Source organism: Lysobacter luteus (assembly GCF_907164845.1).
In the GTDB taxonomy this organism is placed as follows: domain Bacteria; phylum Pseudomonadota; class Gammaproteobacteria; order Xanthomonadales; family Xanthomonadaceae; genus Novilysobacter; species Novilysobacter luteus.
Genome location: NZ_OU015430.1, coordinates 838738 through 950393, shown reverse-complemented (window position 1 = coordinate 950393; position 111656 = coordinate 838738). Strand labels below are relative to the sequence as shown.

Here is a 111656-nt window from a genome sequence, read left to right as displayed (position 1 = left end):
AGTTCGGCGACTTCGGCGCGGGAAAGGATGTCCAGCCCGCCGCGCGGGTGGATGCGCGCGTCGACGGTGGGCAGGGTGGCGTTGGCGGGTTCAGTCATTCGGCGCTCGTTCTTCTCGTTGTTATCCGGACGACTCTAGAGCGGCGGCCGGCAAAAGAAAACGGCCGGGTTGCCCCGGCCGTCTTCGGTGTTGCACAGGTGCGATGGATCAGAACTCGTAACGCAGGGTCAGCATCGCCGCCCAGCGCGACACCGGGCGCGACGGATTGCGCGAGTCGGCGTCGTACACGTTCAGCTCATCCCACGACGGGTTGCTGTCGCTGCCCAGGTCGTACACGTAGCTGCCGTCCGGGTTGATGCCATCGAGTGCCGCCAGGTAACGGGTGTCGAACCCGTCGATCTGCATGGTGTGGCCCCAGTCGTCGTTGAGCAGGTTGAGGAAGTTGTAGATGTCCAGGCGGACGATCGACTTGTGGCCATCCATCAGGCCCGGCAGCTCCTGCTGGAAGCCCAGGTCAAGCTGGTTGATCCACGGCATGTTGTCGGCATTGCGACCGGCGATCTGGCCACGCTGCGACTGCAGGTACGGGTTGTTGGAGATGAACTCGTGGAACGCCGCGATCTGCTCCGGGGAGGCCGAGCCATAGCTCACGTTCGGATCGTTGAGCAGCGGCACGTAGGCCGGATCCTGCCAGATGCCGTCGCCGTTCATGTCGCCGTCGACCAGCCAGGTGTACGGCAGGCCGTCACGACCGTTGTAGTACGCGGTGATGCTGGTCTTGTAGTCGCCGAAGAACGCGTACTCCCAGCCCAGCGAAGCCTTGATCGAGTTCTCGATCGCACGGCTCGCGGGGGTGGCGATCTCCTGGTTCGGGTTCACCCGCGAGACGTACTGATAGCTGGACCAGGCCTGCGAGCTCGCATCCGAACCCACTTCCTCGGCGTCGGTGTAGGTGTAGCTCAGGCTGCCGTACCAGTTGTTGGCCAGCGGCTTGTTCAACGACAGGGTCAGCGAGTTGGAGTAGCCCTCGTCGGTATTGCCCAAGACGGTCGACTGGTTGCTGAAGCCGGGGTTGCGGCCGCAGTTCTTGTTCGAGCTCGACATCGAGCCGAACGAGCACCAGTAGCTGCCACGGCCGTCGGCCATCTGGCTGGTCGGCGCGTCGTACAGGCCGGTCTCCGGGTTGTAGGCACCGATATTGATCGCCTGGTAGAACGCGGCGTCACGGGCGCGGATCGACTGCAGTTCGACCGAACCGATCACGCCGTACCACGGAAGTTCGTGGTCGTAGCCCAGGCTGATCTTCCACACCGTCGGCAGCTTGAAGTCGGGATCGATGGTGTCGATCGCGAAGCCACGGCCGCCGGCGGGCACATTCTGGTTGTACGGATCCGGGCTGAACGGCGCGGCCGTCGGGTCATCCTCGCGGTACGACAGCAGGGTGACACCGTTGTTCTGGTACGGGTTGGCCAGCCACACGAACGGCGGGACGCTCTGGAATGCACCGATGCCACCGCGCAGCTGCGAGTAGCGCTCGGTATCGAAGCTGTAGTTGAACGACACGCGCGGCAGGATGACGCGGTTGTCGGAGCCCAGCTGGTAGGCGTTGGAGTAGCCGAACGCTTCCTCGAAGCCCGCGGCCTCTTCCGGCGCCTTGTCGGCCTTCGGGATGTTGACGCGCACGCCGTAGGTCAGCGACAGCTGGTCGTTGACCTGCCAGGTGTCCTGCAGGAAGGGGCTGATCTGGGTGTACACCAGCGCGGCGGCGATGTCGTCGATCTCGTAGCCCGGGGCCGGGGTGCGCAGGTCGTACTGGTAGTAGTTGCCGGCAGCGAAATCCTCGAGGCTGGCAAACCGGTACGAGCCATGCAGGTCGCGGCCATACAGGTTGTAGACGTCGTGGCGCAGGTAGTCGACGCCACCCTTGATGACATGGTCGCCGGCGTAATAAGTACCGGAGATCGTGGCGGCCAGGCGCTCGGTGTTGATCTGGTTCTCGTGGCGGTTGTTGTCCTCGCCGATGAAGATCGAGCCACCGTTGGCAGTCTCGACCTCGACCTCGGGCTGGTTGACCGCGTTGCCGTTGACCTGGTCGAACGTCTGGTGGCTCAGCTTCACCTCGGTGGAGAAGTCCATCGTCCAGTCGCTGAACAACTGCAGCGAGGTGTTCTTGGTGACGTTGTCGATGTCGTACCAGTGGCTGGTCAGGACCACCGAGTCGGCGCGGTCGTCATACGGCGACGGGCGGAATTCCTCGGTCTGCTGGTAGGTCAGGCTGGCGCGGTGGTTGTCGCTGATGTTCCAGTCGATCTTGCCCAGGTAGCGCTTGTTGTCCAGGTTGACGCCGGTCGAGCCGTAGGTGCCCGGCTGCAGGCCCAGGTCGTTGGCGATGGCGATCGCCTGCTCGACGTCGGCCGTGGTGACGTCGCCGTTGGCCACGCCGTCGGAACTGGCCGAGCCACCGAAGTTCTTGATGGTCTGCTCTTCATACGAACCGAAGAAGAACAGCTTGTCCTTGATGATCGGGCCACCGAGGGTCACGCCGGCGGTGGTGTCGGTGTCGAACAGCGCGTACTCCTCGCCGTCGCGCTCGCCGACCATGCTGCCGGCGTCCTTGTAGACGTAGTACGCCGAGCCATGGAACTCGTTGGTGCCGGACTTGGTGACGGCGTTGACGGTCGCGCCAACGGTGTCGGAGGCGACGTCGAAGTCCGAGACCTTGAGGTCGTACGCAGCGATGGTGTCGACCGAGATCGGCGAACCGGTGTACGGCATGCCGTTGGAGTTGAGGCCGAACGGATCGCCCTGCGACAGGCCGTCGACGGAGATGGTGTTGAAGCGGTTGTTGATGCCGGCCACGGAGATCGAGCCCGACGCCTGGTCGGTCACCTGGATGCGCGGGTCGAGGCGGGCGATGTCGTCCACCGAGCGGCTGCTCTGCGGCGCCAGCTCGAGTTGGCGGCCAGCGACGGAGGTGCCCATGCCCTTGTTGTCGGCATTGAAGGTGGCCAGCAGGCGGCTGCCGGTGACGGCGACCGTGCCCAGCGTGGTGGCATCACCGGACGCGAGCTGCGCGTCGATGTTGCTGATCTGGTTGAGCGAGAGGAACACCCCGTCCTCGGTGTCCGTGCCGACGCCTTCCTTGGTGACCGTGATGGAGTACGGGCCACCGACGCGCAGGCCGCGCGCGTTGTAGCGACCCTCGGCGTCCGTGACCGCGCGGCTGACCGTGCCCGACTCGGTGTGGACGATGGTCACCTCGGCGCCCACGACGGGCTGACCGTCGCTACCGACGACCTGGCCGCCAACACCGGCAGAGGTGCTCTGGGCGAATGCGGGAGCGGTGGCAAGGGCGACAAGCAGGCCGAGCGTGAGCCTGGACATGCGGGCGGGGTGGTTCATGGCGGGTGGGCCTCGGGATGGGAAGTGGTACTTGGCCCCGGGGTCTTCGGACGACCGCCGGGCACGTCAGACACGACAAACCGGCGTCAGCGCCGGTTAACGTGAGTTTAACACGGCGGGATACTAGTGCGAATGGTTGACGGTTTCATGACAGTCGCCTTCCAGCTGTCATACGCCGGGAGTGATCTGCAGGTAGGCACCGAGCCCGTCCAGGAACATCTGGACCGATATCGCCACCAGCAGCATGCCCATCAGGCGCTCCACCGCGGTCAGCGCGCGTCGGCCCAGCCATTTGTAAAGCACCGTCGCCGAGAACAGGATCGCCGCGGTGGCGCCCCAGGCGATCAGCAGTGCCAGGCTCCATTCGCCCAGCCGGTGGGGCTCGTTGCTGCCCATCAGCATCACCGCCGCCATGCCGGACGGCCCGGCCACCAGCGGGATGGCCATCGGCACGATGAAGGGCTCGCCGTCGGGCAACTCGCCCATCAGCCCCTCCGGCGGCGGGAAGATCATCCGGATGCCGATCAGGAACAGGACGATGCCGCCGGCGATCGATACCGACTCCTGCCGCAGGTGCATCACCTCGAGGAAGTACTTGCCACCCCACAGGAACGCCATCAGCACACCGAGCGCGATCAGCAGCTCGCGCGCCAGCACGATCCGCTGGCGCTTTGGCGGCAGCGTCCGCAAGAGGCTCAGGAACACCGGGATGTTGCCCAGCGGATCAAGGATCAGGAACAGCAGCAGGGCGGCCGAGGCGATCGTCATTCCAGTGCCTTCCATTCAGTCCGCCGACCCGGCGGGTGACCACACCTGGCCACGATGCCCGGCCCCGGCGGCCGACAGCAGGGTCACGCAGGCCTGCGCGGCCGCGGCCGGATCGCGGGCAACGCGGTCGTTCTGCTCCACGTAGGCACGGGCGCGCAGGCCGGTCCGCATCGGACCCGGTCGCAGCCCCGACACCCGCACCGTCGAGTTGGCCAACTCGGCATGGAGCATCCCCACCAGTCCGGCGAGCCCGTGGTGGGCAACGCCATAGCCGCCCCAGTTGGCCTTGCCTACCCGTGCCGTGTCGTCCAGCACGAACACCAGCGCGGCGTCGGAACTGCGCGACAGCAGCGGCAGGCAGGCCTGGCTCAGCCACCACGGCGCCGTCAGGTTGACGTGGATCGCGCGCGCGAACGCGGCCGGGTCGGTCTGCAACAGCGGGGTCAGGCCGCGGAACTCGGCCGCGCAGTGGAGCATGCCATCGAGGCGGCCCAGCTCGGCCTCCAGGCGCGTGGCCAGTTCGGCGTAGTCGTCGGGGCCGGCGCCCTCCAGGTCCAGCGGGTACAGCATCGGCTCCGGCCCGTCAGCCGCCACCGCGTCGTACACGCGGTTGAGCCGCGGCACCTTGCGCCCGAGCAGCACCACCGTCGCTCCGGCCCGCGCGCAGGCCCGTGCAGCGGCCGAGCCGAGCCCACCGGCGGCGCCGCTGACCAGCACGACGCGCCCCTCCAGGGCTGCACCGGCGCCGTTGGATCCGGGCGTCACTGGCTCTGGGTTTCGCTGATCATGCGGGCAAGTTCGCCCGACTCGAACAGCTCCATGGTGATGTCGCAGCCCCCGATCAGCTCGCCGTGGATAAACAATTGCGGAAACGTCGGCCAGTTGGAAAAACGCGGCAGGTTGGCGCGGATCTCCGGGTCTTCCAGCACGTTGACGGTGTGCAGGGACGTGGCACCGGCGGTCTGCAGCGCCTGCACTGCGCGGCTGGAGAAGCCGCACATCGGAAACTGGGCGTTCCCCTTCATGAACAACACGATCGGGTGGCCTTCGACCTCGGCCTGGATCCGCTCAATCACGGACATTGGAGTAGCTCCTGGGATGCGCTGTACCAGCCGTTCGCGGCCAGCCAACAAGGCGTGGGGATAGAATGGGGATTGTAAGCCGCCGGACCGGCCCACGCGATCGCCAGACGCTTGCGCGGGTCCGGCCGGCACCGCCAGCCTCAACAAGGAGTCCGCCCATGGCCATTGAACTGCCTCCCCTGCCCTACGACCGCGCCGCGCTCGAGCCGCACATCTCCGCCGAGACGCTCGACTACCACCACGGCAAGCACCACAAGGCCTACGTCGACAACCTCAACAAGATGATCGAGGGCACCGAGTTCGCCGACATGGACCTGGTGGAGATCATCCGCAAGTCGCAGGGCGGGATGTTCAACAACGCTGCGCAGGTCTGGAACCACACCTTCTTCTGGAACTGCATGTCGCCCAATGGCGGCGGCGAGCCGACCGGTAAGGTCGCCGGCGCCATCACCAAGGCGTTCGGGGATTTCGCGAAGTTCAAGGAGCAGTTCAGCGAAACCGCGATCAAGACCTTCGGCTCGGGCTGGGCGTGGCTGGTTCAGCGTCCCGACGGCACCGTGGCCCTGGTCAGCACCTCCAACGCCAACACCCCGCTGACCGGCGAGGACACCCCGCTGCTGACCTGCGACGTCTGGGAGCACGCGTACTACATCGACTACCGCAACGCGCGTCCGAAGTACGTCGAGTCGTTCTGGAACCTGGTCAACTGGGAGTTCGTCGCTTCGAACATGAAGTGATCGCAGCCGCGTTGACTGATACGAAACGGCCGGGGCGACCCGGCCGTTTTCCGTTGTGCAGGTCCCGTCTAGGCGGGTATCGCGTCCTGCAGGCGCGTGATGACCGGCGCGACCTGCGCTTCGCGGCCGAGCGCACTTCCGACCCGCTCCAAGGCGATGGACAAGGCGTCAACCGACTCGGCACGCAGCGTCGCGTGGCCAACCTTGCGGCCTTCGCGGGGTTCCTTGCCGTAGTCGTGCCAGTGGCCACCCGGTTCGGCCAGCACCGGCGCGGCATCGGGCATCGCTCCGATCCAGTTCAACATGCAGGCGTGGCCCACCATCCGGGTGGAGCCCAGGGGCAGGCCGAGCACGGCGCGCAGATGGTTCTGGAACTGACTGGTCTCGGCGCCCTCGATCGTCCAGTGCCCGGAGTTGTGCACGCGTGGCGCCAGCTCGTTGGCGAGCAACTCGCCGTCCCGGCAGAACAGCTCCAGCGCGAACACACCCACGTAATCGAGTGCCTCCGCCAGTTGCCGGGCGTAGGCGCATGCCGTGTCCGCCAGTGCCTGCGGAACGACCGCCGGCGCGATGCTCGCCGAAAGCACGCCGTCGACGTGCCAGTTCTCGGTCAACGGCCAGGTACGGAACTCGCCGTCGCGTCCGCGCACGGCCACGACGGACAGTTCGCGCTGGAACGCGACGAAACCTTCGAGGATCAACCCGACCTTGTCGGCCTGCACACCCAGTGCGTCCCACGCGGCGTCGGCGTCGGCCGACGAACGGATCCGGAACTGGCCCTTGCCGTCATAGCCGAGCCGACGGGTCTTGAGGATGCACGGCGTGCCCACGTCGGCGATCGCGGCATCAAGTTGCGCACGGGTGTCGATCGTGGCGAACGGCGGCACCGGAATACCGAGTTCCCGGAACAGGGTCTTTTCGGCCAAACGGTCCTGGGCGGTGCCCAGCGCGCGCGGATTGGGGTAGACCGCGACCCGCTCGGTCAGCCAGCGGGCGGACTCGGCGGGCACGTTCTCGAAGTCGAAAGTGGCCACGTCGATACGCGAAGCGAACTCGGCAAGCGCGGCCTGGTCGGTGTAGTCGCCCACCACCATTGGGGCGAATTGCCCCGCGCAGGCGTCCGCAACCGCGTCCATCACCAGGAAGCGCACGCCCAGCGGCGCACCTTCCAGCGCGAGCATGCGGGCCAACTGGCCGCCGCCGAGGATGCCTACGGTGCTCATCGTGCGCGCGTCACTTGCGGGGATCATCGTTGTCGGCCACGTCTTCGGTTTGCCGGATGCGGAAGGCGTCGAGCGCGTCACGAACCGCGGGGTATTCGGGGGCGAGCATCGCGGCCGCGAACAGCGCTGCGTTCGCCGCACCCGCCTGTCCGATGGCGAACGTCGCCACCGGCACGCCGGCCGGCATCTGCACGATCGACAGCAGCGAATCCATCCCGTTGAGCGCCTTGGACTGCACTGGCACGCCCAGCACCGGCACCGCGGTCTTGGCTGCCAGCATCCCCGGAAGGTGGGCGGCGCCGCCGGCCCCGGCGATGATCGCGCGCAAGCCCCGCCCGGCCGCGCTGGCGGCGTAGTCGAAAAGCACGTCGGGCGTGCGGTGGGCCGAAACCACGCGGACCTCGTGCGGCACCCCCATCGCCTCCAGCCTCGCGGCCGCGTGCTGCATCGTCTCCCAGTCCGAGCGGGAGCCCATCACGAGGCCGACGAGCGGCGCGTGCGCGGTGTCTGTCATGGTCCAGGCCTGCGGCAAAACGGTATTCTACCGACCTTCCGCCGGTGCTTCACCGCCACGCAAGGAGCCACCCACGTGGACCGCAAATTGCTCGACCTGCTCGTCTGCCCCGCCACCCGCCAGCCCGTGGCGCTGCTCGACAGCCGGGGGCTGGAGGCGCTCAACCAGGCCATTGCCGGCGGCAGCGTCGTCCGCGGGGACGGCAGCCCCCAGGCGACCGCGGTGCGCGAGGCGCTGGTCACCCGGGACCGCAAGCGCGTCTACCGGGTCGACGACGGTATCCCGGTGCTGCTCGCCGAGGAGGCCATCGTGACCACCGGGGTCGACGGGTTCCCCGCCGCATGACGGCCGCTTTCGCGATCCCCGGGGAGGCGGTTGCCGCCGACGTGGCCGCCGCGCTGGCCGAGGACATTGGCACCGGCGACGTCACCGCCGCCCTGCTGGCCGACGGGCCGGACTGCGCCTACCTGCTTTGCAAGGAGGACGCCGTGGTCTGTGGCCGGCCGTGGTTCGACGCCTGCCACCGTGCACTCGACCCAGACGTGCGCATCGATTGGCGCGTCGAAGAGGGCACGCAAGTCGCCGCCGGCACCGTGCTCGCCACCCTCGAGGGACGGACCCGCGCCTTGGTCAGCGCTGAGCGCGCGTCGCTGAACTTCATGCAGACCCTGTCCGCCACCGCCACCACCACGGCCGAACACGTCGCCGCCGTGGACGGCACCGGCGCGCGGATCCTCGATACCCGCAAGACCATCCCCGGCCTGCGCCAGGCCCAGAAGTACGCGGTCCGCGTCGGTGGCGGCTGCAACCACCGCATGGGCCTCTACGACGCGGTGATGCTGAAGGAAAACCACGTCCGCGCAGCGGGGTCGCTCACCGCGGCGATCCGAGCGGCGCGCGCCGCCCAGCCCGGCCTGCCGCTGATCGTCGAGGTCGAGACGCTCGACCAGCTGCGCGAAGCGCTGGCCGTCGGTTGCGACCGCATCCTGATTGATGATTTCGATGCGGCGACGCGACGCGAGGCCGTGGCGGTAGTGGCTGCCCATCCGCGCCCGGTCCCGCTCGAGGTGTCCGGCGGTGTCGACCTGCCCGGCCTGCGCGCGATTGCTGCCGACGGGGTCGACTTCATCTCGATCGGCGGCCTGACCAAGCACATCCGCGCGATCGACCTGTCCCTCAAGCTCGGCCCGCCGCCGACCGGACCCTGAGCCGATGCCGACGCTCCTGCTGTTGATGATTGCCGGTGCCGCCGCGTTCGGGTTCTGGAGTGCCGGCCGGGCCGCGGCCGAGCGGGCCGAAGCAGTCGGCCGCGACGCATGCCGTGCCGCCGGCGTTCAGTGGCTCGACGAGAGCGTGCATGCGATCGGGCTGAAACTGTGCCGGCTGGACAGCGGCTGGCTCGGCTGGGAGCGCACGTTCCGCTTCGACTATTCCCGCAACGGTGAAGACCGCCATGCCGGCCGGCTGGTGCTGCGCGGGGACCGTCTCGTGTCCTTCACCGGGCCGCTGGCGCCGCAACCGGCGCGCCTGCAGTAGGGTCGCGCTGGCGCGCGGGCTACTTCACCACGCGCAGGTGCGAGCCGCGGCGCGGGCCGGGGCCTCCGCTGTCCGGATCGTCCGGGCCATCAACGTCAGGATCCTGCGCTGGGGACTGCGGGTCGCCTGGCTCGCTTGGGACCGCGCTCAGGATCGGCCGGGCACCCTCGTCCTGGACGGAATGGCGACCGTCACCGTCCTCGGCCTCTTCAGGCAACGCCATGCCCTGCCCGGTTTCGCGTGCATAGATCGCCAGCACTGCACCCACCGGCACCGAGATCGACTGGCTGACGCCGCCGAACCGGGCGCTGAAGCGGATCAGCTCGTTGTCCATCTGCAGGCCGGACACGGCGCGCTCGGCGATGTTCAACACGATCCGGCCGTCATTCACCGCGTGCGCCGGCACCTGCACGCTCGGCCGGGTCGCATCGACCAGCAGGTGCGGGGTCATGTCGTTGTCGGCGATCCATTCGTACAGCGCCCGCAGCAGGTACGGGCGATGGCTGGTCATCGGGGTGGCGCTGTCATTCATGCGTGCAGTCTAGTGCAGTCGCGCGCGTGCGCGACGGCTTCCGAGCCGGGACCGCGGCCCACCCCGAGGCCCTACGCGGGCAGCTCGCGGAGGCGGCGCTCCTGCTCGGTCAGGCTGCGGGTAAAGCCGGGGTTCCGGAAGATCCGGTTGCCGTAATCCTCGATCGCCTTGCCGTCCTTGGGCAGCGGTACGCCCAGTGCCGGCAGGCGCCACACGATGGGCGCCATGGCGCAGTCGGCCAGGCTCATTTCGGTGTTGAGGAAGAACTTGAACGCCTTGAACAGCGGCACCGAGGCGGTGAGCAGTTCCTTCAGGCGCTTGCGACCGGCATCGGCCTGGGCCTTGTTGCCCAGCTGGATCGCCTGCACCTGCGGCACCCAGTCGTGCTCGAGCCGCAGCATCGCCAGCCGCAGTCGGGCACGCGACAGCGGGTCGACCGGCATCAGCGGCGGGTGCGGATAGCGCTCGTCGAGGTATTCGCTGACCACGCTGGCGGCGTACAGCACCAGGTCGCGCTCGACCAAAGTCGGCACCGAGTGGTACGGATTGAGGTCGACCAGGTCTTCCGGCGGATTCTGCGGGTCGACCGGGATCAGGTCGTAGGTGACGCCCTTGGCGGCCAGCACCAGCCGCACGCGGTGGCAAAGGACGCAATCGTTCGAGGAGAACAGGGTAAGGGCATTACGCATGCGTGGACTCGCCGCCATCATCGACCTCTCCAGCAACCGGAATCCGCCGGTCGCAAGACGCCGCCCACCCAGCGCGGGCGGTCGTCACGGCCTCGAGTTGGTCGCCCCGACGGCACCGGGACAACCGGGTCCGCATGGCAAAGCCCGCACATGCGTGCGGGCCGTTGCACCGGGATCGCCTAGTGCACGTCTCGCCAGTATTCCTTCTTCAACAGCCAGGCGAGGAACGTGAACGCGGCGAGGAACAGGATCACCCAGACGCCCATGCTCTGGCGCTTGAGGGCGGCCGGTTCGCCGGCGTACTCGAGGAATGCGGTGATGTCCCGGACGGACTGGTCGAACGCCTGCGGGTCAAGCGAGCCGGGCTGGGTGACCTTGAGGCCGGTCACCGGGCGCTCGCCGGTTGCGTCAGGCTCGCCGAACTCCGCGTGCTGCAGGCCCTGGAGCTCCCACAGCGGGTTCGGCATCGACACCGCCGGGAACAGCTTGTTGTTCCAGCCCAGCGTGCTCGACTCGTCCAGGTAGAACGACTTGAGGTAGGTGTAGATCCAGTCGCTGCCGCGCACGCGCGAGATCAGGCTCAGGTCCGGCGGCATCTTGCCGAACCATTCGGTGGCGTTGGCCTCCGGCATCGAGACCATCACCTGCTCGCCAAACTTGGCGCCGGTGAAGTTCAGGTTGTCCATGACCTGCTCTTCGGTCAGGCCCAGGTCCTCGGCAATGCGCGAGTAACGCAGGTACTTGAGCGAGTGGCAGCCCGAGCAGTAGTTCATGTACAGCTGGGCGCCGCGCTGCAGGGACGCCTGGTCGCCCAGGTCAACGCCGGACTGCTGCAGGTCGCCGCCGGTGGCGGCCATCGCCGAGGCCGACACCAGCACGCCGGCGACGACGGTGGTGAAACGGGCAAACAGGCGGTTGCGGAAGCGCTTGGACTTAGTCATGCGTCGTCACCCGTTCCGGCACCGGCTTGGTCTTGTCGATCTTGGTCCACAGCGGCATCGTGATGAAGAAGGCGAAGTAAAGGAAGGTCAGGACACGGCCGATCTGCGTCTCCACCGGGTCGGTACCCGGGCCGGCGCCGATCTTGCCCAGCCACACGAAGCAGACCGCGAGCAGCGCCAGCATGGCCTTGGAGATCCAGCCGCGGTAGCGCACCGAATGCACCTTGCTGCGGTCGAGCCACGGCACCGCGAACAGGATGGCGATCGCGCCGAACATCACCATCACGCCGCCGAGCTTGTCGGGGATGACGCGCAACATGGCGTAGTAAGGCGTGTAGTACCAGACCGGCTTGATGTGCGCGGGCGTCACCAGGCGGTTGGCCTCGGTGAAGTTGTCGTGCTCGAGGAACCAGCCCCCGAATGCCGGCGCGAAGAAGATGATGAACGCCGCGAGCATCAGGAAGAAGCCGACGAACACCGTGTCCTTGACCGTGTAGTACGGGTGGAACGGGATGCCGTCGGTCGGCGCGGTCGGCGACCAGCGGTTGCCCTTCGGGCCCTTCTTGATCTCGACGCCATCGGGGTTGTTGGAACCGACCTCGTGCAGCGCGCCCAGGTGCAGGACCACCAGCAGCAGCAGCACCAGCGGCACGGCGATGACGTGCAGGGCGAAGAACCGGTTGAGGGTCGCGTCGCCGGGCAGGTAGTCGCCCATGATCCACTCGGTCAGCCCGTTACCGATGACCGGGATGGCACCGAACAGCGAGATGATGACCTTGGCGCCCCAGAAGGACATCTGGCCCCACGGCAGCACGTAGCCCATGAATGCCTCGGCCATCAGGACGAGGTAGATGAGCATGCCGAGCACCCACACCAGCTCGCGCGGCTTGCGGTACGAGCCGTACATCAGCCCGCGGAACATGTGGATATAGACAACAACGAAGAACAGCGACGCACCGGTGGAGTGCATGTAGCGGATCAGCCAGCCCCACTCCACGTCGCGCATGATGTATTCGACCGAGGCGAAGGCTTCCGCCGCGCTCGGCTTGAAATGCATCGTCAGGAAGATACCGGTGAGGATCTGGTTGACCAGAGCCACCAGCGACAGCACGCCGAAGATGTACCAGATGTTGAAGTTCTTGGGCGCGTAGTACTCGCTCATGTGCTTGCGGTACATCGGCGCAAGCGCGGGCGCGCGTTCGTTGACCCAGTCCATCACGCCATTGGCGCTGCGGGTGAAGATGTTGGCCATGGTTTATGCGGCTCCCTGCGGGTCGACACCGATGACGAGGGTGGTGTCGTTTTCGTAGTGGTGCGGCGGGACCACCAGGTTGGTCGGCGCGGGCACACCCGCATAGACGCGGCCGGCCATGTCGAACTTGGACTTGTGGCACGGGCAGAAGTAGCCGCCCTTCCAGTTCGTATCGAACGGCTCGGGCCGGATCTCGGCCTTCATTTCCGGCGAGCAGCCCAGGTGGGTGCACAGGCCGACCAGCACGGAGACTTCCGGCTTGATCGAGCGCAGGTGCGCGTCGCCTTCCAGCACGTACTCGGGCTGCTGCTCGGGGTTCTCCGACATCGGGTCGCGCAGTTGGTCGTCGAGGGTCGGCAGTGCCTGCAGGATCTCCGGCGAGCGACGCACGATCCAGATCGGCTGGCCGCGCCATTCCAGGACCAGCCGCTGGCCGACCTCGAGCGTGCTGATGTCGGCACTGACCGGCGCACCGGCGAGCTTGGCGCGCTCGCTGGGGTTCCACGACTTGATGAAGGGCACCGCGACGAAGCCCGCGCCTACGGCGCCGACCACGGCGGTGGTCGCAGTCAGGAACCTGCGGCGACCGTGGTTGACGGGCTCGCCCGCGTGCTCGCTGCGAGGATCATGGATCCCTTGGTTGGCCATCCGGCACTCCGCAAATCTTGAATTCGACGTTCACCGCACGGCCTGCACCACTGGCGACGGCTGGCGGCTCAAAAGACGGGGAAGTGTAACGGAACGGTTAACGAACCGACAATCCGGTTGCACGCCATCGCGCCGCGACCGGCGCCACGACGCCCCCACCATCCTACTGGGCGGCGCGGTACCGCTCGGCCAGCACCCCGACGCGCTGCACGTAGCGCTGCGTCTCGCTGAAGGGCGGCACTCCCTTGTATTTGTCGACGTTGCCCTCGCCCGCGTTGTAGCCGGCGGCGGCCAGGGTCAGGTTGCCGTCAAAGCGCTTGAGCAGCCAGGCCAGGTACTCGACCCCGCCGTGGATGTTCTGTGCGGCGTCGAACGCATTGCCCACGCCGAACCGCCTCGCGGTGGCGGGCATCAGCTGCATCAGGCCCTGCGCGCCGACCCGGGACAGGGCATTGGGATTGAACGCGGACTCGGCATGGATGATCGCGCGCACGATCGCTTCATCGACGCCGTGCTTCTTCGCAGCCGCGGCGATCTCGTCGCGGTAGGCCGCGGTGTTGAGCCGCACGTTGCCGAAGTTGACCCCCGGCTTGGCGGCGCAGGCATAGCAGGTCTCGAGGAAGCTGTAGCTGATCGTCCGTACCGAACTCGCCCGGGCGACGGCGCCCTTGGGACGGCTGCTGGTGTAGTGGCGGACGCCGTCCTTGATATAGGAGTACACCTGCCCCTGGACCAGCCGTGAGCCGCTCGCACCCGGCTGGACGGACTTCACCGGCGCGGCATTGGTCATGGACGTGCCGGCGGCCGTGCCCACCGAAACCGGCGAACCGGCGGTGGTGCTGGCCGGCGAAGCGCTGCCCACGGCCGCGGAGGGCGCAGGACGGGACGGGGGCGGAGGCGACTTGCTGGCGGTGTAGCTGCTGATCGCACTGCAACTGGCGCCGGGGATGCGCTTGCTGACATAGCTGCGACCCCCGTCGGCGCTGTCGCACCGGTACACGGTGCCGGCGGCCACGGGCGTGGCGACCAGCAGGCATGCGAGCCCCAGAAACACAATGCTCCCCCTCATGGCCGCGAGTCTCCCCCTTCGCCCGGGCGTTGCCAACCCCCTCATTCCGCAAAACGCGACGGACTGCGCGGGATGGCCGCCGTCGCGCGCTAGACTGTTGGGTTCCCAGTCAGCCACCTCCGGCGCGGAATAACCACCGCCCCTCCCGGACCGCCCCATGACCGAATCCACCGCCCCGCTCTTCCCGGCCGCCGAAGCCGTGGCCCGTCCCACCGGCAAGCTCTTCATCCAGACCCACGGGTGTCAGATGAACGAGTACGACTCGGCCAAGATGGCCGACGTGCTGGCCGCCGCAGAAGGCCTCGAACTGACCACGAACGTCGAAGAAGCCGACGTGATCCTGGTGAATACCTGCTCGATCCGCGAAAAAGCCCAGGAGAAGGTCTTCAGCCAGCTTGGCCGCTGGAAGTCCCTCAAGGCGGGTGACAAGCCGGTGCTGATCGGCGTGGGCGGCTGCGTGGCGAGCCAGGAGGGCGAGGCGATCGTCAAGCGCGCCCCGTACGTGGACCTCGTGTTCGGACCCCAGACGCTGCACCGCCTGCCGGAGCTGATCCGCGACCGCCGCGCCTCCGGGCAGCCGCAGGTGGACATCAGCTTTCCCGAGATCGAGAAGTTCGACCGCCTGCCCGAGCCCCGTGCCGACGGCCCCAGCGCCTTCGTGTCGATCATGGAGGGCTGCTCGAAGTACTGCTCCTTCTGTGTGGTGCCCTACACCCGCGGCGAGGAAGTGAGCCGGCCTTTCGAGGACGTACTCGTGGAGGTCGCGCAACTGGCGGCCCAGGGCGTGCGCGAGATCAACCTGCTGGGCCAGAACGTCAACGCCTACCGCGGCCCGCTCGGCGACGGCGACACCGCCGACCTGGGCCTGCTGATCCGGACCATCGCGGAGATCGACGGGGTCGACCGCATCCGCTTCACCACCTCGCACCCGCTGGAGTTCTCCGACTCGCTGGTGGAGGCCTACCGCGATGTCCCGGAGCTGGCCAACTACCTGCACCTGCCGGTTCAGTCCGGCTCGGACCGCGTGCTCAGCGCGATGAAGCGCGGCTACACCGCGCTGGAGTTCAAGCAGAAGGTCCGCAAGCTGCGCGAGGTGCGGCCGGATATCTCGATCAGCTCGGACTTCATCGTCGGCTTCCCGGGCGAGACCGACGCCGATTTCGAGAAGACCATGAAGCTGATCGCCGACGTGGGCTTCGACCAGAGCTTCTCGTTCATCTACTCCCGTCGCCCCGGCACGCCGGCGGCAGACCTGGAAGACACGACCGGCAGCGGGGAAAAGCATGCACGGCTGTCGCGGTTGCAGGCGGCGATCAACGACAACGCCCACCGGATTTCCGGGGCGATGGTCGGCAGCGTGCAGAAGGTGCTGGTCGAGGGCCCATCGCGCAAGGACCCGAACGAGCTCACCGGCAAGACCGAGAACATGCGGTCGGTGAACTTCGCGGGACACCCCCGGCTGGTCGGCCGGTTCGTCGACGTGGTGATCACCGAGGCGCTCAGCAACTCGCTGCGTGGTCGGGTCGCGGGCGTCGAATCCTGAGCCGCCCGCTCCTCCGACGCTACGCCCTCGGGCTCTGGTTTTGCGCGATTGCCGCGCTTGGACTGCTGCAGTTCCGGCTGCGCGCGCTCGAGGGCGACGTCTTCGACCCCACGCCGGTGGCATGGATCTGGCTCGCCGGGAGCTGCGTGCTGGCATGCGTGGGCGTGGCCCTGATCGTCCGCGCCCGGCGCCGTTGACGCCGGGCGGATCGGACGGTTACGGGCGGCGGTACACCGCCTCGCCATCGACGTAGGTTGCCAGCACCTCGAGCTCGTCCAGTTGGTGCGGTTCGACCGCCAGCGGGTCCTGCGCAAGCAGGACGAAGTCGGCACGCTGCCCGACCGCGAGGCTGCCGACGTGGTCCTCGGCAAACCCGGCGTGCGCCGCATCACGGGTGAAGCCGCGCATGGCTTCCCAGGCGGTCAGTTTTTCCTGCGGCATCCAGCCGCCCGCCGGTGCCTCCTGCGCATTCCTGCGGGTGACCGCGGCATGCAGGCCCAGGCGCGGATCGACCGACTCCACCGGGAAGTCGGAGCCCAGCGCCAGCCGCGCGCCGGCATCACGCAGCTTGCGCCAGGCGTAGGCCCACTGGATGCGATCCGGGCCGACGCGGTCGGCCGCCCACGGCATGTCCGAGGTGGCATGGGTCGGCTGCATGGAGGCGACCACGCCCAGCGCGGCGAAACGCGGGATGTCGGCAGCAGTCAGGATCTGTGCGTGCTCGACCCGCCAGCGGTGATCGGTGCCGGCGTCGCGGCCAAGCACCTGCTCGAACGCATCGAGCACCACGCGGTTGCCGCGGTCGCCGATCGCGTGGGTTGCGACCTGCACACCACACCCCTTGGCGCGCGCGGCGGTATCGACCAGCTGGTCGGGGGTCATCAGCAGCAGGCCGTCATTGCCGGCGTCGTCGCTGTAGTCCTCGATCAGCGCCGCGCCGCGGCTGCCGAGCGCTCCATCCACGTAAAGTTTGACCGCGCGCATCTGCAGGCGGCCATCCGGGTGCTCATACGGGCCGTTGCTGCACAGCCATGCCAGCGCCTCCCCATCGCCGTCGGCCATCGCATACACCCGCAGCGGCATCTCGCCGCGATCGGCCAACGCCTGGTAGGCGCGCAACTGCTGCAATGACACCCCTGCGTCGTGGACGCCGGTCAGGCCGTGTTCGACCGCCAGCTGCATGCCCACGGCAAGCGCACGTTCGGCTGCCTCCGCATCAGTGCCCGGCATGGCCGAATCGACCTGCGCCATGGCGGCGTCGACGAAGATCCCGCTGGGCTGGCCGTTGGCGCCGCGGACGATGCGACCACCGTCGGGCTGCCAGTCACCGGACAGGTCGCGCCCACCGGCGGCTTCGGCGGCGGCGATCGCGGCGCTGTTGGCCCATCCGGCATGGCCGTCGATACGGGTCAGCCAGACCGGGCGTCGGGGGAAGGCGGCATCGAGATCGGCGGCGGTAGGGAACGTACGTTCCGGCCAGTCGTTCTGGTCCCAGCCACGGCCCAGCAGCCACGCGCCGTCCGGCAGATCCGCGGCAAACGCGCGCAGCCGGCGGAGCACCTCTTCCTTGCTGCCGGCACCCACCAGGTCCGCCTGCATCTGCGATTGGCCGAGGCCGGCGACATGCCCGTGAGCGTCGATCAGGCCGGGTATCACGGTCGCGTTGCCCGCGTCGATCTGCGTCGCCGCCGGGTAGCGCGCCAGCAGGTCTTCACGCGTGCCGACCGCGACGATCGTGCCGTCGCGGTCATAGGCCATCGCCCCGGCCTGCGGCCGGGCGGGGTCCATCGTGTGGATGCGCGCGGCGCTGAGCAACGTCACGCCGTCGTTAGCCAACGCCGGCGCGGCAAGCGCCACCGACATCAAGGCGGCCAGCAGCACCGCTGGCGCCTGTCCCCGTGTATTGCGCATGCCCGTTCCCCGCGTCGAAGTCCCTCGCACTTTGCGAAATACCCCGTGCGGGCGCAAGCTGGAATGCCCATTGAAGACCCCCACTGCGATGGCTGCACGCACGACTGCCGAATTCACCCTCGACCCGCCCGACGCCGAGCGCCTGGCCAACCTCAACGGACCGTTCGACGGCCATCTGCGCATGATCGAGCTGCGCACCGGGGTGGAGGTCGCCAGCCGCGGCAACGTCTACCGGTTGACCGGCCCCAAGGCGATGGTCCGCAAGACCGAGGCCCTGCTGCGCGGCTTGTGGGACGACGCGGCCGGGGACGCGCTGGACGAGCCGGCGGTGCACCTTGCACTGGCGGCGATCGATGCCGATGCCCTGGTCAACGACGATATCGAGCCGCAGGAAGTCACCATACGGGTCAAGCGCGGCACGATCCGCGGTCGCGGCGCCAACCAGGCCAAGTACCTGCACGCGATCGCCACCCACGACATCAACTTCGGCATCGGTCCGGCGGGCACCGGCAAGACATTCCTCGCGGTCGCCAGTGCGGTCGAGGCCCTCAACGAATCGCGGGTCCAGCGACTGGTGCTGGTACGCCCGGCCGTCGAGGCGGGCGAGAAGCTCGGGTTCCTGCCCGGCGACCTCACCCAGAAGGTCGACCCTTACCTGCGGCCGCTGTACGACGCGCTGTACGAGATGCTCGGCGTTGAGAAGGTGGTCAAGCTGCTGGAGAAGAACGTCATCGAGATCGCGCCGCTGGCCTACATGCGCGGACGCACGCTTAACGACGCGTATGTGATCCTCGACGAGGCGCAGAACACCACGATCGAGCAGATGAAGATGTTCCTTACCCGTATCGGATACGGAAGCACGGCGGTGGTGACCGGCGACCTCACCCAGATCGACCTGCCCAAGCACCAGAAGTCAGGCCTGCGCGACGCCCTGGACGTGCTGCGCGAGGTCGACGGGGTCAGCTTCACCTTCTTCGAATCGCGCGACGTGGTGCGCCATCCGCTGGTGGCACGCATCGTCAACGCCTATGACGCCCGCGATGCGCAGGACGCGCAGTCCGGCCCCGGCTGACCGGTTCGCAGGACGCCCCATGAGCCAGCCCGCTACCCTCCTGGACGTATCCATCAGCTACGGCGTGCCGCGGGCCGGCATCCCGTCGGCGGTCAGCTTCCGTCGCTGGGTGGCCGCAGCGCTGGACGGACGGATCCGGCGCGCCGACCTGGCCATCCGATTGGTCGACGCCAAGGAAGGCCGCGCCTTCAACCGCCACTACCGCGGCAAGGACTACGCCACCAACGTGTTGAGCTTCCCTGCAGAGTTGCCCGAAGGCGTCGAACTGCCGGTGCTGGGCGACCTGGTCATCTGCGCCCCGGTAGTCGCCCGCGAAGCGCGTGAACAGGGCAAGCGCCTGGCCGACCACTACGCCCACCTGACCGTCCACGGCGCCCTGCACCTGCTGGGCTGGGACCACGAGGACGAGCGCGAGGCCGAATGCATGGAGCAGCTTGAGCGCGAGATCCTCGCCACGCTCGGCATCGACGACCCCTACCTCGTCGCCGAGTGAGCTGCGCGGCCTCGGCGGCCAAGCCGATGCGATAGACTCGCCCAGACGCCCATCCCCCGGGCGTATTCATGAACACATTCAATGTCCGAGGACGACAGTAGTACCCACGCCCATCCCCAAGCGACCGATGCGCCCGACCACCGGGGCGGTGACAAGCGTCGCTCATGGCTGGACCGGATCAGCTCCGCGCTGTCCGGCGAGCCCACCACCCGTGAGGACCTGGTCGAGCTGCTGCGCGATGCGCAGGCCGATGGGCTGATCGAGGCCGACACCCTGACGATGATGGAGGGCGCGATTGCCGTGTCCGACCTCACCGTGGGCGACGTGATGATCCCGCGCTCGCAGATGGTCGCCTTGCCGGCCGAGGCGCCGTTCCTGGAACTGATGAAGCTGGTGGTCGAGTCCGGCCACTCGCGCTTCCCGGTCCATGGCGACGACAAGGACGAAATCCTCGGCATCCTGCTGGCCAAGGACCTGTTGCGCGGCGTCGTTGCCGACGACGGCCCGGCGAGCATCCACGCGCTGTTGCGCCCGGCGGTGCTGATCCCCGAATCCAAGCGGCTGGACATCCTGCTGCGCGAATTCCGCCAGTCGCGCAACCACATGGCGATCGTGATCGACGAGCACGGCGGCGTCGCCGGCCTGCTCACGATCGAGGACGTCCTGGAGCAGATCGTCGGCGAGATCGACGACGAGCACGACGACGCCGAGGACCCGAACGCGCTGATCGCCGCACAGGCCGACGGCCAGTTCGTGGTCGACGCCCTGACCCCGATCGAGGACTTCAACGAGCGCTTCCGGGCCGACTTCGACGACGACGAATACGACACCATCGGCGGCCTGGTCATCGCCGCCATCGGCCACCTGCCCGAGGCGGGCGAGGAGTTGACGCTTGATCGCTTCGTGTTCCGGGTCGCCAGCGCGGATGCGCGGCGGGTGCACGCCTTCCACGTGAGCGTGCTCGGCGATGCCTGACGGCATGGCGGGCGCGGGTGCGCACCTTCGGCGAGCAGCGCGCATCCGGCGATGGATGCAGGCAGGCCTACTGGTGGTCTTGGCGTTGCTGGTCGGCACCACGATGGCTGCGCCCCGCATCGGCGTCGCCACGATGCAACCCGGCGAGATCTTCTGGGAACGGTTCGGCCACAACGCGCTGGTGGTGGTCGATCCCGCCAGTGGCGAGGCGACCTCGTACAACTACGGATTCTTTGACCCGACCGAACCCGATTTCGTCAGCCGGTTCATCCGTGGCGAACCACGCTACCGGTTGGCCGCCCTGCCCTTCGAGCAGGACATGGCGATCTACCGCGACGAAGGGCGCGGGGTCGACATCCAGTGGCTCGACCTGAACCCGGACGTCGCGCGGGAGCTGGCCGATTCGCTTGCGGTGAACGCGCTGCCCGAGAACGCGCACTACGGCTACGACTACTTCCTGGACAACTGCTCGACGCGCGTACGCGACGCGATCGACGGCGCGCTCGGTGGTGCGCTGCGCCGGCAGATGGAGGGACGCTCGCAAGGCAGCACCTACCGCACCGAAGCCGTGCGGCTGGCGTCGCCGGAGCCGGCCATGTGGCTGGGCTTCGACATCGGGCTCGGGCCGTCTGCCGACCGGCCGCTGTCACGCTGGGCCGAGGCGTTCGTGCCGATGCGGCTCGCCGCCGCACTGCGAGAGACCCGTTTGCCCGACGGCCGACCCCTGGTCGCCAGTGAGCAGCAGATCCTGCCGCATCGTCTTGCACCGGAACCACAAACCATTCCCGCACGGTGGCCGCGCTGGGCATTGGCCGGCCTGCTGGTTGCCGCCGGGCTGGCCTGGCTCGGCGCGCGGGCGCCGCGTGCGGTCGCCGGCATCGCCGCGCTCACCTGGGCCGTTGCCGGCCTGGCGGGCGCACTGATGCTCTTCATCTGGTTTGGCACGGCGCACCGGTTCGGCTGGGCCAACCACGGCCTGTTGCTGTTCAACCCGCTGTGCTGGCTGCTGCTGCCGGGCAGCGTGTCGCTGCTGCGCGGCCGCGTGCCGGGCACGTGGTTCCGCTGGCTGTTGTGGCTGGTGGCGGCGCTGCCGCTGTTCGCTCTGTTCGCGTACTGGTTGAGCGCGTTGCCGCAACGCCACCTGCACTGGATCGTGCTGCTGTGGCCGGTCCACCTGGCACTGGCCTGGACCTTCGGCCGGCATCCGAGGCGCGCGCCCCCCCGGCGCTTGTGAGGCCCTTGGCGGCGGAGCACGATGGCGTCATGAGCCTTCCGCCACCCCCACCCGCCGCCTCGATGCCCGACAGCGTCGTCAACTGCGCGGCCTACGACCGCAACGGCGAACGTCGCGACATCACGCTCGACGCGATCAGCGACGTACTCGCGGTCGACGACGGCAGCTTCGTCTGGGTCGGCCTGTACGAACCCGGCGAGGGCGTGCTGGACAAGCTGCAGGAGGAGTTCGGGCTTCACGACCTCGCGGTCGAGGACGCCCACCACGCCCACCAGCGGCCGAAGATCGAAACCTATGGGCAGTCACTCTTCATCGCGCTGCACACCGCGCAGACGATCGACAGCCATATCCGCTTCGGCGAGACCCACGTGTTCGTGGGACCCCGCTACCTCGTCACCGTTCGCCATGGCGCCTCGAGCAGCTACACCGCTGCACGCGCGAGGATGGAGCGCGAACCGGATCTCCTGCGCCACGGCCCGGGCGCCGCGTTGTACGCAGTCCTGGACATGGTGGTCGACAACTTCCTGCCGATCGTCGACGAGTTCAGCAACGCCCTGAACGCACTCGAGCAGGACATCTTCGCCGAGGAATTCCGCAAGGGCACCGTCCAGAAGCTCTACGACCTCAAGCGCGAGCTCACCCGGTTGCGCATGGCGGTCGCGCCGTTGCAGGACATCCTGGGCCAGCTCACCCGCGTGCGCGGGGGGCTGCTCGACGAGGAGATCCAGCTCTATATCCGCGACGTGCACGACCATGCGGTCCGCATCAACGAATCCACCGACACCCTGCGCGAGATGCTGACCGCGGCGGTCAGCGTGAACCTGTCACTGGTGACCGTCCGCCAGGGCGAGACCGTCAAGCGTCTGGGCGCGTGGGCGGCGTTGCTCGCCGCGCCGACGCTGATCGCCAGCTGGTACGGCATGAACTTCGTGCATATGCCCGAATTGCATGGGCGCTGGAGCTACGCCGTGCTGGTCGGCGTGGTCGGCACGGTCTGCATCGTGCTCTACCGGATGTTCAAGCGCGCGCGCTGGCTCTAGCTGTTCCATTTGACCCGTGAAGCGGCACCCGCGCTCCTGCGGGCGCCGGTGCGGCGGCGATCAGGTTGCGATCGCCTGCAGCAGCAAGCCGGTGATGTAGGCGCAGTACGTGCCGAGGGCATAGCCGAGCACGGCCAGCAGGACGCCCACCGGAGCGAGCGCCGGGTGGAATGCACTTGCGACCACCGGGGCCGATGCCGCGCCACCGATGTTCGCCTGCGAGCCCACCGCCATGAAGAACAGCGGCGCCCGGATCAGCTTGGCGACGCCGAGCATCAGGGCGGCATGCACCGAGATCCAGATCAGGCCGAGCAGGAATAGCCATGGACGATCCAACAAGGCGCCGAGGTCCATGTGCATGCCGATGGTCGCCACCAGCACGTAGAGCATGGCCGATCCCACCCGCGAGGCGCCGGCACCTTCGAGCTGGCGGGCGCGCGTGAAGCTCAGCAGCAGGCCGATGGTGGTGGCGAACACCACGATCCAGAAGAAGCGCGAGTCAAGGCTGTAGTCGCGCAGGCGCCACTCGGCCGGCAACGTCCCGATCCACGACACGAGCGGGTCGGCCAACCCATGCGACAGGCCCGTGGCACCGAGGCCAACCGCGAGGATGACCATCAGGTCGGTCAGCGTGGGGATACGCGAATGCTGCGCCTGGAACGCCTCGATGCGCTGCTTGAGGTCGTCGATCGCGCTGGTGTCGGCGCGGGTCCAGCGGTCGAACGCATTGGCGCGGGCCGCCATCAGCAGGAGGACCGCCATCCAGACATTGGCCACGAGCACGTCGACCGCGACGAACTGGCCGAACAGCGTGGTCTCGACGTCGAACACTTCCTTCATGGCCGCCTGGTTGGCACCGCCGCCGATCCAGCTGCCGGCAACCGTGGTCATGCCGCGCCAGGTCTCGCCGGCCACCGCCTCGGGATGGATGACGCCCATGGCCAGCAGCGACACCACGCCACCGAGCATCACACCCGCGGTGCCGGTGAGGAACATGATCACGGCCTTGGGACCGAGCCGCAGCACCGCACCCAGGTCGATGGCGATGCACAGCAGCACCAGCGAGCTGGGCAACAGGTAGTCACGGGCCATCGGGTACAGACCCGACAGGTTGCCGTCGATAAGCCCGATGCTGTGGTAGATCGAGGGCAGCAAGTAGCACATCAGCAGCGCCGGCACGTAGGTGTAGAACCGTTGCCAGAAGCCGTTGGGCCGCGAGGCCGTCCAGAACACCGCACCCAGTGTGATGGCCAGCAGGCCCAGGACGGTGGCGTCGTTGGTGATCAGGGCGGTCGATGCGGCTGGGGCCATGCGGGACACTCCGTTGGGGCGGGCATCCTGGCCCGGGCCGCGTGCGGCCCTCGTCTATGGGGAACCACCGGGGCAGCGCGCGCTCCACGCCTGCCCCGGCGTCATTGGATCACTGGCCCAGGTGCTGCTGCAGCCAGTCGTTGACCGTTTCGTGCCACAGCACGCTGTTGTGCGGCTTGAGCACCCAGTGGTTTTCGTCGGGGAAGTACAGGAACTTCGACTTGATCCCCTGGCGCTGCAGCGCGGTGAACGCCGCCAGCCCCTGGCTGACCGGGATCCGGAAATCCTGCTCGCCATGCACCACCAGCATCGGCACCCGCCATTTGTCGACGTGCCGGCTCGGATTGAACTGTTCGTAGTTCTGCGGGGCCGTCCACGGCGTGCCGCCGTTTTCCCACTCGGTGAACCACAGTTCCTCGGTGACGAAGCCCATCATGCGGGTGTCGAACACGCCGTCGTGGTTGACCAGGCACTTCCAGGCACCGGATGCCGGCGTGTGCCAGTTGCCCGCGATCCAATTGACCATGTAGCCGCCGTAGCTGGCGCCCAGTGCACAGGCGTTGCCGCCGTCCAGGAATTGGTACTTGCGCAGCGCGGCCTTCCAGCCCTTCTGCAGGTCTTCCAGCGGACGGTCACCCCAGTGCTGGCTGATGGCATCGGTGAACGCCTGCCCGTACCCGGTCGAGCCGTGGAAGTCGATCATGACCACGGCATAGCCCTGACCGGCGTACGTCTGCGGGTTCCAGCGGTAGCTCCAACCATTGCCGAAGCTGCCCTGCGGCCCGCCGTGGATGAGGAAGGCGACCGGGTACTTGCGGCCTTCCTCGTAGTTCCACGGCTTGACCACGTAGCCGTGCACGGTCTCGTTGTTCCAACCGTTGAAGGTGAACTGTTCGAACGCGCCGAAGCCCACCTCCGGCAGCATGTCGGCCGCGCTCGGGGTGATGGCCCGCTCGGGTGCGCCGTTGATACCTCCGACGAACACCTGCGCCCCACTGGCCAGGGTGGCCCGGGTGAACGCGAGCGTGCCGCCGGCCAGCGACACCGACCCGATGCTGCCGTCGCCAATGATCTCGGTGACGCCGCCGCTGTCGACGTGCACGGCGAACAGCGGATGCTCGCCGGTGTCCTGCGCGGTGACGTAGAGGGTTTCGCCATCCTCGGAGACCACGACGCTGCCGGCCGAGCGGTCCCATCCGGGCGCGATCTCGCGTCGCTCGCCGGTGGCCAGGTCCATGGCCATCAGGCCGAAGCGGTCAGCCTCGAAGCCGGGCCGCTTCATCGCGCGGTAGTACAGCGTGTTGGCGTCACCGAACACCGCGCCGGTGTCCCAGGCCGGGTTGCCGGCGGTCAGGTTCTCGGCGGCACCACTGCCGTCGGCGCTGACCCGGTACAAGTCGAAGTTGGTCGACCAAGGTTCGGTGCGGTCCGCCGTGCGCGCGCTGAGCACCAGCGACTGACCGTCGGGTGCCCAGGTGTACTCGCTGCTGTCGCCGAACGGCCGGGACGGGATATCGGCGACGACGTCGGATGCGATCGCGGTCGCGGTGCTGACCGCGGCCCCGTCGCCCGGCAGCGTCGCGACGAACACGCGGTTGAGCCGGCCGTCGTTCCAGGCGTCCCAGTGGCGGACGAACATGCGGTCGTACACCACCCCGGTCGCCGGGCTGTCGGCTTCGGCCTTGAGCCGCTTGCCGGTGCACGCCAGGTCGCTGCCGCAGTCGATGAAGGCTTCGGCATTGAAGGCGATGCGCTGTCCGTCGGGCGACACCTGGAACCCGCCCACGTCCACCGGGAAGTCGGTGAGCTGGCGCGGCGTGCCGCCGTCCACCGGTATCGAATACAGCTGGGAGCTGCCCGACTTGCCGCTCAGGAAGTAGACAACGCCACCGTCCGGCGAAAACACCGGCGAGTTGACGTTCCAGCCCTCCGGCGTCAGCCGGACCGGCGGCGCGGCGTCGCGCGCCACCAGGTTCTCGAGCCAGAGGGAGGTCGCGGCCTTGTTGCCATCGAAGTCGACCTCGCGCTTGGCGACCACCAGCAGCCGGCCGTCCGGCGACAGCACCGGCGAGGACCAGCGGTCCAGCGTTGCCAGGTCCTTCGGTTGGAGACCGCGCGTGGCCGCGACGGCCAACGGGCTCATGGCGGGCAGGACAAGCGCGATCAGCACCGGCAGCACGGCTTGACGCAGGTTCATGGCGGATTTTCCCCGGGATCGACGATCCCCGATGGTAGGCGCAGGCGCGGTGGCCGGCAAAGGGCGGGCTGTGTGCGGCCCAGCAGGCTAGTCGGACGCCACGGCCCCATCCGTTGCGTCAGTGGCGGGTTCGCCTCCCAGGTGCCGGGCGAGGAATGCGAGCAGGCGGGTGTAGTACTCGCGCTTGTGCTCGGGACGGTAGAACCCGTGCCCCTCGTTGTCGTAGTACAGGCTCTCCACCGGCAGGCCCGCCTGGATGAGCGAACGTTCCATCATCCGGGTGTGCTGGACCGGCGCGCGCTCGTCCTCGCCACCGGCCGCCAGGAACACCGGGATCTTGATCCGGTCGGCCATCCGATTGGGCGAGAAGGCGGCGAGTGAATCGCGCTCCCCCAGCCACTCACGCAGGTAGTTTTCCCCGGAGCCCCGCTCCTGGATGTCGCCGTGGGTATGCATGGTCGGCAGGTCGTAGACGCCCACATAACCGGCGGCGCACCGGTACAGGTCCGGCTCGCGGGCCGCGCCCATCAGCGCCGCATAAGCACCGTAGCTCGCGCCGTAGATGCAGATCCGGTCGGCGGAAGCGATGCCCTGCTCGACCAGCCAGTGGGTGGCGTCCGTCAGGTCGTCCTGCATGGCCTGGCCCCATTGGCGCGCGCCCGCCGAGGTGAATGCCCTTCCATAGCCACCCGATCCCCGGAAGTTCAGCTGGAGCACCGCGTAGCCGGCATCGGCCAGCATCTGGACGTCGCCGTCAAACGCCCACGTGTCGCGGACATCGAACGGGCCGCCGTGCGGCATCACGACGGTGGGCAGATCCTTCCCGCTCGAACCGGCCGGGACGCTCACATAACCGTGCAGCACCAAGCCGTCGCGGGCGGTGATCTGCACCGGTCGCTTCGCGGCCAGTTGTTCGGGGTCGAGCCACTCCGCCCGGCTCAGGAGATGCTCGGCCTTCTTCTCCACGGTATCGAAGAGATAGAAGTCGCCAGGGTTACGGTCGCTCCAGACCTGGACCAGGGCAATCCGGCCGTCCGCAGTGCGCGAGGTGATCTCCACCGCCTGATCCGCAAAGGCCGCCTCAAGGCTGCGATAGAGGCGGGCCTCTTGTGCCTGGTCGTCGAAGAACTCGGTACGGAACCGTCCGTCCATGAAGAAGGCGCCGACCGGCACCGAGGTCCCGTTGCGGTAGATCATGGCGGTCGGATCGACACTGTCGTCGCGCAGGACTTCGCGCTGGCTGCCGGTGCCTATGTCATAGGCGACTATCGCATCCGGCCCGTCGGGCTTCTCTGTCCTGAGGTAGGCGGTGCGGTCATCGGCAGCGAACCCCACGGGCCACTGCGCAATGCCGGTGGTCGACTGGTCATTGAGCAGCTCCCAGGGCGCGCCCTCGCCATCGCGGTAGTAGAGCCGCAGGCGGTTGTCGGTGCCGGAGCCGACCGCAAACCGCACCACGCCGCGGTTGTCCGTCACGAACGAAGCATTGCGTACGGGTGCGGACGCCACCTTGAAGCGCCGGCCCGAGTAGACATCCATGCGTTCGGCGTCGGTGAACGCATCCGCGTGGAACGGGCTGACCGAGATGATCACGTGGCGATCGTCCGCCGGCAGGTCGTCGACGAGGAATGCCGCGATCCGCTCCACCTTCTTGGGCTGGATGCGCGTGCCCGGCCCGCCGCCGTGGACCCGCTGGCCCACCAGGATGTCGGCTTGGCTTCCGTCGGCATTGATGCCGTAGAGCTCGCCAGTCGAGCCGGGTTGCTCTAGCGCGCCGAACTTCTCGGCCAGGCTGATCAGCACACGCTCGTCGTTGACCCATTGGAAACCCGCCACATGGGTATTGGTGCCCTGCATGAAGGTGGCGGTTACGGCGTTGTCGCTGCGGCGCATGATGACCAGCGCGGTCTTGCGGCCGTCGTCCAGCGGCACGGTCGCCGCGAAGTACTCGCCGGTTGGCGAAATCTTGATCTGGTCGAACTTGTCGTCCTTGACGTACGACTCGACCTGCACTGCATGCGCGGCCGGCACTGCCAGCACCGCGCCCAACACCACTCCCCAGAACAAATGCTTCATGCGATCCCTCTGTCCGTTAGCTCAGCCGTGCACCCCGCCGGGAACAGCCGCGGCGGAGCTGGCAGCACTGGATACTCGACGTTCCCCGTCGTCTTGCGGGACTGCGTATTGCGGCCCCGCTAAAGCCTAACCCGATCGAGCGTCAGGCGCGCTGCTGCAGTGTAGTGCGCAGGGCTTGTCGCCACGCCGGAAGCTCGATGCCGAACTCGCGTTCCAGACGGCCCGTGTCCAGCACCGAGTAGGCAGGGCGCGTCGCCCGCGTCGGAAAGCCGGAGGTCGGGATCGGCGTTACCCGGGGCTTTCGAGCAAGCAGGCCAAGGTCGTGCGCTTCGTCGAAGATGGCTTCGGCGAACCCGTGCCAACTGGTCTGTCCCGCACTCACGAGGTGGCAGACCCCGGAAGCCGCCATGCCCTGGCGAAGGATGGTCGCGGTCACGTCGGCGATCAGCCACGCCGGTGTCGGTGAACCGACCTGATCGGCCACGACGCTGAGCTCCTCCCGCTCCTCGGCCAGGCGCAGCATGGTCAGCAGGAAATTGGCACCGTGCAGGCCGTATACCCAAGCCGTGCGGAGGATCAAATGGTGCGCGGCGGAGGCCTGGATCGCCTGTTCCCCGGCGAGCTTGCTCTGGCCGTAGACGCCCAGCGGTGCCGGGGCGTCGTCCTCACGCCAGGGGCGCGTGCCAGCGCCGTCGAATACATAGTCGGTCGAGAAATGCACCAGGCGGGATCCGCGCGCCGCACACACCTCGGCGAGGCGCGCCGGAGCGTCGCGGTTGATCAGGAACGCCGTGTCGACATCGTCCTCGGCGCGATCCACCGCGGTGTAGGCGGTCGCATTGACGACGACGTCCGGGGCTACCCGCTCGACCAGCGGCGCGATGGTGTCGAGCCGGGCGAGGTCAAGCGATTCGCAATCAGTGCCGTCGGGCAGGTTTCCGCTGCGCGTGGTGATAACCACCTCGCCCAGCGTCGCCAAGCTGCGCCGGCATTCATGGCCGACCTGGCCGTTGCCACCGAGGAGCAGGATCTTCATCGTCGCCTCAGGTACTGAAGACGGGCAGGCGATCCAACGCGACGTCGTCCAGCAGCGGTGCGGCGGCATCCTTGCCGGACAGCTGCGGGTCGGTGACCGGCCAGTCGATGGCCAGCCGCGGATCGTCCCAACGGATGTTGGCGTCGGCGGCGGCGTCGTAGGTGGCCGTGCACAGGTAGGTGAACACGGCACGCTCGCTCAGTGTCACGAAGCCATGGGCGAAGCCTTCCGGGATCCAGAAGTGCCGCTTGTTCTCAGCGCTCAGGACCACGGCGGTCCAGCGACCGAAGGTGGGCGAACCGCGCCGGATGTCGACAGCCACGTCCCACACCTCGCCTTCAACCACCGACACGTACTTGCCCTGCGGATTGGGCCACTGGTAGTGCAGTCCGCGCAGCACGCCGCGCACCGATGAGGACACGTTGCCCTGCACGAACGCCGGTTGCAGCCCATGTTCGCGCAGGCGGTCGTGATTGAAGGATTCGAAGAAGAAACCGCGGTCGTCCCCGAACACGCGCGGTTCGATCACCAGGCAACCCGGCAGGTCCGTCTCGATCACCTTCATGGCACATACCCGCGATCGATCAGGTCGAGGAGGTACTTGCCGTAGCCATTCTTCACCAGAGGTTGCGCCAGCTCGCGCAGGCGGTCGTCGTCGATCCAGCCGTTGCCGTGGGCGATTTCTTCCGGGCAGCACACGCGCAGGCCCTGGCGGGCCTCGATCGTCTCGATGTAGTTGGACGCCTCGAGCAGCGACTGGTGGGTGCCGGTGTCGAGCCACGCATAACCGCGTCCCAGGCGCTCCAGGTGCAGCGAACCTTCATCGAGGTAGCACTTGTTGAGGTCGGTGATTTCCAGCTCGCCGCGGTGCGACGGCTTGATGCTCGACGCGAACTCGCTGGCACGGCCATCGTAGAAGTACAGCCCGGTCACCGCGTAGTTGGACCGCGGCTTCGGAGGCTTCTCTTCCAACCCCACCACCCGGCCGTCTCCGTCGAATTCGGCTACGCCGTAACGCTCCGGGTCGTTCACCCAGTAACCGAACACGGTGGCGCCGGTTTCACGCTGGCCGGCGCGAGTAAGCATGGCGGTCAGCCCCGGGCCATGGAAGATGTTGTCGCCCAGCACAAGGCAGCTGGGCTGCCCGTCCAGGAACTCGCGGCCGATCAGGAACGCCTGCGCAAGCCCGTCGGGGCTCGGCTGCACGGCGTACTCGATCTTCATGCCCCACTGCGAACCGTCGCCCAGCAGGTTCTGGAACAGCGCCTGCTCGTGCGGGGTGTTGATGATCAGCACTTCGCGGATCCCCGCCAGCATCAGCACGCTGAGCGGGTAGTAGATCATCGGCTTGTCGTAGATCGGCAGCAGCTGCTTGCTGATCGCCTGCGTGATCGGATACAGCCGGGTGCCGGAGCCGCCGGCCAGGATGATGCCCTTGCGATTCATGCGATCTCCCTCAGGCCTGGCCGATACGCTCGAGGCGGTAGCTGCCATCCAGCACCCGTTGCACCCAGGGCGCGTTGTCGAGGTACCAGTCGACCGTGCGGGCCATGCCTTCGTCGAAGGTCACGGTCGGCGCCCAGCCCAGCTCGCCCTTGAGCTTGTCCGCGTCGATCGCATAGCGGCGATCGTGGCCGGGTCGGTCCTTGACGTAGGTGATCAGCGATTCACGGGCGCGGCCGTCGGCCAGCGGACGCCGTGCGTCGAGCAATGCGCAGATGGTGCGGACGACGGTAATGTTGGTGCGCTCGGCGTCACCACCGACGTTGTAGGTCTCGCCCACCCGGCCGCGCTCGAGCACCGTGCGGATCGCGTCGCAATGGTCGCCCACGTACAACCAGTCCCGGACGTTCAACCCGTCGCCATAGACCGGCAGCGGCTCGCCGGCCAACGCCTTGGCGATGACCAGCGGGATGAGCTTCTCCGGGAACTGGTAGGGGCCGTAGTTGTTGGAGCAGTTGGTGGTGAGTACCGGCAACCCGTAGGTGTGGTGGAACGCCCGGACCAGGTGGTCGGAGGCCGCCTTGGATGCCGAATACGGGGAGTTGGGCGCGTAGGGCGTGGTCTCGGTGAACCGGCCGGTATCGCCGAGCGTCCCGTAGACCTCGTCGGTGGAAACGTGGAGGAACCGGAATGCATCGCGCGCCGTTGCGTCGAGCGCCTTCCAGTAGTCGCGGGTCGTTTCGAGCAGGCTCAACGTGCCGACCACGTTCGTCTGGACGAACGCCCCGGGGCCATCGATCGAACGGTCGACGTGGCTCTCGGCAGCGAAGTTGATGACCGCTTCGGGCCGATGCTCATCCAGCAGGCGCTTGACCAGGCCCGCATCGCCGATGTCGCCTTCGACGAAGACGTGGCGCGGGTTGTCCGCCAGCGAGGCGAGCGTGTCTAGGTTGCCCGCGTAGGTCAAGGCATCGAGATTAACTACCTTGATGCCGCGATTGACCGCGTCCAGGACAAAATTCCCACCGATAAACCCGGCTCCGCCGGTCACAAGCCATGTAGGCACTCAGTCACTCCCGCAAAAAGTTAATTTGATTCGATCAACCCGCCTGACATCGCTCAGAACGGAATATCGTCATCCGCGAAGTCGTCGCCGAAGTCATTCGACTTGGCCGGCGGCGCGTCGCGCCGCGGCGCTTCCTGCCGGGCCGCCGTGCGTGCCGGGCGCTCGCTGCGATCACCGCCGCGGTAGCCGCCACCGCCGGCGCCGCCACCCTCGCCCCCGCCGCCGAGCATCTGCATCTCGTCGGCGACGATGTCGGTGAAGTATTTCTCGACGCCGTCCTGCCCGGTGAACTTGTCGTAGCGGATCGAGCCTTCGATGTAGACCTGCCGGCCCTTCTTCAGGTACTCGCCGGCGATCTCGCCGAGCTTGCCGAACAGCTTGACCCGGTGCCACTCTGTGCGCTCCTGGGTATTGCCGTCGCGGTCCTTGCGCACGCTGGTGGTGGCCAGGCTGAGCGTGGTCACGGCCATGCCGCCCTGGGTGTACTTGGTCTCGGGATCGTTGCCGAGGTTGCCGACGAGGATCACCTTGTTTACGCCACGTGCCATGAATTCGGTCCTGTCGTGTCGAGGAAGTCGCCGCGGCGCGGCGAGCGGCAGGCCAGTATACCCACCCCGTCGAGGCCACCGGACCCGGAATCCACCCCGGCGTCGGGTCGGAATCCGGCCAGTCCCGATGGCGGCTTCGAGCAAGGCCGCGCCCCCGGCCAACCACCTATAATGCGGGGTCCACCGGCCCGGGTCACTCCATGCACGCCAGCACCACGCCCCGCAGCGGCTACAGCCTGTCCGACATCCAGTCGCTGGCGCGGGCCGACATGGACGCGGTCGACGGACTGATCCGTCGGCGCCTCGCCTCCGACGTGGTGCTGATCAACCAGGTGGCCGAGTACATCATCGGCGCCGGCGGAAAGCGCCTGCGCCCGATGCTCCTGTTGCTTGCCGCGGGCGCGCTGGGACACCGCGGACCCGACGCCCACCAGCTGGCCGCGGTGGTCGAGTTCATCCACACCTCGACCCTGCTGCACGACGACGTGGTCGACGAGTCCGACCTGCGCCGCGGGCGTAGCACTGCCAATGCCGTCTGGGGCAACGCCACCAGCGTGCTGGTGGGCGACTTCCTGTATTCGCGCAGCTTCCAGCTGATGGTCGAGCTCGACAGCATGCCGGTTCAACGGCTGTTGGCCGACACCACCAACCGCATCGCCGAAGGCGAGGTGTTGCAGCTGTTGCACGTGCGCAATCCCGACACGGACGAGGCGGCCTACCTGCGCGTGATCGAGCGCAAGACGGCCGTGCTGTTCGCCGCCGCGACCCGGCTGGGCGCGATGCTGGCGGGTGCCGACGAGGCCACCGCCCAGCGCCTGCACGACTACGGCCTCAACCTCGGCTACGCGTTCCAGATCGCTGACGACGTGCTCGACTACGCCTCCGACGCGGAAACGCTGGGCAAGAACCTCGGCGACGACCTTGCCGAGGGCAAGGCGACGCTGCCGCTGATCCATGCGATCCGCCACGCCGACCCGGTCACCGCCGGGCGGTTGCGCGCGGCGATCGAGACCGGCGACAACGCCGCTCTACCCGCTGTCATCGAAGCGATCCACGCCACCGGCGGGCTCGACTACAGCCGCCGCCGCGCGCTCGACTACGCGCAACGCGCCGGGACCGCACTGGACGGCCTGGCTGACAACGACTACGTGGCCGCCCTGCGCGGGCTGTCCGCCTATGCGGTCAGCCGCGACCACTGACCCGGACCCGGTGCCACCCTCCTACTCTGCCGCGAACCGCTCGCGCAGGAAGTCGTGGGTCATCTCGAACGCGCGCGTGGCCGCCCGTTCGTTGTATACGCAGCCCGGCGGGTTGTTCGCGTCCGCCTCGGCAAAGCAGTGCACCGCGTCACTGAAGTTGACGAACTGCCAATCGGCGCCCGCGGCGTCCATCTCCCGCTCGAAGCCGGCAATGTCCTCGTCGGTGACGCCGCGGTCATCGGCACCATTGAGCACGAGGATGGATGTGCGCACCGCGTCGTCCTTGGCCGGCAACGGGGTCGACAGGCCACCGTGCAGGCTCACCACGCCGTCGACCTCGCTCCCGCCGCGGGCGAGTTCGAGCACCGCTGTTCCGCCAAAGCAGAATCCCAGCGCAGCGATCCGCTCGGCGTCGACCGGCGCCTCGTCCGCCTGCGCCGCAAGCACCTCGACCGCCTTGGCCACGCGGGCACGCAGCATGCGGCGGTCCTCCCTCAGCGCACCCGACACCTGGCCGGCGGCTTCGCGATCCTTCGGCCGCACGTCCTTGCCATAGACATCGGCGACGAGGACAACGTAATCGTCGCCAGCCAGCTGCTTGGCCTTCTCGACGGCCGACGGCGTGACCCCCATCCAGTTGGGCACCATCACCACGCCGGGGCGCGAAATCGCGTTGGCGTCGTCGTGGACCAGGACGCCACTGAAGGTGGTGTCGCCGATGGACCATTCGACCGGCTCGGCCCGCATTTCCGCAAACACGGGCGTGGCCAGGAGGGCGAGCGGGAGAGCACAGGCAAGGCGAAGCGGTCGCATGGCGAAACTCCTCGGGTGGGCTGCGCCGAGGGTAGCGCCATCGACACGCGGGTGCGATGAGCGCCGGTTACGCCACGCCGAGACCTGGAATGGCGCTGATGGCGTCGGGGTCGAACCCGGCCAGCGCGGCGAAATGCCGACCGCGCTCCACGTAGTCGCGGTACGGCCCGAAACTGGGCGCGCCGGGCGACAGGAGCACCACGCCTTCGCCCGCCAACGCTACTTCAGCCTGCCGCAAGGCGTCAGCGAGATCACCGGCTGCGGCCAGCCCGAACGTGCCCCGCGACGCCGGTGGCGCGAGCAGCTCGTTGATCCGCGGCCCATTGGCGCCCATCGTGATGATCGCGGCCGGTGGACGGTGCGCGACAGCCTCCGCGAAAGCGGACCAGTCGACCCCCCGGTCGTGCCCCCCGACCAGCAGCGCGATACGGCGGGCGCCGAAACACTCGAGCGCGGCCAGGCTCGCGTGCGGCGTGGTGCTGATCGAGTCGTTGACGTAGGTCACCGCACCCCGGCTTCCGAGTACCTGCAACCGGTGGGGCAGCGGCCGGAAGCTGGCGGCGTGGGTTGCAAGCGCTGTCGCATCCAGTCCCAGCGCCTCTACCGCGGCGAGTACCGCGCACAGGTTGCCGCGGTTGTGGCGACCAGGCAGCGGCAGCGGCAATGTGTCCATGACGAAGGTGTCGCCGCGGTACAGGTCGTCGCCACGGAGGTGCCAACCGTCTTCGCGACCGAACCAGCGCACCTCGCTGCCGGGCAATGGCAGCGCCAACAACTGCGGATCGGCCGCATTGAGCACCGCCACCCGCGGGCGCGCCTCGGTCAGCAGTTTCAACTTGTCCTCGATGTAGCGCGCCTGCGAGCCGTGCCAGTCCAGGTGCTCCGGGAACAGGTTGAGCACCACGCCGACCTCCGGCCGCCCTCCCCCGGCGGCGACGTCGCCGGTCTGGTAGCTCGACAGTTCGACCGCCCAGTAGTCCGGTGGCTGAGGCGGGTCCAGCAACTCTAGCAGCGGCAGGCCGATGTTCCCCGCCAGCGCGGTGCGGTGGCCACCGGCGCGCAGCAGGTGGGCCAGCAACGCGGTCGTGGTGCTCTTGCCCTTGGTACCGGTGACGCAAACCGTGTGGGCGACCACGCCGTCGCTGCCGGCGCGCTCGCCGAACCACAGCGCGGTTCCGCCGATGAAGCGCGTGCCGCGGGCCATCGCAGCGCTCGCCGCCTCGCCGTACGGGCTGATGCCCGGCGACTTCACAACGACATCGAATCCGCCGAGCTGCTCGGCGCTCGCGTCGGTCATGACCTGGAGGTGCGTATCGCCCAGGCCACGGGCGTCGTCGGCCTCGGTACCGCTGCAGAACAGTGTCAGCGGCAGATCGGGCAGACGGCTGCGGATCGCGCGATGGGCGGCCCGGCCTTCGCGGCCCCACCCCCATAGCGCGACGCGCTGTCCCTCAAGCTGCGAGATGCGCACGCAGGCGTTTCCAGAGCGCGGGGGGAATGCGTTGCTCGTCATCGATCCGCAGCAGCGGTTCGATCCGCAGGTCGCCGTCGCCCAGTTGCGGACGGATCTCGCGGATGAACCGCTCGACCAGTGCGTCCTCGCGCCATTCCGGGCGCGCGGCGAGCGCGGCCATGGCCGCACGTGATTCGCGGCCTTCACCGACGCACTCGAACGGCTTGTGGTCGCGGTATTCCAGCAACGCGTCGTAGCCAGCCGTCTGCCCCGGGTCATCGAGCAGGTTGCGGCCGAAGATGCCGACCAGCCGCGGCTTGCTCATGAACGGCGCAAGCGCGAGGAACACGAAGTGGCACTTCGGGCAGACCCCGCACCAGCGGCTGACCGGGCGCTCGCCGAGGATGTGGAAGTTGCGGTTGCAACTGGAGAAGTGCGCGTCGTACCGGTCGGAACGGCTGAACTGCCGCGCCACCGCGAGCTCGCTCAAGGGGCGCAGCAGCGAGTAGTAGTGCAGGTCCGCCGCGATGCTCGACTGCACATAGGTGCCGAACGCCTGCTCGAACGCCCAGCCCTTCGACCACTGGTGGTTCACTTCGCCCGTCCCCTCGATCAGGCTGCCGTAGCTGGCGGAGCGCTCGTTGGAGAACACCACCTGGTCGACGCCCTGCAGCAGCGCCGCCAGCACCAGGATCGCCGAGTTGACCGCCGTGACCGGGATATGGCCGTTCCAGGCGCCTTCCCGGTTGTAGTCGAACAGTTGTGGCGCCAGCGCGCGGCCGATGTTGAGCGTGGGCAGCCCGGTGCGGTCGGCGCAGGCGCGGATCAGCTGCGAGCCGCCGATCCAGCTGACGGTCTGCTCCACGCCCAGCGCACGCAGCGCTTCGATGCTGACCAGCGAATCCTTGCCGCCTCCGATCGCCACCAGCGCGTGTTTGCGCAGGCCGAGCGCCGGCGCCGGCCCACCCGGCGGCTCGCCGTGCGGAAACACGATGCGCCCGTGCAGATCCAGGCCATTGCGGTAGGCGAATTCGCCCAATCCGTTGAGGTAGACCGACTCCAGCAGCGCGGCGGTGTCGGCGTCGATCGCATACGAGTCGATGCGGATCTGCGCGGGTACCGCCGCCTTGTAATAGCTGACACCGGCTACCAGGTGCAGCAGCCGCAGCGCGCGTTCGACTGCAACGGCACGGTCGCCGTCCAGCGCGAACGGCGCACCGGGGACGGTGACCGTCTCAACCAGCTCGGGACCGTCGTCGAAGGCGTAGACCAGTTCCGCCACGCCGGTCGCGGCGTCCAACCCGCAGCGCACGAAGCGGAAGGACTGGATCGCGTCGCGCTGGAACTTCCACTCACTCATTCGATGCCGCCTTCATCAAGGATGTCCTCTGCCGGCAGCGCCCGCAGGTTGTAGGTGTTGGCCATGACCATGCCGTATGCACCCGTGTCGGCGACCAGCAACACGTCGCCTTCGGCGGTGGCGGCCGGCAGCGGGCGCCCGTGGCCAAGTACGTCGCCGCTCTCGCAGATCGGGCCGACCACGTCGAACTCCGTGAGCTCCGTGTCATCCAGCCGGTCGAGGTTGTGGATGCCGTGGTAGGCGTCGTAGACCGACGGCCGCATCAGGGCATTCATACCGGCGTCCGCACCGACGCGGCGCACGCCGTCCTTCTCGACCACCTGCGTGACCGACAGCAACAGCACGCCCGCTTCGGCAACCAGGTAGCGCCCCGGCTCGACCACCAGGCGGTAGCGCGGGTAGCTCGCCTTGATCTCGTCGAGCCCTGCCCGCCACAGCGCGACGTCGAACAGCGGCGACTCGGGCGCGTACGGCACCGGCAGGCCACCGCCGATGTCGATCGTCTCCACTGTCCCGATCATGTCGGCCAGCCCCGCCAGGTGCGCGTAGACGCCGTGCCAGTGGCCGGCGTCGTCGATGCCGCTGCCAAGGTGCGCATGCAGGCCGCTGATGCGCAGGTCGATGTCGCGGGCCGCATCGAGGAACGCGTCGACTTTCGCCAGCGGCAGGCCGAACTTGGCCGCGACGCCACCGGTCTTGACCTTGGCGTGGTGGCCCTCGCCGTGGCCGAGGTCCAGGCGTAGCCACGCGGTGCGGCCGCGGAAGACCTCCGGCCAGCGGCGCAGCGCCTCGATGTTGTCGATGGTGACGGTGACGCCGTGGTCGAACGCCGCCTCGTACTCGCGGCGCGGCGCAAAGCTCGGGGTGAACAGCACGTTGCGCGGAGAAAGCCCCGGCACGTGCGCGAACACGTGCTCGATCTCGCCCAGCGATACGCACTCCAGCCCGAAGCCCTCGGCGGCGATCGCGCGCAGGATCGCCGGGTGCGGGTTGGCCTTGATCGCGAAGAAGCACTGGTCGACCGCCGCGGTGCCGGTCAGCATCCGTGCGTGATCCCGCACGGTGGCCAGGTCATAGACGTAGCGCGGTGTGCCGACGGCGGCGCGCGCCAGCAACTGGTCGCGCCGGCCCACCCACCACGACGCGGGGCGCTGCGGCCGCCCGACCGCCAGGTCGCGCCAGCTCGGGCCGAACACACCGGCCGCGCGCACCGGCATCGCGCCACTGCGGATCAGTTCGGCGTGCAATTGCGGCAGCAGGCCTTCGGCATCGGCCTCGTCGACGACGAACGTCAGGTTGAGGTCGTTGGAGGACTGCGAAATCAGGTGCACGCGCTCCTGCCCGAACGTCGCCCAGACATCGGACAGCTTGTGCAACAGCGACCGCATGCCGCGCCCGACCAGGGTGATCGCGGTACACGGCGCGATCACCTTGACCCGGCAGACCTCGGCCAGGTCGGCCGCCAGGGCCTCGAGCACGTTGCTGGTGACCAGGTTCTCGCTCGGGTCCAGCGAGATGGTGACGTTGGTCTCCGACGAGCCGATCAGGTCGACCGAGAGCCCGTGGCGGCGGAAGCGCTCGAAGATATCGGCAAGGAAGCCCACCTGTTGCCACATGCCGATGCTTTCCATCGACACCAGGACCACGCCGTCGCGCCGGCTGATTGCCTTGACGCCGGGCACGGTCGCCGCGCTGGCGTCGATCCGGGTGCCGGGCAGCTCGGGCCGCTCGGTGTCGAGGATCGCCATCGGCACGCCGGCGTCGCGGCACGGCGCGATCGAACGCGGGTGCAGCACCTTGGCACCGGTGGTGGCGATTTCCTGCGCCTCGGCGTAGTCGAGCCGGGCGAGCAGGCGGGCGTCGGGCACCTCGCGCGGGTTGGCGCTGAACATGCCGGGCACGTCCGTCCAGATCTCGACGCGCTCGGCACCCAGCAGCGCGCCGAAGCACGCCGCCGACGTGTCGGAACCGCCCCGCCCGAGCACGGCGGTGCCGCCGTCCGCGTGGCGGGCGATGAACCCCTGACTGAGCAGCATGCGCGCCGGTTGCGCGGCAAACCGCGTCCCGAACCCGGCGTCGGCGTCACGCCGGCAGTTGACCGCCAAGCGCGAGGCCCATTCGCTCTGGTTCGGCAGCGCGATCGCATCAAGCCAGTCGCGCGCGTCGCACCACCCGAAATCGTGGCCCTGCGAGCGCAGGTAGGCCGCACCGATGGTCGACGACATCAGCTCGCCCTGGGCGAGCACGTCGGCCTGCCAGGCCAGTGGCCGGCCCGCGGCGCGCGCGTCCGTGCCCAGGGCTTCCAGCGCAGCCAAGCGCTCGCCAAGCATGGCATCGGGGTCGAGCCCGAGCTCGACGCAGAAGCCCCGGTGACGCTCGATCAATCCCGCCAGCCGGCCGGGCACATCGTCGCCATTGGCGATCGCCAGCAACTCGTTGGTAACGCCCGACAGGGCCGATACCACCACCAGCACGCGCACGTCCCCGTCGGACATGCGGCCCGCGGCGATGCGCCCGATGGTGTCCCAGCGATTGCGCCGCGACACCGAGGTGCCACCGAACTTGAGCACTACCCAACGTTGCGCTTGCGTCACCACGTCCGCCTCTGGATTTACGGGGTTGCGGGCATCCCTTGCAGGACCCGGCACGAAGCGCCCATCGTGCCCGAGTCCTCGCTGTCACGCGCGGCCCGCGCACGCAGCCAAGCCCGTGCGGTGCAGGAGCGGCCAAGCCGTCGCAAACCGCCTAGAATGCGTCCCGCCGACCGTTCGCCCGTTCGCGAAGCCGCGATTCTAGGGCAGCACCCGATCCCCTAGCCACCGGCCTGTCCGCCGCGTACTCCATCGCGGCCGCCGGTCCTCCGGCACTCCCCGCCTTTCAGACGACACCCCCCGATGCCCCTGCGCCGCTACCTGCAACTGGACGTATTCGCCGATCGACCCGGCGCGGGCAATCCGCTCGCGGTGGTGCTGGACGCCGAAGGCCTGGACGACGCGACGATGCAGTCGATCGCCCGCTGGACGCGCCTGCCGGAAACGACCTTCGTGTTCCCGCCGACCACGCCAGGCGCGGGCTACCGGGTGCGCATGTTCAGCCCCCATCGCGAAGTGCCGTTTGCCGGGCACCCCAGCGTCGGGACCGCGTTTGCGGTCCTGGATGCCGGGCTGGCCCGACCGATCGACGGAATCCTGCTGCAGGAGGGCGTGGCGGGCGTTCTGCCGCTGTCGGTCGAAAAAGCGGGGGCTGAGGAGCCCTGCGTGATTGCCGTGCGCACGCCCCGCGCCCGGGTGGTGGAAACCGCCACGCGCGATGACGTGCGACTGGCCGGGGCACTCGCGGGGTTCCTGCCGGGCGCGTTGCCACCGGCATTGCTGGACGGCGGCCGGCGCTGGTGGCTGGTGGAAGTCGCGAGCGAAGCCGCGTTGCGTGGCGCGGCGCCGGACTGGGACGCCATCGCCGCGCTGGCGAAGTCCACCGGCAGCATGGGCGTGTGCGCCTTCGCGCGGTCGGAGGCCGACGCGGGCCACGACCTGGTGGTGCGCGCGTTCGTCGGTGCCAGCGGTCCGTTCGAGGATGCCGCGTCGGGCGCCGCCAATGCGGTGATCGCCGCATGGCTGACGCACAACGATGCGCTGCCGGGGCGTGATGGGCGGTATGTCGCCAGCCAGGGCCGCGAGGTCGGCGCGGATGCGCGCCTGCAACTGCACGTCGATGCCAACGGCGAGGTCTGGTCCGGCGGTCGCGTGTGTCCGGTGATACGCGGCCAGATCGACTGGTAGGCCGGCCGCCGGGACAACAAAAAAGGGGGCCGTGAGGCCCCCTGCGCGCAATCGCGCGACTCCCCTGTCAAACCTTATTCCGGACGGACGTCGACCCGTACGCGGATCCGGTCACCCGGGTGGTACTGGGTGCGGGTGGTGTACTCGCGGCCGGCGTATTCGTAGGTGACGTCGTACTCGGTGACACCGCGGCCGGCGGTGCGGATGTTGCCGGCCCGCGCATAACGATCGTCGCCGACCGGCACCGGATCGCACACCGTGACGGTGCCGGCGTAGTCGCGCTGCCGCTGGCTCTGCTCGTAGATCTGCCGGCCAGCCACACCGCCGACCATCGAGCCGATGGCCGAGGTGGCGTAGCGGGCACTGCCGCCACCCACCTGGCTGCCGATGACAGCGCCGACCACGCCGCCGATGACCGTGGCGATGGTGCCGCCGATCTGGCTGCCGCCGTTGCCGTAGCGGTCGTAACCGTCGTTGCCGCGGTAGTAGTCGTCGCGGCCGTAGCCGTCGCGGTAGCCACCGTCGTACACGCTGCCGCGCGCATGGTCCTGCCGCTGGTAGCAGCGACGGTCACCGGACGCGTAGTCGTTCGAACCGTAGCGGCCCGAGTCGATCACCGGGTCAACCCGCACCACCCGCGCGTAGTCGTACTGGCCACCCTGCGAGGAGTAGCCGCCAGTGGACGGCTGGACGTGCAGGGCACCGACTTGCTGGGCCGAAACCGTGCCGCTGGCCGCCACCAGGGCCAAGGCGAGGACGGGGCCGACGCCCCATGTGGTCAGTCGCTTCATGTGTATTCCAGCGCGCGCCAGCATCGGAAAACCGACGGAGGCCCCCATCCTCGGTCGGCTGCGGGCAACGGTGGCTGAATTTTGTTAGCAACAAGTGAAACGGTTCAGCAAGTGCGTCGCTGGCCGGGCATCAGCGCTTGAGCTTCGCCTCCAGCGTGATCGGCACCGCGCTCAGCGCCTTCGATACCGGGCAGTTCTCCTTGGCGTCGTTGGCGATCTCCTGGAACCGCGCCTCGTCGATGCCGGGGACTTCGGCGTCCAGCTTGAGCCGGATGCGGGAAAGTGCGGGCCCGTCCTCCATCGACAGGTCGACGTCGGCGCGGGTGTCCAACCGGGCCGGGGGGTGGCCCGCCTCGGCCAGCTTGGCCGACAGGGCCATCGTGAAACAACCGGCATGCGCTGCGGCAATGAGCTCCTCCGGGTTGGTGCCCTTCTCGTCGCCGAAGCGGCTGGAAAATGCATAGCGGGTGTCCTGCATCAACCCGCTGTCGGGCGTGCTCAGCCGACCCTTGCCGGTCTTGAGGTCGCCCTCCCAGTGCGCGGTGGCGTGGCGCGAAATACCCATGGCGTGCTCCTTCCATACGTGGAACGCCACGGTAGCGACGCGAGTGTTACCGGGGCATGCAGGTGGGTGCGAGCGCCCACCGGTGGCGCGCTTGACTCGCCCGGTCAGCAGCGCGAGGCTTGCCTTCCGGCGTTCCCGCGCCGGCCTCCCGCCATGACCGCCCGCCGAGCGCACCACGCCCGGCGCGCAGCGCGGACAGCCATGACGGCCTTCGATCCCAGCCAAGGGAGAAGTCCGCTCATGTCCTACACCACGCAAGACATCCGGAACGTGGCCCTCGCAGGCCACCCCGCCGCCGGCAAGACCACCCTGTTCGAAGCCCTGCTGCACGCCGGCGGCACCATCCAGACGGCAGGCACGGTCGAGCGCGGCAACACGCTGTCGGACCACGACCCGATCGAGAAACAGCGCGGCCATTCGCTCGACATCGCCGTGGCGAGCATCGACCACGACACCGGACCCGGCCGGGCGGTGCACATCAACCTGATCGACACCCCCGGCTATCCGGACTTCCGCGGACCCGCGCTGTCGGCGCTGGCGGCCGTTGAGACCGTCGCGGTCGTGATCGATGCCGCCAGCGGCGTCGACTACGGCGCGCGGCGGATGATGGCGCGCGCCCGCTCGCGCGGCCTCTGCCGCGTCGTGGTGGTCAACAAGATCGACCAGGATGGAGCCGACCTGGCACGCGTGCTCGAAGAATTGCGCGAGGCGTTCGGCCCCGAGTGCCTGCCACTGAACCTGCCGGCCGGCGGCGGTTCGAAAGTGGTCGACTGCCTCTCCAGCCCCGACGGCGACAGCGACCTCGGCCCGGTCGCCGACTGGCATCGCAGGATCATCGACCAGGTGGTGGAGATCAACGAGAAGGTGATGGAGCGCTACCTCGACCTCGGCGAGGAAGGCCTGTCGGGCGAGCAGCTGCATGAGGCATTCGAACAGTGCCTGCGCGAGGGCCACCTGGTGCCGGTGCTGTTCTGCTCGGCGCGCACCGGGGTCGGCATCTCGGAACTGCTCGACGTCGCCGCACAATGGTTCCCGAACCCGGCCGAGGCCAACCCGCCGCCCTTCGAGAAAGGCGCCACGCGCGAGCGCATCGAAGCCGTGCCCGACCCGTCGGCGCACGTCATCGCCGACGTGTTCAAGATCGTCAACGACCCCTTCGTCGGCAAGCTCGGGGTCTTCCGCGTCTACCAGGGCACCGTGCGCCGCGACAGTCAGCTCTATGTCGACGACGGCAAGAAGCCGTTCAAGGTCGGCCACCTGTTCAAGTTAAAGGGCAAGGACCACATCGAAATCGACCGGGCGGTGCCGGGTGACATCGCGGCCGTGGCCAAGGTGGATGAGCTGCACTTCGACGCGGTGCTGCACGACAGCTTCGATGCGGACCAGATCCACCTGTCGCCGCTGGAGTTCCCCCGGCCGATGTTCGGGCTCGCCATCGAGGCGGCCAGCAAGGGCCAGGAGCAGAAGCTGGCGACGGCATTGCACAAGCTGTCCGAGGAGGACCCGTGCTTCGTGGTCGAGCACGAGGCCGAGACCAACGAGACGGTCGTGCACGGTCTCTCGGACCTGCATTTGCGGGTCAACCTGGACCGGCTGAAGGACAAGTACGGCGTCGAGGTCGAGTCGCGCCCGCCGCGGATCGCGTATCGCGAAACCGTCAGTGCAGCCGCTGAGGGCCACCACCGCCACAAGAAGCAGACCGGCGGCGCGGGCCAGTTCGGCGAGGTGTTCCTGCGGGTGGAACCGCTGCCGCGCGGCAGCGGGTTCGAGTTCGTCGACGCGGTCAAGGGCGGCACCATCCCGGGCCAATTCCTGCCGGCGGTCGAGAAGGGCGTGCAACAGGTGCTGGGCAGCGGCGCGCTGGCCGGCTACCCGATCCAGGACGTGCGCGTGGTGGTGCACGACGGCAAGCACCACCCGGTCGACAGCAAGGAGGTGGCGTTCGTCGCGGCCGGCAAGAAGGCATTCCTCGACGCCGTGGCCAGGGCGCGCCCGCAGGTGCTCGAGCCCATCGTCGACCTGGAGGTCAGTGCGCCCGAGCAGCACATGGGCGACATCAGTGGCGGGCTCGCGTCAAAGCGCGCGCGCATCAACGGGACCGACACCGTGCGTGGCGAGATCGTGGTCAAGGCACAGGTGCCGCTGTCGGAACTGGAGGGCTACGCGGCCGAGCTCAAGTCGGTGACCGCCGGTCGCGGCCGCTACTCGCTGGACTTCAGCCACTACGAACCGGTGCCGCCGCAGGTGCAGCAGAAGCTGGTTGCCGCCTACCAGCCCCGGCACGACGAGGACTGACCGGGTCAGCCCTCCTCTTCCTCCAGCTCGGGCGGCTGGTCGTCCACGTCCTGCAGCCGGATCGGCTGCGGGACGAGTTGCGCACGAATCGCACCATCGGGATACGCCAGCGTGGTGATGACGATGTACGACTCGCCGGCACGCACCCGTTCCGCATCCTCGGGCCCGAGCGCAATTTCAACCTGGCGCAACTGGCCGGCGGTGGTATCGGCCGGAATGCCCAGGTCCGCGACGCGGTCGCCATTCTCGTTCGCCGCGCCGCGGTGCAGGTAGGCGCCGGTCGCCCCGTTGGCCAATCCTGCATAGACCAGGTCGACCAGCAGGTCGTTGTCGTCGGCCAGCACCGCGCTGGCCTCGCCGGTGGCATCCGATTCGGTGGCCGAGACCACGCGGGCGCCGCTGAACTCGCCGCGCAACAACAGGTCCGCTGCCGCGGCAGGCACGATCGGCAACGCCAACAGGCCAAGCAGCAGCGCGCGGTGCAGGGTTCGACGGATCATGGATTCGACTCCGGAGCAGGCAATGCCTGCCAATAGGCCGCGTCGCGCGGCAAACCCGCGTGAAGCCGACTCGCTTTCCGTGCCGCCTGCTTGACGCGAACGTGCCGGGGCCCGTGTCAGGCTGCGGCGATGGATCCTGCGAACGAGCGCCGCGACTACGCTCCCGCCGCCCGTCGGCTGCTGGCGACGCTGGGTCTGCTGGCCGCGTTCGCCGTCGCGGGCTGGTGGGCATGGCAGCAACCTTTCATGGCATCGGTGCGGATGGCCTGGGAGATCCGACGCATGCCGCCGCCACGCTCCCTGCCCGTGCCGGTGGCCGGCGTCGAGGTGGACGACATCGCGGACACATGGGGCGCGGCCCGGGGTACCGACCGGACGCATGAAGGACTCGACATCTTCGCCGCACGCGGCACGCCGGTTGGCAGCACAACCCGCGGCGTGGTCAGCGCCATACGCGAAAGCGGGCTGGGCGGGCGCCAGGTGTGGGTGCTGGGGCCCGCGTTGGAACGCCACTACTACGCCCACCTGGACAACTGGCGCGAGGGCCTCGCCGTCGGTGACGTGGTGCTGCCGGGCGACGTGTTGGGCTATGTCGGCGACACCGGCAACGCCCGGGGCACCCCACCCCACCTGCACTACGGAATCTACGCCGACGGTGGTGCGCTCGACCCGCTTCCACGTCTGCGCACCGCCGACGTCGATCCACCCGGAACCGCTCCGGCGCGCTAGCATCCCGTGGCCTACACGGACGTCGGCGATACCCCGCAAGTGCTAACCCGTCATTCACCGCGGCTGCGTAAGGTGGCCGTGGTCATTCGAGGATCGATCATGCGCAAACCCGTGACCGTTGGTGCTTTCGTGGTGTTCGTTGTGCTGCTCGCAGGCTGTTCCACTCTCAATACCCTGGGCGCGCTGCTCGGCAGCCAGGTGACGTTTACCCAGCCGCAACTGCAGCACGCGCTGGACGGCAACTTCCCCAAACAGTACGAGCGCCTCGGCGGGCTGGTCTCGCTGCGCCTCACCAACCCGACCTTGTCGATCCCTTATGACAGCAGCCGCCTGCGCCTGGACTTCGACGTCGGCCTGTCGGCGATGGGCAGCAGCGTCGGGACGACGGGCCATTTCGCGCTCAGCAGCGGGCTCCGCTTCGATCCGCAGACCCGCGGCCTGCACCTGCAGGATCCTGTGCTCGAGTCGGTTGATGTGCCGGCGCTGGGTGGCGTGATGAGCGGCACCTCGCGTGAGCTGCTGAACACCTGGCTCGCCGACTACGCACGCGACGAACCGGTGTACCGCCTCGACAGCACCCTGCTCGACCGAATCAGCGCCCGCCGGATCGACTCGACCGTGATCGACCGTGGCCTGGTCGTGGTCAACCTGGGCGAATAGGATGCGCGGCCTCTCGCTCCTGCTGATGGCGGTAATCGCGGTGGCGTCCGGTTGCGGTGGCGACGACGCCGATGCCGACCGTGCGCTGGCCGGCACCGACAGCGGGGAAGCGCTCCCGGCACCCGAGCGCACCGGCGGCAGCGTCACCGGGATGCCTGATGCCGGCGACCCGAACCGCACGCTCCCGCCACCCGAAGCACCGACGACGTTGCCGCCGGGCACCACGGTCGACAGCGATGGCAACCTGCTGCCTCCGTTTGATGCGCTGGCCGGCGCCGATCCCGCGCCGCCCGACGGGGTCGAGCCCGGCGCCGCCGGCCCGGACCCGGCGATTTCGCCTACGCCGGTGCCGGACGACGCGCCTGCACCGACGCCAGCCGGCCCGGGCGCGGCCGAGGCGGTCGCCGTCGTCAAGGCCTACTACGACTCGATCAGCGCCGGGAGCTACGGCAGCGCCTACACCCTGTGGTCGGGCAACGGTAGCGCCAGCGGTCAGTCGCCGCAGCAGTTCGCCAACAGTTTTGCCGGGGTTTCGGGCATGTCGGTCGAGATCCTCACGCCGGGGCGGATCGATGCCGCCGCCGGGTCGCGCTACATCGAGGTGCCGGTGGCCGTGCGCACCACCCGCGCCGACGGCAGCGTGCACCGCTACGCCGGCGCGTACACCCTGCGCCGGGCGGTGGTCGATGGCGCCAGCGCAGAGCAGCAGGCCTGGCGGATCGCGTCCGCGGACATCCGCGAGGTGCAGCCGTAAGCGCTGGCACGACGGTGGTTGCCGGCAACCGCAATGCGCCCCGGATCGTGCTCGATACCAACGTCTGGCTGGACCTGTTGGTGTTCGGCGATCCGCGCGTGACCGTCCTGCGCACCGCGCTCGAGGCCGGCGCCGTTGCGGCGATGGTCGATGGCGAGGGACGCGACGAGTGGCTGCGGGTGCTGCGCTACCCGGTACTGCAGCTTGGGACACCGCAGGTCGAGGCGCACGTGGCCGCGTTCGATGCGATCGCTTGCCCATGGCCCGTGCGCGAGGTGGCCCGGATATTGCCGCGCTGCGCCGACCCCGACGACCAGAAGTTCCTGCGCCTGGCCTGCGACACCGGCGCCGGCTGGCTGCTCAGCCGCGACCGTGCCGTGCTTGCCCTGGCGAAGCGCTGCCGGCGCGACGGCCTGTTCGACATCCTGTTGCCCGAGGCGTGGTCGCCGGAGCGACCCGCCACCTGACCGTCACAGCTCGAACCGGTACGACAGCTTGACCAGCAGTTGCTCGCTGTCGCGCAGCGAGAAGCTGTCGACCAGTTGCTCGCGCGGACCCACCGAGAACTCGTCGAACACGTAGCCGCCGCGCCCGTACACCACGTAGAGGTCCGACAGTGGCGCGAGGATGTAGCGGTAGCGCACCTGGAACCCGAGGTTGCGCAGGCTGAAGTCGCTGACCGGGTCGGCCACCACCACGGCACGGCCATCGGGCTGCACTTCGATCGCTTCGGCCAGTTGCGCGTCCAGCCCAATCGCCTGCAGCTTGACCCGCAGCTCCTGCCGCTGGCCGATGCTCCAGTCCACCCCGGCATTGACTTCGAGCGACTGTTCCTCGAACCGGCCGACCAGGTTGTCGTGCTGCCACACCAGCCAGTCGGGCGTGTATTCGTACTCGACGCCCGCGAAGGCGCTCAAGGCGTCGCTGAAGTAGTAGGTGGGCTCGAACGCCGCGCCATAACCCACCTTGTCGTTGCCGGCCAGGCCGCCACTCTGGGCGAAGGCGTCGAACTCCCAGGCCCACGCGCCCTTGCGCGGCCGCATGCGTTCGAACGACAGGCTGAAGTTGCCGGGGCGATACAACGGGTTGCGCCCGCGCGTCAGCATGTCGTCGTAGGACGGCGCGTTGACGTTGAGCTGCAGGTACTCGCTGCCGCCGTCGCGACGGTCGCTCTGGCGGATCAGGCGCAACTGCCGCTGCAGCCGCAGCCCGTGGTCGTTGTCCATGCCGATGAGGCGGCCGCGGTAGTCGTGCGATGAGTAGGCAGACTCCGCCGGGAGCCCGGTCAGGCGCCGGCTGAGCTGCCAGTGGCCATAGTTGAGGTTGTTGCGCCCCAGGTAGCCAAAGTCGTTGACCTCCAGGTCGTCACCGAAGTGCATCGCGAGCCACTGCTGGCGCCAGCCGTTGCCCATCTCGTAGTCGACCACGGTGGTCGCGCCGCTGCCGCGGGTGGTGGTGCCGGCCTCGTCGATGTGGCTGCCCACGGCATTACTGGTGATGGTCAGCGCGTCGTTGGGCTGCCAGCGGTGATCGATGCCCAACACCCGCGCCTCGCGGTCCAGCCAGGGGCGCAACACCTGGGTCGCGAGCACGCCGACGTTCTGCCGCTCGAAGTCGTGGTTCAGCCGCAATGCGCGGAACGACCTGCCCGCCTCGCCGTCCTCCTCGGCCACGAGCACGCCGTAGTTGAGCCCGCCCAGGCTGCCGTTGAGCTTGACCGCCGCCTCGATGTCGCTCGCGCCGCTGCCATCGTCGGCCGCGCCGCCGACCCGGCGCGTGTAGACCAGCTGGCTGTTGTCGATCAACAGGCCGAAATTGAAGATGCCCTGGTTCTCGGTGAAGAACGGCCGCTTGTCACTGAAGAAGGTTTCCTCGGCGCCGAAGTTGACCACCAGGTCGTCGCTCTCGACCTGGCCGAAGTCGGGGTTGATTGTCGCCGTCAGCTGGGTCTGGCCGTTGGGCTTCCAGAAGATGTCGGCGCCGGCGTCGAACTCGCTCTTGCCCAGGATGTTGTCGTGCACCCCGACGACGTACGGGGTCACCGCCAGCAGGGACTGGCTGTAGGCCGGCAGCTCGACCTTCTCGAAGTCCGACAGGAACCGCGGGCGCAACCAGCTGGCGGTCGGCCAGGCGACGCGTTCGCCGGTGGAACCGACCACGCGGTCCAGGTACAGCCCCACCGTGCGGGTGCCGCCGTCGGCCTTGCCCATCGGCGCGATGTACCACGGGATCAGGAACTCGGCGTTCCAGCCCTCCTCGGTCTCCAGCGAGGCGTGCTTCCAGTTGCCGTCCCAGTCGTTGTTGAACTGGCCCTCGTTGGTGACGACCTCGTCGGCGATGCCGCCGGCCAGGGTGATCATGAAGTCGTAGCCGGTGCGGCCGTCGCCGTCGAAGTCGACGACCACGTTGACCCGGTCCAGCTGGCCGCCCTCGTCGCGACGGGTGCGCGTGCGGGTGCGCGGCACGCCGGCCGGCTGGACGTTGCGGAAGGCCACCGCCAGGCCGTCGGGGGTCGACTTCACCCAGGCCTCGGTCGGGTACGGCGACGCCTCCAGCGACAGCGGCTGGGTCAGGCGGAAGTCCGTGATGTGGCGGGCGCCGGCCCATTCCTCCGGGTCGATGCGGCCGTCGACCTCGATCCGGGGCCCGCCAGACGGACGCGCGGCGGCATCATCGGCGTGGGCCGGGAGCGCGACCGGAAGCAGCAGGGCGAGCGGGAGCAGGGACGGGGCGGGCAGCAGGCGCATGGGGATCCGGCGGTTCGGGGAGTGCGCAGGCTAGGCGCAACCACCGCCCGCGCCGACTGGCACAAGTCATGGCAACCAATCCGCCGGTTGGCGCATCGGCCTACTGCATGTGCCACCCATGGCTGACGATGATGCTCTGCCCGGTGAGCGCCGCGCTGGGGAACTCGCAAAGGAACCGCACTGTCCGGGCGACGTCCTCGACCGTGGTGAAGATGCCGTCGACCGTCTGGCCGAGCATGACGTTCCGGACCACCTCCTCCTCGCTGATCCCCAGCTCCTTCGACTGCTCGGGGATCTGCCGGTCGACCAGTGGGGTACGCACGAAGCCGGGGCAGACCACATGGCTGCGCACCCCGCGGTCGCCACCTTCCTTGGCCAGCGTGCGAGACAGACCCAGCAGGCCGTGCTTGGCGGTCACGTAGGCGGACTTGAGCTTGCTGGCCTGGTGCGAGTGCACCGAGCCCATGTAGATGACCGTACCGCCGCGGGACCGGCCGTCGTCGCCCGGCGCGTACATGCCCGGCAGCACCGCCCGGGTGGTCAGGAAGGCGCCGTCGAGGTGGATCGCCAGCATCTTCTTCCACGCGGCGTAGTCGTAGCTCTCGATCGGGTTGACGATCTGGATGCCGGCGTTGGATATCAGGATGTCGACCGGACCCAGTTCGGCGACCACCTGCGCGGTGCCCGCCTCGACCGCCGCTTCGTCGGTGACGTCCATCGCCACCCCCATGGCCCGGCCGCCGGCCTGCGCGATTTCACCAGCGACGCGGTTGGCGCCTTCCAGGTTGATGTCGGCGACGGCCACCTGCGCGCCCGCGCGTGACAGTTCGAAGGCGATCTCCCGGCCGATGCCGCTGGCCGCGCCAGTGACGACGGCGACCTTTCCGTTGATCGAGGACATGCCGGGGCTCCTTCGGGTGGGATGGAGGCCCATGGTAGCGGCGGCACCCGCGCACACCCCGGCGTCGGCGGTGGGCATTTCGTCCAATGGCCACGCAACAGGACCTGTTGTAGGAGCGACGTAAGTCGCGACCCGCCGAACACCGGACACATGCCGGGATCGCGACTTACGTCGCTCCTACGGGAGCCGGCCGCGCATGACGGCGGCCGGCCCGGTTCCTCAGCCCTTCGGCTTGCGCTTGGGCTGCAGCATCGTGCCGGTGCAATCCCTGGCGCCGCAGCGGCAGGCCCAGATCTTCTTCATCCGTGGCGTATGCGCCTCGTCGAGGGTGATGCCGTAGTTGTAGGCCAATTCCTCGCCCGGCTTGATGCTGCGGATCGCCTCGATGAACACGCGATCCTTGCGGCGGTCGTCGCCGTCGTGCTCTTCCAGCACCGCCTCGCAGTTGGGCGCGCAACTGTGGTTGATCCAGCGCGCGACGCCGCCTTCGTAGTTGGCGTCGATCACGTACTCGTCATTGAGGGTGAACAGGAACGTGTGGCCCGAGTCGGCATCGCCGGTGTCGCCGGCATCGACCTCGGCGTGGGTCCGGCGGCGCCCCTTGTACTCGATGATCCGTTCACCCTTGCGGATGGGCTCGACGGCGAACACGCCATTGCCGTGGATGGCGGAGCGACGGGCGACGATCTTGCGCGGCATGCGGGTCTTCCAGCAGACGAAACCCCGATTGTGCCGCAACCGCCGCGCTGGGCCGCACGGTCGGGCCGGTGTGGGGCGCTTGGCCTGCGGCCGGACAATCCGTACAATTCCGGTACGAATTGAGGCCAGGGCCATGCTGCGCGTCACCAAACTCACCGATTACGCCACCGTCGTGCTGACCGCGCTTGCCGCCGATCCGCGGGCGGTGCTGAGCGCGTCGGAGCTGGCCGAGCGTGCCGGGCTGGAGCCGCCGACCGTCAGCAAACTGCTCAAGCCGCTGGCCCAGGCGGGCCTGGTCGAAGGGTTCCGCGGCGCCAATGGCGGCTACCGGCTGGCCCGACCCGCGGTCTCCATCAGCCTCATCGAGGTGGTCGAGGCCATGGAAGGGCCGCTCGGCATGACCGAATGCAGCATCCACACCGGCAACTGCACGATCGAGGACCAATGCGGCGTGCGCGCCAACTGGCGCCGGATCAACGACGTGGTGGTCGACGCCCTGCGCAAGGTCACCCTGGCCCAGATGATCGACGGCGTGCCGCCACCGGACGCCTCCCCCGAAATCCCCTCTCCCTCCCGGCGCATCGACGTGCGCCTGGCCAACGCCTGATCCGTTCAGGCTCACAGGACAGTAGGCAGCCCCATGGCCACCGACATCACCGATACCCCCGCGCCTACCCTCTCACCCGGGGCCGGGCCGCGCACCGCGCCCGACCAGAACCGCGAGATCCACGCCCAGCTTGGCCGCAAGTACGACGCGGGCTTCGTCACCGACATCGAGTCCGACAGCCTGCCGGCGGGACTGGACGAGGACACCATCCGCGCGCTCTCGGCCAAGAAGGAAGAGCCCGAGTGGATGACCCAGTGGCGGCTCGAGGCCTACCGCCACTGGCTGACCATGCCAGTGCCGCACTGGGCGAAGCTCTCCATCGCACCGATCGACTTTCAGGCCATCAGCTACTACTCCGCGCCCAAGGGGCCGAAGTACAAGTCGCTGGACGAGGTCCCGCAGGAACTGCTGGACACCTACGACAAGCTCGGCGTGCCGCTGCACGAGCGGGCGAAGCTGGCCGGCGTCGCGGTCGACGCGGTGTTCGACTCGGTCTCGGTCGGTACCACGTTCCGCAAGGAGCTGGCCGACAAGGGGATCATCTTCTGCTCCATGTCGGAGGCCATCAAGGACCACCCCGAACTGGTGAAGAAGTACTTGGGTACGGTGGTGCCGGTCGGCGACAACTACTTCGCCGCGCTCAATTCGGCGGTGTTCTCCGACGGCAGCTTCGTATTCATCCCCGAGGGCGTGCGCTGCCCGATGGAGCTGAGCACCTACTTCCGCATCAACGCGGGCCACACCGGCCAGTTCGAGCGCACGCTGATCATCTGCGAGGACCGCGCCCAGGTGTCCTACCTGGAAGGCTGCACCGCACCGATGCGCGACGAGAACCAGCTGCACGCGGCGGTGGTAGAGCTGGTGGCGCTGGAAGAAGCCGACATCAAGTATTCGACGGTGCAGAACTGGTACCCCGGCGACGAGAACGGCGTTGGCGGCATCTACAACTTCGTGACCAAGCGTGGCGAGTGCCGCGGCGCGCGCAGCAGGATCCACTGGACCCAGGTCGAGACCGGTTCGGCGATCACCTGGAAGTACCCGTCCTGCGTGCTGCTGGGCGACGACTCCACCGGCGAGTTCCATTCGGTCGCACTGACCCACCATCGCCAGCAGGCCGACACCGGCACCAAGATGATCCACGTCGGCAAGCGCACCAAGAGCAAGATCATCAGCAAGGGCATCAGCGCCGGCCGCGGCCAGAACACCTACCGCGGGCTGGTCAAGGTGGCACCGGGTGCGGAGGGTGCGCGCAACTACACCCAGTGCGACTCGCTGCTGATCGGCAAGCAGTGCGGCGCGCACACCTTTCCCTACATCGAGGTGAAGAACCCCACCGCCACCGTCGAGCACGAAGCCACCACCTCCAAGATCAGCGACGACCAGATGTTCTATTGCCGCTCGCGCGGCATCGGCCAGGAGGACGCGGTGTCGATGATCGTCGACGGCTTTTGCAAGCAGGTTTTCCGCGAGCTTCCGATGGAGTTCGCGGTCGAGGCCAAGAAGCTGCTGGAAGTGTCGCTGGAAGGCTCCGTCGGCTGATCGCCAATGACCACGACTGTAGGAGCGACGTAAGTCGCGACCTGTCCACCGCCCCACGGGTTCAGCAGGTCGCGACTCACGTCGCTCCTACAAGGAAGAACCAACATTTCGCCCTCTTGCGGGACACGGGAACAACACCATGCTGAAGATCGAAAACCTCCACGCCAGCGTCGCCGGCAAGGAAATCCTCAAGGGCCTGTCGCTGGAGCTGCAGCCGGGCAAGGTGCACGCGATCATGGGCCCCAACGGCGCCGGCAAGTCGACGCTTGGCAACATCATCGCCGGCCGCGAGGGCTACGAGGTCACCGCCGGGTCGGTCACGTTCAACGGCCAGGACCTGCTCGCGCTGGAACCCGAGGAGCGCGCCGCCGCCGGGGTGTTCCTCGCGTTCCAGTACCCGGTCGAGATCCCGGGCGTGAACAACACCTACTTCCTGCGCACCGCACTCAACGCCCAGCGCAAGGCGCGTGGCGAAGGCGAGCTGGACTCGATGCAGTTCCTCAAGCTGGTGCGCGAGAAGCTCGCCGTGCTGCACCTCAAGGACGAACTGCTGCATCGCGGTGTCAACGAAGGGTTCAGCGGCGGCGAGAAGAAGCGCAACGAGATCTTCCAGCTGGCGCTGCTGGAACCACAGCTGGCGATCCTGGACGAGACCGACTCGGGCCTGGACATCGACGCGCTCAAGACCGTCGCCGAGGGCGTCAACGCACTGCGCTCGCCCGAACGCATGTTCCTGGTGATCACCCACTACCAGCGCCTGCTCGACTACATCAAACCGGACGTGGTGCACGTGCTGGCCGACGGCCGCATCGTCGAGAGCGGCGGACCCGAACTGGCACTGCAGCTTGAAGAGCACGGCTACGAGTGGGTGCGCGACCGCATCGCGCCGGAGGCCGCCGCCTGATGAGCGCACTGCTCGACTCGCTGGCTTCCTCGCTCGACGTGATGGCGGTACGCGACGCCGCCGGCCTCGGCCCGGTGCGTCGTGCCGCCCTCGACGACGCGCTGCGCGACGGCCTGCCCCATTCCCGGGTGGAAGCCTGGAAGTACACCCCGTTGCGTGCGCTGGAGCGGCGCAGCTTCCTGCCCGTCGACGCGGTTCCCGCACTCGCCGACACCACGTTCGATGACACCGTGCTCGCGGGCATTCCCGCGCCGCGCGCGGTGTTCGTCAATGGCCGCTTCGACGCCGGCCGCTCCGACCTGTCCGGGTTGCCGGACGGCGTCAGCCTGCGGCCGCTGTCGGAGGTGCTGCGCGGCGACGACACCCGCGCGTCCAACTTCCTCGCCCGCCGGTTCGAGCGTCCCGACGAGGTGTTTGCCAAGGTCAACGCGGCGCTCGCCGACGAGGGCGTGGTGCTGGGCGCGGAAGCGGGGGTACGCGGCGAGACCGCGATCCACCTGGTCTTCGTCGGTGTCCCGGCGGAAGGCGAGCGTGCATGGCACCTGCGCCACCGGATCGAGTTGAAGGCCGGCGCGCAGCTGCGGGTGGTCGAGCACCAGTTGTCCGCGGGGGACCACCGCCATCTGTGCAATTCATTGATGCACGTGCACCTGGGCCGCGACGCGCGCCTGCTGCATGGCCGCGTGCAGGACGAGTCCACCGGCGCCACCCTGCTGCATCGCACCGATGCGGTGCTGGCGCGCGACGCGGAGTACCGCCGGCTCGACCTCGAGCTCGGTGCGGCACTGTCGCGCCACGAGCTCAACGTCACCCTGCAGGGCGACAACGCGCGGCTGCATGCCAACGGCGTGCTGCTGGCCGACGGCCGTCGCCACCTCGACACCCGCCTGGGCATCGACCACGCCGCCCGCGACAGCAGTTGCGAGCTGACCTGGCGCGGGATCGGCGCCGACCGCGGCCGGGCGGTGTTCCACGGCGGCATCCTGATCCGCGAGGGCGCCGACGGCACCAACGCCAACCTCTCCAACAAGAACCTGCTGCTCAGCGAGGGTGCCGAAATCGACACCCAACCGGTGCTGGTGATCCATGCCGACGAGGTGCAAGCCGCGCACGGCGCGACGGTCGGCCAGCTCGACCCCACCGCCATGTTCTACCTGCGCTCGCGCGGGGTGCCGGCTGAACAGGCACGCGCGCTGCTGACCGCGGCGTTCTGCCGCGAGACGCTGTCGGTGATCGAGGATGCAGCCATGCGCGATGCGATCGGCGTGCGACTGGATGCATCACTGGCGCGGTCGGTCGCCGCGGCGATGGCCGCCGCATGAACCAGGCCGCCGCCCCCACCGACGCGATCGACTGGGCCCGCATCCGCGAGGACTTCCCGGTCCTCAGGCGCGAGGTCCACGGCAAGCCACTGGTCTACCTGGACTCCGCCAACACCGGCCAGAAGCCGGCGCAGGTGATCGAAGCGGTCGACGACTTCTTCCGCCATCACAACGCCAACGTCAGCCGTGCCGTGCATGCGCTCGGCACCGAGGCGACCGATGCCTACGAGGGTGCGCGCCGCAAACTGGCGAAGTTTCTCAACGTCCGCGGCGACGAACTGGTGCTGTGCAGCGGGACCACGTTCGCGATCAACCTGGTCGCCTACAGCTGGGCACTGCCGCGACTGCAGCCGGGTGATGCGATCGTCGTCACCCGGATGGAGCACCACGCCAACATCGTGCCGTGGCAGCTGGTCGCCGAGCGCACCGGCGCGACGATCAAGGTCGCCGAGATCGACGAACGCGGCGACCTCGACCTCGAGCAGCTGTACGGCCTGCTGACGCCCGAGGTGAAGCTGCTGGCGGTGGCGCACGTCTCAAACGTGCTGGGCACCGTCAATCCGGTGCGCGATATCTGCCGCCAGGCCCGCAAGCGCCGCATCGTGACGGTGGTCGACGGCTCGCAGGCCGCGCCGCACCGGCCGCTGGATGTCGCCGCCATCGGCTGCGACTTCTACGCCATCACCGGCCACAAGATGGCCGGCCCGACCGGCACCGGGGCGCTGTGGGCGCGCCGAGAACACCTGGACGCGATGCCACCGTTCCTTGGCGGCGGCGAGATGATCAAGCAGGTGCGCTTCGAAGGCACCGTGTTCAACGACGCGCCGCACAAGTTCGAGGCGGGCACTCCCAACATCGCCGGCTTCATCGGCCTCGGCGCGGCCTGCGACTACCTGTCGGCGATCGGCATGGACAACATCGAAGCGCGCGAGCAGGCGTTGCTGGAGTACGCCACCGGGCGGCTGGACGCGACCGAGGGCGTGCGCATCTTCGGCCGCGCGCGGGAGAAGGCGGCGGTGATCAGTTTCCTGGTCGAGGGCGCACACGCGCACGACCTGGCCACCCTGCTCGACCTGGAAGGCGTCGCGGTGCGCTCGGGCCACCACTGCGCGCACCCGCTGATGCAACACTACGGCGTACCGGCCACGTGCCGCGCCTCGTTCGCGTTCTACAACACCTTCGAAGAAGTCGACGCATTCATCGCGGCAATTGCGAAAGTCCGCCAGCTGCTCCTGTAGGAGCGACGCCAGTCGCGACCTTCGTCGCTCTTCCCGACGCCCAGCCAACGCCATGCCGACGACCACCTTCCGCGCCGCCACCGCAACCGATGTCCCCGCACTTGTCGAACTGGTCACCTCCGCCTACCGCGGCGAGGCCAGTCGCGCCGGCTGGACCACCGAGGCCGACCTGCTGGACGGCAACCGCATCGTCCCCGAGGTCCTGCTGGCAGACATCGCCAGGCCTCGCAGCCGCATCCTCCTGGCCGCCAGCGACGACCGGTTGCACGGGTGCGCCCACGTCGCCGAGGACGAAGGCGCCGGTTACTTCGGCATGTTCGCAGTACGCCCCACCCTGCAGCGCGCCGGGCTGGGCCGCGCGATCCTGGCCGAGGCCGAGCGGATTGCCGGGAAGGAGTGGCGGTTGCCGCTGATGCGCATGACGGTGATCGATCTGCGCGTCGAGCTGATCGAGTGGTACGAACGCCGCGGCTACCGGCGCACCGGGGAGACCCGTCCGTTTCCCGCTACCGACCCGCGCTTCGGCCTGCCACGCCGCAACGACCTGCGCTTTGCCGTGCTGGAGAAAGCCCTGCCATGACCGACTGGACCCGCGTGTGCACCACCGCCGAGCTGCTGCCCGGCGAGTCGACCGTGGCCTGGGACGGTGACACGCCGATCCTGGTGGTCAATTACGACGGCGCCTATTACGCGATGGAGGACCGCTGCAGCCATGAGGATTTCGAGCTGTCGGCCGGCCGCTTCGATGCCGAGGAGGCGACGATCGAGTGCGTGCTGCACGGGGCCAAGTTCGACGTGCGCGACGGCCAGGCCCTATGTGCCCCGGCGTATGAGCCGGTGGTGCGGTTCCCGGTCAAGGTCGAGGACGGCGCGGTCTGGACGCGCGACGACCGCTAGCGGGGCGGCGTCAAACAATTCGCATTAGTTATTGCGAATCATTCTTACTTGCGTTTAAGATGAACGGGTTCGCTGCCTTGCCAGCCCCGTCGACTCTCTCCGGCGTGGCGTCGGTCCGCGCAGCGGTTTCCCCTTCAAACGCCGCCGGCCCCGCCGGACATGACAACAAGGCACATGGAAATGGCCCACATCACGAGCCGCAAGCATCCCCTGCCCCGCAACCCGGCCCACGCATCGCAACGTTCGATCACCACCGCATCGCTGCTCGCCGGCCTGGCACTCGCCGCGCCCCAGGCGTTGGCCGCAGATGCCCCCGCCGCCCCTGCCGGCGCGATGCAGGCGACCACCCTCGATGGCGTGCATGTCGAAGGCCAGCGCATCAAGCGCTACTCCGGCCAGGCTGCCTCCCCCAAGTTCCCGCAGCCGCTGGTCGACACCACCCGCACCCTGAGCGTGATCGGCAGCGACCTGTTCAACGAGCAGGGCGCCACCAGCCTGGCCGAGGCACTGCGCAACAGCCCCGGCGTCAGCACCTTCTACGTCGGCGAGAACGGCAACACGACCACCGGCGACGCGGTGTACATGCGCGGGTTCGACTCGTCGGGCAGCATCTTCGTCGACGGTGTCCGCGACCTGGGCTCGGTTACGCGTGACGTGTTCAACGTCGAGCAGGTCGAAGTGGCCAAGGGTCCGGCCGGCAGCGACTACGGCCGCACCTCGCCGACGGGCGCGATCAACCTCGTCACCAAGCGGCCGTTCCTGGCCAACCGCAGCGACGCCTCCGCCGCCTACGGCACCGCCGGCCACCAGCGCGTCACCGCCGACTGGAACCGCGCCCTTGCGCCCGGCGCGGCACTGCGACTCAACCTGATGGCGCAGGACAGTGAAGTCGCCGGCCGCGACGTCGCCGAGAACAAGCGCTGGGGCATCGCTCCATCGCTCGGCTTCGGGCTCGACGGCGCAACCCGGGTGATCGTCGACCTGCTGCACGTGCAGCACGAGAACATCCCCGACGGCGGCGTGCCGACCATCGGCCTGCCCGGTTATTCGTCGCCCGACCCTGCCCGCCCGGAACTCGGGCTGGCACCCCCGGTCGACCCGGAAAACTTCTACGGCACCCTGCTGGACCACGACGACGTCACCGCCGACATGGCCACGGTGCGCGTCGAGCACGACTTCGGGATCGACGCCCGGCTGACCAACACCACCCGCTGGGGCCGTACCCGCCAGCAGTACATGCTGACCGCCTTCATGGGCTCGGCCGACCGGCTGCTGACGCCTGACCTGGCGGACCGCTCCACCTGGACGATCACGCGCAACCTGCCAACGTTCAAGGACCAGCGCAACACGATCCTCACCAACCAGACCCACCTGAACCTCGCGCTCGACGCCGGCGGCCTGCGCCATGACATCAGCACCGGCCTGGAGCTGATCCGCGAGGACCTGCAGACGCTCGGGAAGGGCGCGGTGGCCGGGACCGCCTGGCCGGACGCCAACCTCTACAACCCCGACTCCACCGCCACCGGCCTGCTGCGCGAGTACACCGGCGCGCGCGGCGACGGGCGCACCGACACCGTTGCGGTGTACGCGTTCGACACCCTCACCTTCAACGACCGTTGGCAGCTCAACGGCGGGATCCGCGTCGACGACTACACCACGCGCTACAGCAGCCTGGTCCCGTGTGGCGGTCGTCGCGGCCCCGATTGCGGCGCTGCGGCGGAAGGCAGCATCGTCCCGGGCGTCGACGCGGAAGTCTCCGACACGCTGTTCAACTGGAAGCTCGGCGCGCTGTACAAGCCGACCGGGAACGGCAGCGTCTACGCCAACTACGCGATCTCCCAGCAGCCTCCCGGTGGCGCCAGCCTCGAGCTGAGCGACCGCGACAACAACGCCGACAACCCGGCGTTCGACCCTCAGAAGGCACGCACCGCCGAGGTGGGCACCAAATGGCAGTTCGCCAACGATGCACTGCTGTTGACCGCGGCGGTGTACGAAACCGAGCTGACCAACGAGATCGTCCAGGACCCGATCGACCAGCTGTACTACCAGACCGGCCGCAAGCGCGTGCGGGGCGTGGAGCTGGGCGCGGTCGGCCGCATTACCGATGACTGGATGGTGTCGGCCGGCTTCACCACGATGGACACCGAGGTGCTCGACGGCCCCACGGTCTCGGTCGACGGCTCGCGCGACCTGGCCTACACGCCCGACCGGGCGTTCACCGCCTGGACCACCTACACGTTCGGCAACGGGCTGACCCTCGGCGGCGGCGCGCGCTATTCGGGAGAGCTCAAGCGCGGCAATGACGGCGCCGTCGGCACGCCGGCGTACACCGAGGACTACTGGGTGGTCGACGCCGTCGCCAGCTACGCCTTCAACAAGCACTTCGACCTGCGGCTGAACCTCTACAACCTGCTGGACGAGGACTACGTCGCCGCGATCAACAAGAGCGGCTATCGCTACACCCCGGGTGCGCCGCGCACGGCGACGCTGACGGCGAACTTCCACTTTTGACGTGCCTGGCCGGCGGACGCCGCCGGACCAGCCCCCAGGACCAGACCCACATGCTGCTGCACATCCCCGGCGTCCTCGACAACGCGCAACTGGCACGGTTCCGGCAGGCACTGGAGGGTGCCGCCTGGGTTGACGGCCGGCAGACGGTCGGCCCGCAGGGCGCGAAGGTAAAGGACAACCTGCAGCTGCCCGAGGACTCCCCGCTGCGTGCGGAACTCGGGCGCGAGGTGCTGGCGGCTTTGGCGGCGCACCCGATGTACTTCCCCGCAACGCTGCCGGCGCGCACGCTGCCGCCGCGCTTCAACCGCTACCAGGGCGGCGGCCAGTACGGGTTCCATGTCGACGGTTCGGTGATGGCGATAGCCGTGGCCGAAGGCGCGCCACCGGTAAACCTGCGTTCGGACGTGTCGTGCACGTTGTTCCTGTGCGGGCCGGACGAGTACGACGGTGGTGAACTGATCATCAGCGACACGTACGGCGAGCACGAGGTCAAGCTGCCGGCCGGCGACCTGATCGTTTATCCCTCCAGCAGCCTGCACCGGGTCGCACCGGTCATGCGCGGTGCCAGGCTCGCGGCGTTCTTCTGGGTGCAGAGCCTGGTCCGCGACGACGGCCAGCGCCGGATGCTGTTCGAACTGGACGGCGCGATCCAGGCGTTGACCGCCACCGGCGCCGATCCGGACGCCGTGCTGCGCCTGACCGGCGTGTACCACAACCTGCTGCGCCGCTGGGCCGAGACCTGAGCCGACCCCCACCTCCTTTCCGCCGCCTGCAGTGCGCCGGCGCGCTCTCGCACTCCCCACCTTGAAGTCCCCATGTCCCCCACGACCCTGCGCCGCTCCCTCCTCGCCACTGCCCTGTCCGCCGCCATCCTGCCCGCCGCCCACGCCAACGGCCCCGTCGCCCCGACCGACCTGGACGCGGTGGTGGTCACCGCCGCCGGCTTCGAGCAGGTGGTGCGCGAAGCGCCGGCCAGCATCACCGTGATCACCCGCGAGGAACTCGAGACCCGGCCGGTGCACGGCCTGTCGGACATCCTGGCCGACGTCGAGGGCGTGGACGTCGGCGTCGGCGTGGACAAGACCGGGGCGCCGCAGGTGAGCCTGCGCGGCATGCCGTCCGAGTACACCCTGCTGCTGATCGACGGCCGTCGCCAGAATACGTCGGGCAACGTCGCGCCGAACAACTTCGGCAACACCGCCAACAACTTCATCCCACCCATGTCGGCGATCGAACGCATCGAAGTGATCCGCGGGCCGATGTCGACCCTGTACGGCTCCGATGCGATGGGCGGCGTGATCAACATCATCACCCGCAAGGTCGGCACCCGCTGGGGTGGCTCGGTCGGCGTGGAAACCACCGTGCAGGAGCACGACGCGTTCGGCGACCTGCACGGCGCCAACTTCCATCTCGACGGCCCACTGGTGGCGGACCGTCTCGGACTGGCGCTGCGTGGCGGCTGGTTCAGTCGCGACGATGCCACCATCACCTACGACGAGGTCGATGGCGACGCCAGCGCACCGCGCATGGGCGCCAACCCGGTGGCTTACGACGGCCACAGGATCGGCGCCCGGCTCTCGCTGGTCATGGACGAGGACCACGACCTCTGGGTGGACGTCGCCAGCCACCGCCAGGACTACGACAACGGCGACGGCCAGATGGGCACGCTGGGCAGCGGCGGCTACGCGGAGGAACTGCGCTTCAACCGCGACCAGGCCACGCTCGCCTGGGACGCGCGCTTCGGTTACTCGCTGCTGCAGTCCAGCCTGCAGAAGACCACCACCGAGACCATCGGTCGCCTGTTGCCTGCGGGCACCGCGGACGCCGGCAGCCCGCGCCAGCTCGAGAACGAGAACCGCGTGTTCGACACAAAACTGGTGACCGACATTGGCCCCAACAAGCTCAGCGTTGGTGGCCAGTACCTGGACGCGTCGCTGGTGGACGGCGCCACCCCGGCACCGTTCACGTTCGAGCAATGGGCGGTGTTCGCCGAGAACGAATGGCGCATCAACGACGCGCTGAACCTCACGCTGGGCGCGCGACACGACGACCACAGCCGGTTCGGCAGCCACCTCAGCCCGCGCGCCTACCTGGTCTGGAACGCGAGCCCCAACTGGGTGGTCAAGGGCGGCTACAGCGAGGGCTACCGCTCGCCCAACGTCGAGGACCTGACCCCGGGCATCCGCGGTTTCGGCGGCCAGGGCACGATCCCGCTGATCGGCACGCCGGGCCTGCAGCCCGAGACCAGCGCCACCACCGAGGTGGGCGTGTACTACGCGGCCGACAACGGCGTCAGCGCCAACCTCACGGTGTTCAACAACGACTTCGACGACAAGATCGCCAGCGGAACGCCGGTCGCCAACTGCGCGTACGGCCTCAGCCAGAAGCAGTACGCCGCGGCCGACTTCAGCGGGGTCGACTGTTACGACGCCGGCTGGTTCCCGCGCTCGCCGACCTTCGGCCAGAGCGTCAACATCGACCAAGCGGTGACCCGTGGCGCCGAGTTCGCGGTGCGCGTGCCCGTGGCCGATGCCTGGGACGCATCGCTGAATTACACCCACACCGACAGCGAGATCCGGAGCGGCGACGACGCCGGCGAACCGCTGACGAACACCCCGCGGCATTTGCTCAACGCGAGCCTGGAATGGCGTGCCAGCGACGTGCTCGACCTGTACCTGCGCGGCGAGTACCGCAGCGCGCGCTACCGTGGCCCGGGCGCCGCGCAGGACCAGCTGGGCGACTACAAGCCGTACTCGCAGTACCACCTGGGCGGCCGCTACCGCTTCAGCGATGCGATCAGCCTCAACGCTGCAGTCCACAACCTGTTCGACAAGGACTTCGTCGACTATCTGCCGTACGACAACAACGGCGTCCTCGCCTATGCCAATAGCCGCAGCACCAGCGAAGCCGGTCGGCGCCTGTGGCTGTCGCTCAACGTCGAGTTCTGATTGATGACCACCACGTTCCGCAACGCGGTCTTCCAGGTCCACTGGTTCCTCGGCATCACCGCCGGCGTGGTACTCGCGCTGGTCGGCGTGACCGGTGGCATGCTCAGTTTCGAGGACGAGATCCTCGAGGCACTCAACCCGGGCGTGATGACGGTCGAGCCGGCGGGGCGTGCCGCGTTGTCGCCTTCTGCGCTGATGGAGCGGGTTGCCGCGGCCCGGCCCGGCGAGGCGATCGCGTCGCTGGAGCTTTCGGCGGACCCGAGCGACGCGGCGATGGTCGGCTTCGCACCCAGGGACGGCGGCCGTCGCGGCGAGCGTCGGCATGTCGACCCCTACAGCGGCGCCATCCTCCCCGAGCCCCGCTACCAGGAGTTCTTCCGCACCACGATGCGGCTGCACCGGTGGCTGGCCGTGGACGACGTCGGCAAGCAGATCGTCGGCGCTTCCACCGTCATCCTGATCTTCTTCTGCGTCTCGGGGCTGTACCTGCGCTGGCCCCGCCGCTGGGGCAGCCTGCGAACATGGCTGGCGCTGGACTGGAAGCAGAAGGGCCGCAACTTCCTGTGGCACCTGCACTCGGTGGTAGGCACCTGGATGCTGGTGGCCTACCTGGTGATGTCGCTGACCGGGCTGTGGTGGTCCTACGGCTGGTACCGGGATGCGGTCAACGCGTGGGCCGAATCGGGAGCTCCGACCAGGGCGGAGATCGTCCCGACCGCCGATCGCGGCACCCCGCCGGCGCTCGACATCGACGCGGCGTGGCAGGCGTTCGCCGCGACCGCGCCCGCATGGAGCACCGCCAGTTTCAACCTGCCCAAGGACGATGGCGCGTTGTCGTTCCGCTACCTCGACGCCGACCCGGCGCACGAGCGGGCGCGCAATACGCTGAGCCTGGACCGCTGGACCCTGGCGCCCGTCGCGCACGAGCGCTACGACGACGGCAGCCTGCGGCAGAAAATCGGCGGCAGCATGTTCCCGCTGCATCGCGGCAGCTTTTTCGGCACCACCGGCGTGGTGGTGTTCATGCTGGCCAGCCTGCTGATGCCGGTGTTCGCCGTCACCGGCTGGATGCTCTACCTCGACCGGCGGCGCAGGAAGCGCACCGTCGCCACCACGGCCGGTGCACTCGCCGCCCTGCCAGCGGCGCCGCCCGCTCCGGCCGAAAAGCCAATCCTGATCGCGCATGCAAGCCAGACCGGTACCGCGGAGCAACTCGCCCTGCAGACCGCGGCAACCCTGCGCGACAGCGGCTGCGCGGTCGAGGTGAAGACGCTCGGCGCGCTCAAGCCGGCGGAGCTGGACGGACGACGGCTGCTGCTGGTCGCGTCCACCTTTGGCGAGGGCGAGGCGCCCGACAGCGCGCGGGCCTTCCTCAGGCAACTGCAGGATCGGCCGCCGAGGCTTGCCCGGCTGCGCTACGGGCTGCTCGCCCTCGGCGACCGGGGTTACCGCGACAGTTATTGCGGCTTCGGCCGTGAGCTCGACCAGCGGCTGCACCACGCCGGCGCCCAGCCGCTGTTCGACAGGGTCGAGGTGGACGACAACGACCCGGCCGCGCTGCGGCACTGGCAGCACCACCTGGGCCAGCTCAGCGGCAACACCGACGCCCCCGACTGGCGCGCGCCCGACTACCGTCGGTGGCGCCTGGTCGAGCGCCGGTTGCTCAACCTTGGCAGCGCGGGCGGCCCGGCGTTCCACCTGGCACTCCAACCCGAAGACGCGGCCGACCTGCAGTGGCAGGCGGGCGACGTCGCCGAGATCGGCCCGCGGCATTCCGCGGCGCGGGTCGATGCGTGGCTGGCCGAGGCGCGGCTCGACCCGGGCGAAATGGTCACCTTGGGCGATGTCCGCGAAGCGCTGGCTGACGTGCTGGCCCGCTCGCACTTGCCGCCTGCGGCCCCCGGCACACCGGCGCAGGCCGTTGCCGATGCGCTCCGGCCGCTGCCCCACCGCGAATATTCAATAGCCTCACTGCCAGCCGACGGCAGCCTGCAGTTGCTGGTCAGGCGGATGGCCCGGCCCGATGGCCAGCCCGGCATCGGCAGTGGCTGGCTGACCGATGGCGCCCACATCGGCGAGTCGATCGACCTGCGCATCCGCTCGAACCCTAGGTTCCACCCACCCGCCGACGACCGTCCGCTGATGCTGGTCGGCAACGGCACCGGGCTGGCGGGTCTGCGCGCGCTGTTGAAGGCGCGGATCGCCGCAGGGCACAGCCGCAACTGGCTCGTGTTCGGCGAGCGCAACGCGGCCCACGATGGTTTCCACGCGGACGAGTTGATGGCGTGGCAGCGGGACGGCCACCTGCAGCGCCTCGACCGGGTGTTCTCCCGCGACCAACCGCAGCGCCGCTACGTCCAGCACGTCCTGGGCGAATCGGCAGAGAAAGTCCGGCACTGGATCGAGGCCGGTGGCGCGGTATACGTCTGCGGCAGCCTTGAAGGCATGGCACCGGCAGTGGACGCGGTGCTGGCGGACATCGTCGGGCGCGACGCGCTGGAGGCCCTGGCGGCCGAGGGTCGCTACCGCCGGGACGTTTACTGAAATCCGATCGCGGGATCTGGTCGGCGGCGGCGATCAGCGGGCCGAAGCGATCTTCTCGCCAACGCCGGCCCCGGCACCCGTCAGCCTGATCAACAGCGCTTCCCCACCGCCGTCGATGACATGGCGTAACCGGGCGGCACCGGCCGCGAACAGCGCGGTGTCACCGGCCGCCAGCGCCGGCAGCCCCGAGTTGTCGGCAAAGCGTGCCTGGCCGGCGAGCAGGTGCACGACCCAGGTCGAGTGCGGCTCGGCGAAGATCACCATGGGCCCGACGAGCGGCCGGTGCCACAGGTCGGCCTCGACCCGGCCGCGCCGCCACATCAGGTTGAAATCGTGGGTGGGGCCGTCGACCAGCTCGCCGGTCACGCCCCGCTCCCCGGCGAACCGGTGGCGCTCGTGCGGCGGCTGCAGGTCGATGCACTCCCCATCGTCGAAGCGAAGCCGCAGGCCGTTGCCGGCCAACAGCACCAGTTCCCGGTCGATGCCGGGGAAGCAAGAGAACGCCGCGTCCTGCTCGATCTCCGCGATAGACAACCGCCAGTCCCACGCGTTGCCGTCGCCGTTGCGGCAGATCTCGCGCGTCCAGCCCAGCTGGTTGCGCCAGCGCTCGCGGCGGTACTCGTTGGCGGGGATGACACGGGATGTGGCGGGCATTTGGCGGCGCGTGCGGTTCGGTCGGGCCAACAGTCTAGCCATCCGCCGGCGTCACCCCGGCGGTACACCACGCAGGTTGCCACCCGCCCCGGTTCCTTCCGGGGGCGGGTGGCGCACGTCCTTGTCCGGAGTCTCTCCCCCGTTTTCCTGCGGGCGTCCTGCCCGCTAAACCGTCAGACCGCAGCGGCGACTCAGCGCGCGGCCGACGCCTTGCCGCCGCTCTTGGCAGAACCGCCGACGACGATGCGATCGCGGTTCTTCTCGACCGTTGCCAAGCCAATCCCCTTCACCAGCGCCAGCTGCTCGGCGCTGCGGAAGGCACCGTTGGCCTTGCGGTGGTCGACGATCGCCTGCGCCTTCGACGGCCCGACGTTGAGCAGCACCTCGTCGAGGGTCGCGGCGTCTGCGGTGTTGATGTCCACCTTTTCGGCGGCGAAGGCCGCGCCGGCGAAGAGCAGCGGCAGCAGCAGGGACATGGCGGCGAGTCGGAAGGTGGATTTCATGGCGAGCTCCTTGCTTGGTGGGTGGCCGGCCCTGTCCGCCGGTGAGGACAGTCTCCGCGGGCGGCCGGCGTCCGCCCATCGTCGAAAGCACCTCGCGCCGGCCGGCCGATGCCGCCAGACCGTGTAGGAAAAGCCCCATCTCGACGGGCGCTACAATTGGCCTCTTTGCAATCCGGGACTCCGCCATGGCTGCCAGCACGATCGACCACGCCCGCATCCAGCGCTTCGTAGACGCCAAGTGGGACGAGCAGATCGTTCCCCAGCTCGTCGAGTACATCCGCATCCCCAACAAGTCGCCGATGTTCGACGCCCAGTGGGTCGAGCACGGCTACATGGACCAGGCGGTCGCGCTGATGGAAGGCTGGGCGAAGTCACAGGCCATCGAAGGCATGCAGGTCGAGGTGGTCCGGCTGGAGGGACGCACCCCGCTGATTTTCCTCGACATCCCGCCGGCCAACGGCGGCAGCGCCGAGGACTGCGTGCTGCTGTACGGCCACCTCGACAAACAGCCCGAGATGACCGGCTGGGACGACGACCTCGGTCCGTGGAAGCCGGTGATCAAGGGTGACCGGCTGTACGGCCGCGGCGGCGCCGACGACGGCTACGCCATCTACGGCTCGCTGACGGCGGTGATGGCACTGCGCGAGCAGGGTTTGCCGCACGCACGTTGCGTGGTGCTGATCGAGGCCTGCGAGGAATCCGGCAGCTACGACCTGCCCGCCTACGTCGACCACCTCGCCGACCGCATCGGCAAGCCGTCGCTGGTGGTCTGCCTCGACTCGGGCTGCGGCAACTACGACCAGCTCTGGTGCACCACCTCGCTGCGCGGCCTGGCCGGCGGCAACTTCACCGTGAAGGTCCTCGACGAAGGCGTGCACTCGGGCGATGCCTCCGGCGTGGTGCCATCGAGCTTCCGACTGCTGCGCCAGTTGCTGTCGCGGCTGGAGGACGAGACCACCGGCCGGATCCTGATCGAAGGCCTGCACGTGGAAGTGCCGGCCGAGCGGCTGGAGCAGGCACGTCGCGCGGCCGAAGTGCTGGGCACTGCGGTATTCGACAAGTTCCCGCTGCTGGACGGGATGACCCCGATGGACGACACGCTTGCCGAACTGGTGCTCAACCGCACGTGGCGACCGGCCCTGTCGGTGACCGGCATCGACGGCATGCCGTCGCTGGACTCGGCCGGCAACGTGCTGCGTCCCCACACCGCGGTGAAGCTGTCGCTGCGCTTGCCCCCGACCCTTGACGGCCGCAAGGCCGGCGAGCTGCTCAAGGACGTGCTGCTGAGCAACCCGCCCAACGGCGCCCATGTCGAGCTCGAACTGGAGAAGTCGTCCAGCGGCTGGAACGCCCCGGCACAGTCGCCGTGGCTCAACCAGGCAATCGACGACGCCAGCCAGGCGTTCTTCGGCAAGCCGGCGATGTACATGGGCGAAGGCGGCTCGATCCCCTTCATGGGCATGCTCGGCGAGAAGTTCCCGGGCGCGCAGTTCATGATCACCGGCGTGCTCGGCCCGCATTCCAACGCGCATGGGCCCAACGAGTTCCTGCACATCCCGATGGGCAAGCGGGTCACCGCCAGCGTCGCCCGCGTGATCGCCGACCACCACCAGGCCGGCCAGCGGGGCGAGACCACCGGCGTGGCGGCCGCGGCAAGCACCCAGGAGCGCGGCGAGCACGGCTGCTGCTGACGCAGCCGGGCGGGTGCGGCGCCGGTGCTACGATCCGGCGTGGTATCCACCCACTGCTGAGGAGCAACGCAATGTTCGATGGCATCCTGGGGTACATCATCGGCGGCGCCGTGATTGGCGTGCTGGCGCGTTTCCTGAAACCCGGCTCGGATCCGATGGGCTGGATCATGACGATCCTGCTCGGCATCGTCGGCGCGGTGGTCGGTGGGTATGTCGCCGACGCGATGGGCGTGGACAACCGCCTGCTGGTCTGGGCCATCGCGATCCTCGCCGCGATCGTGCTGCTCTTCATCTACCAGATGGCGACGCGTCGCAAGACGGTCCGTCCTCCGCGCTGAACCCATTGATGTTGAGCGCCCAGGCACCCCGGTTCGCCGGGGTGTCTGCATTTCAGGCGTCCGTCGGCCGTTCCCCCGGCGCAGGCGCACCAGTACCCTGTGCAGTCGCGGCCCCCGCCGCGCCGGAGCCTGCATGACCCTGCCCCCCGACGACTCCCACGACCGCGCCGCCGAGCGCCTGGCCTGGGCCCGCGCCGCCACCGGCAATGCCGGGCTGGAACTCGTGCGCGCGTCCACCGATGCCGGCTTCCGCAGCTACTGGCGCGCCGCGACGGCCCTCGACGACCGCGCCAGCGTGATCGTGATGGACTCGCCGCCGGACAAGGAGGACGTCCGCCCGTGGCTGGCGATCGGCGAACTTCTCGAGGGCGGCGGCGTGCGGGTGCCTCGGGTGCTCGCGCGCGATACCGATGCCGGCTTCCTGCTGCTGGAGGACCTGGGCGCCGACACGTACCTGCACGTCATCCACGCCGGCAATGCCGACGCGCTGTTCGACGCGGCCATCGACCAGTTGCTCAGGCTGCAGGCAATCCCCTGCCCGCCGGCGCTGCCGGCCTACGACCATGCGCTGCTGGCCCGCGAGCTTGGCCTGTTCGACACCTGGTATCTGGGCCGCCACCTGGGCGCGACGCTGGGGTGCGCCGAGCTCGAGCAGCTGGAGGCGGTCTACCGGTTCCTGGTCGACGCCGCGCTGGCGCAGCCCCAGGTGCTGGTGCACCGCGACTACATGCCGCGCAACCTGATGCCGGTCGACGATGGCCCTGCGGTGCTGGATTTCCAGGACGCCGTGTGCGGTCCGATCGCCTACGACGCGCTGAGCCTGTTCAAGGACGCGTTCGTGAGCTGGCCCGAGTCCCGTGTTTCGGACTGGCTCGACCAGTACCACGCGCGCGCCGCCGCGGCCGGCCTGCCGGTGCCGTCGCTGGCGCGCTTCCGGCGCGACGCCGACCTGATCGGCGTGCAGCGCCACCTCAAGGTCATCGGCATCTTCGCCCGGCTGCACCACCGCGACGGCAAGCCGAAGTACCTGGCCGACGTGCCGCGGTTCGTCGGCTACCTCGACGAAGTGGTTCCGCGTTACCCGGAGCTGGCGCCACTGGGGTCGATCATCGACCGCCACGTGCGCCCGGCGCTTGCCACCAGCAGCCCATCGCAATGAAAGCCCTGGTCCTGTCCGCCGGCCTCGGCGAGCGGATGCGCCCGCTGACCGCGCGCACGCCCAAGCCGCTGCTCGAAGCGGGCGGCAAGCCGTTGATCGGCTGGCACCTGGAGAAGCTGGCCGCTGCCGGTGTCGACGAGGTTGTCATCAACACCAGCTGGCTGGCCGACCAGTTCCCGCAGGCGCTCGGCGACGGAGCCCGCTGGGGGATGCGCATCCGCTACTCCTACGAGGGCCCCGACCCGCTGGAGACCGGCGGCGGCATGTGGCGGGCGCTGGACCTGCTGGGGCACGACGATGCCTTCATCGCGGTCAACGGCGACATCTGGAGCGACGTCGACTATGCGCGCCTCCCGTCCGCTCCCGCGGGCGATGCGCACCTGGTGATGGTCGACAACCCTGCGCACAACCCGTCCGGTGACTTCGCGCTCGACGGTGACCGGCTTGCATCCGACGGGCCACGGCGCCTCACGTTCTCCGGCATCGGTGTCTACCGTGCGTCCCTGTTCGAGCGCTGGCGCGAGGTGATCGGCACGGCCGACGGCGCCGAGCGCGACCCGCCGCGTTTCAAGCTTGCGCCGCTGCTGCGTGCGGCGATGGCGCGCAACGCCGTCAGCGGCGAACACCACCGCGGCCGCTGGACCGATGTGGGCACGCCACAGCGCCTGGCAGACCTCGACGCCATCCTGGAAGACGAAGCACGCAACCGCTGATCAACAGGTGTCGGCGCGGTGGCCGGGCTACCAGAGTCTTTCAGGCGCCCAGCACCTGCCGCAGGAACGGCACGGTGATCCGGCGCTGCGCGGCCAGCGAAGCGCGGTCCAGCCGGTCCAGCAACGCGGTCAGGCCGCCGAGGTCGCGCCCGACCCGCCGCAGCAACCACTCCAGCGCCGGTTCCTCCAGCGCCCATCCGCGGCGCCGCGCGCGTTGGCGGAGCACCTCGCGGCGGCCTTCGTCGTCGAGCGGCTGGAGCACGACCCGGGTGCATTGCGAAAGCCGCGAACGCAGGTCGGGTAGGGCCAACTCGAGCGCTTCCGGATTGGCGCGGGCCGAATAGACCATCCGGGTCCCGGCTGCCCGGGAGCGGTTGTGGGCATGGAACAGTGCGACCTCGTCATCACGCGCGCCGGCGATGGCCTCCAGCCCGTCCAGCGCGATCAGGTCATGCCCTTCCAGTGCTTCCAGCGCCTCGCCCAACCGGCCCGCGGCTGCGGCAAGCGGCAGGTAGGCCGCCCGCCGGCCGGCCGCGTGCGCCTCCGCGCAGGCGCCCAGCAGCAGATGGGTCTTGCCGGTGCCCAGCGGCCCGCACAACAGCAGCCAGTCCTCACTGCCGCCACTGGCCAGCGCACGCAGTTGCTCCACCACGCCGGGCGGCGGTGCTACGAAGGTGTCCAGGCGCTGGTCGGGCGGCGCGCGCAACGCGAGCGGCAACTGCGGAACGGCCGACGCCGACTGCACCGGCGGCTCCGGCCCGGAACGCGGGGAGTTCACTCGGCCTCCGGCTCCCGCGGGTACTGGATCACCGGCGCGTCATGGGCCTCACCCAGCACGATCGCCGGGTGGTCGCCGGCGTACAGCCGGCTGTGCGTGTAGCGCTCCTGCGCGTAGCGCAGCAGCACGTTGGCCACCGCCGCCACCGGCAGGGCCAGCAGCATGCCGAGGAAACCGAACAGCTGGCCGCCCGCGAGCACCGCGAAGATGACCGCCACCGGATGGAGGCCGATCCGGTCACCCACGAGTTTCGGCGTCAGCCAGTAGCTCTCGATCACCTGGCCGATGCCGAACACCGCCAGCACCCCGGCGACGTGCTGCCAGTCGCCGTATTGCACCAGTGCCGCGATGCAGCCCAGGATGATGCCGCTGGCCGGTCCGAGGTACGGCACGAAGGTCAGCAGGCCCGCGATGATGCCGATCAGGATCCCCAGGTCGAGGCCGACCGCCCACAGTCCGACGCCGTACATCACGCCGAGGATCAGCATCACCAGGAACTGTCCGCGCAGGAAGCCACCGAGCACGTCACTGGACTCGCTGGCCAGGCGCCCGACCGTCGCGGTGTGGTCGCGCGGAACCAGCGCGGCGATCTTCGCCACCAGCAGGTCCCAGTCGCGCAAGAAGAAGAACGTGATCACCGGTAGCAGCACGATGTTGGCCACCATCGCCAGCAACGCGAAGCCCGAGCGCGACATGTAGCCCAGCAGCGTGGTCGCGAAACCGCCGGCGCGCTCCCAGTTGCTGCGCAGCAACTCGATCAGCCGGTTGAAATCGAGCCAGCCGGTGATGTCGAGCCCCGACCGGGCTTCCAGCCACGGCAGCGCGGTGCCGATGAACCACTCCCGGTAGGTCGGCATCGACGTGATCAGGGTCGCAATCTGGCTCTCGATCGTTGGCACCAGCAGCACCAGTCCGAGCAGCACCACCAGCGCCATCGCGGTGAACACCAGCGTCACCGCGACGTTGCGGCGGCGCCCGGCCCGCTCCAGGCGGTCGACCAGCGGGTCGCCGAGCCATGCCAGCAGCGCCGCCAGCACGAACGGGGTCAGGATCGGCGCCAGCAACCACAGCAGCCAGCACACGAACAGGCCGACCGCGGCCCATTGCAGCCGCCGGAGGAACCGGGCGATGTCGTCCAGCGGTTTGGGATGGTCCATCAGCGCAGCCGGTACACCGGCTCCCCGCCCTCGACCGAGGCATCCACCAGCACGTCGCCGCCGTCGATCAGGCGGTTGAACCCGGACACGCCCGAGATCAACTCGACGTCGAAGGCGACCGAGTCGGGCGATGCGGTCAGCGGCGTCAGACCACGGACCACCGCCAGCCGCTGCAGGTAACCCGACAGCCGCACGTAATCGTCAGCGCTATCGAGGCCGGTAAAGGCGATCCGGTAGGTACCGGCCGGGCCGGTTTCCGGCGCCTTGGCGTAACGCTTCATCAGGGCGTCGGCGGCGCCGTCGGCACCGGTGGCCATCACCTTCAGCGCATTACCGCCCTCTTCGGACCAGCGCGACAGCACGCGGCCATCGTCGACGAAGGTCCAGTCGGCCTTCCATCCGCCGTCGTGGCGGTAGAGCTTGCCGATCAACTGCATCGGCGGGCTGTAGCGGCGTGAAGCGCGCGCCACGGCGGCGGTGTCGCCCCGCCAGATCGCGCCCACCAGCGCCTGCTCGGCGGCGCTGCCGTTGGGCAGGCCGAGGCGGAAACCGCGCTGTTCGGCGCGCTGCAGCGTGGTGCGGGCGGCGGCCGCTTTCGGCAGGCCGACCAGCTTCGGTCCGCTGCCGTCATCGATCGCCAGCCACAGCACCGGCTTGGGCCGCGGCTGCGGCCAGACGGGCAGGCCCAGCGCCGCAGCCAACGAATCGATCTGTTCACGGTCGAAGCGCACCACCAGGGTGGTCTTGAAACTCGGCGCGCCGCTCGCCGACACGCCCTCGTCCTGCCGGTAGTCGTACCCGCTGACGTAGCGCTCGGCCTGTCGCAGCTCCTGCCCGACGCCGGGCCGGGAGGCGGTCCCGCGGTCACCCGACAACTTGCCCAGGACCTGCGCCAGCGCGCGCGCGAACGCGGCATTGCGCTCGCCGGCGCCCTGCCCGTTGACTTCGACCTCGGCCGAGTACACGCCCTGCGCCGCGGCACGATCGCCCTCTACCCGCTGCGCTCCGGCGGTGAACGTGGCCAGCAGCAGGGCCATGCCCAGCGCCCAGGCGCCGGCCGCACGCGCGAACCCGCGTCGCATCGGTCGCCGGGTGTCCGGGTGGGCTGCCGCGTCGATTGCCACGCCTGTTGTGCGCACCATCGTTGTCCTGCCGCTGGGGGAATCCCGAAATGGTGCCGCACGGGCGCCGGCACGTCCATTGAAGGCCCGTGACGGCGCCGCACGCACGCGCCGCCACGGGCCGCTCCACACGCGCGCTCCACCGGCGCACTTGGCGGGCGTGCTTTGCAGGCGCGCTGGTAGAATTGCGCCTCCCTGTGCCATCGAGCCCGCCGTGACCGCTCCCAACCCGCCCCGCCCGACGCCCATGACCTACCGCGACGCGGGGGTCGACATCGACGCCGGCAACGAGCTGGTGGAGCGGATCAAGCCGCTGGTGAAGCGCAGTTTCCGTCCCGAGGTCATGGGTGGCCTGGGTGGATTCGGCGCGTTGTTCGACCTGTCCGGCAAGTACCGCGAGCCCGTCCTGGTCTCGGGTACCGACGGCGTCGGCACCAAGCTCAAGCTGGCCCAGCAGCTGGGCCGCCACGACACCATCGGCATCGACCTGGTCGGCATGTGTGTCAACGACGTGCTGGTGCAGGGCGCCGAGCCGCTGTTCTTCCTGGATTACTTCGCCACCGGCAAGCTCGACATCGAGACCACGGTGGCGGTGGTCGGCGGCATCGCCCGCGGCTGCGAGGAAGCCGGTTGCGCCCTCATCGGTGGCGAAACCGCCGAAATGCCGGACATGTACGGCCCCGGCGAGTACGACCTGGCCGGTTTTACGGTCGGCGCGGTCGAGAAGTCCCAGCTGCGCGACGGCGCGCGGGTCGAGGCCGGCGACGTCCTGATCGGCATCGCCTCTTCCGGCCCGCACTCCAATGGATACTCGCTGATCCGTCGGATCTACGAGCGCGCCGGACGCCCCACCGACGTCGAGGTCGGCGGCGTGCCCCTGCTGGACGCGCTGATGGCCCCCACTCGCCTGTACGTGAAGCCGGTGCTGGAACTCCTGCGCGGCGAGCACGGCGGCTCGGTCCACGCGATGGCGCACATCACTGGTGGCGGCCTGTCCGAGAACATCATCCGGGTGGTGCCCGACGGCCTGGGTCTGGATATCGACGCCGCGGCCATCGTGCTGCCGCCGGTGTTCGAGTGGCTGCAGCGAGAGGGTGCGGTGGAGGACGCCGAGATGTGGCGCACCTTCAACTGCGGCATCGGGTTCGTGCTGGTGGTCCCGCCCGCCGGCGCGGCCGCCATCGAGGCCGAGCTCGACCGCATGGACCTGCCCAACCGCCGCATCGGCACGGTGGTGGCCGCCGGTGGTGGCGAGCGCGTACGGATCGCCTGACCCGCCCATAGGCCTGGCCGACGCCATGGACAGCGCGCCATTCCGCATCGCGGTGCTGGCCTCCGGCACCGGCAGCAACCTGCAGGCCGTCATCGACGCGATCGCCGCGGGGCGGGTGCCTGCACGCCTGGTCGGCGTGTTTTCCGACCGGCCAAAGGCGCCGGCGCTGGATCGCGCCCGGGATGCCGGTATCCCCGCGCTGGCGGTCCGGCCACGCGACTTCGCGACCCGGCTGGCATTCGATGAACACCTGTTCAGTCAGGTCGACGCCGTTCATCCCGATCTCATCGTCTGTGCGGGATACATGCGCCTGGTCAGCGAGTTCGCGGTGACCGCGCGGCTGGGCCGGATCGTCAACATCCATCCATCCCTGCTGCCGGCGTTCAAGGGTCTGCACACCCATCAGCAGGCGCTCGACGCCGGGGTGGAAGAGCACGGGGCCAGCGTCCATTTCGTGTCGCCAGAACTGGACGGCGGCCCGGTGATCGCGCAGGCCCGGGTGCCGGTACTGCGCGGCGACGACGCCGCCGGGCTTGCCGGCCGCGTGCTGGCCCGGGAGCACCCACTGCTGGTGGCGACCCTGCGACTGCTCGCCCAGCGGCGGCTGTCGACGGGAAGCGACATGCAGGTGCGCCTGGATGGCCAGCCGCTCGACCAACCGCTGCAACTGCTCGACGACGACACGTTCCAGATCGACCCCATCAACCCATCGGCCTACTGACACATGCGCAACCGCCTGCTTGCCCTCGCCCTCGTCCTGGCACCGTTCGCGACCACCGCGCAACAGGCGCAGCCGGTCGCGGTGCCCGACACCGGCGCCATCCTTGAAACCCCCGCACCGGAGCTGGAACCGTTCGTGGCCAGCTACCTGGTCTATCGCGGCGGCAAGCCGCTGGGCGAGGCCACCATGCAACTGGTGCGGCAGCAGCCACCGCGCTGGCGCGTCGACCTGGTGATGCGTGGCACCCGCGGCCTGATCGGCCTGGCGGGAATCAATGCCGAGCAGAGCACCGTGTTCTACGAATCCGGCGAAACTTACCGCCCGCTGAGCCAGGCGACGGTCAACAAGACCGTGTTCACCCGCAAGCAAACCATCGGTGTCTACGATTGGTCGTCCCGTAGCGCGACCTGGAGTGGCGAAGTCAAGGAACATCGCCGCGGCCCGATCGCCCTGCAGGATGGCGACATGACCGGCCTGCTGATCAACCTCGCAGTGATCCGCGATGCGGAGCCGGGCAAGACGTTGAACTACCGTTTCGTCGATGACGGCCGCACGCGCGAACACGTGTACGTCGTCGCCGACCAGCCCGACAGCCTGAGTGTCGGGGGCCTGGGCTACAAGGCGCTGAAAGCCACCCGGGCGAAGGATGCAAACGAGGAGACCGTCATCTGGGTGGCCAAGAACGTGCCCACCCCGATCCGCATCCTCCAGCGAGAAGATGGCGAGGACACCTATGACCTGCGCCTGGTCGAATACAAGGGAGTCGAATAGATGTCGATCAACACGACCAACACGTTCCGCCCGCGTCGCTGGCTGACCGGGCTCGCCGCATCGGCCGTACTGGTCGCCGCGAGCGCCCCCGCGTTCGCCATCGAGCCGTTCACCGCCGACTACCAGGCGACCTACATGGGCATGCAGGCGAACGGCCGGATGACCCTGTCGCCCGCCGGCGCGAACCGCTGGCGCTACAGCCTGGACATCAGCAACTCGCTGGCATCGCTGAGCCAGAAGACCGTGTTCGAAGAGCACGGTGGCAAGTGGCGTCCGATCAGCAGCAGCGACTCGTCCAAGGTGCTGGTCAAGAAGTCCGACAAGCAGGCCGAGTACGACTGGGCCGAGGGCGTGGCCCGCTGGAGCGGCGACGTGAAAGAGGAGCGCTCGGCGCCGATCAAGCTGCAGCCCGGCGACATGGACGCTCTGATGATCAACCTGGCACTGGTCCGCGATGTCGAAGCCGGCAAGCCGCTGAAGTACCGGATGGTGGACGACGGCCGGATCAAGCAGATGAGCTACAAGGTCGCCGGCACCGAGCAGATCAGCGTCGGCGGGCAGAAGAAGCAGGCCACCAAGCTGGTCAACACCGATGGCGACAAGCAGACGATCGCCTGGGTGGTCGACGGCATGCCGGTCCCCGCGCGGATCCTGCAGCGCAAGGACGGCAAGGATGCGATCGACCTGAAGGTGACGTCGGTCGACTGACCTGCCCTGTCCGCACGCCAAATGAAAAGCCCCGCATGACGCGGGGCTTTTTTTGGCAACGTCCGCGGCGGCGTCAGTCGATCCGGCGGATCTTCGCGCCGAGCCCGGAGAGCTTCTCTTCGATGTTCTCGTAGCCGCGGTCCAGGTGGTAGATGCGGTCGATCGTGGTCTGTCCTTCCGCGACCAGTCCGGCGAGGATCAGCGACGCCGACGCGCGCAGGTCGGTGGCCATGACCGGCGCACCGCTGAGGCGCTCCACCCCGCGCACGACCGCGGTGTGGCCGTCCACCCGGATGTCCGCGCCAAGGCGCAGCAGCTCGTTGACGTGCATGAAGCGGTTTTCGAAGATCGTCTCGTTGATCACGCCGACGCCGCTGGCCACGCAGTTCATCGCCATGAACTGCGCCTGCATGTCGGTCGGGAACGCCGGGTGCGGGGCGGTGGTGATGTTGACCGCTTTCGGCCGGCGTCCCTGCATGTCGAGCGTAATGCGGTCGCCTTCGCACTCCAGCTCGGCGCCGGCCTCGGCCAGCTTGGCCAGCACCGCCTTCATCGTGTCCGGCCGGGTCCGGCGTGCGGTGATGCGGCCGCCGGTCATGGCCGCAGCGACCAGGAAGGTCCCGGCCTCGATGCGGTCCGGGACCACCGAGTGCGCGCCGCCGTGCAGGCGCTCCACGCCCTCCACCACGATCCGTCCCGTGCCTGCGCCCTCGATACGCGCACCCAGAGCGATCAGGCATTCGGCCAGGTCGACGATCTCCGGCTCCATCGCTGCGTTCTCGAGGATGGTGGTGCCCTCGGCCAGCGTCGCGGCCATCAGCACGTTCTCGGTGGCGCCGACGCTGACCAGCTCGAATACGTGGCGCCCGCCGCGCAGCCGGTCGGCACGCGCCTTGATGAAGCCGTTCTCGACGGTGACCGTCGCGCCGAGTGTCTGCAGCCCCTTGATGTGCAGGTCGACCGGGCGCGAGCCGATCGCGCAGCCGCCCGGCAGGGACACTTCGGCGTGGCCGTAGCGGGCGAGCAGCGGACCGAGCACCAGCACCGAGGCACGCATTGTCCGGACCAGTTCGTACGGCGCGACCTGGCTGTGCACGGTAGTAGGATCGACGGTGATCCCGTATCGCTCGTCGATGCTGATGCCGGCACCGATCTCGGCCAGCAGCTTGGCGGTCGTGACCACGTCATGCAGGTGGGGCACGTTGCTGATCTCGACCGGTCCGTCGGCCAGCAGCGTCGCGCACAGGATCGGCAGCACCGCGTTCTTGGCGCCGGAGATCTGGACCTCGCCCGACAGGGGGATGCCACCTTCGACCACGATCTTCTGCATGGCGATCAGCCGCGGCCGGCTTCGGCGGGCGTCAGCGTCTTCAGCGCCAGCGCGTGGATCTCGCCGCCCATGCGCTCGCCGAGCGTGGCGTACACCATGCGGTGGCGCGCCAGCGGCAGCTTGCCGGCGAAAGCCTCGCAGACCACGGTCGCCTCGAAATGCACCCCGTCGTCGCCCTGCACTTGCGCCGTGGCGCCTGGAAGGCCTTGCTCGATCAGGGTCTGGATGGTCTGGGGATTCACGGACGGTTCGCTCACGGGGGACGGGGCAGCGCGCGATTGCGCTTACACTAGCCAGTCAGCCTAGCGGAAAGCCCCTGCCCGGAAAATGGCACATCCCGAAACGGCACTCCCCACCCACGATTCGGCCGCCCTGGCTACCAGCGGTCGCCGCGTGTTCCAGCTCGAGGCCGAGGCACTGGCCGCGGTCGGCAACCGACTCGACGGCGACTTCAGCCAGGCTTGCCGGCTGATGCTGGCGGCGCGCGGCCGCGTGGTCTGCACGGGCATGGGCAAGTCCGGCCATGTCGCCCGCAAGATCGCCGCCACGATGGCCTCCACCGGCACCCCGGCGTTCTACGTGCACCCCGGCGAGGCCGGCCACGGGGACCTGGGCATGATCACCGATGCCGACGTCGTCCTCGCCCTTTCATACTCGGGCGAGAGCGACGAAGTGCTGATGCTGCTGCCGGTGCTGAAGCGCCAGGGCAACCCGCTGATCACGATGACCGGCCGGCCGGCGTCGAGCCTGGCGCGTGCGGCCGATGTCCACCTGGACGTGAGCGTGCCGGCCGAAGCCTGCCCGATCGACCTGGCCCCGACCTCCAGCACCACCGCCTCGCTGGCGATGGGCGATGCACTGGCGGTGGCGCTGATGGAGGCGCGCGGGTTCACCGCCGACGACTTCGCGCGGTCCCACCCCGCCGGCGCGCTCGGCCGCAAGCTGTTGCTGCACATTGCCGATGTCATGCATGGCGGCGACGACGTGCCGCGCGTGGGTGCCGACGCCACGGTCAGCGAAGCGCTGGTCGAGATGAGCCACAAGCGCCTGGGCATGACCGCGATCGTCGACGACGACGGGCGCCTGCTCGGCCTCTACACGGACGGCGACCTGCGCCGGAGCCTGGACGACGAGCACGTCGACCTGCGTACCACCCGGATCGCCGAGGTCATGACCCGTGCGCCGCGGACGATCGGCCAGGACGCGCTGGCCGTAGAGGCCGCGCAGCTGATGGAAGCGCACAAGATCAGTGGCCTGCTGGTGGTCGACGACACACAGCGCGTGGTCGGTGCCCTCAACATTCACGACCTGTTGCGCGCACGGGTGGTTTAACGGGCGGCCCGGCAACGCCACGCCTCCACACAGACAAGCGATCCAGGACGCCGTGCCCTACGACCATCACAATGACTACCCCGCCCCGGTCCGCGAGCGCGCGGCGCGCGTGCGCCTGGCGTGCTTCGACGTCGACGGCACGCTGACCGACGGCCGGCTGCTGTTCGACACCGATGGGCGCGAGCTCAAGGCGTTCCACGTGCATGACGGGCTTGGCATGGTGCTGCTGCGCCAGGCGGGCATCGAAGTCGCCTTCATCACCGCGCGCACCAGCTCGATTGCCGAGCAGCGCGCTGCCGAACTTGGCATCACCGAAGTGCACACGGCGGTCAAGGACAAGCTGGCGCGCGTCGGCGAGATCGCCGAGCGCCTGGGGATCTCTATGGACGAAGTGGCCTTCATGGGCGACGACTTGCCCGACCTGCGCGTGATGCTGCAGGTGGGCCTGTCGGCCGCGCCGGCCAGCGCGCATCCCTGGGTGCGTGAACGCGTGCGCTGGCGCACCTCGGCTTCGGCCGGGCTTGGCGCGGTGCGGGAGTTCTGTGACCTGCTGCTGGCCGCGCAGGGCCGGGTCGAGGCGCTGCTGGACGAGGTGACGCGGGTCGAGGGCATGCGCGTGGAAGGCACCGCATGAGCTGGCGGACGATCGTGTCGGCCGTCCTGCTGGTCATTGCACTGGCCAGTGGCTGGGCGCTGTGGTCGGACCGCGAGGAGCAGGTCGAGCGGACCGTCGCCGCCGGTGGCCGCTCCGACTACGTGCTTCACGACTTCGAAATGGTCGCGCTGGATGCGAACGGCAACGAGTCGTTCACCCTGCGCGCGCCCAAGCTGGAGCGCGATCCCGCGGACGAGACCATGGAGATCGTCACCCCGCTGTTCCTGATCCCGCCGCGCGAGGGTTCGGGCGATGCCTGGCAGGTTACCGCCGAGCACGGCTGGGTAAGTGCCAACGGCGACGAATTGCGGCTGCGCGACGCGGTCAAGGCCGAAAGCGATGGCAGCACCGGCGCGCCGGTGGTGGTGCGCACCGAGCAGCTGAACGTATTCCCCGAAGCCGACCGCGTGGCCTCGCCCGTGGCGGTCTCCATTGACAGGCCCGGCTCTATACTCCGCGGCGTCGGTCTCGAAGTGAGCCTGGCCAGCAAGCAGTACACGCTCCAATCCGAGGTCACCTCCCGCTATGTCCCATAACATCCCGCCGAGGGTCACCCTCACGTCGCTGCTGGTCGCCCTCGCGGTGCTGGCCAGCCCGGTGGTCGACGCACGCAAATCCGACCGGTCCAAGGCCATGGAGATCGAGTCCGGCATGCAGCAGGGCACGCTGGACGACAGCACCCCGACCGTGCTGTCGGGTGGCGTCACCATCGACCAGGGCACCCTGCACGCGGAAGCCGCGCGCGCCGAGATCAGCACGCGCAGCGGCAACATCTCGCGGGTGCTGCTGACCGGCAGCCCGGCACGGCTCCGGCAGGAGCTGGACGACGGCACGCCGATGAGCGCGGTGGCCAGCCGCATCGACTACAACGTCTCCAACGAAACCGTGGTGTTCACCGGCAACGTCGATATCCAGCAGCCCCGCGGCTCGCTGGCGGGCGAGCGGGTGGTCTACAACATGTCCACCGGCCAGGTCACCAGCGGCGGCCAAGGCAACGGCCGGGTCAAGATGCGGATCCTGCCCAAGACGGGCGCCGGCGCGGAGACCCCGCCCGACGACGCTGCCGACGCCGAGAACCCGGCGGAGGGTGGCTGATGCTGGTCGCGCAGGGCCTGCGCAAGACCTACCGCTCGCGCGAGGTGGTCCGTGATTTCGGGCTGACCCTGGACGCGGGCGAAGTCGTCGGCCTGCTTGGCCCCAACGGTGCCGGCAAGACCACATGCTTCTACATGATCGTCGGGCTGGTCCCGGCCGATGCCGGCCAGATCACGCTCGATGGCAAGGACATCACCGGCGACCCGATGTATGTGCGTTCCAAGTACGGCGTCGGCTACCTGCCGCAGGAACCATCGGTGTTCCGCAAGCTCAGCGTCGCCGACAACATCATGACCGTGCTGGAACTGCGCGACGACCTCGACAAGGCGGGGCGCGAGCGCGAACTGGCTTCGTTGATGGACGAACTGCAGGTCACCCACGTCGCCGACCAGCAGGGCGCGAGCCTGTCGGGTGGCGAGCGCCGCCGGGTCGAGATCGCCCGCGCGCTTGCCGGCAAACCACGCCTGATGCTGCTCGACGAACCGTTTGCCGGCGTCGACCCGATTTCTGTCGGCGAGATCCAGCGAATCGTGAGCCACCTCAAGAACCGCGGCATCGGCGTGCTGATCACAGACCACAACGTCCGCGAAACCTTGGGAATCTGCGACCGCGCGTATATCCTCAACGAGGGCAGCGTGCTTGCGCAGGGGGCTCCGGACGCACTGCTGGCCAACCCCGACGTACGTCGCGTCTATCTGGGCGAAACCTTCCGCCTGTAGCCCCAAGGGCAAGTCCGGTGCGTGCACCGGCATGATGCAGCGCAGCGGCCGTCGCCTACCCCCGCTCGCGTTTGTCCCACATCATGAAGCCCCGCCTCCAAGCCTCCCTCGGTCAACACCTCGTCATGACGCCGCAGTTGCAGCAGGCCATCCGCCTGTTGCAGTTGTCGGCCGCCGAGCTGGAAGCCGAACTGGCCACCGCGGTGGAATCCAATCCGCTGCTGGACTGGACGGAATCGGCGATCAGTGCCGGTGACACGGCCGCCTCCGCCGGTGATGGTGCCGCGGACGCAAACGACACCTCGCTCGACACTCCCGCGCCGCCCGAGGCTGACTGGACCGGCAGCGACGGCGACACGTGGTACCAGCGCACAGGCCCGGCCGACCCCGACGACGATGGCCTGCAGGCCGAACAGGTGGCCGAATCGGAAACCCTGCACGACCACCTGTTGTGGCAGTTGCACCTGAGCCCGCTGTCGCCGCGCGACCGGCAGATTGCAGTGGCGCTGATCGAGTCGATCGACGACGACGGCTACCTGCGCGAGTCGCTCGATTCCATCGCCAGCACCCTGGGCGAAGAGCTGCACGCCAGCGACGACGAGATCAAGACCGCGTTGTGCCAGATCCAGCGCTTCGATCCCGCCGGGGTCGGTGCGCGCGACCTGGGCGAATGCCTGCGCCTGCAGCTGCGCACGCTCGACGAGGACACCCCGGGCCGGGAGCTCGCCTGCACGCTGGCCGACGGCCCGCTGGAACGGCTGCCGAAGATCGGCGCGACCGGTATCGCGAGCGAAATGAAACTCCCGCTGGAGGAGGTCGAGACGGCGGTGCAACTGCTGCGCTCGCTCGATCCGCGCCCGGGCGCGCAGATGGGCGCCATCTCGACCGATACCTACGTCACTCCGGATGTCGTGATCTGGCGCCAGCACGGCATCTGGCGGGTCGCGCTGTCGGACAGCATGCGGCCGCGCGTCAGCATCCACCGTGGCTACGAGGGGATGATCCAGCACGCCAGCGCGGCCGATGCCAGCTACCTCAAGGGCCACCTGCAGGAGGCGCGCTGGCTGCTCAAGAGCCTGGAAGCCCGCGGCGAGACCCTGCTCAAGGTCACCCGCTGCCTGCTGCGGCAACAGGCCGGCTTCCTCGAGTTTGGCGAGGGCGCGCTGCGTCCACTGACGCTGCGCGAGGTCGCCGCCGACATCGGCCTGCATGAATCCACGGTTTCACGCGCAATCGCACGCAAGTACGCGCGCACCCCGCGCGGCACCATTCCGTTGCGCGCGTTCTTCGCCTCCGGCATCGGCACCGGCGGCGGCGGGGAAGCGTCCAGCACCGCTATCCAGATGATGATCCGGCGCCTGATCGAAGCGGAGAACCCGCGCAAACCGCTGTCGGACGCGCGCCTGGCCGAAACCCTCAAAGCCACCGGCGTGCCGGTGGCGCGGCGCACGGTGGCCAAGTACCGCGAGGCGATGAGCATCCCGTCTTCACAGGACCGCGTGCGCATGGCCTGAAACGGGGAACCGGCCATCCACTGCGATATGCTGAGGCCCCAGTCGCGACGTAGGAGGAGTCCCCCGATGCGTATCGAAATCCACGGCCAGGAGATCGAGGTCACCGCCGCCCTCCGCGACTACGTTGAAACCCGGCTGGCGCGCCTGCAACGCCACTTCGACCAGCCCTTCGAGGTCCGCACGCTGTTGCGCCTCGACAAGCCCGACCACCGCGCGGAAGCCACCATCATCCTGGCCGGCAAGACGCTGCACGCCGACGCCGCGGCGGTGGACATGTACGCCGCGATCGACCTGTTGGCCGACAAGCTGGACCGGTTGCTGGTCAAGCACAAGGAACGCCAGGTCGACCACCGCCGTGGCGAGGGCCTGGCCCGCAGCGGCGAGTTCGGCTGACCATGCCATTGCACGACTGGCTCAGTCCGGGGCGCGTTGCGATCGTCGACGTGCCCACGGACCGGGCTGGAGTCATCGATGCGGCTGCGCGCCTGCTGGGCGGCGTCGACCATGAGTCGACCATCCGCGACAGCCTGCATGCGCGCGAGCGGCTTGCCAGCACGGCGATCGGCCACGGCGTGGCATTCCCGCACGGTCGTGTGCAGGGGCTGGAGCACAGCCGCGGTGCATTCCTGCGGGTGACCCCGGCGGTGGACTTCAATGCCACGGATGGCGAGCCGATCGACCTCGTGCTGGCAATGGCCGTCCCCGAACACGCACTGCAGGAACACCTGCAGCAACTGGCTGAGCTGGCCGAACGCTTCGGCGACCCGGCGTTCCGCAAGGCGCTGCGCCAGGCGGCCGATGTCGACGCGCTGCGCGACTGCCTGCTGGCACCGGCCGAGCCTTCGCGCCGGGCCGCCAACGGGGAACGCTGAGATGCCGATGTCCAACGCCCGCATCAGCGCCGGCGAACTGTTCGAACGGCAGCGCGAGCGCCTCGACCTGCGCTGGTTCGCGGGGCTGGCCGGGGCCGACCGCTACCTCGAGGCGGTCGAGACGGTCGCCCGCCGCCCGTCCCTCGCCGGCTACCTCAACGCGATCTACCCCAACAAGGTGCAGATCCTCGGGACCGAGGAGCTTGCGTGGCTCGACTCGCTCGACTCGCGCCACCGCTGGGAAACGATCGAGAAGATCATGCAGTTCCGGCCGCTCGCGCTGGTCATCAGCAAGGGCCAGACCTGCCCGGCCGACCTGATGGAGGCGGCCGAGGAATCACTGACACCGTTGTGGGGTTCCACCCGCCGCGGGCACGAGCTGCTCAATTACCTGCAGTACCACCTGGCACGGACGCTGGCACCCCGCGTGACGGTGCACGGCGTGTTCATGGAGATCTACTCAATCGGCGTGCTGATCACAGGCGACTCCGGTGCCGGCAAGAGCGAGCTCGCGCTGGAGCTGATCAGTCGCGGCCACCGGCTGGTCGCCGACGATGCGCCGGAGTTCACCCAGATCGCGCCCGACGTGCTGGATGGCACCTGTCCCGAGATGATCCAGGACCTGCTGGAGGTCCGCGGGCTGGGCGTGCTCAACATCCGCGAGATGTTCGGCGACACGGCGGTCAAGGCCAACAAGTACCTGCGCCTGATCATCCACCTGACCCGTCCGGGCCACGAGCGCACCGATGCCGCCGAGCCGACCGGGCTGGAGCGGCTGACCGGCGAGAACAGCGTCCGCCGGGTGCTCGACCTCGATGTGCCGATGACCAACCTGCCGGTCATGCCCGGCCGCAACCTAGCGGTGCTGGCCGAGGCTGCGACCCGGCTGCACAGCCTGCGGATGAAAGGCATGGACCCGGCGGCGGCGTTCATCGCGCGGCACAGCAACTTCCTCGAACGCGGCGACTTCTGACATGGCCATCGTCCCCGGTAACGCCACCCTGGTGATCGTCAGCGGCATGTCCGGCTCGGGCAAGTCGGTTGCGCTCAAGACCTTCGAGGACCTGGGCTACTACTGCGTCGACAACCTGCCGGCCGAGTTGCTGCCGCAGTTCGTGCGCAGCGCCACCGGCGACGGCGCCACGTCCGCCAAGCTCGCCGTCGGTATCGACGTGCGCAACAGCCACAGCGACCTCAGCAACCTGCCCGCGTGGCTGTCGGCAGTGGGCGAGATGGGGCTGGACCCACGCCTGATCTATTTCGAGAGCCGCGACGAAGTGCTGCTCAAGCGCTACGCCGATACCCGCCGGCGCCACCCGCTGAGCAACCTCGGCCTGGCGCTGGCCGACGCCATCGCGCTGGAGCGGCAGGTGCTCAAGCCGATGCGGCAGCTGGCCGACATCGTGCTCGACACCAGCGACCTCAACGTGCACCAGATGCGCCGCCGGGTGATCACCGAGTTCGGCCTGGGCGACGACAGCACCGTCTCGCTGTTGTTCGAATCGTTCGCCTACCGCCGCGGCGTACCCGCCGACGCGGACTTCGTCTTCGACGCCCGCTGCCTGCCCAATCCCCACTGGGACCCGGTGCTGCGCCCGTTGTCGGGCCGCGACGCCGCCGTTGCGGAACACCTGGATGCCCAGCCGGAAGCGGACGCGTACGCGACCGAGGTCACCCGTTTCCTGGATACCTGGCTGCCGCGTATGCGGGCCGACTCCACCCGCAGCTACATCACCGTCGCATTCGGATGCACCGGGGGCCGTCACCGCTCGGTCTATCTCGCCGAACGCCTGGCCGCCCACGCGCGCGAACACGGCTGGGACGAAGTGGCTGTCCACCACCGCGAACTGGACTGAAAATACGTGGCGGGCCGGGCTCCCCGCTTCCCGCCTCCGACAGCGGTCTGTTAACTTCCTGCAATGGCCATCGGCGTCCTCCTCATCACCCATCCGGGCATCGGCAGCGCGACCCTCGCGGTCGCCACCCGGCTGCTGAGGTCGCTGCCGCTGCGTTGCGAGGCGCTGGAAGTGTCGTTCGATGGCGACCCCGACGCGCTGCTGCCGCAGGCCAGCGCGGCACTGCGGCGGGTGGACAGCGGCGATGGCGTGCTGGTCCTGACGGACCTGTACGGCGCGACGCCCAGCAACCTGGCGGCCAAGGTGGCCCGGCTCGGCACACCGGTCAAACGGGTTTCGGCGTTGAGCCTGCCCATGCTGCTGAGAGTCATGAACTACGCCGAGCTCACGCTCGACGAACTGCCGGCGGTTGCGGCCGCCGGCGCACGCAACGGCGTGCTGATGGACGACGCCTGACAGGGAGCGTCTTCAGCGGCGTTGACGGAACCTGATCCGCCTCCCCCGGGGTGGCAGGAAGCCAGGCCATAGCCCGAGGCCAAAGGAACAACGCCATGATCGAACGAGAATTGACCGTAACCAACCGCCTGGGGCTGCATGCCCGGGCCACCGCGAAGCTGGTGCAATTGCTGTCGCCGTACCGCTGCAACGTCACGCTGATCGCCAAGGGCCGCGAGGTCAATGCCAAGAGCATCATGGGCGTGATGCTGCTGGCCGCTGGCCAGGGCACGCCGGTAAAGCTGCGGGTCGACGGCGAGGACGAAGCGGTGGCGGCCGACGCCGTCACGGCTCTGTTCGAGCGCCGCTTCGACGAAGACCAGTAACCGCGCGTGCGGCAGGAATTCACCGGTCTGGGAGCATCGCGCGGCAGCGCGCTCGGGCGGGCGCGTGTGCGCCTGCCGCATGTGCTGGATGTGGTGGAGGAGCGCATCCCCGCCGAGGCGGTCGAGCCCGAGCTGGCGCGCCTGCACGAGGCCATCGCCAAGGTCCGCGCGGAGATGCACGCGCTGCGCGAACGCCTGCACGGCGCGCTGATGCACGAGGTCGGCGAGTTCCTCGACCTGCACGCCCTGCTGCTCGACGACCCGGAACTGCTGCAGGGCCTGGACGGCCTGATCCGCAACGGCCGTTACAGCGCCGACTACGCGCTACGCAAGCAACGCGACCGCATCGCCGCGGTGTTCGAGTCGATGGACGACCCCTACTTCCAGAGCCGGGTCGACGACGTCGACCAGGTCATCGGCCGCATCCACGCGGCGCTGCACCGGCGCGACAACGTCATGGCGGGCATGGCCGGCGAGATCCTGGTCACCGACAACGTCGCCCCGGCCGAACTCGCCCAACTGCAGGCGCAGGGCGTGGTGGCGATCGTCACCAGCGCCGGCAGCATGCTCTCGCACAGCGCCATCCTGGCGCGCAGCCTGCACCTGCCGCTGGTCGTCGGCGCGGCGGGGATCCTGCAGCGGGTCAACGATGGCGATGCGCTGGTGGTGGACGGGGGCACCGGCTGGGTGGTGCTCGAACCGGCCCCGGACGACCTGCGCCGGCACCGCGACCGCGAGCGCGTCTACGCCCGCGAGCTGCGCGAGCTCAACCGGATGCGGCGCGAGCCCAACCAGACCCGCGACGGCACCGAAATCGACCTGTTCGCCAACGCCGAGTCGCGCGAGGACGTGGCCGAGGCGCACGCGCTGGGCGCCACCGGCATCGGCCTGTACCGCACCGAATTCCTGTTCCTGCAGCGCATGGAGCTGCCCGACGAGAACGAGCAGTTCCACGCGTACCGTGACGTGATCCTGGGCATGAGCGGGCGTCCGGTGACGATCCGGATGCTGGACCTGGGCGCCGACAAGGCCGACCGGACCGGCCTGGCGCTGCGCGACGAACCCAACCCGGCGCTGGGCCTGCGCGGCGTGCGGCTGTCGCTGGCCCGCCCCGCCCTGCTCGAAACCCAACTGCGCGCCCTGCTGCGCGCCTCCGGCTACGGGCCGCTGCGGATCCTGCTGCCGATGATCAGCGGCCGCGAGGAGGTCCGCACGATGCGCGCACACATGATGCGCATCGCCCGCGACCTGCGCAGCGAAGGCCACGAGATCGCCGACTATGTCGCGCTCGGGGCAATGATCGAGATCCCGGCCGCCGCGCTCGCACTGCCAACCTTCATCGGCGGGGTCGATTTCCTGTCGATCGGCACCAACGACCTGATCCAGTACCTGCTCGCGGCCGACCGCAACAACGACGCACTCGGCGAGCTCTACACGCCGCTGCACCCGGCGGTCATCCGGATGCTGCGCGACCTGATCCGGATGGCCAAGTCGCGCAACCGCCCGATCGCGGTGTGCGGGGAAATCGCCGGCGATGCGCGGCTGGCGCCGATGCTGCTGGCGCTTGGGCTGGAGCAGTTCAGCCTGCATCCGACCACCCTGCTGGAGGTGCGCCGGACCATCCGCAACTGCGACCTGGACCGCCTGCGCGCCAATGCCCCGGCGTTGCTGCGCGCACGCGAGCGGGTCGAGATCGAACGCTGGATCGACGCCCAGCGCGGACATTGACCCACCCCGCGCTGTGCACGGCACGCGGCAATGGCGATAATGCCGCGATGAACACCTGACGCCGGTCGCATCCGTCACCACGGCTGCGGCCCTACCGCCCGACCCGACCCGGAGTCCGCATGGCCGAGGCCGTCCGCCACGACAAGACCGCGCGCCAGCTGCGACTGCTCTCCGACGCGCTCGACAGCGGGCGGCTGGGGCCGGTCAAGCGGCTGGTCAACACCCTTTCGCCGGCCGAGATCGGCAACCTGCTGGAGTCGCTGCCCCACGGCAAGCGCGTGGTGGTGTGGGGTCTGGTGGACCCCGAGGATGACGGCGAGGTGCTGGTGCACGTCGGCGACGAGGTCCGCGAGAGCCTGCTGGCGGACATGGACCCCGACGAGATCGTCGCCGCGGTCGAAGACCTCGACATCGACGACCTCGCCGATCTGGTCGAGGACCTGCCCGACACCGTCATCGACGAAGTGCTCAAGTCGATGGACCGGGACAACCGCGAGCGGCTGGAGCAGGTGCTGTCCTACCCCGAGGACACCGCCGGGCGCCTGATGAACCCCGACGTGGTGACCGTGCGCGCCGACACCACCGTCGACGTCGTACTGCGCTACCTGCGCCTGCGCGGCGAGCTGCCCGAGCACACCGACTACCTGTATGTCGTCAGCCGCCGGCACCAGTACCTGGGTCGCATCGGCCTGGCGCAGCTGCTGACCCACGAGGCCGGCACCCCGATCAACCAGCTGGTCGACAGCGAGCAGACCGCGTTCGACGTGGACGAGTCGGCGGCGGAGGTTGCCCGGCAGTTCTCCGACCACGACTGGCTCAGCGCCCCCGTGGTGGACGACAACCACGTGCTGCTTGGCCGCATCACGGTCGACGACGTGGTCGACATCATCCGCGAGCAGGCCGAACACCAGGCCCTGAGCGCCGCCGGCCTGGACGAGGACGAGGACCTCTTCAGCCCCGCGCGCCGCGCTTTCCGGCGCCGGCTGGTGTGGCTGGGCATCAACCTGGGGACCGCCTTCATCGCGGCCGGGGTGATCGGCCGGTTCGAGGCCGCGATCGAGGAGATCGTCGCCCTGGCGATCCTGATGCCGATCGTGGCCGGCATGGGCGGCAACGCCGGTACCCAGGTGCTGGCACTGATGATCCGCGGCCTGGCCCTCGGCCAGATCGGCGGGTCCAACGTCGAGATCCTGTTGCGCAAGGAGCTCGGCGTGGCCCTGATCAACGGCCTGGTGCTCGGCGTAGGCCTGGGCCTGATCGTGCTGCTGTGGTTCCGCGACCCGATGCTGTCGCTGGTGATCGGCACCGCGCTCACCATCAACCTGCTCACGGCCGCCGCCGGCGGGGTGCTCGTGCCGCTGACGCTCAAGCGGCTGGGCTTCGACCCCGCCCTGGCCGGCGGCGTGGTGCTGACCACCCTCACCGACGTGATGGGCTTCCTCGGCTTCCTCGGGCTGGCCACGCTGATCCTGCTGCGTTAGCCGCATCCGCGGCCCGGCGGACGCGCGCTACCGGTCGAGCGGGCTGAGCACGCCACCCGCCCCGCGTCCCAGCACGTGCGTGTAGAGCTGGGTGGTCGCCACGTCCTTGTGGCCGAGCAGCTCCTGCACCGTCCGGATGTCGTGCCCCGCCTCGAGCAGGTGGGTGGCGAAGGAGTGCCGCAGCGTGTGGCAGGTCGCCGGCTTGTGGATCCCGGCGCGCACGCGGGCAGCCTTGACCGCCCGCTGCAGGGTTGCCTCGTCGAGATGGTGGCGGCGACTGGCCCCGCTGCGCGGGTCCACCGAGTGCCGCGGTGACGGAAACACGTACTGCCACCCGAGCTCCCGCGCCGCGTTGGGATACTTGCGCGACAGCGCATGCGGCAGATACACCTCCCCGCGCCCCGCGAGCAGGTCGGCCTGGTGGTGCAACCCGACACGGTCGACCTGCTCCCGGAGCCGTTCGTGCAGACGCTGCGGCAACGGCACACGGCGATCCTTCCCGCCCTTTCCGTTCCGCACCAGGATCTCGCGGCGGCCAAAATCGACGTCCTGCACCCGCAGCCGCACGCACTCCATCAACCGGATGCCTGCGCCATAAAGCAGCGCCGCCATCAGCCAAGGCTGCCCATCGAGCATCGCCAACAACCGCGCCACCTCGTCGTGCGAAAGCACCACCGGCACCTTCTGCGGGCGCTTGGCACGCACCACCGACTCCATCCACGGCAGCTCCATACCAAGTACCTCCCGGTACAGAAACAGCAACGCCGACAGCGCCTGGTTCTGCGTGCTGGCCGCCACGTCGTCCCGCGTCGCCAGCGTGGACAAAAACGCCTCCACCTCCGCCACGCCCATGTCGCGTGGATGGCGCCGGCCGTTGGCAAGGATGAATCGGCGCGCCCAACTCACGTAGGCACGCTCGGTCCTGATGCTGTAGTGCCGCAGCCGGCACCGCGCCCGTATCTGGTCCAGCAGCCGCGGCTCCTTGCCGGGACGCTCGGTTACCGCCGCATCTTTGCCGTGATATGACATACCGCCCCACCATCGTCGTGTATCCGGTAACGATGGGCGTGACCAGGCAGGGGCGAAAGCGGGCAAGACATTGATATGCCGTAGGATTTATCCGGTTGACGCTCGCGTTTGGCTCAGCGACGATCCGTTACCGCCCCGTTTTTGGGGTCGACTAAGTGTTAGGCCTCAGAAGAGACTATGCAGCAGTCCATTAAGAGCATCACAGCCGGAGTTGTTTCGGGCGGACTCACTTATTTCGCGTCTATCTACGCGCTCGGCTTCACCAATGCCTTCGTCATGCCACATGGCTTCCCTCTCGCGCTCTGGGAGGCGACGGTAGTCTTTGGCATTGGCGCTACACTCGTAGCATTGCTGATCCATTTCCTCGCAATTCGGCTGCTTGCCGCCAGGACCCTTCTTGCCTTCGCGGCATTTGCAGTGACCGGACTTGTTTCCTTGGCGGTGTCTGGCCTTCTGACACATGGCGGCAAAGCCATTGCAGCGTGGTTGCTCGGCGCTTTGCTCGCCTCGGCGCTTCACACCCGGCTGAGGCCTAACAATTCGTTCAAGCCGAAACCGCTTCGTTCCGGCAAAGGCATGGCATAGAAAGCCTGCCATGCCTTTGCCTCCACTACGCGGTTCGGCTTAACTCAGGCGTTAGCCGTTGAAGACAGTACGTGGATAACTCGGAAGACCAATTCCAAGAGCTCGTAGCTCAGCTCGTTGGGCGTGCCAATCGAATGCTTGCGGAGCGGTCCGAGGTTTTTCCTATGGGCCTTCTGCTCCTGCCAGACGGCGGGCTCGACGTATCTGTGGCTGCGTACGATTCGGTCGAACAAATTCCGGAGCTGCTTAGCGCTATTCAAGCCAGCCTGTCGGAGAAGGTCCAGGAGGGCTCAGCCATCGCGTCGTGCATCGCGTATCCGGACTACGAGGCCGGAGAAGTGGTCGCGTTCTTAGAGAACCGCGAGAACTATTGCGCAACCGTGCGTATTCCGGTGGCCGGCGCTCCAACCTCGGAAGCCGACCTCGAGAACATTGCTGTAGAAGACGGCAGCGTGTATGTGTTCCCGGTCAACGGCTAACAATTCGTCCAAGCCGACGCCGCTTCGCGGCGCGGCTTAACTCAGGTGTTAGGCCGCATTGCATATGACCAATGGTCCGGAAAAAGAAGTTGAATGCTCGTCTTGCGGGCGAAAAAATCGCGTAATTGCGCAACAAACGGCCGGTGAGTATCGCTGTGGCAGCTGTAAGTCTTTGCTCACTCTTCCGGACGAAAAGCAGCCCAATCGCCCCAAATCTAGCGGATCGATCGCTTTCGCCTTCGTGATACTTTTGCTGATCTATGGATCGATCGATAGCTGCAATAGTGGATCAGGCAGTTGTCGATACAATGAATGTGTGCCGTAGTGCGGCCTAACAATTCGTTCAAGCCGAACTTGCTTCGCTCCACCAACAACATTGCAGGAAAAGCTTGCCATGTTGTCGGCTCCGCTACGCAAGTCGGCTTAACTCAGGCGTTAGGCGTCACAGGAAGATTTCCGTTGCCGAGAGACATATGAGTTGCCTCGAAACCTATTCCACTCTGCGCATCTTCTCTAAGACGATGCCCCCTGATGAGATCGGTCGCATTCTTGGCATTCAAGCAACCCGGACTCGCGCCATCGCTTCAGGCTCAAAGTACCGGCATGAGCGCGAGAATCACTATTGGGGCTGGTCTAGTGACAGCTCCGTGCAATCCGTGGATGGAATTGAGCATGTTCGAGCTGTAATCTCGCTGCTACAGGGCAAAGAGCAACAGCTTGCGCAGCTCCGCACGGCGGGTTGTGGCATTGACGTCTGTTGCTATTGGGTCTCCTCCGGACAGGGCGGTCCCTTCCTCGACAATCTTGCGCTCACCGACCTCTCTCGCCTGGGCTTAGAGATCTGGTGGGATATCTACTTTGGCGAGGAAGAGGAGTATGCAGAGGGTGCTGCTGGCCGTACGGCCGGTGGCGCCTAACAATTCGTTCAAGCCGAACTTGCTTCGCTACACCAAACACATGGCAGAAAAAGCTTGCCATGTGTTTGGCTCCACTACGCAAGTCGGCTTAACTCAGGCGTTAGGCGCTTGGTGAAACATTCCTTGCTCTCGCTATTCGAAACGCCCGGCACGCTGCGAGAACCAGCTCTCGAGGAGGAGCGGGCCGCACGTGGCTGGTCGGTCGAGCGCATGTGCAACGAACTGGCAGTGCTCATCGCCAAGAGCTACATGGCCGAGGAGCTCACCTTTGAAGTCGCGGACACCGCCATGAACTGGCTGTGGCCTTACTCCTTCAAGGCCGGCACAGCGTACTTGCCCGAACCGTGCAACGAGATCTATCTGGCATTTGATGCGGGTGAGTGGAAAAGCGCCTCGGACCCGGCTGAGCTAGATCCCGAGGCGGCGTACACTCGGCCAATGCTGGAAAAGCTGCTGGCGCAAGATCACGGCTCAAGCGCCTAACAATTCGTCCAAGCCGACGCCGCTTCGCGGCGCGGCTTAACTCAGGTGTTAGCGCTCATGGAACGCACCGTGGCACTCGTAATCAGCAATGTGCTTCTTTCCGTGGCGGTCGCCGCTGGCGGGCAACCTTCCGTCCCTACCTCCATTGCACCCGAGACAGCCGTAAGCATCTGCCGCATCCGGCAAAATCCCGAGCAGTACGTCGGGCGGGTTGTAACGGTGTCGGGTGTCTACAAGACGGACTCAAGCCATTATTCGTATGTGCTTGACCCGTCCTGCTCCAGCCAGAGCACGCTCGACTTGGGGTTCAAGGTTCCGGAGCGGGACAGTTCCGTTGCGGCCTTCGAGGCCGCCGAGGCCGAAGAGTGCAAGCGCACGGGCCAGCGCGGCCTGTGCGTGCTGGAAGCATCGATCGTGCTGCGGGGCGAGATCGCACAAACCAAGGGGGCCCACCTGCAGCCCGACTTGGTTTACCTCATCATCAACCCGCATAGCGTGCTCACGTACCGATTCCGGACTGAGCGCTAACAATTCGTCCAAGCCGACGCCGCTTCGCGGCGCGGCTTAACTCAGGTGTTAGGCCGCACAATAGCCTTCGCCGCAGTTTGATCTTCTAGCTTGGAGTCACCGTGTCCGCACCAGCTCGCGCCGGCATCTTCATCTACGCCAAAGACCCTGATCGCCTTTCCGCCTTCTACGAGTCCGTTCTAGGCATGACGGCCGCGCATCGTACTGGCCAGATGGTCGTGCTTCGCTCGCCAGATTTGCAGCTCATTGTTCACGCCATGCCGCCACAAGTTGCATCGCGTGTTGCAATCACAAGCCCGCCACAGGTGCGTGACAATGCGGCCATCAAGTTCTTCTGCACCGTCCCTAGTCGTTCGGGGGCCCAAGAATCAGCGCAAGCTTTAGGCGGGCAGGTACTTCCAGAGCAGTGGAAAGGCCCCGGCTTCGTAGTTCGCAATGCTTTTGACCCTGAAGGGAATATCTTTCAGATCCGGGAAGCTGCGGCCTAACAGGTCATTCAAGCCGAACCCACTTCGTGCCATTTGCAGGCATAGTCGCTGCTGGGGCTGCGGTTCAACTCCCGACTCACGCGTTGTGGGTCGGCTTAATTCCGGTGTTAGCTTGCAATGGCAACCATTTCCCAGTCCGACAATGAAAACCTGCAGCGCCTCGTCGGAGCCATCGTGCTCGCCAGCCAAGATGTAGAGGGCTACTTGAAGGTGATCGTGCCATTCATGGCGACCGAAGAGGCGACCCTGCAATCGGTGATCCAGACCCACGGGAAGCTACAAAGACGCATGCTCGGGCAACTGGTCGGGCACTTTGTAGATTCAACTACGTCCGACACGCTGGGTTTTGCCCAACACATGGCCCAGCTGGTTAATGACCGCAACAGAATAGTTCACCATTTCAATGATACATATGGGGCGCAGCTTGCCTCCGGGGATATTGCGTCAGTCATCTCCTCCCTTCAAGCCGTACTCGGAAATATAACGAACTTCCGGTCTGTTACCGTGCAGTTGGCGCTTGTAATCTTCGAGGGACTGCGTGATACAACCTTCTACGGCACGCCCGAGTACGAGCAGTTCTCAGAATTGTGTGCGAAGTTCCGGAAGCAGGTTGCAAGCTAACAATTCGTTCAAGCCGAACTTGCTTCGCTACGTCAACAACATGGCAGGTAAAGCTTGCCATATTGTTGCCTCCGCTACGCAAGTCGGCTTAACTCGGGCGTTAGGTGCGCGTGGACACACTCCGTAGGCTCAAATATTTTTTAAGGCGGCGAGCCCCAGCACCACCGCAACCGATCGAGTTGCATGGCGCTGGCTTCTCGGTGGGAAGCGTCAATATCGCTTGGTCTGACGTCTTTGAAATCTCCGCGTACAAGCTTGATCGGCTTACAACCGATGAGGCTATCTTGGAGTTCGCGTTTGGCCCAGGGGAACGAGTTGCGGTCAGTGAGGAACAGCCGGGGTTCGGTGCCTTGGACGCTGCAATAGCACGTGTATTTCCTACTACAACCACTTGGCGCAACCTCGTCTTGCAACCGGCTTTTGCTCGCAATTACGTGGTGCTGTACCGTCGCACCTAACAATTCGTTCAAGCCGAACTCGCTTCGTTCCACCAAAGCCATGGCAGAAAAACCTTGCCATGGCTTTGGCTCCACTACGCAAGTCGGCTTAACTCAGGCGTTATGCGTCACAGGAGGTTCCCTTGGATCGTCGGGCTCTAAAAATCCCTTTTACGCGAGAGAGTACGCCCGACTGGTTGTGCCCGCGCTGCAGGAAGGGTCTGCTTCGGTTTGTCCCAGGGAAGTTCCACGCCGAAGAGCGCAAAGATTCGAGGGATGCGCACAGCCACGAGGCCTGGGACCCAGACTGGATCGAATACACATACTCTGGACTTCTCCAGTGCGGTAACGATAACTGTGGCGAGTTTGTTGCTAACTCGGGCACGGGTGGAGTTGACATTGATGTAGTCATTGGTGACGACGGCGAACCGGAGCAGACTTGGGGTGACTTTTTCCGTCCCAAGTACTTTCAGCCGCCGTTGCGACTTATTGACCTCCCTGAGGAATGCCCGGCTCCCGTCTCTACGCCCTTACAAGAGTCCTTCCGACTGTTCTTCAGCAGCCCTGCCGCTGCGTCCAACAATGTTCGTATCGCCCTTGAGGCTCTGCTGACAGAACTGGGTGTGAAGCGCTTTAACACCAAGAACGGTAAGCGGATATTCCTCAACCTGCACTCACGCATTAGCCTTCTTCCGCCTAAGTACTCTGAGCTTGGAGAGCTTCTGCTGGCCATAAAGTGGCTCGGGAATGCTGGCAGCCATGCAGATAGCGCTGTCACGATAGATGACGTAATGGATGCGTACGAGCTCATAGATCACGTTCTGCAAGAGCTCTATACGCAGAAGGCAAAGAAGGCCAAAGCCCTTGCCAAGCTCATCAACAAAAAGAAGGGGCCAAAAGGGTGACGCATAACAATTCGTTCAAGCCGAAGCCGCTTCGCGGCTCGGCTTAACTCAGGCGTTAGACGTGCAGATGACTTCCAAGGCGCTCGGGAACTGGCTCAAAGACAACTGGTTCTTTATTGCAATGGTCGCGCTGTTGTTTGCTGCTGCGAGCATTGAGCGCGGCCTTGTGGGTGGCGCTTGGATCGCCGGCGCTGTTTGCTACGTGATTGCGGTGATGTGGTTCTGTTCCGTAGCAGTTCCGGCGTTGTTTCTCCGCACCCGCCTGCCCTGGGTCGAATGGTCGCTCTTTGCGTTCGCAAGCGCTTTTGCCCTACTGGCGTACGCACTAGGCTTCCCGGAACTGATAGAGGTAGGCTTGTACGGCCTTGCCACAGGGTTAGCCTTGGGGTTGTTCTTCCTGTTCTATGCATGGCGTCTGCGCGCAAAGTGAGCGGCCAGCACGTCTAACAATTCGTTCAAGCCGAACTTGACTCAGGCGTTAGGCCTCACGGGAACCACCACGTATGTCGGAAACAAAACTCGAAGGTGGCTGTCAGTGCGGCGCTGTTCGGTATCGCGTCACTGGCGCACCAGTCATGACCGCAATCTGCCATTGCTCCATGTGCAGACGGGCCAATGCGGCCCCTGCTGTCGCCTGGGCCATGTTCCAGGAGCAACAGGTCAACTTCACAGGCGCCCACCCCAAGCTCTATGCATCCTCAGAGCAGGCGCAGCGGGGCTTCTGTGAGACCTGCGGCACACCGATTTCGTTCTCCGCAGCGTATATCCCCGGCCTGATCGACCTCACCATTGGTAGCATGGACCAGCCGGACACAATCACTCCCCAGTTCCACTACTGGCACTCCAAACACCTCGCTTGGGCGGAGTTCGCGGATACCTTGCCCCGTCATCCTGAGTTTCCACCACTGGCTGAGGCCTAACAATGCGTTCAAGCCGAAGCCGCTTCGTTCCGCAAACCACATGGCAGGTAAAGCTTGCCATGTGCTTCGCTCCACTGCGCGTCTCGGCTTAACTTAGGTGTTAGGCGCCATGTCGAAAACCTCCGCTACCTGGGCAGTCATCGGCATAACGGTCGCCAATCTTGCTTTGGTGGGTTGAGCTCCATCTTCGCCGTGTACGGTGACGGCTCGCCGGGAGCTGCACCGCTGGTGTTAGGTGTTGGAGCCGCATGGGTTCTGGGCTTCGCCTGTCGAGGGGCTGCCCTGGTCAATAGGGGCGAGTATCGTGCTGCTGCCGGGGCCGCAGCAAAAGCGCTGCCGTACGCATTCGCCACTCTTGTTTTGGGTGGATCCCTTGTACTGCTCGTCGCCATCACCTTCGGTTGGTAGTCGCGCTGCACCTAACAGGTCATTCAAGCCGAACCCACTTCGTCCCATTTGCAGGCATAGTCGCTGCTGGGGCATCAGTTCCACTCCCGGCTCACGCGCTGTGGGTCGGCTTAATTCCGGTGTTAGAGCGCAGTCGAAGGCCCATCTCACGTCCATCGCATTCGTGCAGGAGCGCACATGAAATCTTGCTTGGCTTTGCTCATTCTCCTGGCCGCGCCCTACGCAGCGGCAGCCCACGCCGCAGAGACTCCGTGTCCTGCACTGCCAGATGCCAGTGAGCTGCAATGGCAGTTTCACAGGTTCGATGAGTCGTCGTACAGCTGCTACGCGGTCACAGGTCAGAACCACTTGTCATTTGGGTTCCTCGTAGCGCCGGCCTTTAAGTTTGAGCCCAAAGCCTCCGAGCAGGTGGCTACCGGACGGATTGGAGAGCGGTCTGTAAACTGGTATCGGACGGCCTTGCAGCCAACCTCATGGCAGTCGCTGCTTAGCTTGGACAGCAATCCTGCCAAGGTCGTACATGTTTTTGTGCCTGCATCCGATGCATCAACGCTTCAACAAAGGCTATCGGTGCTCGAAAGCCTGTCGCTCGCTCCATAGCAGGCTGCGCTCTAACAACTCGTCCAAGCCGACGCCGCTTCGCGGCGCGGCTTAACTCAGGTGTTAGGGCGCACATGATTTTCATCGTAGCCGCGGCTCTCTTCTTACCCTTCCTCGCCATCGCGGTAGGCGTCACGTTTGCGGTGGCTTGCCTCACCCGGGGTTTGGGTCGCACTGCTTGGACCACGCTGGTCGTGGTTGTCTCGTCCCCGCTCGTAACGCCCACGATGGGTCCGGCAACCATTGCCGTTGTGCCGGTAACCTTTGGGTGGCTGTTGATTCCGTCCATTGCAACTGGGTCGTGGTCCGAGCTGGCCGGGTGGCTAGCGGCGTACCCTATGTGGCACGCGTTTGCATTTCCGGCCACCGCTGCCCTTTCGTATTTGGTACTGCGCAGGGTGCGCCCTAACAATTCATTCAAGCCGAAGCCGCTTCGCGGCTCGGCTTAATTCAGGCGTTAGACCTGCCATGAAATTACCTCGCATCCTGATCGCGCTAGCTCTTGTTTGTTATTCAGCGGTTGCCGTTTCCGGTCAGGGTGTTGTCCCGGCTTGTAAAGACCATCTCTCGCCGATTCACAAGGTCGCCCCGAAGCTTCCGCCTCGCCTACACAACGAGTTCGAGGGAAAAGCTGTTGTCTCGTACCTCGTCGACATCAATGGCAGCGTGCAATCCCCAACCATTGTTTCCGCCGAGTGGCACCCCGCCGGACGCTCGTCCGGCCAGCCCGTCGGCTACATTGAGGCAATCCTTGAGGCTGTCGCGCAGTGGCAATTCGCGCCCCAGGCGCAGACATGCCGCAACCAAACACCAGTGGAGATCATCTTTGGTGACTCATAGCCCGCGGCTGGCAGGTCTAACAATTCGTTCAAGCCGAACTTGCTTCGTTACACCAAAGCTATGGCAGGGAAAGCTTGCCATGACTTTGGCTCCACTACGCAAGTCGGCTCAACTCAGGCGTTAGGCCTCACGGAGACACGTCGATGGAATTTGTGACCAGCTTCGGCTTGGTTTGCGCTTGCGTATTTGTCGCGTGGGGCGGCTTCGGGCTGATCGCCGCGTGGCTTGTGCCCGCACTGAAAAACTCGCCTTTGCTTGGCAGCAAGATGTTCATTGGGGGGCTTGAGCCTACGCGCACAAATCTGACGCTGGTATCGTTCTCGGGCATTGCGCTCGGCGTGGCCTTGTCGTCCTTGGTTCTTCTGTATTGGTTGCTCTTCTGGGCATCGTTCGTCGTTTATGCCGCGCTCGCCATTTGGCTCCGCAGAAGGCACTCGGGCCGAGAGGCCTAACAATTCGTTCAAGCCGAAACCACTTCGTTACACCAAAGGCATAGCAGGAAAAGCTTGCCATGCCTTTGGCTCCACTACGCGGTTCGGCTTAACTCAGGCGTTAGGCGCTTGGTGAAACATTCCTTGCTCTCGCTATTCGAAACGCCCGGCACGCTGCGAGAACCAGCTCTCGAGGAGGAGCGGGCCGCACGTGGCTGGTCGGTCGAGCGCATGTGCAACGAACTGGCAGTGCTCATCGCCAAGAGCTACATGGCCGAGGAGCTCACCTTTGAAGTCGCGGACACCGCAATGAACTGGCTGTGGCCTTACTCCTTCAAGGCCGGCACAGCGTACTTGGCCGAACCGTGCAACGAGATCTATCTGGCATTTGATGCGGGTGAGTGGAAAAGCGCCTCGGACCCGGCTGAGCTAGATCCCGAGGCGGCGTACACTCGGCCAATGCTGGAAAAGCTGCTGGCGCAAGATCACGGCTCAAGCGCCTAACAATTCGTCCAAGCCGACGCCGCTTCGCGGCGCGGCTTAACTCAGGTGTTAGGCCCCGTAAAAGACTATGCAGCTGACCCCAGAAGAACTTCGAGTCGCCTCCCTCTTTGCCGCCATGCCTCCCGAGGCAAAGGTTCGCTTCCCAACATGGTTCGTGGAGCTCTTTCTGCCACTCGTCATGGCAGTAGCCGGCTGGCTCCTGCACTATCCGGTTCTAGTTGGCGCTGCGTTTGGTGGCCTTCTCACCCTGCACGCGCACCGGATTTTTCGGCAGTTCAAGTTCGCGCGGGAGCTACAATCCATTTGCAGCAAAGCTCAGGCCCAAGCGTCACGCAACACACCCGGGGCCTAACAATTCGTTCAAGCCGAACTTACTTCGTTACACCAAAGCCATGACCAAAAAGCTTGCCATGGCTTTGGCTCCACTACGCAAGTCGGCTTAACTCAGGCGTTATGCCGACAAGAGGCTTCGCTGCAGGTTAATTTCATTGCTTGGAGTCATCGTGTCCGCACCAGCTCGCGCCGGCATCTTCATCTACGCCAAAGACCCCGATCGCCTTTCTGGCTTCTACCAGTCTGTTCTCGGCATGGTGGCCGCTCATCGTACTGACCAGATGATTGTGCTCCGCTCGCCAGATTTACAGCTCATTGTTCACGCCATGCCTCCGCAAGTTGCCTCGCAGGTTGTAATCGCAAGCCCGCCGCAGCTGCGTGACAGTGCCGCTATCAAGTTCTTCTGCACCATACCTAGCCTTTCCGGCGCTCAAGAATCAGCGCAAGCTTTGGGCGGGCAGGTCCTTCCAGAGCAATGGCAAGGTCCCGGGTTCGTGGTTCGCAATGCCTGTGACCCCGAAGGCAATATCTTCCAGGTCCGCGAGAGCGCGACCTAACAATTCGTTCAAGCCGAACTTGCTTCGTTCACACCTGGGTTCCTTTGGAGGGACCCTATCCGGTCAAGGTGGCTCCGCTAAGCTCTAAGTACGTTCTCCCGGCAGCGGCTATGCAAGTGTCCGCGCTACGCAGCTAACAGTTCGTCCAAGCCGACGCCGCTTCGCGGCTCCCCTTAATTCAGGTGTTAGAGAGCAATGGAGATAAGCATGGCCTGGAGATTATTTGTACTGCTCGGCACCGCTGCGGTAGCGGCATGCGCGACCAGCAATGGCCCGCCGGGTACCCGGGCCAATACGAGCATGGACGCGAGCCGCATCGTGGGTCCGGAAAGCCCCGAATGGGACACGCCGCCCAAGCTTCTGAACGGCAAGGCGCCGATCTATCCTATCTCCCAGCTTCTCTCTGCTAAAACAGGGACTTCGGTCATTGTCTACACCATCGGTACCGATGGACGCCCTCGAGACTTCCGCATTGACAGCACTACGGACGAGCGCTATGCCAACCACGCGATCATCGCGGTGCAGAAGTGGGTTTATCAGCCCGCACTGAAGGACGGAGTCCCTGTAGAAGCGACCGTTCGGCAGTCGTTCGACTTTGACGTTCGATAGCCGTCCAACAATTCGCCAGGCCGACGCCTTCGCGGCTCGGCTTAACTCAGGCGTCGGGGGGGGGGTTGGGGAAGGATGCTGCAGCTCGCCGCAATTCTCATTGTGCTCTTGGGCGTTGCCCACTCCGTGCTGGGTGAGCGCTATATCCTCACCCGCCTATTTCGCGGCGAACTGCCCAAGCTCTTCGGCAGCTCCGAGTTCACACGCAACACTGGCGGGTCGGCTCGATTCAGGCGTTAGGCTGCACAGGAGAGTTATGGACAGAACTCGCAACAAGTTCCTCATCGCCGGCGCCGCGCTCAGCGCGCTTGCTGCCGTGCTGCACCTTGGGTGCATTGTTTTCGGTGCGCCTTGGTATCGCTTTCTCGGTGCCGGCGAGCAAATGGCGCAAATGGACCTGGCCGGACATTGGTACCGCACTGTCGCGACCCTGGTCATTACGGTCATGTTGCTGGTTTGGTCGCTCTACGCATTGTCTGGCGCGGGAGTCATCCGCAAGCTCCCGCTTACTCGCCTGGCGCTGTGCGCTATCACTGGCGTCTACTTGTTACGCGGGGTGGCCTTCACTCCGCTCATGGCGTACTTTCCGGGCAACAGCACTACGTTTTGGTTCTGGAGCTCGGCCATCTGCCTGTCTTTTGGCGTTGTCCATCTCGTCGGGCTTCGACAGGTCTGGGCGCGCTTGTAATTCGGGTGCAGCCTGACAATTCGCTCAAGCCGAACTTGCTTCGTTACACCAAAGCCATCTGATTAGTGGCGAGTGTGCGCCGCGCGCCGATCCACAATCAGGATCGTCGATCGAAGTCGTCCGGGGCTGTTACGCTTTCGCGCCACACCCGCCAGGACGGCGGCTGCCCTATCGACTCAAGGACGAGACCGACATGATCCGTACGATCTGCCTGCTGTTGCTGTGCCTGGCCTTCGCGGTTGCACCGGCCAGCCCACCCTCCCCTCCGCCACTGATGCTCGCCACCGGCTACAAGGCCGGGGTTGACGTAAGCGAGTACTGGGTAAGCGAGAAGCTCGATGGTGTCCGCGGGCACTGGGACGGCCAGCAACTGTGGACGCGTGGCGGCCACCTGATCCCCGCGCCCGGCTGGTTTACCAAGGGCTGGCCCACCATCGCGATGGACGGCGAACTGTGGCTTGGCCGCGGCCGGTTCGAGCAAGCCAGCACAACGATACGCACGGGCGGACCGGACGACCCTGCGTGGCGCGCGATGCGATTCATGGTGTTCGCCCTGCCCGCACATGGCGGACGCTTTGATGCCCGCGTACGCGCGATGCGGTCCTTGCTGGCTGGGCACCCTGCCGCTTGGCTGCGGCCGGTTGTGCAGTTCCGCGTGGCAGATCCGGCGACGCTGGATGCGCGGCTCAAGGCCCTGGTCGCCACCGGTGGCGAGGGATTGATGCTGCACCACCGCGATGCACACTACGGCGCGGGTCGCAGCGACTGGCTGCTCAAGTACAAGCCGTATGAGGATGCGGAGGCGCGGGTGGTCGGGCACACGGTAGGCACCGGCAAGTACACCGGGATGCTCGGCGCACTGGTGGTGGAGCGTGCGGACGGGCTGCGCTTTCGACTCGGCAGCGGTTTCACCGATGCGCAGCGCACCGATCCACCGCCGCTGGGCGCTTGGGTGACGTATCGCCATAACGGCCTGACATCCAACGGGGTACCGCGATTCGCACGTTTCGTCCGGATCCGGCACACAATGCCACCCGCCGACCCGCGGTGATGGCGCCGGTTACGTGGTGCTAGTCGCCGCGCAGCAACGTCTCGAGCACCGCCATCCGTGCAGCCACCCCGTTGCGGACCTGCTGCAGCACCAGCGATTGGGGACCATCGGCGACTTCGTCGGTGATCTCGATGCCGCGGTTGATCGGACCGGGGTGCATGACCACCGCGTCGGGCGCAGCGCGTTTCAGGCGGGCAGCATCAAGGCCGTAGTCGCGGTGGTACTCGTCGAGCGATGTGACCAGGCCTTCGTCCATCCGCTCGCGTTGCAGGCGCAGCATCATCACCGCGTCCACGCCGTCGAGCGCGGCGTCGAGATCGTGGCTCACGGTGCAACCGGCGAGGGTGGCGTCGTCGGGGAGCAGTGACCGGGGGCCGCAGACGCGGATCCCGCCGGTGCCGAGTGCCTGCAGCGCGTGCAGGTCGGAGCGGGCGACGCGGGAGTGCCTGACGTCGCCGACAATCAGAACCTTCAGCCGGCTGAAGTCGCCGCCCTTGGCCTGGCGTAGCGTCAGCATGTCGAGCAGTCCCTGGGTCGGGTGCGCGCTGCGACCGTCACCGGCGTTGACCAGCGCGGTACCCGGCGCGGCGGCATCTGCCAGGGCGGCAACGGCACCGTCGTCCTGGTGCCGGATCACGAAGCCGCGCACGCCCATCGCCTCGATCGTCCGGAGGGTGTCGCGCGCGGTCTCGCCCTTGCGGGTGGACGAGGTGGACACGTCGAAGTTCAGCACGTCGGCGCCAAGGCGTTGCGCCGCCAGCTGGAAACTCAGGCGGGTCCGCGTCGACGGTTCGAAGAACAGCGTGCAGACCGCCGTGCCGGCCAGTGCCTGCCGATCGTCGTGGCCGTCGGCATGGTGCTGGGCGCGGTCCAGCAGCGCGAGCAGCTGTTCGCGCGGCATGCCTTCCAGCGTCAGCAAGTGCCGGAGCGGCGACGACGGTACGGCGGGAGGGGTCATGCGGCGGACTCAGGGAGCGGATGCGGGAGGCGGCGTCGCCGCGGGGAGGTCGGCAATGTCGACCGCGTTGTCGGGGGCCGCGAGCCAGCGCTCGACGATGACCGCCGCGGCCACGGCGTCGAGCGCCTCGGCGTCGCGCCGGCGCTTGCGGCCGCTGGCGCGGTCGGCGGCAAACCGTTGCGCGGCTTCGATCGAGCTAGAGCGCTCGTCGACCAGCACCACGGGCAACCGGTAGCGGCGCTGCAGGCCGCGTGCGAACCCGTGGGCGCGCACGCGCGCCGGCTGGTCGCCATCGTCGAGCGTCAGCGGATCGCCGACCACCAGGCCGTCGGGTCGCCACTCCTTGAGGAGGCGGTCGAGCACCACCCAGTCGGGGCCGTGGCCGTGCACGTCAACCACCGCCAGTGCGCGTGCGCCGTGGCCGAATGCGCTGCCGACCGCGACACCGATGCGGCGCGAGCCGACGTCGAAGCCGAGCACCGTACCGTCGCGGCGGAGCGTGGACGTGCTGGTTCCCGCCGCGCTCATGCGTGGCCGGAATAGTCGGCCAGGTGGGCGAAGTCGACCCCGATGCGACCGGCGGCGGCTTGCCAGCGCGCGTCCAGCGGCAGGTCGAACAACAGCTCGGCATCGGCCGGCGCGGTCAGCCAGTCGTTCTCGGTCAGCTCCTGCTCCAGCTGGCCGGATCCCCAGCCCGCGCAACCCAGAGCGACGATCGCGTGCGCCGGCCCTTCACCGCTCACCATCGCCTCGAGGATCTCCCGCGAGGTGGTCAGGAACAGCGAGTCGGTGATGGCCAGGGTGGAATCCCACTGCATGCCGCCGTCGTGCAGCACGAACCCGCGCTCGGGGTGGACCGGGCCGCCGGCGAGCACGATCTGCGCCTTCATCGCGTCGCTGCCGCCCTCCACGCCCATCTGGCCGAGAACCTCGCCCAGGGTGTACTCCGAAGGCCGGTTGACCACGATGCCCATCGCGCCGTCCTCGTCGTGCTGACAGATCAGCGCGACGCTGCGCGAGAAGTTGGTCTCCGCCAGCGAGGGCAATGCGATCAGCAGCTGGTTGGCCAGCGGGGTGGGAGTGGGCTTCATGCGCGCATTCTAGCCCGCGGCGTGCGTACGGGCCCGTGGACGCGGCGGTTGCGACGGGCCCGGGGACGGGCGATCATCGCCGATCGCAACCATCCGCGGCCGCACGGGCCCGGAGAGGCAGGGGCCGTGCCGGATACCCACATCGACAAGCGGGAACGTTGGCAGTTGCCGGCCATGGTGGTTGCGGTCATCGCTATCGTGGTGCTGCCGTTCGTGTTCCTCTCCTCCGTGTTGAAGGAAGGCGTCGAGGCTGCGCGCGAGGTGGAACAAACGGGCCGCGTCGAAGCCACGCTGCATGCACTGGCCTATGACATCCGTGACAACGAAGCCGCTGTGCTCGCACTGGTGGCGGGCTTCGACACCCCGCTGATCCAGACCCGCCTGGCCGACAGCGGCCGCAGGATCCCCGAGGGTGTGGAATCCCTGGCCGAACTTACACGCGGGCACGCCGACCAGCAGTTGCGCGTCGGCGAGCTCAAGGGCCTGCTGGCACGGCGCGCGGCGTTCATCGACGAAGTGGCGTCCTCCGACGGTGCGCTGCCGGTGGCGGCCGGCGAGATCGTCGTGCGCTACCCGGTGCGCCCCCTGGTCGACAGCATCCTGGCCGAGGAATCGCGATTGCTGAGAGTACGGTTGGCGCATGCCGACCGGCTGCGGCGCCAGGCACTGGGCTTGATCTGGGCGACCGTGGCGGCACAACTGCTGCTGTTCGCACTGGTCGGCTGGCTTGCGCGGCGCCATTCGGTGCAACGGATGGAGAGCGAGCGCGAATCGCGTCGCGCCAATTCACGCGCCATGGCGATCCTGCACACGGTGCGTGAACCGATCGTACTGGTCGACCACCACCAGCGGGTGGTGATGCACAACCCCGCGTTTGCCGAGCTGTACGGGGCGCCGAAACAGCCCGGGGAAGAGGCGCTGGATGGCCGTGAGCTGGCGGATACCGGTGATGGTGCGTGGCGCGACGACGCGCTGCGCCAGCGCCTCAACGACGTGCTGGTGCGCGGACGTGAGCTGTGGGACTACGAGCACCACCAGACCACCAGCGACGGCAGCGAACGGGTGATGCTGATCAACGCTCGGCGGATGCCGCTGCCGGACCGCGAAGACCGGGTCGTGCTCCTCACCATCAGCGACGTGACCGCCGCCAAGGCCACCGAGAACCGTATCCGCGAGCTAAACCAGCAGTTGGAAGGCAAGGTGGCACAGGTCTCCGACGTCAACCGCGAGCTGGAGGCTTTCAGCTATTCCGTGTCGCACGATCTTCGCGCGCCGCTGCGGCATGTCGCCGGGTTCGCCGACAAACTCGGTCGACACCTGGGCGATAGCGCCGACGACAAGGCCCGCCACTACATCGACGTGATCGGCAATTCGGCGCGCCGTATGTCGACCCTCATCGACGACCTGCTGGTGTACTCGCGTCTCGGGCGCAGCGCGATGCGGCTGCAAGCGGTGGACATGCAATCGATGGTCGCCGAGACCCGCGCGATCCTCGACGCCAACGCCGAAGCCGACACCCCGGGGCGCCGCATCGAGTGGCGGATCGCACCGCTGCCGATCCTGGTCGGCGACGAGAATATGCTGCGCCAGGTCTGGCTGAACCTGCTCGGGAACGCGGTCAAGTACACCGGAGCGCGCGAGCAGGCGCTTATAGAGGTCGGCCACGAGCGAATGGCCGATGGCAGCCACCACTTCAGCGTCCGCGATAATGGCGCCGGCTTCGACATGCAGTACGCGGGCAAGCTGTTCGGCGTTTTCCAGCGCATGCACAAGGCGTCGGAGTACCCCGGCACCGGCATCGGCCTGGCCAGCGTCCGCCGCGTATTGGTGCGCCATGGTGGCAAAGTGTGGGCCGAAGCCGAGCCCGACGCCGGCGCCACCTTCCACTTCACGCTTCCCGCCAGCCTCGACCCCAACCAGAAGACAGGGCCCACTGAATGAGCACCCCCATCCGCACCATCCTTCTGGCCGAAGACAGCCCGGCCGATGCCGAAATGGCGCTCGACGCGCTGCGCGAGGCCAACCTGGTCAACCCCGTGGTCCACGTCGAAGACGGCGTCGAGGCGATGGACTACCTGATGCGCCGCGGCCCGTGGGCGGACCGCCCGGAAGGCAACCCGGCGGTGCTGCTGCTGGACATCAAGATGCCGCGCATGGATGGCCTGGAAGTGCTGCAGCGCATGCGCGACGACGATTCGCTCAAGCGCGTGCCGGTCGTCATGCTCACCTCCTCCAGCGAAGAGAGCGACCTCGCCCGCAGCTGGGACCTGGGCGTCAACGCCTACGTGGTCAAGCCGGTCGACGTCGACCAGTTCTTCACCGCGGTCAAGACGCTGGGCCAGTTCTGGGCCGTGTTCAACGAAGCACCCGCCGAGTGACGAGGTGCCAGCCGTGCGTGCACTGAAGATCCTGCTGGTCGAGGATTCCGCCGACGATGCCGAACTGCTTGCGCTCGATCTGGCGGACGCGGGCATCGAGGCGTCGTGGGTGCGCGTGGACCGGGAGGCGGCCCTGAAGGCTGCACTGGCCGACGGTGGCCATGACCTGGTCGTGTCCGACCTCGGCCTGCCCGGGTTCGACGGGCTCGAAGCCCTGCGTTACGTGCGTGCGTGCGCGCCAGGCGTGCCCTTCGTGTTCTGTTCGGGCGCCCCGGTCGACTCGCTGGCCGCCGAAGCCACGCTGATGGCTGGCGCCGATGCCTATATCTGCAAGGACGCCCTCGAGAAGATGCCAACCATCATCCGGACCGTGCTGCAGCACGCCAGGGCGCCCAGCACGGTCTGATCCCGTTCGGGTTCGCTGGCGTAGGATGGCTTCCGCCCGACGCCTGCCGAGGAACCGCGATGTCCTGGACCCGCCTGCACGCTCACCCCTGCCTGCACGCCCTCCTGTTGGCCTGCACGGCCGCGATGGTGTCCGGCTGCCAGCCGCCGGCCACGGCGCCCGCCGACGCGACCGCCGACACTGCGGACAAGGCCGCCGCCCGTCCCGGAGCCTATGCCCGCGAACATGTGGGTGACTACGCCGTGGTTCCGCTCGAGGCCGACCTGTCTGCATTCGATGCGCGTGGCAAGCAGATGATCGCCAAGCTCGTCCAGGCCTCGCAGGTGATGGACGACCTGTGGTGGCGCCAGTCCTGGGACGGCGAGCGCGATGCGCTGCTCGAGCGCGCCCCGGACGAGGCGACCCGGGAGCTGGTCCTCATCAACTTCGGTCCGTGGGACCGGCTCAACGAGGACACGCCCTTCATCGAAGGCATCGAACCGCGGCCGCCGGGGGGCACGTTCTACCCGGTGGACATGAGCAAGGCCGCGTTCGAGTCCGCCAAGCTCCCCGACAAGACCTCCAACTACACCCTGCTGCGCCGCAAGGACGGCCAGCTGGTCACGGTGCCTTACCACGAGGCCTACCGCGACGACCTCGAGCGCGCGGCCGCCCTGCTCCGCGAGGCCGCCGACCTGAGCGCCGACAAGAGTTTTGCCGACTACCTGAGGATGCGTGCCGACGCGCTGCTCACCGACGACTTCCGTCCCAGCGACATGGCGTGGATGGAAATGAAGACCAACCCGGTCGACATCGTGATCGGTCCGATCGAGACCTACGAGGATCAGCTGTTCGGTTACAAGGCGGCGTACGAGGGCCTGGTGCTGGTCAAGGACCAGGCCTGGAGCGAGCGGCTGGCGCGGTTTGCCGCGTTCCTGCCGGCACTGCAGCAGGGCCTGCCGGTGGACGACGCCTACAAGGCCGAGGTACCCGGTTCCGACGCGGACCTGGGTGCGTACCAGGCGGTGTACTACGGCGGCAGCGCCAACGTCGGCGGCAAGACCATCGCCATCAACCTGCCCAATGACGAAGTGGTGCAGCTGGCCAAGGGCACCCGGCGCCTGCAGCTGGAAAACGTCATGCAGGCCAAGTTCGACCGCATCCTGGTGCCGATCGCCGACTTGCTGATCGCCGAGGACCAGGTCGAGCACGTCACCTTCGATGCGTTCTTCGGCAACACCATGTTCCACGAAGTCGCGCACGGGCTCGGGATCAAGAACACCCTGGACGGCAAGGGCACCGTGGGCGATGCGCTGAAGGAGTACGCGTCGAGCTTCGAGGAAGGCAAGGCCGACATCCTGGGGCTGTACATGGTCGACGCGCTCGGCCGGCAGGGCGAGCTGGACGGCGGCGAGGCCGGCGAACCCGATGTCGCCACGGCGACCGACGACCGGCTCATGGACAGCTACGTGACCTTCCTTGCCGGCATCCTGCGCTCGGTCCGCTTCGGTGCCAGCGACGCGCACGGCAAGGCCAACATGCTGCGCTTCAATTACTTCGCCGACGCCGGTGCGTTCACACGCGACGAGGCTACCGGGCGGTACCGGGTGGACCTGGACCGGATGCGCACGGCGATGAACGAACTCAGCGCCAAACTGCTCACCGTGCAGGGTGACGGCGACTACGCCGAGGCCAAGCGCATGACCGACACCATGGGCGTGGTCAAGCCGGAACTGGAAGCCGACCTGGCCCGGCTGGACGCCGCCGGCATCCCTATCGACGTGCGCTTCGAACAAGGCCTGGAACAGCTGGGGCTGTCGCAGTACGCCGGGGAGGGCTGACCCTCCACGGGGTCGACACCGGCCCTGGGCGACGCTTCCGGGATGACGATCCGCATCGGCATCTCGGGCTGGCGCTATGCGCCGTGGCGGGGCGAGTTCTACCCGCCCCGCCTCGTGCAGCGGCGCGAGCTGGAATACGCGGCCGGCTGCTTCCCGACAATCGAGATCAACGGTTCGTTCTATTCGCTGCAGTCACCTGACAGCTACACGACGTGGCACGACGCCACGCCCGACGACTTCGTGTTCGCGGTCAAGGGACCACGCTACATCACCCACCTGAAGCGGCTGCGCGACGTCGAGCGGCCGCTGGCGAACTTCCTTGCCTCGGGGGTGCTCCGGCTCGGCGGCAAACTCGGGCCGATGCTGTGGCAACTGCCGCCCACGCTGAAGTTCGACGAGGCGCTGATCGACGCGTTCCTTTCCGCCCTGCCCCGCGACACCGACGCCGCACTGTCGCTGGCACGTCGGCGCGACGTCGCGCTGATGCGTGGGCGCAGCGCGCTGGCC

The 111656-nt window shown here is 67.7% G+C and carries 115 protein-coding genes (2 of these 115 only partly in view); 72 read left to right on the top strand and 43 right to left on the bottom strand.

Features of this window, described 5'->3' with window-relative positions:
* The 5 genes from ppnN to grxD form a co-directional block, all read right to left on the bottom strand.
* Positions 1-98, bottom strand: partial view of a nucleotide 5'-monophosphate nucleosidase PpnN gene (gene ppnN, locus KOD61_RS04460; RefSeq protein ID WP_215219849.1) — the start only. Its footprint begins 1285 nt before the window's first position; 98 of the gene's 1383 nt are visible here — the first part of the coding sequence; the start codon lies at positions 96-98; its stop codon lies off the left edge, out of view.
* A 109-nt stretch (positions 99-207) separates the two neighbouring features.
* Positions 208-3402: a TonB-dependent receptor gene (locus KOD61_RS04455; protein WP_215219848.1), complete on the bottom strand. Its 3195-nt coding sequence runs from the start codon at positions 3400-3402 to the stop codon at positions 208-210.
* Between the two features lie 168 nt (positions 3403-3570).
* The gene (locus KOD61_RS04450) at positions 3571-4170 is read right to left on the bottom strand and encodes a YhgN family NAAT transporter (protein ID WP_215219847.1); all 600 of its coding nucleotides are present in this window, start codon (positions 4168-4170) and stop codon (positions 3571-3573) included.
* Positions 4171-4185: 15 nt separating this feature from the next.
* Complete coding sequence (locus KOD61_RS04445) at positions 4186-4935, bottom strand: SDR family NAD(P)-dependent oxidoreductase (protein WP_251370658.1); 750 nt, start codon at positions 4933-4935, stop codon at positions 4186-4188.
* A complete protein-coding gene (gene grxD / locus KOD61_RS04440) occupies positions 4932-5252 on the bottom strand; it encodes a Grx4 family monothiol glutaredoxin (protein ID WP_215219846.1) in 321 nt (106 codons plus the stop codon). The genes KOD61_RS04445 and grxD overlap by 4 nt, the downstream gene beginning before the upstream one ends.
* 158 nt (positions 5253-5410) lie before the next feature.
* Between grxD and KOD61_RS04435 the strand changes: the two genes are divergently transcribed.
* A complete protein-coding gene (locus tag KOD61_RS04435; RefSeq protein ID WP_215219845.1) occupies positions 5411-5989 on the top strand; it encodes a superoxide dismutase in 579 nt (192 codons plus the stop codon).
* Between the two features lie 68 nt (positions 5990-6057).
* On the opposite strand, the gene KOD61_RS04430 is transcribed toward KOD61_RS04435, so the two are convergent.
* Together KOD61_RS04430 and purE are read right to left on the bottom strand one after the other, a co-directional pair.
* Positions 6058-7212, bottom strand: coding sequence for a 5-(carboxyamino)imidazole ribonucleotide synthase (locus KOD61_RS04430; protein ID WP_215219844.1), 1155 nt, complete (start codon positions 7210-7212; stop codon positions 6058-6060).
* Between the two features lie 10 nt (positions 7213-7222).
* The gene (gene purE, locus KOD61_RS04425; RefSeq protein WP_215219843.1) at positions 7223-7726 is read right to left on the bottom strand and encodes a 5-(carboxyamino)imidazole ribonucleotide mutase; all 504 of its coding nucleotides are present in this window, start codon (positions 7724-7726) and stop codon (positions 7223-7225) included.
* Between the two features lie 75 nt (positions 7727-7801).
* On the opposite strand from purE, the gene KOD61_RS04420 reads away from it, so the two are divergent.
* From KOD61_RS04420 to KOD61_RS04410, 3 genes are read left to right on the top strand one after another with little or no spacing between them, the layout of a single operon-like run.
* Positions 7802-8071, top strand: a complete 270-nt coding sequence (locus KOD61_RS04420; RefSeq protein ID WP_215219842.1) for a Trm112 family protein — start codon at positions 7802-7804, stop codon at positions 8069-8071.
* Entirely contained in the window at positions 8068-8934 is an 867-nt protein-coding gene (nadC, locus tag KOD61_RS04415; RefSeq protein ID WP_215219841.1) for a carboxylating nicotinate-nucleotide diphosphorylase, read from the top strand. Before KOD61_RS04420 ends, nadC begins: the two co-directional genes overlap by 4 nt.
* A 4-nt stretch (positions 8935-8938) precedes the next feature.
* On the top strand, positions 8939-9262 hold the full coding sequence (locus KOD61_RS04410; protein ID WP_215219840.1) for a DUF3301 domain-containing protein: 324 nt from the start codon (positions 8939-8941) through the stop codon (positions 9260-9262).
* A 19-nt stretch (positions 9263-9281) separates the two neighbouring features.
* Here KOD61_RS04410 and KOD61_RS04405 read toward each other — a convergent pair whose 3' ends face one another.
* The 6 genes from KOD61_RS04405 to KOD61_RS04380 all read right to left on the bottom strand — a co-directional run bounded on the left by KOD61_RS04405 (position 9282) and on the right by KOD61_RS04380 (position 14393).
* A complete protein-coding gene (locus KOD61_RS04405) occupies positions 9282-9794 on the bottom strand; it encodes a ClpXP protease specificity-enhancing factor (RefSeq protein WP_251370657.1) in 513 nt (170 codons plus the stop codon).
* Positions 9795-9865: 71 nt separating this feature from the next.
* On the bottom strand, positions 9866-10501 hold the full coding sequence (locus KOD61_RS04400; protein WP_215219839.1) for a glutathione S-transferase N-terminal domain-containing protein: 636 nt from the start codon (positions 10499-10501) through the stop codon (positions 9866-9868).
* Positions 10502-10662: 161 nt separating this feature from the next.
* Positions 10663-11340: a cytochrome c1 gene (locus KOD61_RS04395; protein WP_407074582.1), complete on the bottom strand. Its 678-nt coding sequence runs from the start codon at positions 11338-11340 to the stop codon at positions 10663-10665.
* A 76-nt stretch (positions 11341-11416) separates the two neighbouring features.
* Positions 11417-12676: a cytochrome b gene (locus tag KOD61_RS04390; protein ID WP_215219837.1), complete on the bottom strand. Its 1260-nt coding sequence runs from the start codon at positions 12674-12676 to the stop codon at positions 11417-11419.
* A gap of 3 nt (positions 12677-12679) precedes the next feature.
* Complete coding sequence (gene petA / locus KOD61_RS04385; RefSeq protein ID WP_215219836.1) at positions 12680-13324, bottom strand: ubiquinol-cytochrome c reductase iron-sulfur subunit; 645 nt, start codon at positions 13322-13324, stop codon at positions 12680-12682.
* 163 nt (positions 13325-13487) lie between these two features.
* On the bottom strand, positions 13488-14393 hold the full coding sequence (locus KOD61_RS04380) for a lytic transglycosylase domain-containing protein (RefSeq protein WP_215219835.1): 906 nt from the start codon (positions 14391-14393) through the stop codon (positions 13488-13490).
* A 157-nt stretch (positions 14394-14550) separates the two neighbouring features.
* Between KOD61_RS04380 and miaB the strand changes: the two genes are divergently transcribed.
* On the top strand, positions 14551-15936 hold the full coding sequence (gene miaB, locus KOD61_RS04375; protein ID WP_215219834.1) for a tRNA (N6-isopentenyl adenosine(37)-C2)-methylthiotransferase MiaB: 1386 nt from the start codon (positions 14551-14553) through the stop codon (positions 15934-15936).
* A 216-nt stretch (positions 15937-16152) separates the two neighbouring features.
* Here the strand turns inward: miaB and KOD61_RS04370 are convergent, their stop codons facing one another.
* The gene (locus KOD61_RS04370; RefSeq protein ID WP_251370656.1) at positions 16153-17847 is read right to left on the bottom strand and encodes an amidohydrolase; all 1695 of its coding nucleotides are present in this window, start codon (positions 17845-17847) and stop codon (positions 16153-16155) included.
* Between the two features lie 88 nt (positions 17848-17935).
* Here KOD61_RS04370 and KOD61_RS04365 point away from each other — a divergent pair, with 88 nt between their 5' ends.
* From KOD61_RS04365 to KOD61_RS04345, 5 genes are all read left to right on the top strand, one after another.
* Positions 17936-18919: a PhoH family protein gene (locus KOD61_RS04365; RefSeq protein WP_215220283.1), complete on the top strand. Its 984-nt coding sequence runs from the start codon at positions 17936-17938 to the stop codon at positions 18917-18919.
* A gap of 19 nt (positions 18920-18938) precedes the next feature.
* Positions 18939-19412 carry an rRNA maturation RNase YbeY gene (gene ybeY / locus KOD61_RS04360; protein WP_215219833.1) on the top strand — a complete coding sequence of 158 codons (474 nt, stop codon included), beginning with the start codon at positions 18939-18941 and terminating at the stop codon, positions 19410-19412.
* Positions 19413-19493: 81 nt separating this feature from the next.
* Positions 19494-20387 (top strand): HlyC/CorC family transporter, encoded by an 894-nt coding sequence (locus KOD61_RS04355; RefSeq protein ID WP_215219832.1) that lies wholly within the window; start codon positions 19494-19496, stop codon positions 20385-20387.
* Between the two features lie 55 nt (positions 20388-20442).
* Positions 20443-21621, top strand: a complete 1179-nt coding sequence (locus KOD61_RS04350) for a lipoprotein N-acyltransferase Lnb domain-containing protein (protein WP_251370655.1) — start codon at positions 20443-20445, stop codon at positions 21619-21621.
* A gap of 29 nt (positions 21622-21650) precedes the next feature.
* A complete protein-coding gene (locus KOD61_RS04345) occupies positions 21651-22661 on the top strand; it encodes a magnesium and cobalt transport protein CorA (RefSeq protein ID WP_215219830.1) in 1011 nt (336 codons plus the stop codon).
* Between the two features lie 60 nt (positions 22662-22721).
* Here the strand turns inward: KOD61_RS04345 and KOD61_RS04340 are convergent, their stop codons facing one another.
* The 8 genes from KOD61_RS04340 to ssb all read right to left on the bottom strand — a co-directional run bounded on the left by KOD61_RS04340 (position 22722) and on the right by ssb (position 32338).
* The gene (locus KOD61_RS04340; protein WP_215219829.1) at positions 22722-23972 is read right to left on the bottom strand and encodes a DUF819 family protein; all 1251 of its coding nucleotides are present in this window, start codon (positions 23970-23972) and stop codon (positions 22722-22724) included.
* Between the two features lie 109 nt (positions 23973-24081).
* Positions 24082-26169 carry a S9 family peptidase gene (locus tag KOD61_RS04335; protein ID WP_215219828.1) on the bottom strand — a complete coding sequence of 696 codons (2088 nt, stop codon included), beginning with the start codon at positions 26167-26169 and terminating at the stop codon, positions 24082-24084.
* A gap of 87 nt (positions 26170-26256) precedes the next feature.
* Complete coding sequence (locus KOD61_RS04330; protein ID WP_215219827.1) at positions 26257-28245, bottom strand: alpha/beta hydrolase family protein; 1989 nt, start codon at positions 28243-28245, stop codon at positions 26257-26259.
* Between the two features lie 142 nt (positions 28246-28387).
* On the bottom strand, positions 28388-29281 hold the full coding sequence (rfbD, locus tag KOD61_RS04325; protein WP_215219826.1) for a dTDP-4-dehydrorhamnose reductase: 894 nt from the start codon (positions 29279-29281) through the stop codon (positions 28388-28390).
* Between the two features lie 7 nt (positions 29282-29288).
* Complete coding sequence (rfbC, locus tag KOD61_RS04320; RefSeq protein ID WP_215219825.1) at positions 29289-29846, bottom strand: dTDP-4-dehydrorhamnose 3,5-epimerase; 558 nt, start codon at positions 29844-29846, stop codon at positions 29289-29291.
* On the bottom strand, positions 29843-30727 hold the full coding sequence (gene rfbA / locus KOD61_RS04315) for a glucose-1-phosphate thymidylyltransferase RfbA (protein WP_215219824.1): 885 nt from the start codon (positions 30725-30727) through the stop codon (positions 29843-29845). The genes rfbC and rfbA overlap by 4 nt, the downstream gene beginning before the upstream one ends.
* A gap of 10 nt (positions 30728-30737) precedes the next feature.
* Positions 30738-31790, bottom strand: a complete 1053-nt coding sequence (gene rfbB, locus KOD61_RS04310) for a dTDP-glucose 4,6-dehydratase (protein WP_215219823.1) — start codon at positions 31788-31790, stop codon at positions 30738-30740.
* Between the two features lie 53 nt (positions 31791-31843).
* Positions 31844-32338, bottom strand: a complete 495-nt coding sequence (gene ssb, locus KOD61_RS04305; RefSeq protein WP_215219822.1) for a single-stranded DNA-binding protein — start codon at positions 32336-32338, stop codon at positions 31844-31846.
* Between the two features lie 200 nt (positions 32339-32538).
* Here ssb and KOD61_RS04300 point away from each other — a divergent pair, with 200 nt between their 5' ends.
* A complete protein-coding gene (locus KOD61_RS04300) occupies positions 32539-33537 on the top strand; it encodes a polyprenyl synthetase family protein (RefSeq protein WP_215219821.1) in 999 nt (332 codons plus the stop codon).
* Positions 33538-33558: 21 nt separating this feature from the next.
* On the opposite strand, the gene KOD61_RS04295 is transcribed toward KOD61_RS04300, so the two are convergent.
* The 4 genes from KOD61_RS04295 to KOD61_RS04280 all read right to left on the bottom strand — a co-directional run bounded on the left by KOD61_RS04295 (position 33559) and on the right by KOD61_RS04280 (position 39757).
* The gene (locus KOD61_RS04295) at positions 33559-34350 is read right to left on the bottom strand and encodes a dienelactone hydrolase family protein (protein WP_215219820.1); all 792 of its coding nucleotides are present in this window, start codon (positions 34348-34350) and stop codon (positions 33559-33561) included.
* Between the two features lie 67 nt (positions 34351-34417).
* Complete coding sequence (gene murD / locus KOD61_RS04290; protein WP_215219819.1) at positions 34418-35821, bottom strand: UDP-N-acetylmuramoyl-L-alanine--D-glutamate ligase; 1404 nt, start codon at positions 35819-35821, stop codon at positions 34418-34420.
* A complete protein-coding gene (murL, locus tag KOD61_RS04285) occupies positions 35802-37163 on the bottom strand; it encodes a UDP-N-acetyl-alpha-D-muramoyl-L-alanyl-L-glutamate epimerase (protein ID WP_215219818.1) in 1362 nt (453 codons plus the stop codon). Before murL ends, murD begins: the two co-directional genes overlap by 20 nt.
* A complete protein-coding gene (locus KOD61_RS04280) occupies positions 37160-39757 on the bottom strand; it encodes a bifunctional aspartate kinase/diaminopimelate decarboxylase (protein WP_251370654.1) in 2598 nt (865 codons plus the stop codon). Before KOD61_RS04280 ends, murL begins: the two co-directional genes overlap by 4 nt.
* Before the next feature lie 300 nt (positions 39758-40057).
* Here KOD61_RS04280 and KOD61_RS04275 point away from each other — a divergent pair, with 300 nt between their 5' ends.
* The gene (locus tag KOD61_RS04275) at positions 40058-40942 is read left to right on the top strand and encodes a PhzF family phenazine biosynthesis protein (RefSeq protein WP_215219816.1); all 885 of its coding nucleotides are present in this window, start codon (positions 40058-40060) and stop codon (positions 40940-40942) included.
* Positions 40943-41016: 74 nt separating this feature from the next.
* Here the strand turns inward: KOD61_RS04275 and KOD61_RS04270 are convergent, their stop codons facing one another.
* The gene (locus KOD61_RS04270; RefSeq protein ID WP_215219815.1) at positions 41017-41733 is read right to left on the bottom strand and encodes a glycine zipper 2TM domain-containing protein; all 717 of its coding nucleotides are present in this window, start codon (positions 41731-41733) and stop codon (positions 41017-41019) included.
* A gap of 130 nt (positions 41734-41863) precedes the next feature.
* Positions 41864-42298 carry an OsmC family protein gene (locus tag KOD61_RS04265; protein ID WP_215219814.1) on the bottom strand — a complete coding sequence of 145 codons (435 nt, stop codon included), beginning with the start codon at positions 42296-42298 and terminating at the stop codon, positions 41864-41866.
* Positions 42299-42538: 240 nt separating this feature from the next.
* Here KOD61_RS04265 and fusA point away from each other — a divergent pair, with 240 nt between their 5' ends.
* Positions 42539-44593, top strand: coding sequence for an elongation factor G (gene fusA / locus KOD61_RS04260; protein WP_215219813.1), 2055 nt, complete (start codon positions 42539-42541; stop codon positions 44591-44593).
* A 5-nt stretch (positions 44594-44598) separates the two neighbouring features.
* On the opposite strand, the gene KOD61_RS04255 is transcribed toward fusA, so the two are convergent.
* A complete protein-coding gene (locus KOD61_RS04255) occupies positions 44599-45093 on the bottom strand; it encodes a CHRD domain-containing protein (RefSeq protein ID WP_215219812.1) in 495 nt (164 codons plus the stop codon).
* Positions 45094-45222: 129 nt separating this feature from the next.
* Between KOD61_RS04255 and KOD61_RS04250 the strand changes: the two genes are divergently transcribed.
* From KOD61_RS04250 to KOD61_RS04235, 4 genes are all read left to right on the top strand, one after another.
* The gene (locus KOD61_RS04250) at positions 45223-45822 is read left to right on the top strand and encodes a M23 family metallopeptidase (RefSeq protein ID WP_215219811.1); all 600 of its coding nucleotides are present in this window, start codon (positions 45223-45225) and stop codon (positions 45820-45822) included.
* A gap of 99 nt (positions 45823-45921) precedes the next feature.
* Positions 45922-46482, top strand: a complete 561-nt coding sequence (locus KOD61_RS04245; protein WP_215219810.1) for a DUF1439 domain-containing protein — start codon at positions 45922-45924, stop codon at positions 46480-46482.
* Position 46483: 1 nt separating this feature from the next.
* The gene (locus KOD61_RS04240) at positions 46484-47236 is read left to right on the top strand and encodes a hypothetical protein (protein ID WP_215219809.1); all 753 of its coding nucleotides are present in this window, start codon (positions 46484-46486) and stop codon (positions 47234-47236) included.
* Between the two features lie 14 nt (positions 47237-47250).
* On the top strand, positions 47251-47703 hold the full coding sequence (locus tag KOD61_RS04235; RefSeq protein ID WP_251370653.1) for a PIN domain-containing protein: 453 nt from the start codon (positions 47251-47253) through the stop codon (positions 47701-47703).
* Positions 47704-47706: 3 nt separating this feature from the next.
* Here the strand turns inward: KOD61_RS04235 and KOD61_RS04230 are convergent, their stop codons facing one another.
* The 3 genes from KOD61_RS04230 to KOD61_RS04220 all read right to left on the bottom strand — a co-directional run bounded on the left by KOD61_RS04230 (position 47707) and on the right by KOD61_RS04220 (position 51583).
* The gene (locus KOD61_RS04230; protein ID WP_215219808.1) at positions 47707-49983 is read right to left on the bottom strand and encodes a DUF5916 domain-containing protein; all 2277 of its coding nucleotides are present in this window, start codon (positions 49981-49983) and stop codon (positions 47707-47709) included.
* Positions 49984-50083: 100 nt separating this feature from the next.
* Complete coding sequence (locus KOD61_RS04225) at positions 50084-50884, bottom strand: 3-hydroxybutyrate dehydrogenase (RefSeq protein ID WP_215219807.1); 801 nt, start codon at positions 50882-50884, stop codon at positions 50084-50086.
* Positions 50885-51103: 219 nt separating this feature from the next.
* Positions 51104-51583 carry an SET domain-containing protein gene (locus KOD61_RS04220; protein WP_215219806.1) on the bottom strand — a complete coding sequence of 160 codons (480 nt, stop codon included), beginning with the start codon at positions 51581-51583 and terminating at the stop codon, positions 51104-51106.
* 133 nt (positions 51584-51716) lie between these two features.
* Here KOD61_RS04220 and KOD61_RS04215 point away from each other — a divergent pair, with 133 nt between their 5' ends.
* From KOD61_RS04215 to KOD61_RS04165, 11 genes are all read left to right on the top strand, one after another.
* Positions 51717-52190, top strand: coding sequence for an SUF system Fe-S cluster assembly regulator (locus KOD61_RS04215; protein ID WP_215219805.1), 474 nt, complete (start codon positions 51717-51719; stop codon positions 52188-52190).
* 33 nt (positions 52191-52223) lie between these two features.
* Positions 52224-53729, top strand: coding sequence for a Fe-S cluster assembly protein SufB (sufB, locus tag KOD61_RS04210; RefSeq protein ID WP_215219804.1), 1506 nt, complete (start codon positions 52224-52226; stop codon positions 53727-53729).
* Positions 53730-53868: 139 nt separating this feature from the next.
* Positions 53869-54633, top strand: coding sequence for a Fe-S cluster assembly ATPase SufC (gene sufC / locus KOD61_RS04205; RefSeq protein WP_215219803.1), 765 nt, complete (start codon positions 53869-53871; stop codon positions 54631-54633).
* A complete protein-coding gene (gene sufD, locus KOD61_RS04200; protein WP_215219802.1) occupies positions 54633-55955 on the top strand; it encodes a Fe-S cluster assembly protein SufD in 1323 nt (440 codons plus the stop codon). Before sufC ends, sufD begins: the two co-directional genes overlap by 1 nt.
* On the top strand, positions 55952-57193 hold the full coding sequence (locus tag KOD61_RS04195; protein WP_215219801.1) for a cysteine desulfurase: 1242 nt from the start codon (positions 55952-55954) through the stop codon (positions 57191-57193). Before sufD ends, KOD61_RS04195 begins: the two co-directional genes overlap by 4 nt.
* 52 nt (positions 57194-57245) lie before the next feature.
* The gene (locus tag KOD61_RS04190; protein WP_215219800.1) at positions 57246-57773 is read left to right on the top strand and encodes a GNAT family N-acetyltransferase; all 528 of its coding nucleotides are present in this window, start codon (positions 57246-57248) and stop codon (positions 57771-57773) included.
* On the top strand, positions 57770-58090 hold the full coding sequence (locus KOD61_RS04185) for a non-heme iron oxygenase ferredoxin subunit (protein WP_215219799.1): 321 nt from the start codon (positions 57770-57772) through the stop codon (positions 58088-58090). The genes KOD61_RS04190 and KOD61_RS04185 overlap by 4 nt, the downstream gene beginning before the upstream one ends.
* Before the next feature lie 180 nt (positions 58091-58270).
* Positions 58271-60601 (top strand): catecholate siderophore receptor Fiu, encoded by a 2331-nt coding sequence (locus KOD61_RS04180; RefSeq protein WP_215219798.1) that lies wholly within the window; start codon positions 58271-58273, stop codon positions 60599-60601.
* A 50-nt stretch (positions 60602-60651) separates the two neighbouring features.
* On the top strand, positions 60652-61344 hold the full coding sequence (locus KOD61_RS04175; protein WP_215219797.1) for a Fe2+-dependent dioxygenase: 693 nt from the start codon (positions 60652-60654) through the stop codon (positions 61342-61344).
* 72 nt (positions 61345-61416) lie between these two features.
* Positions 61417-63549 (top strand): TonB-dependent receptor domain-containing protein, encoded by a 2133-nt coding sequence (locus KOD61_RS04170; protein WP_215219796.1) that lies wholly within the window; start codon positions 61417-61419, stop codon positions 63547-63549.
* Between the two features lie 3 nt (positions 63550-63552).
* Positions 63553-66093, top strand: a complete 2541-nt coding sequence (locus KOD61_RS04165; RefSeq protein WP_215219795.1) for a PepSY domain-containing protein — start codon at positions 63553-63555, stop codon at positions 66091-66093.
* A gap of 33 nt (positions 66094-66126) precedes the next feature.
* Here the strand turns inward: KOD61_RS04165 and KOD61_RS04160 are convergent, their stop codons facing one another.
* A complete protein-coding gene (locus tag KOD61_RS04160; RefSeq protein ID WP_215219794.1) occupies positions 66127-66747 on the bottom strand; it encodes a HutD/Ves family protein in 621 nt (206 codons plus the stop codon).
* Positions 66748-66938: 191 nt separating this feature from the next.
* Positions 66939-67250 (bottom strand): ComEA family DNA-binding protein, encoded by a 312-nt coding sequence (locus KOD61_RS04155; RefSeq protein ID WP_215219793.1) that lies wholly within the window; start codon positions 67248-67250, stop codon positions 66939-66941.
* 200 nt (positions 67251-67450) lie between these two features.
* Between KOD61_RS04155 and KOD61_RS04150 the strand changes: the two genes are divergently transcribed.
* From KOD61_RS04150 to murU, 4 genes are all read left to right on the top strand, one after another.
* Positions 67451-68941, top strand: a complete 1491-nt coding sequence (locus KOD61_RS04150) for a M20 family metallopeptidase (protein WP_215220281.1) — start codon at positions 67451-67453, stop codon at positions 68939-68941.
* Positions 68942-69012: 71 nt separating this feature from the next.
* Entirely contained in the window at positions 69013-69279 is a 267-nt protein-coding gene (locus tag KOD61_RS04145; protein ID WP_215219792.1) for a GlsB/YeaQ/YmgE family stress response membrane protein, read from the top strand.
* Between the two features lie 133 nt (positions 69280-69412).
* Positions 69413-70438, top strand: a complete 1026-nt coding sequence (locus tag KOD61_RS04140) for an aminoglycoside phosphotransferase family protein (RefSeq protein WP_215219791.1) — start codon at positions 69413-69415, stop codon at positions 70436-70438.
* Entirely contained in the window at positions 70435-71151 is a 717-nt protein-coding gene (murU, locus tag KOD61_RS04135) for an N-acetylmuramate alpha-1-phosphate uridylyltransferase MurU (RefSeq protein WP_215219790.1), read from the top strand. The genes KOD61_RS04140 and murU overlap by 4 nt, the downstream gene beginning before the upstream one ends.
* A gap of 40 nt (positions 71152-71191) precedes the next feature.
* Here the strand turns inward: murU and hda are convergent, their stop codons facing one another.
* From hda to KOD61_RS04120, 3 genes are read right to left on the bottom strand one after another with little or no spacing between them, the layout of a single operon-like run.
* Positions 71192-71929, bottom strand: a complete 738-nt coding sequence (gene hda / locus KOD61_RS04130) for a DnaA regulatory inactivator Hda (protein ID WP_251370652.1) — start codon at positions 71927-71929, stop codon at positions 71192-71194.
* On the bottom strand, positions 71926-73086 hold the full coding sequence (locus KOD61_RS04125; RefSeq protein WP_215219789.1) for an AI-2E family transporter: 1161 nt from the start codon (positions 73084-73086) through the stop codon (positions 71926-71928). Before KOD61_RS04125 ends, hda begins: the two co-directional genes overlap by 4 nt.
* Positions 73086-74168, bottom strand: a complete 1083-nt coding sequence (locus KOD61_RS04120) for a DUF2066 domain-containing protein (RefSeq protein ID WP_215220279.1) — start codon at positions 74166-74168, stop codon at positions 73086-73088. Before KOD61_RS04120 ends, KOD61_RS04125 begins: the two co-directional genes overlap by 1 nt.
* 286 nt (positions 74169-74454) lie before the next feature.
* Between KOD61_RS04120 and purM the strand changes: the two genes are divergently transcribed.
* Genes purM through KOD61_RS04100 form a run of 4 tightly spaced genes read left to right on the top strand, consistent with a single transcriptional unit; the run spans position 74455 to position 77680 of the window.
* Positions 74455-75480 carry a phosphoribosylformylglycinamidine cyclo-ligase gene (purM, locus tag KOD61_RS04115; protein WP_215220278.1) on the top strand — a complete coding sequence of 342 codons (1026 nt, stop codon included), beginning with the start codon at positions 74455-74457 and terminating at the stop codon, positions 75478-75480.
* Positions 75481-75505: 25 nt separating this feature from the next.
* Complete coding sequence (gene purN / locus KOD61_RS04110) at positions 75506-76201, top strand: phosphoribosylglycinamide formyltransferase (RefSeq protein ID WP_215219788.1); 696 nt, start codon at positions 75506-75508, stop codon at positions 76199-76201.
* A gap of 3 nt (positions 76202-76204) precedes the next feature.
* On the top strand, positions 76205-76972 hold the full coding sequence (locus KOD61_RS04105) for a DUF3108 domain-containing protein (RefSeq protein WP_215219787.1): 768 nt from the start codon (positions 76205-76207) through the stop codon (positions 76970-76972).
* Complete coding sequence (locus KOD61_RS04100; protein ID WP_215219786.1) at positions 76973-77680, top strand: DUF3108 domain-containing protein; 708 nt, start codon at positions 76973-76975, stop codon at positions 77678-77680. It abuts the gene before it with no gap.
* A gap of 73 nt (positions 77681-77753) precedes the next feature.
* Here KOD61_RS04100 and murA read toward each other — a convergent pair whose 3' ends face one another.
* Both murA and KOD61_RS04090 read right to left on the bottom strand, forming a co-directional pair.
* Positions 77754-79010: a UDP-N-acetylglucosamine 1-carboxyvinyltransferase gene (gene murA, locus KOD61_RS04095; protein ID WP_215219785.1), complete on the bottom strand. Its 1257-nt coding sequence runs from the start codon at positions 79008-79010 to the stop codon at positions 77754-77756.
* Between the two features lie 5 nt (positions 79011-79015).
* Positions 79016-79252: a BolA family protein gene (locus tag KOD61_RS04090; RefSeq protein WP_215219784.1), complete on the bottom strand. Its 237-nt coding sequence runs from the start codon at positions 79250-79252 to the stop codon at positions 79016-79018.
* A gap of 85 nt (positions 79253-79337) precedes the next feature.
* On the opposite strand from KOD61_RS04090, the gene KOD61_RS04085 reads away from it, so the two are divergent.
* The 14 genes from KOD61_RS04085 to mgtE all read left to right on the top strand — a co-directional run bounded on the left by KOD61_RS04085 (position 79338) and on the right by mgtE (position 91083).
* The gene (locus tag KOD61_RS04085; protein ID WP_215219783.1) at positions 79338-80342 is read left to right on the top strand and encodes a KpsF/GutQ family sugar-phosphate isomerase; all 1005 of its coding nucleotides are present in this window, start codon (positions 79338-79340) and stop codon (positions 80340-80342) included.
* Between the two features lie 52 nt (positions 80343-80394).
* Positions 80395-80976: a KdsC family phosphatase gene (locus KOD61_RS04080; RefSeq protein ID WP_215219782.1), complete on the top strand. Its 582-nt coding sequence runs from the start codon at positions 80395-80397 to the stop codon at positions 80974-80976.
* Positions 80973-81533, top strand: a complete 561-nt coding sequence (lptC, locus tag KOD61_RS04075; RefSeq protein ID WP_215219781.1) for an LPS export ABC transporter periplasmic protein LptC — start codon at positions 80973-80975, stop codon at positions 81531-81533. Before KOD61_RS04080 ends, lptC begins: the two co-directional genes overlap by 4 nt.
* The gene (gene lptA, locus KOD61_RS04070) at positions 81523-82092 is read left to right on the top strand and encodes a lipopolysaccharide transport periplasmic protein LptA (RefSeq protein WP_215219780.1); all 570 of its coding nucleotides are present in this window, start codon (positions 81523-81525) and stop codon (positions 82090-82092) included. The genes lptC and lptA overlap by 11 nt, the downstream gene beginning before the upstream one ends.
* Positions 82092-82811: an LPS export ABC transporter ATP-binding protein gene (lptB, locus tag KOD61_RS04065; RefSeq protein WP_215219779.1), complete on the top strand. Its 720-nt coding sequence runs from the start codon at positions 82092-82094 to the stop codon at positions 82809-82811. Before lptA ends, lptB begins: the two co-directional genes overlap by 1 nt.
* Positions 82812-82894: 83 nt before the next feature.
* Positions 82895-84325, top strand: coding sequence for an RNA polymerase factor sigma-54 (locus tag KOD61_RS04060; RefSeq protein WP_215219778.1), 1431 nt, complete (start codon positions 82895-82897; stop codon positions 84323-84325).
* Between the two features lie 66 nt (positions 84326-84391).
* Positions 84392-84718 (top strand): ribosome hibernation-promoting factor, HPF/YfiA family, encoded by a 327-nt coding sequence (gene hpf, locus KOD61_RS04055; protein ID WP_215219777.1) that lies wholly within the window; start codon positions 84392-84394, stop codon positions 84716-84718.
* A 2-nt stretch (positions 84719-84720) separates the two neighbouring features.
* Positions 84721-85197, top strand: coding sequence for a PTS sugar transporter subunit IIA (locus tag KOD61_RS04050; RefSeq protein ID WP_215219776.1), 477 nt, complete (start codon positions 84721-84723; stop codon positions 85195-85197).
* Between the two features lie 7 nt (positions 85198-85204).
* Positions 85205-86170, top strand: a complete 966-nt coding sequence (hprK, locus tag KOD61_RS04045; RefSeq protein ID WP_215219775.1) for an HPr(Ser) kinase/phosphatase — start codon at positions 85205-85207, stop codon at positions 86168-86170.
* A 1-nt stretch (position 86171) separates the two neighbouring features.
* Positions 86172-87053 (top strand): RNase adapter RapZ, encoded by an 882-nt coding sequence (rapZ, locus tag KOD61_RS04040; protein ID WP_215219774.1) that lies wholly within the window; start codon positions 86172-86174, stop codon positions 87051-87053.
* A 63-nt stretch (positions 87054-87116) separates the two neighbouring features.
* A complete protein-coding gene (locus KOD61_RS04035) occupies positions 87117-87509 on the top strand; it encodes a PTS sugar transporter subunit IIA (protein ID WP_215219773.1) in 393 nt (130 codons plus the stop codon).
* Between the two features lie 95 nt (positions 87510-87604).
* On the top strand, positions 87605-87874 hold the full coding sequence (locus KOD61_RS04030) for an HPr family phosphocarrier protein (RefSeq protein WP_215219772.1): 270 nt from the start codon (positions 87605-87607) through the stop codon (positions 87872-87874).
* 6 nt (positions 87875-87880) lie between these two features.
* Complete coding sequence (gene ptsP / locus KOD61_RS04025) at positions 87881-89602, top strand: phosphoenolpyruvate--protein phosphotransferase (RefSeq protein WP_215219771.1); 1722 nt, start codon at positions 87881-87883, stop codon at positions 89600-89602.
* 119 nt (positions 89603-89721) lie between these two features.
* The gene (gene mgtE, locus KOD61_RS04020) at positions 89722-91083 is read left to right on the top strand and encodes a magnesium transporter (protein ID WP_215219770.1); all 1362 of its coding nucleotides are present in this window, start codon (positions 89722-89724) and stop codon (positions 91081-91083) included.
* A gap of 27 nt (positions 91084-91110) precedes the next feature.
* On the opposite strand, the gene KOD61_RS04015 is transcribed toward mgtE, so the two are convergent.
* Positions 91111-92112: an integron integrase gene (locus KOD61_RS04015; protein WP_215219769.1), complete on the bottom strand. Its 1002-nt coding sequence runs from the start codon at positions 92110-92112 to the stop codon at positions 91111-91113.
* Between the two features lie 177 nt (positions 92113-92289).
* Here KOD61_RS04015 and KOD61_RS04010 point away from each other — a divergent pair, with 177 nt between their 5' ends.
* From KOD61_RS04010 to KOD61_RS03930, 17 genes are all read left to right on the top strand, one after another.
* The gene (locus KOD61_RS04010; RefSeq protein WP_215219768.1) at positions 92290-92697 is read left to right on the top strand and encodes a hypothetical protein; all 408 of its coding nucleotides are present in this window, start codon (positions 92290-92292) and stop codon (positions 92695-92697) included.
* A gap of 164 nt (positions 92698-92861) precedes the next feature.
* Positions 92862-93176, top strand: coding sequence for a hypothetical protein (locus tag KOD61_RS04005; RefSeq protein ID WP_215219767.1), 315 nt, complete (start codon positions 92862-92864; stop codon positions 93174-93176).
* Between the two features lie 473 nt (positions 93177-93649).
* Positions 93650-94093, top strand: coding sequence for a DUF4279 domain-containing protein (locus KOD61_RS04000; protein WP_215219766.1), 444 nt, complete (start codon positions 93650-93652; stop codon positions 94091-94093).
* 111 nt (positions 94094-94204) lie between these two features.
* Entirely contained in the window at positions 94205-94576 is a 372-nt protein-coding gene (locus KOD61_RS03995; protein ID WP_215219765.1) for a hypothetical protein, read from the top strand.
* 57 nt (positions 94577-94633) lie between these two features.
* Positions 94634-95104, top strand: a complete 471-nt coding sequence (locus KOD61_RS03990) for a hypothetical protein (RefSeq protein ID WP_215219764.1) — start codon at positions 94634-94636, stop codon at positions 95102-95104.
* A gap of 101 nt (positions 95105-95205) precedes the next feature.
* The gene (locus KOD61_RS03985; RefSeq protein WP_215219763.1) at positions 95206-95592 is read left to right on the top strand and encodes a VOC family protein; all 387 of its coding nucleotides are present in this window, start codon (positions 95206-95208) and stop codon (positions 95590-95592) included.
* Positions 95593-95709: 117 nt separating this feature from the next.
* Positions 95710-96213: a hypothetical protein gene (locus KOD61_RS03980; protein ID WP_215219762.1), complete on the top strand. Its 504-nt coding sequence runs from the start codon at positions 95710-95712 to the stop codon at positions 96211-96213.
* Positions 96214-96793: 580 nt separating this feature from the next.
* Positions 96794-97555: a DUF4145 domain-containing protein gene (locus KOD61_RS03975; protein WP_215219761.1), complete on the top strand. Its 762-nt coding sequence runs from the start codon at positions 96794-96796 to the stop codon at positions 97553-97555.
* A gap of 61 nt (positions 97556-97616) precedes the next feature.
* Positions 97617-97985 (top strand): hypothetical protein, encoded by a 369-nt coding sequence (locus tag KOD61_RS03970; RefSeq protein ID WP_215219760.1) that lies wholly within the window; start codon positions 97617-97619, stop codon positions 97983-97985.
* A gap of 145 nt (positions 97986-98130) precedes the next feature.
* Positions 98131-98475 (top strand): GFA family protein, encoded by a 345-nt coding sequence (locus tag KOD61_RS03965; RefSeq protein WP_215219759.1) that lies wholly within the window; start codon positions 98131-98133, stop codon positions 98473-98475.
* A 1476-nt stretch (positions 98476-99951) separates the two neighbouring features.
* The gene (locus KOD61_RS03960) at positions 99952-100323 is read left to right on the top strand and encodes an energy transducer TonB (protein WP_215219758.1); all 372 of its coding nucleotides are present in this window, start codon (positions 99952-99954) and stop codon (positions 100321-100323) included.
* A 143-nt stretch (positions 100324-100466) separates the two neighbouring features.
* On the top strand, positions 100467-100775 hold the full coding sequence (locus KOD61_RS03955; protein ID WP_215219757.1) for a hypothetical protein: 309 nt from the start codon (positions 100467-100469) through the stop codon (positions 100773-100775).
* 111 nt (positions 100776-100886) lie between these two features.
* Complete coding sequence (locus KOD61_RS03950; protein ID WP_215219756.1) at positions 100887-101258, top strand: hypothetical protein; 372 nt, start codon at positions 100887-100889, stop codon at positions 101256-101258.
* A gap of 503 nt (positions 101259-101761) precedes the next feature.
* A complete protein-coding gene (locus KOD61_RS03945; protein ID WP_215219755.1) occupies positions 101762-102148 on the top strand; it encodes a VOC family protein in 387 nt (128 codons plus the stop codon).
* 207 nt (positions 102149-102355) lie between these two features.
* A complete protein-coding gene (locus KOD61_RS03940) occupies positions 102356-102757 on the top strand; it encodes an energy transducer TonB (RefSeq protein WP_215219754.1) in 402 nt (133 codons plus the stop codon).
* 256 nt (positions 102758-103013) lie between these two features.
* Positions 103014-103445, top strand: coding sequence for a hypothetical protein (locus tag KOD61_RS03935; RefSeq protein ID WP_215219753.1), 432 nt, complete (start codon positions 103014-103016; stop codon positions 103443-103445).
* A 193-nt stretch (positions 103446-103638) separates the two neighbouring features.
* On the top strand, positions 103639-104496 hold the full coding sequence (locus tag KOD61_RS03930; protein ID WP_251370651.1) for a DNA ligase: 858 nt from the start codon (positions 103639-103641) through the stop codon (positions 104494-104496).
* Positions 104497-104515: 19 nt separating this feature from the next.
* Here the strand turns inward: KOD61_RS03930 and KOD61_RS03925 are convergent, their stop codons facing one another.
* Genes KOD61_RS03925 through KOD61_RS03915 form a run of 3 tightly spaced genes read right to left on the bottom strand, consistent with a single transcriptional unit; the run spans position 104516 to position 106545 of the window.
* Positions 104516-105454 (bottom strand): aspartate carbamoyltransferase catalytic subunit, encoded by a 939-nt coding sequence (locus KOD61_RS03925; RefSeq protein WP_215219752.1) that lies wholly within the window; start codon positions 105452-105454, stop codon positions 104516-104518.
* A 9-nt stretch (positions 105455-105463) separates the two neighbouring features.
* Complete coding sequence (gene ruvX, locus KOD61_RS03920; protein ID WP_215219751.1) at positions 105464-105982, bottom strand: Holliday junction resolvase RuvX; 519 nt, start codon at positions 105980-105982, stop codon at positions 105464-105466.
* Positions 105979-106545: a YqgE/AlgH family protein gene (locus tag KOD61_RS03915; RefSeq protein ID WP_215219750.1), complete on the bottom strand. Its 567-nt coding sequence runs from the start codon at positions 106543-106545 to the stop codon at positions 105979-105981. Before KOD61_RS03915 ends, ruvX begins: the two co-directional genes overlap by 4 nt.
* A gap of 174 nt (positions 106546-106719) precedes the next feature.
* Between KOD61_RS03915 and KOD61_RS03910 the strand changes: the two genes are divergently transcribed.
* The 5 genes in view from KOD61_RS03910 to KOD61_RS03890 are tightly spaced (at most 59 nt apart) and all read left to right on the top strand, a layout consistent with a single transcriptional unit that may run on beyond the window.
* Positions 106720-108486 (top strand): sensor histidine kinase, encoded by a 1767-nt coding sequence (locus tag KOD61_RS03910; protein ID WP_215220276.1) that lies wholly within the window; start codon positions 106720-106722, stop codon positions 108484-108486.
* The gene (locus KOD61_RS03905; protein WP_215219749.1) at positions 108483-108923 is read left to right on the top strand and encodes a response regulator; all 441 of its coding nucleotides are present in this window, start codon (positions 108483-108485) and stop codon (positions 108921-108923) included. Before KOD61_RS03910 ends, KOD61_RS03905 begins: the two co-directional genes overlap by 4 nt.
* Before the next feature lie 13 nt (positions 108924-108936).
* On the top strand, positions 108937-109329 hold the full coding sequence (locus tag KOD61_RS03900) for a response regulator transcription factor (protein WP_215219748.1): 393 nt from the start codon (positions 108937-108939) through the stop codon (positions 109327-109329).
* A 59-nt stretch (positions 109330-109388) separates the two neighbouring features.
* A complete protein-coding gene (locus KOD61_RS03895) occupies positions 109389-111149 on the top strand; it encodes a dipeptidyl-peptidase 3 family protein (protein WP_215219747.1) in 1761 nt (586 codons plus the stop codon).
* 42 nt (positions 111150-111191) lie between these two features.
* On the top strand, positions 111192-111656 hold the 5' end (the start) of the coding sequence (locus KOD61_RS03890; RefSeq protein ID WP_215219746.1) for a DUF72 domain-containing protein. It continues 474 nt past the right edge of the window; 465 of the gene's 939 nt are visible here — the first part of the coding sequence; its start codon is at positions 111192-111194; its stop codon lies beyond the right edge, outside the window.

Excerpts from the sequence above, each read along its gene's own strand:
- murA (WP_215219785.1), bottom strand. The coding sequence starts at position 79,010 with ATGCAGAAGATCGTGGTCGAAGGTGGCATCCCCCTGTCGGGCGAGGTC.
- KOD61_RS03895 (WP_215219747.1), top strand. The coding sequence starts at position 109,389 with ATGTCCTGGACCCGCCTGCACGCTCACCCCTGCCTGCACGCCCTCCTG.
- KOD61_RS03990 (WP_215219764.1), top strand. The coding sequence starts at position 94,634 with ATGGAACGCACCGTGGCACTCGTAATCAGCAATGTGCTTCTTTCCGTG.
- KOD61_RS04370 (WP_251370656.1), bottom strand. The coding sequence starts at position 17,847 with ATGCGCAATACACGGGGACAGGCGCCAGCGGTGCTGCTGGCCGCCTTG.
- KOD61_RS04240 (WP_215219809.1), top strand. The coding sequence starts at position 46,484 with ATGCGCGGCCTCTCGCTCCTGCTGATGGCGGTAATCGCGGTGGCGTCC.
- KOD61_RS04060 (WP_215219778.1), top strand. The coding sequence starts at position 82,895 with ATGAAGCCCCGCCTCCAAGCCTCCCTCGGTCAACACCTCGTCATGACG.
- KOD61_RS04275 (WP_215219816.1), top strand. The coding sequence starts at position 40,058 with ATGCCCCTGCGCCGCTACCTGCAACTGGACGTATTCGCCGATCGACCC.
- fusA (WP_215219813.1), top strand. The coding sequence starts at position 42,539 with ATGTCCTACACCACGCAAGACATCCGGAACGTGGCCCTCGCAGGCCAC.
- KOD61_RS04350 (WP_251370655.1), top strand. The coding sequence starts at position 20,443 with ATGCAGGCAGGCCTACTGGTGGTCTTGGCGTTGCTGGTCGGCACCACG.
- KOD61_RS03940 (WP_215219754.1), top strand. The coding sequence starts at position 102,356 with ATGGCCTGGAGATTATTTGTACTGCTCGGCACCGCTGCGGTAGCGGCA.
- KOD61_RS04005 (WP_215219767.1), top strand. The coding sequence starts at position 92,862 with ATGGGCCTTCTGCTCCTGCCAGACGGCGGGCTCGACGTATCTGTGGCT.
- KOD61_RS04160 (WP_215219794.1), bottom strand. The coding sequence starts at position 66,747 with ATGCCCGCCACATCCCGTGTCATCCCCGCCAACGAGTACCGCCGCGAG.
- KOD61_RS04450 (WP_215219847.1), bottom strand. The coding sequence starts at position 4,170 with ATGACGATCGCCTCGGCCGCCCTGCTGCTGTTCCTGATCCTTGATCCG.
- KOD61_RS04435 (WP_215219845.1), top strand. The coding sequence starts at position 5,411 with ATGGCCATTGAACTGCCTCCCCTGCCCTACGACCGCGCCGCGCTCGAG.
- petA (WP_215219836.1), bottom strand. The coding sequence starts at position 13,324 with ATGGCCAACCAAGGGATCCATGATCCTCGCAGCGAGCACGCGGGCGAG.
- KOD61_RS04410 (WP_215219840.1), top strand. The coding sequence starts at position 8,939 with ATGCCGACGCTCCTGCTGTTGATGATTGCCGGTGCCGCCGCGTTCGGG.
- KOD61_RS04165 (WP_215219795.1), top strand. The coding sequence starts at position 63,553 with ATGACCACCACGTTCCGCAACGCGGTCTTCCAGGTCCACTGGTTCCTC.
- lptC (WP_215219781.1), top strand. The coding sequence starts at position 80,973 with ATGAGCTGGCGGACGATCGTGTCGGCCGTCCTGCTGGTCATTGCACTG.
- KOD61_RS04265 (WP_215219814.1), bottom strand. The coding sequence starts at position 42,298 with ATGGGTATTTCGCGCCACGCCACCGCGCACTGGGAGGGCGACCTCAAG.
- lptB (WP_215219779.1), top strand. The coding sequence starts at position 82,092 with ATGCTGGTCGCGCAGGGCCTGCGCAAGACCTACCGCTCGCGCGAGGTG.
- KOD61_RS04250 (WP_215219811.1), top strand. The coding sequence starts at position 45,223 with ATGGATCCTGCGAACGAGCGCCGCGACTACGCTCCCGCCGCCCGTCGG.
- KOD61_RS04300 (WP_215219821.1), top strand. The coding sequence starts at position 32,539 with ATGCACGCCAGCACCACGCCCCGCAGCGGCTACAGCCTGTCCGACATC.
- hprK (WP_215219775.1), top strand. The coding sequence starts at position 85,205 with ATGTCCAACGCCCGCATCAGCGCCGGCGAACTGTTCGAACGGCAGCGC.
- KOD61_RS04100 (WP_215219786.1), top strand. The coding sequence starts at position 76,973 with ATGTCGATCAACACGACCAACACGTTCCGCCCGCGTCGCTGGCTGACC.
- KOD61_RS04295 (WP_215219820.1), bottom strand. The coding sequence starts at position 34,350 with ATGCGACCGCTTCGCCTTGCCTGTGCTCTCCCGCTCGCCCTCCTGGCC.
- KOD61_RS04190 (WP_215219800.1), top strand. The coding sequence starts at position 57,246 with ATGCCGACGACCACCTTCCGCGCCGCCACCGCAACCGATGTCCCCGCA.
- purN (WP_215219788.1), top strand. The coding sequence starts at position 75,506 with ATGGACAGCGCGCCATTCCGCATCGCGGTGCTGGCCTCCGGCACCGGC.
- murL (WP_215219818.1), bottom strand. The coding sequence starts at position 37,163 with ATGAGTGAGTGGAAGTTCCAGCGCGACGCGATCCAGTCCTTCCGCTTC.
- rfbD (WP_215219826.1), bottom strand. The coding sequence starts at position 29,281 with ATGAAGATCCTGCTCCTCGGTGGCAACGGCCAGGTCGGCCATGAATGC.
- ruvX (WP_215219751.1), bottom strand. The coding sequence starts at position 105,982 with ATGAGCGCGGCGGGAACCAGCACGTCCACGCTCCGCCGCGACGGTACG.
- KOD61_RS03925 (WP_215219752.1), bottom strand. The coding sequence starts at position 105,454 with ATGACCCCTCCCGCCGTACCGTCGTCGCCGCTCCGGCACTTGCTGACG.
- KOD61_RS04340 (WP_215219829.1), bottom strand. The coding sequence starts at position 23,972 with ATGGCCCCAGCCGCATCGACCGCCCTGATCACCAACGACGCCACCGTC.
- KOD61_RS03965 (WP_215219759.1), top strand. The coding sequence starts at position 98,131 with ATGACCGCAATCTGCCATTGCTCCATGTGCAGACGGGCCAATGCGGCC.
- purE (WP_215219843.1), bottom strand. The coding sequence starts at position 7,726 with ATGACAGACACCGCGCACGCGCCGCTCGTCGGCCTCGTGATGGGCTCC.
- lptA (WP_215219780.1), top strand. The coding sequence starts at position 81,523 with ATGTCCCATAACATCCCGCCGAGGGTCACCCTCACGTCGCTGCTGGTC.
- KOD61_RS04185 (WP_215219799.1), top strand. The coding sequence starts at position 57,770 with ATGACCGACTGGACCCGCGTGTGCACCACCGCCGAGCTGCTGCCCGGC.
- KOD61_RS04365 (WP_215220283.1), top strand. The coding sequence starts at position 17,936 with ATGGCTGCACGCACGACTGCCGAATTCACCCTCGACCCGCCCGACGCC.
- KOD61_RS03955 (WP_215219757.1), top strand. The coding sequence starts at position 100,467 with ATGGAATTTGTGACCAGCTTCGGCTTGGTTTGCGCTTGCGTATTTGTC.
- KOD61_RS04430 (WP_215219844.1), bottom strand. The coding sequence starts at position 7,212 with ATGAGCACCGTAGGCATCCTCGGCGGCGGCCAGTTGGCCCGCATGCTC.
- KOD61_RS04225 (WP_215219807.1), bottom strand. The coding sequence starts at position 50,884 with ATGTCCTCGATCAACGGAAAGGTCGCCGTCGTCACTGGCGCGGCCAGC.
- purM (WP_215220278.1), top strand. The coding sequence starts at position 74,455 with ATGACCTACCGCGACGCGGGGGTCGACATCGACGCCGGCAACGAGCTG.
- KOD61_RS04140 (WP_215219791.1), top strand. The coding sequence starts at position 69,413 with ATGACCCTGCCCCCCGACGACTCCCACGACCGCGCCGCCGAGCGCCTG.
- KOD61_RS04215 (WP_215219805.1), top strand. The coding sequence starts at position 51,717 with ATGCTGCGCGTCACCAAACTCACCGATTACGCCACCGTCGTGCTGACC.
- KOD61_RS04345 (WP_215219830.1), top strand. The coding sequence starts at position 21,651 with ATGAGCCTTCCGCCACCCCCACCCGCCGCCTCGATGCCCGACAGCGTC.
- ybeY (WP_215219833.1), top strand. The coding sequence starts at position 18,939 with ATGAGCCAGCCCGCTACCCTCCTGGACGTATCCATCAGCTACGGCGTG.
- KOD61_RS04085 (WP_215219783.1), top strand. The coding sequence starts at position 79,338 with ATGGCACATCCCGAAACGGCACTCCCCACCCACGATTCGGCCGCCCTG.
- mgtE (WP_215219770.1), top strand. The coding sequence starts at position 89,722 with ATGGCCGAGGCCGTCCGCCACGACAAGACCGCGCGCCAGCTGCGACTG.
- KOD61_RS03910 (WP_215220276.1), top strand. The coding sequence starts at position 106,720 with ATGGTGGTTGCGGTCATCGCTATCGTGGTGCTGCCGTTCGTGTTCCTC.
- KOD61_RS04400 (WP_215219839.1), bottom strand. The coding sequence starts at position 10,501 with ATGGCGGCGAGTCCACGCATGCGTAATGCCCTTACCCTGTTCTCCTCG.
- rfbC (WP_215219825.1), bottom strand. The coding sequence starts at position 29,846 with ATGAAGGTGATCGAGACGGACCTGCCGGGTTGCCTGGTGATCGAACCG.
- miaB (WP_215219834.1), top strand. The coding sequence starts at position 14,551 with ATGACCGAATCCACCGCCCCGCTCTTCCCGGCCGCCGAAGCCGTGGCC.
- nadC (WP_215219841.1), top strand. The coding sequence starts at position 8,068 with ATGACGGCCGCTTTCGCGATCCCCGGGGAGGCGGTTGCCGCCGACGTG.
- KOD61_RS04330 (WP_215219827.1), bottom strand. The coding sequence starts at position 28,245 with ATGAAGCATTTGTTCTGGGGAGTGGTGTTGGGCGCGGTGCTGGCAGTG.
- KOD61_RS04105 (WP_215219787.1), top strand. The coding sequence starts at position 76,205 with ATGCGCAACCGCCTGCTTGCCCTCGCCCTCGTCCTGGCACCGTTCGCG.
- KOD61_RS04155 (WP_215219793.1), bottom strand. The coding sequence starts at position 67,250 with ATGAAATCCACCTTCCGACTCGCCGCCATGTCCCTGCTGCTGCCGCTG.
- KOD61_RS04380 (WP_215219835.1), bottom strand. The coding sequence starts at position 14,393 with ATGAGGGGGAGCATTGTGTTTCTGGGGCTCGCATGCCTGCTGGTCGCC.
- KOD61_RS04180 (WP_215219798.1), top strand. The coding sequence starts at position 58,271 with ATGGCCCACATCACGAGCCGCAAGCATCCCCTGCCCCGCAACCCGGCC.
- KOD61_RS04170 (WP_215219796.1), top strand. The coding sequence starts at position 61,417 with ATGTCCCCCACGACCCTGCGCCGCTCCCTCCTCGCCACTGCCCTGTCC.
- KOD61_RS04270 (WP_215219815.1), bottom strand. The coding sequence starts at position 41,733 with ATGAAGCGACTGACCACATGGGGCGTCGGCCCCGTCCTCGCCTTGGCC.
- KOD61_RS04230 (WP_215219808.1), bottom strand. The coding sequence starts at position 49,983 with ATGCGCCTGCTGCCCGCCCCGTCCCTGCTCCCGCTCGCCCTGCTGCTT.
- rfbA (WP_215219824.1), bottom strand. The coding sequence starts at position 30,727 with ATGAATCGCAAGGGCATCATCCTGGCCGGCGGCTCCGGCACCCGGCTG.
- KOD61_RS04455 (WP_215219848.1), bottom strand. The coding sequence starts at position 3,402 with ATGAACCACCCCGCCCGCATGTCCAGGCTCACGCTCGGCCTGCTTGTC.
- KOD61_RS04220 (WP_215219806.1), bottom strand. The coding sequence starts at position 51,583 with ATGCCGCGCAAGATCGTCGCCCGTCGCTCCGCCATCCACGGCAATGGC.
- KOD61_RS04355 (WP_215219832.1), top strand. The coding sequence starts at position 19,494 with ATGTCCGAGGACGACAGTAGTACCCACGCCCATCCCCAAGCGACCGAT.
- KOD61_RS04000 (WP_215219766.1), top strand. The coding sequence starts at position 93,650 with ATGAGTTGCCTCGAAACCTATTCCACTCTGCGCATCTTCTCTAAGACG.
- rapZ (WP_215219774.1), top strand. The coding sequence starts at position 86,172 with ATGGCCATCGTCCCCGGTAACGCCACCCTGGTGATCGTCAGCGGCATG.
- KOD61_RS04035 (WP_215219773.1), top strand. The coding sequence starts at position 87,117 with ATGGCCATCGGCGTCCTCCTCATCACCCATCCGGGCATCGGCAGCGCG.
- KOD61_RS04015 (WP_215219769.1), bottom strand. The coding sequence starts at position 92,112 with ATGTCATATCACGGCAAAGATGCGGCGGTAACCGAGCGTCCCGGCAAG.
- KOD61_RS04405 (WP_251370657.1), bottom strand. The coding sequence starts at position 9,794 with ATGAATGACAGCGCCACCCCGATGACCAGCCATCGCCCGTACCTGCTG.
- grxD (WP_215219846.1), bottom strand. The coding sequence starts at position 5,252 with ATGTCCGTGATTGAGCGGATCCAGGCCGAGGTCGAAGGCCACCCGATC.
- hpf (WP_215219777.1), top strand. The coding sequence starts at position 84,392 with ATGCGTATCGAAATCCACGGCCAGGAGATCGAGGTCACCGCCGCCCTC.
- KOD61_RS04390 (WP_215219837.1), bottom strand. The coding sequence starts at position 12,676 with ATGGCCAACATCTTCACCCGCAGCGCCAATGGCGTGATGGACTGGGTC.
- KOD61_RS04050 (WP_215219776.1), top strand. The coding sequence starts at position 84,721 with ATGCCATTGCACGACTGGCTCAGTCCGGGGCGCGTTGCGATCGTCGAC.
- ssb (WP_215219822.1), bottom strand. The coding sequence starts at position 32,338 with ATGGCACGTGGCGTAAACAAGGTGATCCTCGTCGGCAACCTCGGCAAC.
- KOD61_RS04195 (WP_215219801.1), top strand. The coding sequence starts at position 55,952 with ATGAACCAGGCCGCCGCCCCCACCGACGCGATCGACTGGGCCCGCATC.
- sufD (WP_215219802.1), top strand. The coding sequence starts at position 54,633 with ATGAGCGCACTGCTCGACTCGCTGGCTTCCTCGCTCGACGTGATGGCG.
- KOD61_RS03905 (WP_215219749.1), top strand. The coding sequence starts at position 108,483 with ATGAGCACCCCCATCCGCACCATCCTTCTGGCCGAAGACAGCCCGGCC.
- sufC (WP_215219803.1), top strand. The coding sequence starts at position 53,869 with ATGCTGAAGATCGAAAACCTCCACGCCAGCGTCGCCGGCAAGGAAATC.
- KOD61_RS04030 (WP_215219772.1), top strand. The coding sequence starts at position 87,605 with ATGATCGAACGAGAATTGACCGTAACCAACCGCCTGGGGCTGCATGCC.
- KOD61_RS04255 (WP_215219812.1), bottom strand. The coding sequence starts at position 45,093 with ATGATCCGTCGAACCCTGCACCGCGCGCTGCTGCTTGGCCTGTTGGCG.
- KOD61_RS04120 (WP_215220279.1), bottom strand. The coding sequence starts at position 74,168 with ATGCGACGCGGGTTCGCGCGTGCGGCCGGCGCCTGGGCGCTGGGCATG.
- KOD61_RS04245 (WP_215219810.1), top strand. The coding sequence starts at position 45,922 with ATGCGCAAACCCGTGACCGTTGGTGCTTTCGTGGTGTTCGTTGTGCTG.
- KOD61_RS03930 (WP_251370651.1), top strand. The coding sequence starts at position 103,639 with ATGATCCGTACGATCTGCCTGCTGTTGCTGTGCCTGGCCTTCGCGGTT.
- KOD61_RS04010 (WP_215219768.1), top strand. The coding sequence starts at position 92,290 with ATGCAGCAGTCCATTAAGAGCATCACAGCCGGAGTTGTTTCGGGCGGA.
- KOD61_RS04175 (WP_215219797.1), top strand. The coding sequence starts at position 60,652 with ATGCTGCTGCACATCCCCGGCGTCCTCGACAACGCGCAACTGGCACGG.
- KOD61_RS03980 (WP_215219762.1), top strand. The coding sequence starts at position 95,710 with ATGGCAACCATTTCCCAGTCCGACAATGAAAACCTGCAGCGCCTCGTC.
- KOD61_RS04125 (WP_215219789.1), bottom strand. The coding sequence starts at position 73,086 with ATGGACCATCCCAAACCGCTGGACGACATCGCCCGGTTCCTCCGGCGG.
- KOD61_RS04395 (WP_407074582.1), bottom strand. The coding sequence starts at position 11,340 with ATGGCCGCCACCGGCGGCGACCTGCAGCAGTCCGGCGTTGACCTGGGC.
- murU (WP_215219790.1), top strand. The coding sequence starts at position 70,435 with ATGAAAGCCCTGGTCCTGTCCGCCGGCCTCGGCGAGCGGATGCGCCCG.
- sufB (WP_215219804.1), top strand. The coding sequence starts at position 52,224 with ATGGCCACCGACATCACCGATACCCCCGCGCCTACCCTCTCACCCGGG.
- KOD61_RS03960 (WP_215219758.1), top strand. The coding sequence starts at position 99,952 with ATGAAATTACCTCGCATCCTGATCGCGCTAGCTCTTGTTTGTTATTCA.
- KOD61_RS03915 (WP_215219750.1), bottom strand. The coding sequence starts at position 106,545 with ATGAAGCCCACTCCCACCCCGCTGGCCAACCAGCTGCTGATCGCATTG.
- KOD61_RS04145 (WP_215219792.1), top strand. The coding sequence starts at position 69,013 with ATGTTCGATGGCATCCTGGGGTACATCATCGGCGGCGCCGTGATTGGC.
- KOD61_RS03935 (WP_215219753.1), top strand. The coding sequence starts at position 103,014 with ATGGACAGAACTCGCAACAAGTTCCTCATCGCCGGCGCCGCGCTCAGC.
- KOD61_RS04335 (WP_215219828.1), bottom strand. The coding sequence starts at position 26,169 with ATGAACCTGCGTCAAGCCGTGCTGCCGGTGCTGATCGCGCTTGTCCTG.